This window comes from Kribbella sp. NPDC104740, from assembly GCF_055583505.1.
Map to the genome: position 1 here is coordinate 111,851 of NZ_JBVJNV010000005.1, position 110,419 is coordinate 222,269.

Annotated in this window: 110 protein-coding genes, 3 tRNA genes and 1 riboswitch (2 of these 114 cut by a window edge); of the genes, 51 read left to right on the plus strand and 62 right to left on the minus strand. The window is 70.2% G+C overall.

The features are described from left to right. A protein-coding gene (locus tag ACZ6Z4_RS26105; RefSeq protein ID WP_465569464.1) for a hypothetical protein crosses the window boundary here: on the minus strand, positions 1-504 show its 5' portion. Its footprint begins 87 nt before the window's first position; the window shows 504 of its 591 coding nt (coding positions 1-504); its start codon is at positions 502-504; its stop codon lies beyond the left edge, outside the window. A 66-nt stretch (positions 505-570) separates the two neighbouring features. Further along, positions 571-1,125: a hypothetical protein gene (locus ACZ6Z4_RS26110; RefSeq protein WP_465569466.1), complete on the minus strand. Its 555-nt coding sequence runs from the start codon at positions 1,123-1,125 to the stop codon at positions 571-573. Between the two features lie 82 nt (positions 1,126-1,207). On the opposite strand from ACZ6Z4_RS26110, the gene ACZ6Z4_RS26115 reads away from it, so the two are divergent. The 3 genes from ACZ6Z4_RS26115 (at position 1,208) to ACZ6Z4_RS26125 (ending at position 4,073) form a co-directional block, all read left to right on the plus strand. After that, positions 1,208-1,283: transfer RNA gene (locus ACZ6Z4_RS26115), tRNA-Arg, on the plus strand. A 132-nt stretch (positions 1,284-1,415) separates the two neighbouring features. Then, complete coding sequence (locus tag ACZ6Z4_RS26120) at positions 1,416-1,946, plus strand: YciI family protein (RefSeq protein ID WP_465569468.1); 531 nt, start codon at positions 1,416-1,418, stop codon at positions 1,944-1,946. 252 nt (positions 1,947-2,198) lie between these two features. Then, a complete protein-coding gene (locus ACZ6Z4_RS26125; protein ID WP_465569470.1) occupies positions 2,199-4,073 on the plus strand; it encodes a phosphoenolpyruvate carboxykinase (GTP) in 1,875 nt (624 codons plus the stop codon). A 106-nt stretch (positions 4,074-4,179) separates the two neighbouring features. Here the strand turns inward: ACZ6Z4_RS26125 and ACZ6Z4_RS26130 are convergent, their stop codons facing one another. Then, positions 4,180-4,410, minus strand: coding sequence for a hypothetical protein (locus ACZ6Z4_RS26130; RefSeq protein ID WP_363677238.1), 231 nt, complete (start codon positions 4,408-4,410; stop codon positions 4,180-4,182). A 145-nt stretch (positions 4,411-4,555) separates the two neighbouring features. On the opposite strand from ACZ6Z4_RS26130, the gene ACZ6Z4_RS26135 reads away from it, so the two are divergent. Beyond that, positions 4,556-5,443: an LLM class flavin-dependent oxidoreductase gene (locus ACZ6Z4_RS26135; RefSeq protein WP_465569472.1), complete on the plus strand. Its 888-nt coding sequence runs from the start codon at positions 4,556-4,558 to the stop codon at positions 5,441-5,443. Positions 5,444-5,497: 54 nt separating this feature from the next. On the opposite strand, the gene ACZ6Z4_RS26140 is transcribed toward ACZ6Z4_RS26135, so the two are convergent. Continuing rightward, positions 5,498-5,587: transfer RNA gene (locus tag ACZ6Z4_RS26140), tRNA-Ser, on the minus strand. Positions 5,588-5,884: 297 nt separating this feature from the next. Here ACZ6Z4_RS26140 and ACZ6Z4_RS26145 point away from each other — a divergent pair. From ACZ6Z4_RS26145 to ACZ6Z4_RS26155, 3 genes are read left to right on the plus strand one after another with little or no spacing between them, the layout of a single operon-like run. Beyond that, positions 5,885-7,435, plus strand: coding sequence for an LCP family glycopolymer transferase (locus ACZ6Z4_RS26145; protein WP_465569473.1), 1,551 nt, complete (start codon positions 5,885-5,887; stop codon positions 7,433-7,435). Positions 7,436-7,489: 54 nt separating this feature from the next. Beyond that, positions 7,490-7,948 (plus strand): hypothetical protein, encoded by a 459-nt coding sequence (locus ACZ6Z4_RS26150; protein ID WP_465569474.1) that lies wholly within the window; start codon positions 7,490-7,492, stop codon positions 7,946-7,948. Between the two features lie 42 nt (positions 7,949-7,990). Next, positions 7,991-8,950 carry an acetylxylan esterase gene (locus tag ACZ6Z4_RS26155; protein ID WP_465569476.1) on the plus strand — a complete coding sequence of 320 codons (960 nt, stop codon included), beginning with the start codon at positions 7,991-7,993 and terminating at the stop codon, positions 8,948-8,950. Positions 8,951-9,033: 83 nt separating this feature from the next. Here the strand turns inward: ACZ6Z4_RS26155 and ACZ6Z4_RS26160 are convergent, their stop codons facing one another. Next, a complete protein-coding gene (locus ACZ6Z4_RS26160) occupies positions 9,034-9,900 on the minus strand; it encodes an HIRAN domain-containing protein (protein ID WP_465569477.1) in 867 nt (288 codons plus the stop codon). Positions 9,901-10,132: 232 nt separating this feature from the next. On the opposite strand from ACZ6Z4_RS26160, the gene ilvA reads away from it, so the two are divergent. The 4 genes from ilvA (at position 10,133) to ACZ6Z4_RS26180 (ending at position 14,012) form a co-directional block, all read left to right on the plus strand. Continuing rightward, positions 10,133-11,404 carry a threonine ammonia-lyase IlvA gene (gene ilvA / locus ACZ6Z4_RS26165; RefSeq protein ID WP_465569479.1) on the plus strand — a complete coding sequence of 424 codons (1,272 nt, stop codon included), beginning with the start codon at positions 10,133-10,135 and terminating at the stop codon, positions 11,402-11,404. An 83-nt stretch (positions 11,405-11,487) separates the two neighbouring features. Continuing rightward, complete coding sequence (locus ACZ6Z4_RS26170) at positions 11,488-11,772, plus strand: hypothetical protein (protein ID WP_465569481.1); 285 nt, start codon at positions 11,488-11,490, stop codon at positions 11,770-11,772. A gap of 93 nt (positions 11,773-11,865) precedes the next feature. Further along, positions 11,866-13,347 carry a sensor histidine kinase gene (locus ACZ6Z4_RS26175; protein ID WP_465569483.1) on the plus strand — a complete coding sequence of 494 codons (1,482 nt, stop codon included), beginning with the start codon at positions 11,866-11,868 and terminating at the stop codon, positions 13,345-13,347. Next, positions 13,344-14,012 carry a response regulator transcription factor gene (locus ACZ6Z4_RS26180; RefSeq protein ID WP_465569484.1) on the plus strand — a complete coding sequence of 223 codons (669 nt, stop codon included), beginning with the start codon at positions 13,344-13,346 and terminating at the stop codon, positions 14,010-14,012. Before ACZ6Z4_RS26175 ends, ACZ6Z4_RS26180 begins: the two co-directional genes overlap by 4 nt. A 310-nt stretch (positions 14,013-14,322) precedes the next feature. Here the strand turns inward: ACZ6Z4_RS26180 and ACZ6Z4_RS26185 are convergent, their stop codons facing one another. The 10 genes from ACZ6Z4_RS26185 to ACZ6Z4_RS26230 form a co-directional block, all read right to left on the minus strand. Continuing rightward, the gene (locus tag ACZ6Z4_RS26185; RefSeq protein WP_465569485.1) at positions 14,323-14,949 is read right to left on the minus strand and encodes a hypothetical protein; all 627 of its coding nucleotides are present in this window, start codon (positions 14,947-14,949) and stop codon (positions 14,323-14,325) included. A 2,148-nt stretch (positions 14,950-17,097) separates the two neighbouring features. Beyond that, positions 17,098-18,606: a rhamnulokinase gene (locus ACZ6Z4_RS26190; protein ID WP_465569486.1), complete on the minus strand. Its 1,509-nt coding sequence runs from the start codon at positions 18,604-18,606 to the stop codon at positions 17,098-17,100. Positions 18,607-18,685: 79 nt separating this feature from the next. Then, on the minus strand, positions 18,686-20,149 hold the full coding sequence (locus ACZ6Z4_RS26195; protein WP_465569487.1) for an arabinose isomerase: 1,464 nt from the start codon (positions 20,147-20,149) through the stop codon (positions 18,686-18,688). A 162-nt stretch (positions 20,150-20,311) separates the two neighbouring features. Further along, complete coding sequence (locus ACZ6Z4_RS26200) at positions 20,312-22,351, minus strand: bifunctional aldolase/short-chain dehydrogenase (RefSeq protein ID WP_465569488.1); 2,040 nt, start codon at positions 22,349-22,351, stop codon at positions 20,312-20,314. Next, a complete protein-coding gene (gene rhaI, locus ACZ6Z4_RS26205; RefSeq protein WP_465569490.1) occupies positions 22,348-23,511 on the minus strand; it encodes an L-rhamnose isomerase in 1,164 nt (387 codons plus the stop codon). The genes ACZ6Z4_RS26200 and rhaI overlap by 4 nt, the downstream gene beginning before the upstream one ends. A gap of 3 nt (positions 23,512-23,514) precedes the next feature. After that, on the minus strand, positions 23,515-23,847 hold the full coding sequence (locus tag ACZ6Z4_RS26210; RefSeq protein ID WP_465569492.1) for an L-rhamnose mutarotase: 333 nt from the start codon (positions 23,845-23,847) through the stop codon (positions 23,515-23,517). 12 nt (positions 23,848-23,859) lie between these two features. After that, entirely contained in the window at positions 23,860-24,951 is a 1,092-nt protein-coding gene (gene rhaS, locus ACZ6Z4_RS26215; RefSeq protein WP_465569493.1) for a rhamnose ABC transporter substrate-binding protein, read from the minus strand. Next, positions 24,948-25,997, minus strand: a complete 1,050-nt coding sequence (locus ACZ6Z4_RS26220) for an ABC transporter permease (protein ID WP_465569495.1) — start codon at positions 25,995-25,997, stop codon at positions 24,948-24,950. Before ACZ6Z4_RS26220 ends, rhaS begins: the two co-directional genes overlap by 4 nt. Then, positions 25,987-27,012 (minus strand): ABC transporter permease, encoded by a 1,026-nt coding sequence (locus ACZ6Z4_RS26225; protein ID WP_465569497.1) that lies wholly within the window; start codon positions 27,010-27,012, stop codon positions 25,987-25,989. Before ACZ6Z4_RS26225 ends, ACZ6Z4_RS26220 begins: the two co-directional genes overlap by 11 nt. Then, positions 27,009-28,514, minus strand: coding sequence for a sugar ABC transporter ATP-binding protein (locus tag ACZ6Z4_RS26230; protein ID WP_465569498.1), 1,506 nt, complete (start codon positions 28,512-28,514; stop codon positions 27,009-27,011). The genes ACZ6Z4_RS26225 and ACZ6Z4_RS26230 overlap by 4 nt, the downstream gene beginning before the upstream one ends. Before the next feature lie 518 nt (positions 28,515-29,032). Here ACZ6Z4_RS26230 and ACZ6Z4_RS26235 point away from each other — a divergent pair. Beyond that, on the plus strand, positions 29,033-30,124 hold the full coding sequence (locus ACZ6Z4_RS26235; RefSeq protein WP_465570196.1) for a LacI family DNA-binding transcriptional regulator: 1,092 nt from the start codon (positions 29,033-29,035) through the stop codon (positions 30,122-30,124). A 38-nt stretch (positions 30,125-30,162) separates the two neighbouring features. Here ACZ6Z4_RS26235 and ACZ6Z4_RS26240 read toward each other — a convergent pair whose 3' ends face one another. After that, the gene (locus ACZ6Z4_RS26240) at positions 30,163-30,735 is read right to left on the minus strand and encodes a transglutaminase-like domain-containing protein (protein ID WP_465569500.1); all 573 of its coding nucleotides are present in this window, start codon (positions 30,733-30,735) and stop codon (positions 30,163-30,165) included. A gap of 103 nt (positions 30,736-30,838) precedes the next feature. On the opposite strand from ACZ6Z4_RS26240, the gene ACZ6Z4_RS26245 reads away from it, so the two are divergent. The 3 genes from ACZ6Z4_RS26245 to ACZ6Z4_RS26255 all read left to right on the plus strand — a co-directional run bounded on the left by ACZ6Z4_RS26245 (position 30,839) and on the right by ACZ6Z4_RS26255 (position 33,972). Next, positions 30,839-31,786 (plus strand): aldo/keto reductase, encoded by a 948-nt coding sequence (locus ACZ6Z4_RS26245; protein WP_465569501.1) that lies wholly within the window; start codon positions 30,839-30,841, stop codon positions 31,784-31,786. Positions 31,787-31,927: 141 nt separating this feature from the next. Beyond that, entirely contained in the window at positions 31,928-33,394 is a 1,467-nt protein-coding gene (locus ACZ6Z4_RS26250) for a hypothetical protein (protein ID WP_465569502.1), read from the plus strand. A gap of 26 nt (positions 33,395-33,420) precedes the next feature. Next, positions 33,421-33,972 carry a DUF4240 domain-containing protein gene (locus ACZ6Z4_RS26255; protein WP_363677842.1) on the plus strand — a complete coding sequence of 184 codons (552 nt, stop codon included), beginning with the start codon at positions 33,421-33,423 and terminating at the stop codon, positions 33,970-33,972. Here ACZ6Z4_RS26255 and ACZ6Z4_RS26260 read toward each other — a convergent pair. Further along, positions 33,969-34,670 (minus strand): hypothetical protein, encoded by a 702-nt coding sequence (locus ACZ6Z4_RS26260; RefSeq protein WP_465569505.1) that lies wholly within the window; start codon positions 34,668-34,670, stop codon positions 33,969-33,971. The genes ACZ6Z4_RS26255 and ACZ6Z4_RS26260 overlap by 4 nt on opposite strands. Positions 34,671-34,865: 195 nt before the next feature. Between ACZ6Z4_RS26260 and ACZ6Z4_RS26265 the strand changes: the two genes are divergently transcribed. Further along, the gene (locus ACZ6Z4_RS26265) at positions 34,866-35,039 is read left to right on the plus strand and encodes a CsbD family protein (RefSeq protein WP_465569507.1); all 174 of its coding nucleotides are present in this window, start codon (positions 34,866-34,868) and stop codon (positions 35,037-35,039) included. A 1-nt stretch (position 35,040) separates the two neighbouring features. Here ACZ6Z4_RS26265 and ACZ6Z4_RS26270 read toward each other — a convergent pair whose 3' ends face one another. After that, the gene (locus tag ACZ6Z4_RS26270) at positions 35,041-36,282 is read right to left on the minus strand and encodes an RNA polymerase sigma factor (protein WP_465569509.1); all 1,242 of its coding nucleotides are present in this window, start codon (positions 36,280-36,282) and stop codon (positions 35,041-35,043) included. Next, a complete protein-coding gene (locus ACZ6Z4_RS26275; protein ID WP_465569511.1) occupies positions 36,279-36,650 on the minus strand; it encodes a YciI family protein in 372 nt (123 codons plus the stop codon). The genes ACZ6Z4_RS26270 and ACZ6Z4_RS26275 overlap by 4 nt, the downstream gene beginning before the upstream one ends. A gap of 152 nt (positions 36,651-36,802) precedes the next feature. On the opposite strand from ACZ6Z4_RS26275, the gene ACZ6Z4_RS26280 reads away from it, so the two are divergent. After that, positions 36,803-38,209: an MFS transporter gene (locus ACZ6Z4_RS26280; protein WP_465569513.1), complete on the plus strand. Its 1,407-nt coding sequence runs from the start codon at positions 36,803-36,805 to the stop codon at positions 38,207-38,209. On the opposite strand, the gene ACZ6Z4_RS26285 is transcribed toward ACZ6Z4_RS26280, so the two are convergent. From ACZ6Z4_RS26285 to ACZ6Z4_RS26295, 3 genes are all read right to left on the minus strand, one after another. Further along, a complete protein-coding gene (locus ACZ6Z4_RS26285; protein WP_465569515.1) occupies positions 38,160-38,507 on the minus strand; it encodes a YciI family protein in 348 nt (115 codons plus the stop codon). The genes ACZ6Z4_RS26280 and ACZ6Z4_RS26285 overlap by 50 nt on opposite strands. Before the next feature lie 76 nt (positions 38,508-38,583). After that, positions 38,584-38,739: a DUF6131 family protein gene (locus ACZ6Z4_RS26290; RefSeq protein WP_344177219.1), complete on the minus strand. Its 156-nt coding sequence runs from the start codon at positions 38,737-38,739 to the stop codon at positions 38,584-38,586. Between the two features lie 96 nt (positions 38,740-38,835). Then, on the minus strand, positions 38,836-39,609 hold the full coding sequence (locus ACZ6Z4_RS26295) for an enoyl-CoA hydratase/isomerase family protein (protein WP_465569518.1): 774 nt from the start codon (positions 39,607-39,609) through the stop codon (positions 38,836-38,838). Between the two features lie 224 nt (positions 39,610-39,833). Between ACZ6Z4_RS26295 and ACZ6Z4_RS26300 the strand changes: the two genes are divergently transcribed. Next, positions 39,834-40,742 carry an SH3 domain-containing protein gene (locus ACZ6Z4_RS26300; RefSeq protein ID WP_465569520.1) on the plus strand — a complete coding sequence of 303 codons (909 nt, stop codon included), beginning with the start codon at positions 39,834-39,836 and terminating at the stop codon, positions 40,740-40,742. 63 nt (positions 40,743-40,805) lie between these two features. On the opposite strand, the gene ACZ6Z4_RS26305 is transcribed toward ACZ6Z4_RS26300, so the two are convergent. The 3 genes from ACZ6Z4_RS26305 to ACZ6Z4_RS26315 all read right to left on the minus strand — a co-directional run bounded on the left by ACZ6Z4_RS26305 (position 40,806) and on the right by ACZ6Z4_RS26315 (position 43,875). Further along, positions 40,806-42,074, minus strand: a complete 1,269-nt coding sequence (locus tag ACZ6Z4_RS26305; protein ID WP_465569522.1) for an FAD-binding oxidoreductase — start codon at positions 42,072-42,074, stop codon at positions 40,806-40,808. A gap of 85 nt (positions 42,075-42,159) precedes the next feature. Next, complete coding sequence (gene sigJ / locus ACZ6Z4_RS26310) at positions 42,160-43,026, minus strand: RNA polymerase sigma factor SigJ (protein ID WP_465569524.1); 867 nt, start codon at positions 43,024-43,026, stop codon at positions 42,160-42,162. 45 nt (positions 43,027-43,071) lie between these two features. Beyond that, complete coding sequence (locus ACZ6Z4_RS26315; RefSeq protein WP_465569526.1) at positions 43,072-43,875, minus strand: helix-turn-helix transcriptional regulator; 804 nt, start codon at positions 43,873-43,875, stop codon at positions 43,072-43,074. 100 nt (positions 43,876-43,975) lie between these two features. On the opposite strand from ACZ6Z4_RS26315, the gene ACZ6Z4_RS26320 reads away from it, so the two are divergent. From ACZ6Z4_RS26320 to ACZ6Z4_RS26340, 5 genes are all read left to right on the plus strand, one after another. Then, positions 43,976-44,857 (plus strand): SDR family NAD(P)-dependent oxidoreductase, encoded by an 882-nt coding sequence (locus ACZ6Z4_RS26320; protein WP_465569527.1) that lies wholly within the window; start codon positions 43,976-43,978, stop codon positions 44,855-44,857. Between the two features lie 138 nt (positions 44,858-44,995). Continuing rightward, positions 44,996-46,000: an anthranilate phosphoribosyltransferase gene (gene trpD, locus ACZ6Z4_RS26325; RefSeq protein WP_465569529.1), complete on the plus strand. Its 1,005-nt coding sequence runs from the start codon at positions 44,996-44,998 to the stop codon at positions 45,998-46,000. Positions 46,001-46,004: 4 nt separating this feature from the next. Then, a complete protein-coding gene (locus ACZ6Z4_RS26330; protein WP_465569531.1) occupies positions 46,005-46,910 on the plus strand; it encodes an RNA polymerase subunit sigma-70 in 906 nt (301 codons plus the stop codon). Between the two features lie 55 nt (positions 46,911-46,965). Next, positions 46,966-47,712 carry a nuclear transport factor 2 family protein gene (locus tag ACZ6Z4_RS26335; RefSeq protein ID WP_465569533.1) on the plus strand — a complete coding sequence of 249 codons (747 nt, stop codon included), beginning with the start codon at positions 46,966-46,968 and terminating at the stop codon, positions 47,710-47,712. Between the two features lie 103 nt (positions 47,713-47,815). Then, the gene (locus tag ACZ6Z4_RS26340) at positions 47,816-48,250 is read left to right on the plus strand and encodes a hypothetical protein (RefSeq protein WP_465569534.1); all 435 of its coding nucleotides are present in this window, start codon (positions 47,816-47,818) and stop codon (positions 48,248-48,250) included. A gap of 191 nt (positions 48,251-48,441) precedes the next feature. Here ACZ6Z4_RS26340 and ACZ6Z4_RS26345 read toward each other — a convergent pair whose 3' ends face one another. After that, a complete protein-coding gene (locus ACZ6Z4_RS26345) occupies positions 48,442-49,635 on the minus strand; it encodes a hypothetical protein (protein WP_465569536.1) in 1,194 nt (397 codons plus the stop codon). 343 nt (positions 49,636-49,978) lie between these two features. Between ACZ6Z4_RS26345 and ACZ6Z4_RS26350 the strand changes: the two genes are divergently transcribed. Then, on the plus strand, positions 49,979-50,197 hold the full coding sequence (locus tag ACZ6Z4_RS26350; protein ID WP_465569538.1) for a hypothetical protein: 219 nt from the start codon (positions 49,979-49,981) through the stop codon (positions 50,195-50,197). Positions 50,198-50,252: 55 nt separating this feature from the next. On the opposite strand, the gene ACZ6Z4_RS26355 is transcribed toward ACZ6Z4_RS26350, so the two are convergent. Beyond that, positions 50,253-50,341: transfer RNA gene (locus ACZ6Z4_RS26355), tRNA-Ser, on the minus strand. A gap of 169 nt (positions 50,342-50,510) precedes the next feature. Here ACZ6Z4_RS26355 and ACZ6Z4_RS26360 point away from each other — a divergent pair. Then, positions 50,511-51,683 (plus strand): MFS transporter, encoded by a 1,173-nt coding sequence (locus ACZ6Z4_RS26360; RefSeq protein ID WP_465569540.1) that lies wholly within the window; start codon positions 50,511-50,513, stop codon positions 51,681-51,683. Here the strand turns inward: ACZ6Z4_RS26360 and ACZ6Z4_RS26365 are convergent. Then, entirely contained in the window at positions 51,671-52,582 is a 912-nt protein-coding gene (locus ACZ6Z4_RS26365; RefSeq protein ID WP_465569541.1) for an aminoglycoside phosphotransferase family protein, read from the minus strand. The genes ACZ6Z4_RS26360 and ACZ6Z4_RS26365 overlap by 13 nt on opposite strands. A gap of 280 nt (positions 52,583-52,862) precedes the next feature. On the opposite strand from ACZ6Z4_RS26365, the gene ACZ6Z4_RS26370 reads away from it, so the two are divergent. Then, entirely contained in the window at positions 52,863-53,495 is a 633-nt protein-coding gene (locus tag ACZ6Z4_RS26370) for a gamma carbonic anhydrase family protein (protein ID WP_465569543.1), read from the plus strand. A 583-nt stretch (positions 53,496-54,078) separates the two neighbouring features. Here the strand turns inward: ACZ6Z4_RS26370 and ACZ6Z4_RS26375 are convergent. The 5 genes from ACZ6Z4_RS26375 to ACZ6Z4_RS26395 all read right to left on the minus strand — a co-directional run bounded on the left by ACZ6Z4_RS26375 (position 54,079) and on the right by ACZ6Z4_RS26395 (position 58,868). Continuing rightward, entirely contained in the window at positions 54,079-55,155 is a 1,077-nt protein-coding gene (locus ACZ6Z4_RS26375; protein WP_465569545.1) for a sucrase ferredoxin, read from the minus strand. Continuing rightward, entirely contained in the window at positions 55,152-56,513 is a 1,362-nt protein-coding gene (locus tag ACZ6Z4_RS26380; protein ID WP_465569548.1) for a cupin domain-containing protein, read from the minus strand. The genes ACZ6Z4_RS26375 and ACZ6Z4_RS26380 overlap by 4 nt, the downstream gene beginning before the upstream one ends. A 5-nt stretch (positions 56,514-56,518) precedes the next feature. Next, positions 56,519-57,055, minus strand: coding sequence for a BatC protein (locus ACZ6Z4_RS26385; RefSeq protein ID WP_465569550.1), 537 nt, complete (start codon positions 57,053-57,055; stop codon positions 56,519-56,521). 126 nt (positions 57,056-57,181) lie between these two features. After that, complete coding sequence (cobC, locus tag ACZ6Z4_RS26390; RefSeq protein WP_465569552.1) at positions 57,182-58,213, minus strand: Rv2231c family pyridoxal phosphate-dependent protein CobC; 1,032 nt, start codon at positions 58,211-58,213, stop codon at positions 57,182-57,184. A 76-nt stretch (positions 58,214-58,289) separates the two neighbouring features. Next, positions 58,290-58,868, minus strand: coding sequence for a MerR family transcriptional regulator (locus ACZ6Z4_RS26395; protein WP_465569554.1), 579 nt, complete (start codon positions 58,866-58,868; stop codon positions 58,290-58,292). A gap of 66 nt (positions 58,869-58,934) precedes the next feature. Between ACZ6Z4_RS26395 and ACZ6Z4_RS26400 the strand changes: the two genes are divergently transcribed. The 4 genes from ACZ6Z4_RS26400 to ACZ6Z4_RS26415 are packed head-to-tail and all read left to right on the plus strand — an operon-like array spanning position 58,935 to position 62,203. Continuing rightward, positions 58,935-59,726 carry a carbon-nitrogen hydrolase family protein gene (locus tag ACZ6Z4_RS26400; RefSeq protein ID WP_465569556.1) on the plus strand — a complete coding sequence of 264 codons (792 nt, stop codon included), beginning with the start codon at positions 58,935-58,937 and terminating at the stop codon, positions 59,724-59,726. Then, a complete protein-coding gene (gene mobA, locus ACZ6Z4_RS26405; RefSeq protein ID WP_465569558.1) occupies positions 59,723-60,286 on the plus strand; it encodes a molybdenum cofactor guanylyltransferase in 564 nt (187 codons plus the stop codon). Before ACZ6Z4_RS26400 ends, mobA begins: the two co-directional genes overlap by 4 nt. Before the next feature lie 41 nt (positions 60,287-60,327). Next, positions 60,328-61,197 (plus strand): phosphotransferase family protein, encoded by an 870-nt coding sequence (locus ACZ6Z4_RS26410; RefSeq protein ID WP_465569560.1) that lies wholly within the window; start codon positions 60,328-60,330, stop codon positions 61,195-61,197. Positions 61,198-61,225: 28 nt separating this feature from the next. Further along, the gene (locus ACZ6Z4_RS26415) at positions 61,226-62,203 is read left to right on the plus strand and encodes an NAD(P)H-quinone oxidoreductase (protein ID WP_465569562.1); all 978 of its coding nucleotides are present in this window, start codon (positions 61,226-61,228) and stop codon (positions 62,201-62,203) included. A gap of 31 nt (positions 62,204-62,234) precedes the next feature. On the opposite strand, the gene ACZ6Z4_RS26420 is transcribed toward ACZ6Z4_RS26415, so the two are convergent. Next, on the minus strand, positions 62,235-62,648 hold the full coding sequence (locus ACZ6Z4_RS26420) for a VOC family protein (RefSeq protein ID WP_465569565.1): 414 nt from the start codon (positions 62,646-62,648) through the stop codon (positions 62,235-62,237). 72 nt (positions 62,649-62,720) lie between these two features. Between ACZ6Z4_RS26420 and ACZ6Z4_RS26425 the strand changes: the two genes are divergently transcribed. From ACZ6Z4_RS26425 to ACZ6Z4_RS26440, 4 genes are all read left to right on the plus strand, one after another. Further along, positions 62,721-63,293 (plus strand): TetR/AcrR family transcriptional regulator, encoded by a 573-nt coding sequence (locus tag ACZ6Z4_RS26425; protein ID WP_465569567.1) that lies wholly within the window; start codon positions 62,721-62,723, stop codon positions 63,291-63,293. 81 nt (positions 63,294-63,374) lie between these two features. Continuing rightward, positions 63,375-63,959, plus strand: coding sequence for a TetR/AcrR family transcriptional regulator (locus ACZ6Z4_RS26430; RefSeq protein WP_465569569.1), 585 nt, complete (start codon positions 63,375-63,377; stop codon positions 63,957-63,959). Positions 63,960-64,096: 137 nt separating this feature from the next. Beyond that, the gene (locus ACZ6Z4_RS26435) at positions 64,097-64,627 is read left to right on the plus strand and encodes a CGNR zinc finger domain-containing protein (RefSeq protein ID WP_465569571.1); all 531 of its coding nucleotides are present in this window, start codon (positions 64,097-64,099) and stop codon (positions 64,625-64,627) included. A 118-nt stretch (positions 64,628-64,745) separates the two neighbouring features. Further along, positions 64,746-65,354 (plus strand): bacterial proteasome activator family protein, encoded by a 609-nt coding sequence (locus ACZ6Z4_RS26440; RefSeq protein WP_465569573.1) that lies wholly within the window; start codon positions 64,746-64,748, stop codon positions 65,352-65,354. Here ACZ6Z4_RS26440 and ACZ6Z4_RS26445 read toward each other — a convergent pair. After that, complete coding sequence (locus tag ACZ6Z4_RS26445; RefSeq protein WP_465569575.1) at positions 65,351-66,154, minus strand: HAD family hydrolase; 804 nt, start codon at positions 66,152-66,154, stop codon at positions 65,351-65,353. The genes ACZ6Z4_RS26440 and ACZ6Z4_RS26445 overlap by 4 nt on opposite strands. Before the next feature lie 617 nt (positions 66,155-66,771). Here ACZ6Z4_RS26445 and ACZ6Z4_RS26450 point away from each other — a divergent pair. After that, positions 66,772-67,281, plus strand: coding sequence for a WhiB family transcriptional regulator (locus ACZ6Z4_RS26450; protein ID WP_363677791.1), 510 nt, complete (start codon positions 66,772-66,774; stop codon positions 67,279-67,281). 216 nt (positions 67,282-67,497) lie between these two features. Here ACZ6Z4_RS26450 and ACZ6Z4_RS26455 read toward each other — a convergent pair whose 3' ends face one another. Together ACZ6Z4_RS26455 and serS are read right to left on the minus strand one after the other, a co-directional pair. Beyond that, a complete protein-coding gene (locus tag ACZ6Z4_RS26455) occupies positions 67,498-68,292 on the minus strand; it encodes an HAD family hydrolase (RefSeq protein ID WP_465569577.1) in 795 nt (264 codons plus the stop codon). Beyond that, complete coding sequence (serS, locus tag ACZ6Z4_RS26460; protein WP_465569579.1) at positions 68,289-69,563, minus strand: serine--tRNA ligase; 1,275 nt, start codon at positions 69,561-69,563, stop codon at positions 68,289-68,291. The genes ACZ6Z4_RS26455 and serS overlap by 4 nt, the downstream gene beginning before the upstream one ends. A 105-nt stretch (positions 69,564-69,668) precedes the next feature. On the opposite strand from serS, the gene ACZ6Z4_RS26465 reads away from it, so the two are divergent. From ACZ6Z4_RS26465 to ACZ6Z4_RS26480, 4 genes are all read left to right on the plus strand, one after another. After that, positions 69,669-71,258: a bifunctional phosphatase PAP2/diacylglycerol kinase family protein gene (locus ACZ6Z4_RS26465; RefSeq protein ID WP_465569581.1), complete on the plus strand. Its 1,590-nt coding sequence runs from the start codon at positions 69,669-69,671 to the stop codon at positions 71,256-71,258. Between the two features lie 141 nt (positions 71,259-71,399). After that, complete coding sequence (locus ACZ6Z4_RS26470; RefSeq protein ID WP_465569583.1) at positions 71,400-73,568, plus strand: MMPL family transporter; 2,169 nt, start codon at positions 71,400-71,402, stop codon at positions 73,566-73,568. A 10-nt stretch (positions 73,569-73,578) separates the two neighbouring features. Continuing rightward, the gene (locus ACZ6Z4_RS26475) at positions 73,579-74,739 is read left to right on the plus strand and encodes a sensor histidine kinase (RefSeq protein WP_465569585.1); all 1,161 of its coding nucleotides are present in this window, start codon (positions 73,579-73,581) and stop codon (positions 74,737-74,739) included. Beyond that, the gene (locus ACZ6Z4_RS26480) at positions 74,736-75,392 is read left to right on the plus strand and encodes a response regulator (protein ID WP_465569587.1); all 657 of its coding nucleotides are present in this window, start codon (positions 74,736-74,738) and stop codon (positions 75,390-75,392) included. Before ACZ6Z4_RS26475 ends, ACZ6Z4_RS26480 begins: the two co-directional genes overlap by 4 nt. On the opposite strand, the gene ACZ6Z4_RS26485 is transcribed toward ACZ6Z4_RS26480, so the two are convergent. Continuing rightward, a complete protein-coding gene (locus tag ACZ6Z4_RS26485; RefSeq protein WP_465569589.1) occupies positions 75,389-75,880 on the minus strand; it encodes a DUF4446 family protein in 492 nt (163 codons plus the stop codon). The genes ACZ6Z4_RS26480 and ACZ6Z4_RS26485 overlap by 4 nt on opposite strands. A 99-nt stretch (positions 75,881-75,979) precedes the next feature. On the opposite strand from ACZ6Z4_RS26485, the gene larB reads away from it, so the two are divergent. After that, positions 75,980-76,696: a nickel pincer cofactor biosynthesis protein LarB gene (gene larB / locus ACZ6Z4_RS26490; RefSeq protein ID WP_465569591.1), complete on the plus strand. Its 717-nt coding sequence runs from the start codon at positions 75,980-75,982 to the stop codon at positions 76,694-76,696. Next, entirely contained in the window at positions 76,693-78,060 is a 1,368-nt protein-coding gene (gene larC / locus ACZ6Z4_RS26495) for a nickel pincer cofactor biosynthesis protein LarC (protein ID WP_465569593.1), read from the plus strand. The genes larB and larC overlap by 4 nt, the downstream gene beginning before the upstream one ends. Here larC and ACZ6Z4_RS26500 read toward each other — a convergent pair. From ACZ6Z4_RS26500 to ACZ6Z4_RS26510, 3 genes are read right to left on the minus strand one after another with little or no spacing between them, the layout of a single operon-like run. Further along, entirely contained in the window at positions 78,057-78,374 is a 318-nt protein-coding gene (locus ACZ6Z4_RS26500; protein WP_465569595.1) for a cupin domain-containing protein, read from the minus strand. The genes larC and ACZ6Z4_RS26500 overlap by 4 nt on opposite strands. A gap of 9 nt (positions 78,375-78,383) precedes the next feature. After that, positions 78,384-80,006, minus strand: a complete 1,623-nt coding sequence (locus tag ACZ6Z4_RS26505; RefSeq protein ID WP_465569596.1) for an MptA/MptB family glycosyltransferase — start codon at positions 80,004-80,006, stop codon at positions 78,384-78,386. After that, positions 80,006-80,758, minus strand: coding sequence for a glycosyltransferase family 2 protein (locus tag ACZ6Z4_RS26510; protein ID WP_363676676.1), 753 nt, complete (start codon positions 80,756-80,758; stop codon positions 80,006-80,008). Before ACZ6Z4_RS26510 ends, ACZ6Z4_RS26505 begins: the two co-directional genes overlap by 1 nt. A 204-nt stretch (positions 80,759-80,962) precedes the next feature. Between ACZ6Z4_RS26510 and ACZ6Z4_RS26515 the strand changes: the two genes are divergently transcribed. Next, positions 80,963-82,159, plus strand: a complete 1,197-nt coding sequence (locus tag ACZ6Z4_RS26515; protein ID WP_465569598.1) for an arginine deiminase — start codon at positions 80,963-80,965, stop codon at positions 82,157-82,159. 278 nt (positions 82,160-82,437) lie between these two features. Here the strand turns inward: ACZ6Z4_RS26515 and ACZ6Z4_RS26520 are convergent, their stop codons facing one another. The 9 genes from ACZ6Z4_RS26520 to ACZ6Z4_RS26560 all read right to left on the minus strand — a co-directional run bounded on the left by ACZ6Z4_RS26520 (position 82,438) and on the right by ACZ6Z4_RS26560 (position 89,763). Beyond that, a complete protein-coding gene (locus ACZ6Z4_RS26520; RefSeq protein WP_465569600.1) occupies positions 82,438-83,406 on the minus strand; it encodes a DUF5926 family protein in 969 nt (322 codons plus the stop codon). A gap of 38 nt (positions 83,407-83,444) precedes the next feature. Beyond that, positions 83,445-83,861: an ATP-binding protein gene (locus ACZ6Z4_RS26525; protein WP_363676679.1), complete on the minus strand. Its 417-nt coding sequence runs from the start codon at positions 83,859-83,861 to the stop codon at positions 83,445-83,447. A 173-nt stretch (positions 83,862-84,034) separates the two neighbouring features. Beyond that, positions 84,035-84,892, minus strand: a complete 858-nt coding sequence (locus ACZ6Z4_RS26530; protein ID WP_465569602.1) for a glycerophosphodiester phosphodiesterase — start codon at positions 84,890-84,892, stop codon at positions 84,035-84,037. A gap of 142 nt (positions 84,893-85,034) precedes the next feature. Next, positions 85,035-86,372 carry an LLM class flavin-dependent oxidoreductase gene (locus ACZ6Z4_RS26535; protein ID WP_465569603.1) on the minus strand — a complete coding sequence of 446 codons (1,338 nt, stop codon included), beginning with the start codon at positions 86,370-86,372 and terminating at the stop codon, positions 85,035-85,037. Continuing rightward, positions 86,369-87,091 carry an ABC transporter ATP-binding protein gene (locus tag ACZ6Z4_RS26540; protein ID WP_465569604.1) on the minus strand — a complete coding sequence of 241 codons (723 nt, stop codon included), beginning with the start codon at positions 87,089-87,091 and terminating at the stop codon, positions 86,369-86,371. The genes ACZ6Z4_RS26535 and ACZ6Z4_RS26540 overlap by 4 nt, the downstream gene beginning before the upstream one ends. Then, positions 87,067-87,915: an ABC transporter permease gene (locus ACZ6Z4_RS26545; protein WP_465569605.1), complete on the minus strand. Its 849-nt coding sequence runs from the start codon at positions 87,913-87,915 to the stop codon at positions 87,067-87,069. The genes ACZ6Z4_RS26540 and ACZ6Z4_RS26545 overlap by 25 nt, the downstream gene beginning before the upstream one ends. Then, positions 87,912-88,964 (minus strand): ABC transporter substrate-binding protein, encoded by a 1,053-nt coding sequence (locus tag ACZ6Z4_RS26550; RefSeq protein ID WP_465569607.1) that lies wholly within the window; start codon positions 88,962-88,964, stop codon positions 87,912-87,914. Before ACZ6Z4_RS26550 ends, ACZ6Z4_RS26545 begins: the two co-directional genes overlap by 4 nt. A 19-nt stretch (positions 88,965-88,983) precedes the next feature. After that, complete coding sequence (locus ACZ6Z4_RS26555; protein WP_465569609.1) at positions 88,984-89,535, minus strand: flavin reductase family protein; 552 nt, start codon at positions 89,533-89,535, stop codon at positions 88,984-88,986. A gap of 102 nt (positions 89,536-89,637) precedes the next feature. Continuing rightward, a complete protein-coding gene (locus tag ACZ6Z4_RS26560; protein ID WP_465569610.1) occupies positions 89,638-89,763 on the minus strand; it encodes a hypothetical protein in 126 nt (41 codons plus the stop codon). A gap of 116 nt (positions 89,764-89,879) precedes the next feature. Between ACZ6Z4_RS26560 and ACZ6Z4_RS26565 the strand changes: the two genes are divergently transcribed. Next, a complete protein-coding gene (locus tag ACZ6Z4_RS26565; RefSeq protein WP_465569612.1) occupies positions 89,880-90,374 on the plus strand; it encodes an RNA polymerase sigma factor in 495 nt (164 codons plus the stop codon). Continuing rightward, positions 90,367-90,933 carry a methylated-DNA--[protein]-cysteine S-methyltransferase gene (locus tag ACZ6Z4_RS26570; protein WP_465569615.1) on the plus strand — a complete coding sequence of 189 codons (567 nt, stop codon included), beginning with the start codon at positions 90,367-90,369 and terminating at the stop codon, positions 90,931-90,933. Before ACZ6Z4_RS26565 ends, ACZ6Z4_RS26570 begins: the two co-directional genes overlap by 8 nt. 98 nt (positions 90,934-91,031) lie before the next feature. On the opposite strand, the gene ACZ6Z4_RS26575 is transcribed toward ACZ6Z4_RS26570, so the two are convergent. The 6 genes from ACZ6Z4_RS26575 to ACZ6Z4_RS26600 all read right to left on the minus strand — a co-directional run bounded on the left by ACZ6Z4_RS26575 (position 91,032) and on the right by ACZ6Z4_RS26600 (position 96,811). Beyond that, on the minus strand, positions 91,032-91,703 hold the full coding sequence (locus tag ACZ6Z4_RS26575; protein ID WP_465569616.1) for a class I SAM-dependent methyltransferase: 672 nt from the start codon (positions 91,701-91,703) through the stop codon (positions 91,032-91,034). A gap of 25 nt (positions 91,704-91,728) precedes the next feature. Then, on the minus strand, positions 91,729-93,057 hold the full coding sequence (locus ACZ6Z4_RS26580) for a purine-cytosine permease family protein (RefSeq protein ID WP_465569617.1): 1,329 nt from the start codon (positions 93,055-93,057) through the stop codon (positions 91,729-91,731). Then, positions 93,050-93,171, minus strand: a riboswitch (TPP riboswitch). Its footprint overlaps the gene before it by 8 nt. A gap of 27 nt (positions 93,172-93,198) precedes the next feature. Next, positions 93,199-93,864 carry an alpha/beta fold hydrolase gene (locus ACZ6Z4_RS26585; RefSeq protein ID WP_465569623.1) on the minus strand — a complete coding sequence of 222 codons (666 nt, stop codon included), beginning with the start codon at positions 93,862-93,864 and terminating at the stop codon, positions 93,199-93,201. Next, positions 93,855-94,619: a hypothetical protein gene (locus ACZ6Z4_RS26590; RefSeq protein ID WP_465569630.1), complete on the minus strand. Its 765-nt coding sequence runs from the start codon at positions 94,617-94,619 to the stop codon at positions 93,855-93,857. Before ACZ6Z4_RS26590 ends, ACZ6Z4_RS26585 begins: the two co-directional genes overlap by 10 nt. 54 nt (positions 94,620-94,673) lie before the next feature. Continuing rightward, positions 94,674-95,540 (minus strand): DUF3152 domain-containing protein, encoded by an 867-nt coding sequence (locus ACZ6Z4_RS26595; RefSeq protein ID WP_363676693.1) that lies wholly within the window; start codon positions 95,538-95,540, stop codon positions 94,674-94,676. Positions 95,541-95,617: 77 nt separating this feature from the next. Further along, positions 95,618-96,811 carry an ATP-binding protein gene (locus ACZ6Z4_RS26600; RefSeq protein WP_363676694.1) on the minus strand — a complete coding sequence of 398 codons (1,194 nt, stop codon included), beginning with the start codon at positions 96,809-96,811 and terminating at the stop codon, positions 95,618-95,620. Between the two features lie 155 nt (positions 96,812-96,966). On the opposite strand from ACZ6Z4_RS26600, the gene ACZ6Z4_RS26605 reads away from it, so the two are divergent. Continuing rightward, a complete protein-coding gene (locus ACZ6Z4_RS26605; RefSeq protein ID WP_465569632.1) occupies positions 96,967-97,983 on the plus strand; it encodes a GTP pyrophosphokinase in 1,017 nt (338 codons plus the stop codon). On the opposite strand, the gene ACZ6Z4_RS26610 is transcribed toward ACZ6Z4_RS26605, so the two are convergent. Further along, positions 97,980-99,392, minus strand: a complete 1,413-nt coding sequence (locus ACZ6Z4_RS26610) for an MFS transporter (RefSeq protein WP_465569634.1) — start codon at positions 99,390-99,392, stop codon at positions 97,980-97,982. The two genes, ACZ6Z4_RS26605 and ACZ6Z4_RS26610, sit on opposite strands and share 4 nt — an antisense overlap. 118 nt (positions 99,393-99,510) lie before the next feature. Here ACZ6Z4_RS26610 and ACZ6Z4_RS26615 point away from each other — a divergent pair, with 118 nt between their 5' ends. The 3 genes from ACZ6Z4_RS26615 to ACZ6Z4_RS26625 are packed head-to-tail and all read left to right on the plus strand — an operon-like array spanning position 99,511 to position 104,870. After that, entirely contained in the window at positions 99,511-101,277 is a 1,767-nt protein-coding gene (locus tag ACZ6Z4_RS26615) for an ABC transporter transmembrane domain-containing protein (protein ID WP_465569636.1), read from the plus strand. Beyond that, on the plus strand, positions 101,274-103,052 hold the full coding sequence (locus ACZ6Z4_RS26620; RefSeq protein ID WP_465569638.1) for an ABC transporter ATP-binding protein: 1,779 nt from the start codon (positions 101,274-101,276) through the stop codon (positions 103,050-103,052). Before ACZ6Z4_RS26615 ends, ACZ6Z4_RS26620 begins: the two co-directional genes overlap by 4 nt. A gap of 27 nt (positions 103,053-103,079) precedes the next feature. Next, entirely contained in the window at positions 103,080-104,870 is a 1,791-nt protein-coding gene (locus tag ACZ6Z4_RS26625; RefSeq protein WP_465569640.1) for a S9 family peptidase, read from the plus strand. Here ACZ6Z4_RS26625 and ACZ6Z4_RS26630 read toward each other — a convergent pair. Together ACZ6Z4_RS26630 and ACZ6Z4_RS26635 are read right to left on the minus strand one after the other, a co-directional pair. Next, on the minus strand, positions 104,846-105,277 hold the full coding sequence (locus ACZ6Z4_RS26630; RefSeq protein WP_465569642.1) for an SRPBCC family protein: 432 nt from the start codon (positions 105,275-105,277) through the stop codon (positions 104,846-104,848). The two genes, ACZ6Z4_RS26625 and ACZ6Z4_RS26630, sit on opposite strands and share 25 nt — an antisense overlap. Beyond that, the gene (locus ACZ6Z4_RS26635) at positions 105,274-105,672 is read right to left on the minus strand and encodes a RidA family protein (RefSeq protein ID WP_465569644.1); all 399 of its coding nucleotides are present in this window, start codon (positions 105,670-105,672) and stop codon (positions 105,274-105,276) included. Before ACZ6Z4_RS26635 ends, ACZ6Z4_RS26630 begins: the two co-directional genes overlap by 4 nt. A gap of 61 nt (positions 105,673-105,733) precedes the next feature. Here ACZ6Z4_RS26635 and ACZ6Z4_RS26640 point away from each other — a divergent pair, with 61 nt between their 5' ends. Continuing rightward, on the plus strand, positions 105,734-106,672 hold the full coding sequence (locus ACZ6Z4_RS26640) for a helix-turn-helix transcriptional regulator (RefSeq protein WP_465569647.1): 939 nt from the start codon (positions 105,734-105,736) through the stop codon (positions 106,670-106,672). Here the strand turns inward: ACZ6Z4_RS26640 and ACZ6Z4_RS26645 are convergent. Then, a complete protein-coding gene (locus tag ACZ6Z4_RS26645; RefSeq protein WP_465569649.1) occupies positions 106,666-107,577 on the minus strand; it encodes a S66 peptidase family protein in 912 nt (303 codons plus the stop codon). The two genes, ACZ6Z4_RS26640 and ACZ6Z4_RS26645, sit on opposite strands and share 7 nt — an antisense overlap. 74 nt (positions 107,578-107,651) lie before the next feature. On the opposite strand from ACZ6Z4_RS26645, the gene ACZ6Z4_RS26650 reads away from it, so the two are divergent. Together ACZ6Z4_RS26650 and ACZ6Z4_RS26655 are read left to right on the plus strand one after the other, a co-directional pair. After that, complete coding sequence (locus tag ACZ6Z4_RS26650; RefSeq protein WP_465569652.1) at positions 107,652-107,939, plus strand: antibiotic biosynthesis monooxygenase family protein; 288 nt, start codon at positions 107,652-107,654, stop codon at positions 107,937-107,939. Continuing rightward, positions 107,939-108,586, plus strand: a complete 648-nt coding sequence (locus ACZ6Z4_RS26655) for a PhzF family phenazine biosynthesis protein (protein WP_465569654.1) — start codon at positions 107,939-107,941, stop codon at positions 108,584-108,586. Before ACZ6Z4_RS26650 ends, ACZ6Z4_RS26655 begins: the two co-directional genes overlap by 1 nt. On the opposite strand, the gene ACZ6Z4_RS26660 is transcribed toward ACZ6Z4_RS26655, so the two are convergent. Both ACZ6Z4_RS26660 and ACZ6Z4_RS26665 read right to left on the minus strand, forming a co-directional pair. After that, positions 108,546-109,079: a GrpB family protein gene (locus ACZ6Z4_RS26660; RefSeq protein WP_465569656.1), complete on the minus strand. Its 534-nt coding sequence runs from the start codon at positions 109,077-109,079 to the stop codon at positions 108,546-108,548. The genes ACZ6Z4_RS26655 and ACZ6Z4_RS26660 overlap by 41 nt on opposite strands. A 10-nt stretch (positions 109,080-109,089) precedes the next feature. Then, positions 109,090-110,419, minus strand: partial view of a phosphodiester glycosidase family protein gene (locus ACZ6Z4_RS26665; RefSeq protein WP_465569658.1) — the 3' end only. Its footprint extends 2,096 nt past the window's final position; only the last 1,330 of its 3,426 coding nucleotides appear in the window; the start codon falls outside the window, past its right edge — the gene reads right to left on this strand; its stop codon occupies positions 109,090-109,092.

The window sequence follows — 110,419 nt, forward strand, 5'->3', positions numbered from 1 at the left end:
GACCTGGACGATGACGTCGGCGCGCAGCACGACGGCCGAGACCTTCCACTGCTCGCCGCCGGTCCCGGCCACCCGCTCGACGCGGGTCGGGTACGGCCGGCCGGCCTCGAGCTCGCCGTTCTCCCGGTCGAACGCCTTGCGCGCGACCTCGTCCGGCGGGTACGGCGGCTGACCGCTGCCGGCGAGCTTCCCGCCGTACGGCGTGACGCGGACGTTGACGGTCGCCGCGGTGAAGGTCTGCTGACCGCTCTCCTCGGCGACCGCGCGGCAGCGCACCTCACCGGTGCCGGTCTGCGCGAACTCCTCAGAAGATGCCTTGGGCAACAACCCGGCGATGCTGCCGAGCCGCTGGCACAGGTCGGCCGGAAGTTTGCGGGCCGCCGCGACGTCGTCCTCGTGCACCGGCTGCCCGGCCGCGAACCCGATCCCGAGCCCCGCGATCAACGCCACCCCGGACGCGATCAGCGCCCCTCGCACCACTCCACTGCCCCAGACCCCAGCCACCTGGAAGCTCCCTTTCGGCCGCCGACAACGCGTCTTAGACGAGCGTGACCAGGGTCTGGTTCCGTCTCAGCCGAGCAAAGTTTTGACGGTGCCACCGGACTCGCTCAGCTTGGAGCCGAGGCCGGACAGCGCCTCGCCGACCGACGCGAGGATGCCCGACAGGTCCTGCAGGTTGCCGGCCAGGCTCTCGATCTCGGTGGCGACACCGCTGACCTGACCACTGCCGTCGTTCAGCCGCTTGGCTGCCGCGTCACCGATACCGGGGATCTTGTCCAGCTCGCCGGCCAGCCCGGACAGCATCCCGGCCGCGTCCTTCAACCGGTCGCGGGCCGCGTTCATCGTGGTGGCGCTGCCGCTGAGCGCCTTCCGCGCGCCGCCCTCGCCGTCGTCCCCGACCAGCGCACCGGCCGCCTTCGCCGCCTGCTCCCCGGCCTCGGCCAGCCCGCCGCCTATCGTCTTCAGCAGGTCCGGCAGCTTGCCGATGAACCCGAGCGCGTCGTCCGGCAGCTCCTTGACCAGCTTCAGCACCTTCTCGAAGTCGTCGGAGTTCTCCAGCACGAACCCGACGGCCTTCTTCACGTCACTGAGATCCCGCCCACCGAGCAGATCACCGATGTCCATGCCGGAAAATGTAGTCCCGGCCCGCCGCCGCCCCCGATTAACACCCCGAGGCCGTCTCGTTGTATCGTTTTCGTCGTTGCCTGCGCTCGTAGCTCAACGGATAGAGCATCTGACTACGGATCAGAAGGTTGGGGGTTCGAATCCCTCCGAGCGCGCCAGCAAAGCCTCAGGTCACCAGGTGGACGACCTGAGGCTTTGTCGTTTCCGGACCCCGGACGACGTGGGCCTTCGGCAACCTGTGCAGGCGAAACCCGGTTGAGGTCGCGGGGCGCCGGTGCGATGGTCCGGGGATGGAGTACTTCGTGTACGGGCGGGACCGGGCCGGTGCGTTTCCGCTCAAGGTCGCGCTGACCGAGGAGCACTGGGCGTTCATGGACGGGTACGCCGGAGCGCTGATCGCGCGTGGGCCGACGTTGACCGCCGACGATGAGGACGCCGAGACGACCGGCAGCCTGCACATCCTCGACGTACCGGATGCGGCCGCGGCCGCGCGGTTCGCGTACGACGAGCCGTACTTCCTGGGCGGGGTGTTCGACGAGGTCCTCGTACGCCGCTTCGACCGGCGGGTCGGCACCACGATGTGGGACTTCGCGAGCGCCGTACCGGGGTGGACGCGGTACCTGTTGATCGCGCTCGACGGTGTCGAGCGGGAGCTGCCGGAGTCGCACGTGATCATGGCGGGCGGGTTGCTCGACGACGACGGGAAGCCCGTCGGGCAGGCCGCACTCGTCGAGGCGCCGAGCGCGGACGAGGCGGCCGAGCTGCTTCCGGGAGCGGAAGTGCACGTCTGGCGCTTCGGCGGCAGACCCTCCGAGAACTAGACCACCCGACCCCGATGCCTCGCGTCAGAACCACCCGGCGCGGGGCTTCAGCACGTTCAGTAGCCACTGACGCCAGGAAACTTCCGGTGGAAAGCGGTTGTCGGCGGAACTTTGTGATCGGGCTCACGTACTCGCGGTTCTCAACACCCCACCCGGTCGCGTACGGTTAGTACCACTTGCACACTGGTATACGCCCACCACAGCGACTGGTATGCGACAGATCACACCGCCGAACAGGGGAATGAGCCGCCGATGACGACCACCGCCAGCCCTGCCCAGACCGAGGAAGCGCTCAGTGTCGAGAGCTCCGCAGCCACCACCTTCGACCTGACCGACGCCCCGACTGAGCACGCAGGCTTGCTGGCCTGGGTCGCCGAGGTCGCCGCGCTCACCCAGCCGGACCAGATCCACTGGGTCGACGGCAGCGACGCCGAGTACAACCAGCTCACCGGTGAGCTGATCGCGGCCGGCACGCTGGTCCGCCTGAACGACGAGAAGAAGCCGAACTCCTTCTGGGCCCGGACCGACCCGTCCGACGTTGCCCGGGTCGAGCAGCGCACGTTCATCTGCTCGGTCGACGAGGCCGACGCCGGCCCGACCAACAACTGGATGGACCCGGCCGAGATGAAGGCCCTGATGACGGGCCTGTACCGGGGCAGCATGAAGGGCCGGACGATGTACGTCGTCCCGTTCTGCATGGGCCCGCTGAGCGCCGCGAAGCCGATGTTCGGCGTCGAGATCACCGACTCGGCGTACGTCGTCGCCTCGATGCGGATCATGGCCCGCACCGGCGCCGAGGTGCTCGCGAAGATGGGCGCGGACGCGCCGTACGTCCCCTGCCTGCACTCGGTCGGCGCACCGCTGGAGGCCGGCCAAAAAGACGTCATGTGGCCGTGCAACGACGAGAAGTACATCGTCCAGTTCCCCGAGGAGCGGACGATCTGGTCGTACGGCTCCGGCTACGGCGGCAACTCGCTGCTCGGCAAGAAGTGCTACTCGCTGCGGATCGCCAGCGCGATGGCCCGCGACGAGGGCTGGCTGGCCGAGCACATGCTGATCCTGAAGCTGATCTCGCCGGAGAAGTCGGTGCACTACGTCGCGGCCGCGTTCCCGAGCGCCTGCGGCAAGACCAACCTGGCGATGCTCGACCCGACCCTGGACGGCTGGGAGGTCGAGACCCTCGGCGACGACATCGCCTGGATGCGCTTCGGCGAGGACGGCCGCCTGTACGCCGTGAACCCGGAGTTCGGCCTGTTCGGCGTCGCGCCGGGCACCGGCTGGAAGACCAACCCGAACGCGATGCGCACCATCGAGAAGGGCAACTCGGTCTTCACCAACGTCGCCCTGACCGACGACGGCGACGTCTGGTGGGAGGGCTACTCCGAGACCCCGCCGAACCACCTGACCGACTGGAAGGGCCGGGACTGGACGCCGGGCAACGGCGAGCTGTCCAGCCACCCGAACAGCCGGTTCTGCACGCCGATCCTGCAGTGCCCGATCATCGCCGACGAGTACGACGACCCGAACGGCGTCCCGATCTCCGCGATCATCTTCGGCGGCCGCCGCGCGACCACGGTCCCGCTGGTCACCGAGGCGCGGAACTGGCAGCACGGTGTCTTCATGGGCGCGGCGCTGTCGTCGGAGACCACCGCGGCCGCGGTCGGTGAGGTCGGCGTGGTCCGCCGCGACCCTATGGCGATGCTGCCGTTCCTCGGCTACAACGCCGGCGACTACCTGAACCACTGGCTGACCGTCGGCAAGGAGCATGACGCCGAGAAGCTGCCGAAGGTGTTCTACGTGAACTGGTTCCGCAAGGACGACGCGGGCAAGTTCGTCTGGCCGGGCTTCTCGGAGAACAGCCGGGTGCTCAAGTGGATGATCGACCGGATCGAGGGCCGCGCGGCCGCGGACGAGACGCCGGTCGGCGCCGTACCGACCGCGGACGCGCTCGACGTCAGCGGGCTGGACCTGACACCGGAGGCGCTGCAGGTCGCGCTGAACGTGGACGCCGAGGAGTGGAAGGCCGAGCTGCCGCTGATCGAGGAGTGGTTCGCCAAGCTCGGCGACACCGTCCCGGCCGAGCTGCGGCTCGAGCTGGACGCGCTGCGCAGCCGCCTCGGCGCCTGATGAACGCCGGCGGCTGACCGGAAGCCAGTACGCCGGAGCGCGCGAAGCGCCTCGTCCCGTGATCGGGGCGGGGCGCTTTCGCCCGTCAGGAGGTCGTGGCGCCGGGTCAGAGGCGCGGTGGCGCGATGCGGTCGACCGGGAGTCGTGCGGTGAGCTCCTGGCTGTTCGGCCCGTCGTACTGGACCACGGCGACCCACCCGTCTCCGCAGTGCAGCCTGCTGACCAGCCAGGCTGGTCGCCAGGCGCCGTCGACGTAGCAGGCGACATGCGCCGGCAGCGACAACTGGAGGAACAAACGGAGGTCGTACACCTGCGGTCGGACGGCTGAATCCGTCACCGCCACCACACCCTTTCGTGAGGTCAAAGGCTTCTCCTGCGCCCGCTCCTCACCGCGGCCTCACCCGCCGGGCACCTCCCCAGTTACCCACCCCGAAACCCCGCCACACCTGCAGCCACGCCGTTGGGGCACTTATGTTGGCCAGATGAAACTTGGTGTGATGCTGCCGGTCGGCGAGGGCGACGGACCGGACGGACAGATGCCGCGATGGGCCGACACCCGCGAGATCGCGCTCGCGACCGAGCAGAACGGCCTCGACTCGGTCTGGCTCGCGGACCACTTCTTCTACCGCGACGCGGCCGGTACGACGCACGGCATGCACGAGGCGTGGACGCTGCTCAGCGCGGTCGGGGCGCTGACCGAGCGGGTCGAGCTCGGCACGATGGTGCTCTGCTCGACGTTCCGCGACCCCGGGCTGGTCGCGCAGATGGCCGCGACGCTGGACGAGGTGTCGGGCGGCCGCGTGATCCTCGGTGTCGGCGCCGGCTGGCACGACCCGGAGTACGAGGCGTTCGGGCTGCCGACCGACCACCGGGCGTCCCGGTTCGCGGAGTGGATCGAGATCGTCGCCCGGCTGATCCGCGGCGAGACGGTGACCAGCAAGGGCACGTACTACGCGGTCGACGAGGCCGCGCTGGCCCCGATGCCGGAGCGGCGGATCCCGATCCTGGTCGCCTCCCGGCAGCCGCGGATGCTCGACCTGACCGCGCAGTGGGCCGACCAGTGGAACACCGCCTGGTTCGGCGCGATCGACGACAAGCTGCGCGGCCGGCTGGCCGACTTCGACAAGGCGCTGGCCCGGAACAACCGGCCCGCCGCAGAGGTGGCCAAGACGGTCGGTCTGACGATCCGCGACCCCGAGCAGCGCGACGCCGGCGACCCGAGCGGGTTCGCCGGAACCGTCGAGGAACTCGCCGCCGTCTTCACGGCGTACGCCGAACTGGGGGTCGAGCACCTGATCGTCGGGCTGGAGCCGGTGACGACGCGCTCGGTGGAGCGGCTGGCCGCGGCGAAGCGGCTCGCGTTCGGCTGAAACTCGCCGTCAACGCGAAGAGCCGCCAGCGGGTGCTGGCGGCTCTTCGTACTGCGGAGGCGGCGAGATTTGAACTCGCGAGAGGGGTTTACCCTCAACCCGCTTAGCAGGCGGGCGCCATCGACCGGACTAGGCGACGCCTCCTCCGACGGTCCCTCACGGGACGCGACGACGCCCAAGACTATCCGGCGAGACGCCGTCGGGGCAAAGCGGGCTCCGCAGCACGCGGCGCGGCCGGATCAGGACGCCTTGGGAGTGTTGCCCGGGCCCCCTGTAATCTGGCCGAATCGACGGGGGTCGAAGCCGGAGTCAACCGAGGAGGCCGTGACGGCGTCTGTAGTAGCGGGTAGCTGATCCCACCCGGACTCAGCCTGCCCTCAGGCCCGCCTGTCGCGGGCCCGTATCGCCGCCACCCGTCGTCGATCCCAGGGAAACGGAGCCATGTCGCGGAGCACTCGCGCAGCCGGCCGGAGGTCTGCACCCAAGGCCAACCGGTCGCGCCACAAGGCGCACCGGACCCGTACGGTCTCCAAGGCGATCGGGCTCACCCTGATCAGCGCCCTGGTCCCGGGGTCGGGCTTCGTGATGGGCGGCCGGACCAAGCTCGGCGCCTTCGTGATGACGCTCAGCGTCGGCCTGCTCGGACTGCTCGCGTTCATCGGCCTGACCAAACGTGACGCCGTGCTCACGCTGGCGGTCGACCCGAGCCAGCTGCTGATCGCGACCGCCGCGGTGATCGTGCTCGGCCTGCTCTGGATCTGGATCGTGGTCGCCTCGCACAAGCTGCTCCGCCCGGTCAGCCTGACCGCGGTCGGCCGGCTGGCCGGCTCGGCGTTCGTCGGCCTGCTCTGCTTCGGCATCGCCGTACCGACGACCGTCGCCGCGCAGTCGGTGATGGCCCAGCGCGACCTGGTCGGCAGCGTCTTCGCCTCCGAGGGCAACTCCAAGAGCGCGACCCGGCCGAAGGTCGAGGACAAGAAGGACCCCTGGGAGAACACCCCCCGGCTGAACCTGCTGCTGCTCGGCGCGGACGACGGCGCCGGCCGCGAGGGCACCCGGACCGACACGGTGATGGTCGCCAGCATCGACACCAAGACCGGCGACACCAAGCTGATCTCGCTCAGCCGGAACTGGATGCGGATGCCGTTCCCCGAGGACTCACCGCTGCACAAGTTCTACCCGGACGGCTTCTACGACCCCGACGGCCCGGCCGAGCAGCCCGAGTTCTACCTGGACGCGATGTACCGCAACCTGCCGGCCGCGCACCCGGGCGCGCTCGGCGCCTCGGACAACGAGGGCGCCGACGTGCTCAAGGTCTCGGCGGGCGCGGCCCTCGGCCTCGACATCGACTACTACATGCAGGTCAACCTCAAGGGCTTCGAGTCGATCGTCGACGCGCTCGGCGGCATCTCGGTCAACATCAACTACAAGGTCCCGATCGGCGGCGACTACAAGGGTCCCGGCTCGGCCGACGACATCCTGCCCAAGGCCTACCTGCAGCCCGGCCCGGACCAGAAGCTGGACGGGCACGACGCGCTCTGGTTCGCCCGCGGCCGGTACGGCCTGGACGACGCCTCCCGGCAGGAGCGGCAGCGCTGCACGATCCACGCGATCGTCGGCAGCGCGAACCCGAGGACGCTGGTCACGAAGTACCAGCAGATCGCCTCGGCCAGCAAGAAGCTGCTGCAGACCGACATCCCGCAGGAGATCCTGCCGGCCTTCATCGAGCTCGGGCTCAAGGTGAAGGGCGCCAAGGTGACCAACGTCGACCTGAACAAGAAGAAGAACTTCCCCAGCGGCCAGCACCCGAACTACGAGGCGATGGCCGAGATCGTCCAGAACGCGATCGCGAACAAGAAGCCGGTCGCCTCGACCACCGGGACGCCGACCCGCAAGCCGTCGTCGGGCAAGCCGGTCACTCCGGCGAAGCCGCCGGCCGGCGGCACCGAGGACCTCGCGGACGCCTGCGCCTACCACCCGGCCAACCCCTGAGCCTTGACGTCACCCGAGCGGTGGCGCCGCCGTACCGGGTGAGATCCTGATGCGATGCGTACGACGTACCGGATGCGGGCCGGCCGTTTCCTCGGAGTCCTGGCCGCCGGGTTGATCCTGCTCGGGCTGGCCGCGATCCTCTGGGCGGTCGGGCTGCCGGACGCGGTGGTCGCCGTGTTCCTCGTCCTCGGCGGGCTGGTCGCGCTGCTCGGCCTCGGCATCCTGCTCCGGCCGCCGGTGCTGCTCAAGCTCGCCGCGGACCAGATCGAGGTCCGCGGCGTGAAGACCGACTGGACCGACGTGACCGAGGTCGGCCGGGTCGAGACCACGCACGGCGAGGCCGTCGTACTGCGGACCAAGCACAAGGACGGCTCGATCCTGATCCCGGTCCGCTGGCTCGCCCCGGGCCGCGACGAGCAGCTGGCGGCCGACCTGCGCGAGCGCCTGAACAAGGCGCACGGCTACACCATCTGGGACGGTACTGCCGGGGAGAACGCCGATCGCGCAGAATGATCCGTGGTGGATTTTGTCCGGATCTGAGCGAAGGAGTCGCCCGTGCTGTCGTTCGAGCTGTCTGCGGAGGAACTGAGCGTCTACCAGGGCACCAACCCGCGCCCGGACGACTTCGACGCGTTCTGGGACAAGGCGCTGGCCGAGCTGGCCGGGATCGACGCCGACGCGTCGTTCGTGGACGCGACCGACTTCCCGCTGACCACCGCGACCGCGCAGCACCTGTACTTCAACGGCACAGGCGGCTACCGCGTGCACGCCAAGGTGATCCGGCCCGCTGAGCCCACCGGACCCGCCGTCCTGATGTTCCACGGGTACGGCGGCGAGCAGCCGCGCTGGGTCGACCTCCTGCCGTACGCCGCCCGCGGCTTCACCGTCGCGGCGCTCGACGTACGGGAGCAGGTCGGGTACCGCACCGCCTCGCAGGAGCCGAACAGCTTCAGCCTGCACAACCACCTGGTCCACGGCCTCGACGGCGGCCCGGACACGCTGCTCTACAAGCACGTGTTCCTCGACACCCGCCGTCTCGCCGACCTGATCCGCGGCCTGCCCGAGGTCGACGCCGCGCGCGTCGCGACCACCGGCTGGAGCCAGGGCGGCGGCCTCTCACTGGTCTGCGCTGCACTGACGCCAGAGATCAAGTACGCCGCCAGCGTCTACCCGTTCCTCACCGACTACCAGCGCGCCTGGGAGCTCAACCTGGACACGGGCCCGTACGACGAGATCACCACCTGGTTCAAGAAGCGCGACCCGCGGCACCTGCGCGAGCAGGAGGTGTTCACGACGCTGGGCTACATCGACGTACAGCACCTGGCCGCACGGATCCGGGCCGAGGTGACGCTCTTCACCGGGCTCGAGGACCAGGTCTGCCCGCCCTCCACGCAGTACGCGATCTACAACAAGCTCACGTCCGCCAAGGAACTCCGGACCTACCCGGACCTCGGCCACGACGACCTGCCCGGTGCGCACGACGACATCTACCAGCTGATCGGCGCGAAGCTGTAGGGCTGCAGCCGGGGCGGTAGACCCGCAGTACCCGCCACCACCTGACTGATTGGTGAGTACTGCGCGTCCGCCGTCGGCCTTGGTCAGTTGGCCTCTTTGCCGGCCCAGTAGTGCCAGGTCGGGGAAGCGACTGGGGATCGGGTCAGACCGTCCGGCCAGGTAGCCGGCAGGTCGTGACTCCGGGCCGCGTAGAGGATCACCTCCGAGGCGAAACGATCGCCGCGAACGGCGACCCGGGCGGCCGTCTCCGCCCGCATGTCGGCGAGGTAGTGGATGGCCGGCAGGAACTCGGCACTGAGCCGCGGACTGAGCCGGCCCACCGGGTCGTCGTCCAGCCGGATCTCGACCACCACCTGGTGCCGGTCGTTGATGCCGTCGTCCTCCTCGACGGCGTGCATGGTCCCGTAGGCCCAGCACTCGCCTTCCGGCCGGAAGAACGGTGCCAGCACGTCCGGGTGCACCTCGCTGCCCGGCACCACGATGCCGCTGCCCGGTGGCAGCACGTGGTAGCTCCCGGGTGGTGGCAGGTTGACCGGGACCAGCATGTGCGGCTGACCCATGGCGACCGCCACGCTGGCGTGGAACTCGGTGCCCTGGTCGCCCTTGCCTTCCCAGTCCGCCGGCTCCCACTCACTGACCCACAGGTGACAAGGGACCTGCGGTTGCAGGCCCTGTGCCACCAGTTCTGACAGCACCGGGTGGTACCGGTGCGCGTCGTCCCTCGGCAGGTAGCCGACCACCTTGCCCTGCACCCGGACAGCGATCGAGCGCGGGTCGAAGCGGTTGTGCGGTTCCGGGACGAGATCCGCGTCGGTGTCCAGGTCTGCTCCTCGCGCTGGGATGGGGTCGGGAAACAGGCTGCGAATCGCCTGCTCGTGCGGGGCTTCCCGCACGACCTCCTGACCACACCACAGGGCGTCTCCCCACAGACTGAACGGAATCAGTTCCATCTGTTGCCCTCCAGTCCCCGTTGACCGGTTTACTCGGCTCATCCCGTCCAGGACCCTGGCCGTTACACCGAGTGAGCGTATGAGAACTAGACTGCCCAGCCGGAGGCCTTTTCACGCATCGAAATGTGGACCTGTTGCTCAACGGTGTCCGGCCGTCCGTACTGTGGAACCAGCGCGTCTTGGGCTGCGGGAAAATCGGTGAATCACGTGCATTTGCACGGGAAGGAACGTCATGCAGGGCAGTGAAACAGTCGCTCGATCGACCGTCCGCGCAACCGCTGTGGAACAGGCCGTCGGCCGTCTCGACGGCGTCGCGCTGCGGACTCCCCTGCAGCGCAACCCGCGACTCTCCGCACGCACCGGCGCCGACGTCTGGCTGAAGCGCGAGGACCTGCAGATCGGCCGCTCGTACAAGCTCCGCGGGGCGTACAACCTCATCGCCCAGCTGAGTGCCGCGGAGAAGAAGGCCGGCGTCGTCTGCGCCTCCGCGGGCAACCACGGGCAAGGGCTCGCGTACTCCTGCCACGCGCTCGGCGTGCACGGCCGCGTCTACGTCCCGCGCACGACGCCGCGCCAGAAGCGCGACCGGATCGCCGCGCTCGGTGGGTCGCACATCGAGGTGATCATCACCGGCGATTCGTACGACGACGCGGCCGCCGCCGCGCTCGCGTTCGCCGCGGGCACCGGGGCGACCTTGGTGCCGGCGTTCGACGACCCGCGAACCGTTGCAGGACAAGGGACTGTGGCCGTCGAGATCGTCTCGCAGCTCGGGCACGCGCCCGACGTACTGGTGGTGCCCGTGGGTGGTGGCGGGCTGATCGCTGGGGTCACGACGTTCCTGGCCGAGCGGCATCCCGGCGTACGGATCGTGGGTGTGGAGCCTGCTGGTGCGGCGAGCATGGCGGCCGCGTTGGCTGCTGGTGAGCCGGTGACGCTGGAGCAGCTCGACAGCTTCGTCGACGGCGCCGCCGTACGGCGGGTCGGTGCGGCGACGCTGCCGATCGTGGCCGCGGCCGGGGTCGAGATGGTGTCGGTGCCCGAGGGTTTGGTGTGCTCGGAGATGCTGGAGCTGTACCAGACCGACGGGTTGATCGCCGAGCCCGCCGGCGCTCTGGCGGCCGCTGCGCTGGGTCGTGCCGTGGAGGTCAAGCCCGGCGAGACGGTGGTATGCCTGCTGTCCGGCGGCAACAACGACGTCAGCCGGTACGGCGAGATCCTCGAGCGGTCGCTGGTGCACGAAGGGCTCAAGCACTACTTCCTGGTGACGTTCCCGCAGGAGCCGGGGGCGCTGCGGCAGTTCCTCGACCAGGTGCTCGGGATGGACGACGACATCACGCTGTTCGAGTACGTGAAGCGGAACAACCGGGAGACCGGGGTCGCGCTGGTCGGTATCGAGATCGGGCGGCCCGGTGATCTGGACGGGTTGCTGGAGCGGATGGAGGCGGCGCCGCTGACGATCGAGCGGATCGACCCGGGGTCGCCGGAGTTCCGGTTCCTGATCTGAACGTCGTTGTGAGCCGGGACTTGATGAGAACTCTGTAATGTTCGGCTCATGCGGTTCTTCGGGAGGGATCGCAAGCTGTGAGCATGCGATCTCCACGCCTGATCTACCTGGCTGTTGCCCTCGTGCTGGCAGTGGCCGGGTTCGGGCTGACCCAGTACCTGGGTGGGCGGTCGGCGCCGGGGCTGGGCGAGACGGTCGTCGTACCGGCTGGGGCTTCGGTGTCGCCTACTCCTACTCCTGCTCCGACTGTTGCGCCGCCGAGCCGGCCCGGGGCGGATCCGGTGACGCCGGGGAGTCCGCGAACCGCGGGGGATGACGACGATCGCGACGACGACGGGATCGACGACGATCTGGACGACGATGACTGAGCTCCTGCGTCTGCGCCTGTGTCGGCCGGCCTTGTGGGGTCGGCTCTGAGAGCGCGCGGCGGCGTCAGTGCCCGCGTCCGGATCATCGGCTGGATGCTCGCCGTCCTGGCCCTCGCGGTGGCCGCCGTCGTCTTCCTGACCTGGCAGCTCCTCTCCGCGCGCTCCGACGCGTCGGCCGACGCCGAGCTGACCCACGAGGCGACCAAGTTCCGCTCGTTCTCCGGCTCTCCTGCCGCCGCGCCGTTGAAGACCCCCGAGGAGCTCCTCGACTTCTGGCTGCGGACCAACCTCCCCGACACCTCCGAAGCGTTCTTCACCGTCCTCGACGGCCGCGCCGACCACCGCAGCCTCGGCACCCCACCCGCCCGGCTCGACACCGACGCCGCGTTCGTCCAGCGCATCGCGTCGGCGACCACCCCGCAGTACGGGTGGATCGACAGCACCGCCGGGCGCGTCCGGTACGGCGTGATCCCGGTGCAGGTCGGCTCCGATCCGGTCCGCGCTCAGCTCGTGCTGCTGGAGTTCCGCGACCTGATCGCCCAGCCGTTGGAGGACGCGACCAAGGCCCTGGCCCTGATCGGCGTCATCACGCTGGCGATGGCGGCGGGCGCCTGCTGGGTCGTCACCGGCCGGGTCCTCGCGCCGATCCGGGAGGTCCGCACGACCGCCGAGCAGATCAGCGAGTCCGACCTGCGCCGGCGGATCGATGTCATAGGCAACGATGACGTGGCCCAGCTCGCGCGGACCTTCAACACCATGCTCGACCGTCTGGAGACGGCGTTCGTGGCCCAGCGCGAGTTCGTCGACAACGCCGGCCACGAGCTCCGCACACCCATCACCGTCATCCGCGGCCACCTGGAACTGATGAGCAACGACCCCCGCGACCAGGCCGCGACCCGCACCCTGGTCCTGGACGAGCTCACCCGGATGAACCGGATGGTCGACGATCTTCTGGTGCTGGCCAAGAGTGGGCGCCCCGACTTCCTCAAACTCGAGGAGGTCAACCTGACTGAACTGGTCGTCGAGGTCGTCGCCAAGGCCCGGCCCTTGGCGTCGCGCACCTGGCGGGTCGACGAGACCGCCGACACCACCATCACCGCCGACGGCCAACGCCTCACCCAGGCGTTGATGCAGCTGGTCTCGAACGCCGTACGGCACACGACGCCCGACGACCGCATCGCCGTCGGCTCGTGCGTTCACACCGCGGACGTCCCCGGCTCTCACTGTCCGTCCACTCCCCACGTGCACCTCTGGGTCGCCGACACCGGCACCGGCGTCGCCCCGAGCGACCGCAACCGGATCTTCGAGAGATTTGCCCGAGGCAACAACCAGACCCGCACCGAGGGCGCCGGCCTGGGGCTCGCGATCGTCCGCTCCATCGCCAAGGCCCACGGCGGCGAAGCCCACCTCGTCGACAACCCACCGCCGAGCCGCGGCACCCACCTCACCGACAACCCAGCACCCGGCAGCACCCCTCCAGCGAACCCCAGCCCCAGCTCTGTCGAAGACAAAGCCCCCGGCGCCCGCTTCGAGCTGGTCCTGCCGCTGACACCCACCGAGGGGACTCCCCGATGAACAGGATCCTGATCGCCGAGGACGAGGACCGCATCGCCTCCTTCGTCGAACGAGGCCTGCGCAGCAACGGCTTCATCACCACCGTCGTCCCCGACGGCGAATCGGCCTACCAGGAAGCAGCCACCGGCGCCTACGACCTGCTGATCCTCGACATCGGCCTCCCCAAGGTCGACGGCTTCACCGTCCTCCGCCGCCTCCGCGAGTCCCGCGTGAGCATCCCGGTCATCATCCTCACCGCCCGGGACAGCATCCGCGACACCGTCGCCGGCCTCGAAGGCGGCGCCGACGACTACATCGCCAAACCCTTCGCCTTCGAAGAACTCCTGGCCCGCATCCGCCTACGCCTCCGCAGCGACGCCCCCGGCACCCCCGACGCCACCATCCTGCAAGTAGGCGACCTCAGCCTCGACCTCCGCACCCGCCGAGCCTCCATCGACGGCCGCACAGTCGACCTGACCGCCCGAGAATTCCTCCTGGCCGAAGTCTTCTGCCGCCACCCCGACCAGGTCCTCTCCCGAGAACAACTCCTCTCCCAGGTCTGGGGCTTCGACTTCGACCCCGGCTCCAACGTGGTCGACGTCTACATCCGCTACCTCCGCAAGAAACTGGGCCCCACCAAGATCCAAACCATCCGAGGCATGGGCTACCGCCTCCGCACCAACTAGACCTGAGCCACCAGTACGCCGTACGCCGCCCTGGTCCCGGCCGGCCCGGTGTGCTCCCCAACCCACAGCCTGCCGACCACACCACCGCACCAACACATCGGCCCCGCCGGAGCACGGGGCCCACTTCCGGTTGAACCCCTGACCCAACTCCCACGAGACCGATGCCTACCACCCAGGCGCCACCCGCGCCCGAGCCTCACTCACCCCCGAGGCGCCGCATGCTTGGCCCCTTGCTCCACTACACCCTCACCACCGCGCGGCCGCTCAACACCAGGCTGACCGCCGGCGCGCTCGTCTCCGGCATCCGCAGCTACCTCCGATCGGTCAGCACCCTCACCAGAACCCGCTGACTGCCCAGCTCCATCACCAGCGCCCCGCGGTTGACCAGGCCCCTCGCCAACTCCCGGCCGCTCAGCACCCTCATCAACCGGCCCAGCCCCAAAGTGCTCAGAATCCATATCAGCCGGACACCCATCCCCCTGCTCATCCACAACAGGCGCAACCCGCTCCACCCGCCGCCCCTGAGCCCCATCACCCCAGGTAGCAGTATGCGGAGTCCCATCCCGCCGCTCTCGCTGCTCCGCCCCACCAGCGACCGTCCCCAACCCACCGGCGATTGCAGCGTCTCCACCCGCAACCCCACCAGCGACCGTCCCCGACCCACCGGCGACTCCAGCGTCCCCACCCGCAACCCCACCAGGCCGCAACTGCTCCGCCTCCCGCTGATGCTCAACAGCCTCCGCCCGAGCGCGCTCAGCACCCTCCCGCCGCTCAGCAGCCCCAGCCGCCAACCGCCGAGCCTCATCAGCCTTCTCCTCGGCCACAGCGCGAGCCTCCCGAGCCCGAGCCTCCACCTCATCCGCCGCAGCCCGCTCCTTCTCCGCACGCGCCGCAGCAGCCTCTGCCCGCACCTCATGCTCCTGAGCAGCCCGCTCATCCCGCCGCAGCCGCGCCTTCTTGGCAGCCCCCACCACCAGCGCAACCAAAACCACCACCACAACCACACCGACGACGATCCACAGGACGGTCATTCCGTCCATCAGCCCTCCTCGACTAGAAGTCCGCAAAGCCCGGTACCCGCCCCACCCCCACCACTAACCCGCACCTCAGTCCTCCCCACCGCCTCACCCCCGTCCGCCGAACACTCCCCACGGAGGCCCCTCGCGTACGCCGCACTGTCCCCGTCGCGATCCGTTCGGCGTACACGCAACCGCGTACCGCACCCGGTGGACCGGCCACGGCGCCGGACGTGGCCGGATGAGTTGCTGTCGATGGACCGCGGCCGATCAGCGCGTCCCTCCCCACCGAGACACACACTCGCGTACGCCGAACGTCTCCGTCGCCATCCTCGGCATACGCGCTCGGGAATCGCGACTCTCGCCCCCATCGGCCCGGCCACGGCACTGAGGTGGGCAGACCGACCACCGTTGATCGACCGCGGGCGACCGACGGGCTCCTCCCCCACGGAGGCCTCGCACTCGCGCACGCCGTACTGTCCCGTCGCGAATCGTTCGGCGTACACGCACCCGCTGACCACACCCGGTGGGCCGGCCACAGCACCAGCCGCGGCCGCTCCCAACCCCAAGCCCACCGGCCCCGGCCGACCAGCGCGTCCCTCCCCACGGAGACACCACCCGCGTACGCCGTACCGTCCCCGTCGCGATCCGTTCGGCGTACACGCGGCTGCTTACCGCACCCGATGAGCCGAGCAGACCGCCGGACGTGGCCGGTCCCAGCCGCTGCCGATGACCGCGGCCTGTGGGCGCGTCTCCCTGCGGCAACACCGCACTCGCCCGCCCGCGGCGCGACCGAGACCAGCGAGGCCATGTTGCTGGCCTGGCTGCCAGGCGGCCCGGTCGGCGTCGCGAGCTAGCAACCGTAGGCACGACGCCGTCGGTGTTCCTCGTACGGCGACACCGCACTCGCGTGCCTTCGTGCAGCCGAGACCAACCAGCCCATGTTGTTGGCCCGGGCGGGCCAGCACGATTAGCGTCGCGAAGCTCAGCAACCGCTGGTGCGACCCGTCCGGCGATCCTCCATACGGCGACACTGCACTTGCGTGACCGCGGCGCGGCCGAGACCAACCAGCCCATGTTGCTGCCCCGGCTGCCGGTCGGCACGGTCAGCGTCGCGAGCTCAGCCACCGCAGGCACGATCCATTCGGCTTACCTCCTCGGGCGATGGGTGGGCCGTCGGCCTAGGGCGCGGGGACCGGGTGTCAGGGTCGGCCTTTAGCGTCCAGCGTTGGGACCGCGCGTCGGGGTCGGTCGTTGGCGTCCAGCGTTGGAGTCGGGTGTCGGGGGTCGGTCGGTCGCTCGCTGGAGTCGGGTGTTCGGGTCGGTCGTTTGCGTCCAAGCGTTGGGGTCAGGTGTTTCGGGGGCGGTCGTTGGCGTCCAACGTTGGGGCTCGCCTCAGGAGGCGGCCGTCAAAGTCGGTTCCCGATTACGCCAGTTGACCTAGTGGCTAGAGGAGGCCTCGATGGGCTGCCCAGACGATGGCTTCTATGGCGGTTCCGAAGCCGAGGCGGTCGCAGGCGGCGCGGGTGCGGCGGCGGACTGTTCGTTCGGAGAGGTCGAGTCGGCGGGCTACTGCTTCGATGGGTAGGCCGGTGGCGATCAGGCGGAACAGGCGTAGGTCCTCGGCGTTGATTCCCCGGGGGAGAACGATCGGTGCTGTGTCCGTTGCCGTCGTGCCGCGCGGTCCGCCGTGTCGGGCGGTGTCGCGGGTTCCGGTGTGGGTTGCTGTCTCGCGTGGGATTGGGTAGATCGCTGGGTCGTGTGGGTGGGCCAGGGGTGGGGAGGCTTGGGAGTTCGACCACGTGGCGGTGGTGGTCGCGGATGCCTCGGAGGGCGGGGTGTGCGAGACGACGTGGATGTTGGGGTCGCGGGGTTGCGCGTGGGGATCACGGGGTTGCGCGTGGGGGTTGGGCTCGGGGTGCGTCGGCTGTGTGGGTGGGGCGTTGCCTGCGGGGCTGCTCGGGGTGTGAGTGCTGGGGTCTTGGGGGATGGCGTGGGGTGGTTTGTGGCGGGGGTGGGTTCGCAGGTTCGGGTGGGTGAGGGTTTCGTGGTGCAGGGCGGTCATCGGATCACCTGGTTCCGAACACCCGGGACTCGGCGGCGTCCCAGTCGGCCGGTTCTTGCTGCGGGGGGTAGGGCCGCAGACGATGGGTGGTGCGGACGAGGGCGCGCATGGCGCTCAGGTCCGGGAGGGGTTCGCCCAGGGCTCGGGCCTGGACGAGGATGTTGCCTAGGGCGGAGGCTTCTACGGGGCCGGCCAGGACGGGGAGTCCGCAGGCGTCGGCGGTCAGTTGGCAGAGAAGCTCGTTCTGGGAGCCGCCGCCGATCACGTGGATCACGTCGATTTCTTGGCCGGCGAGGGTTTGGGCGGTGCGTAGGGTTCGGCGGTAGGCGAGGGCGAGGCTTTCCAGGATGCAGCGGACGGTGGCTGCGCGGGTTGCCGGTTTGGTTTGGGCGGTGCGGGTGCAGAAATCGTCGATGCGGGACGGCATGTTGCCGGGGGCAAGGAATGTGGGGTCGTCGGGGTCGATCAGTACGGCGAAAGGTTGCGCCTCCGCTGCTTGTACGAGGAGGTCGGTCAGGTCTTCGGTTTCCCAGACGCGTAGGCATTCCTGGAGGATCCACAGGCCCATGACGTTCTTCAGGAAGCGGGTTCGGCCGTCTACGCCGCCCTCGTTGGTGAAGTTGGCTTGGCGGGCTTCGTCTGTCAGGACGGGCTCGGGGAGTTCGAGACCCGCCAAGGACCAGGTGCCTGAGGAGATGTAGGCGAAGCGCTCGCCCTCCTTCGCCGGTACGGCTACTACCGAGGAGGCGGTGTCGTGGGAGCCGACGGCGATCACCGGGACCTGCGCGGGACGTGCGGTCGCCTCGGTGACGCCTGATCGGAGTGCTGCGGCCTCGGCCGGGCGTGGGGTGAGACCCGCTTCGGTAGCTACCTCCGGGAGCACCGGGCCGATGATCTGGCCTGGCTCGCGCAGGGATGGGAGGAGCGTCGCGGGGATGCCGATGCGGTCGGCCAGGTCCTTGCTCCACGTGCGGGTGCGTACGTCGTACAGCTGGGTGGTGGAAGCGTTCGTGTGTTCTGCACCGGGGATGCCGGTGAGCCAGTAGGCGAGGAGGTCGGGGATCAGAAGGAGGTGATGGGCCTGGTCCAGGCACTGCTCGGCGGCCAACTGGTAGATGGTGTTGAAGGGGAGTTGCTGGAGGCCGGTGGTGGCGTACAGGTCCTCGGCGGGGATGGTGCGGAGGACTTCGTCCATGACTCCGTCCGTTCTGGAGTCTCGGTAGTGGACGGGGTTGCCGAGGAGCTTGCCGTTGGGGGCGATCAGGCCGTAGTCGACTGCCCAGGAGTCGATGCCGATGCCGTCGAGGGGGCCGGCGGCCGCCGCTTTGGTCAGGCCGGCGAGGGTTTCCCGGTACAGGTGGAGGATGTCCCAGTACAGGGTGCCTTGAATCTGGACCGGGCCGTTCCAGAAGCGGTGGACCTCGGTGAGCTCGAGTTGTCCTGCGCCGAGCTCGCCGACCATGACGCGGCCGCTGGACGCGCCGAGGTCTACTGCGGCCAATCGAAGGCTCATCGGGCAACGCTCCTTGGGGAGTGATGGTGTACGTCGGCTTCGCGGCTTGGGGCCGACGTCACCGGAGATGTGCTCGGGGTCAGGTGGGGTTGACGACCTCCAAGGGGAGGTGGAGGAGGCTGGAGACTGCTTGCAGGTCGGCGACTCGGTGGCCGGTGCCGAGCGCCCAGTGGTGGGCCACGCCGGAGGCTGACCAGGCGTCGGTCCACTCGCCGGGGTCGCAGGCGAAGTCAACACGGCTCGTGGTGTTGCCGATCTGGAGCAATGGGCCGGGGACGACCTTGCCTTCGGAGGCGATGAGTTTGAAGGAGCCGTCGCGGAGCTGGCCCAGGCCCAGGGCGGTGACGGGGCCGTGGGCTACGTCGAATTCGACGGAGACTCCCCAGCCTCGTTTGCCGTGGTACACACCCAGGCCGCGGAGGAGCGGCTTAGTGGAACTGATCGCGAGGTGGGCGGGGCCGTCGTGGCCCATTTCCACGACGTTGTCGGTGAAGTTGAGGGCTTGGAGCTCGGTGAAGGAGCCGCCGGCGCCGAGCTTGTCCATCATCAGCATGGCCAGTGAGGTGCGCAGCTCGTACTCGCCTGCCGCTGGGATACCCCTTGCTGTGAGCAACGATGCGCCGAGGATCATGCCGGCGGCCACGCGCTCGTGGGTCTCGCCGTCGAGGCCGCGGTGGTAGTAGGCGAGAGTGTCCAGCTGGAAGTCCTCGACCAGGCGGTCGAGGGCGACCGAGACCGTGGCGCCCCAGCGGAAGTCGTCCTCGACGACCGAGTCGTCGAGGGTGAAGACGTCCTGGGCGACCTTCATCCGCGCCTCGGTCTCGGCGGCAGTCACCTTCTCGACACGGACCCGGAGGTCGTCGATCTCGAGGATCTCGACGTGGCCGCCGAGTTGCGCGGAGACCAGGGTCGGGTCAGTGATGACGTCCATCATGCCGGGGTAGAGGTGGCCGAGCAGGCCGTGCCTGCCGTGGCGGAAGGCGGCACGGACACCCGCCGCCCTCAGCCAGCGGTGGATTCTCGTCCAGGCGCGTTCGTCTTCGAGGTGGCCGGAGACCGAGCGGAAGTCGATGCCGCAGCGTTCGAAGGCGTTCGCCATCTCGGGGAGGGGGCAGGCGCCGCAGTACGCCAGCCAGGCGCCGGTGTCGAACGTTGCATGGTCCATCGCCTCGGTGGGTTGAAGGTTGAGGAGGAGGACCGGAGCGTTGGAACGTTGAGCGATCGGGACGAGCATCGAGGCCGTCATGTACGTCGTGAGGAAGCCGACGATCAGGTCGCAGTCGGCGAGCCGCAGCTTCTCGGCTGCTGCGGCCCCCTCCTGGGCGTCGGAGATGAAGCCGACGTCGATGACCTCGCAGTCGAACTCGCCGAAACGCTCGGACACTCGGCGTGCTGAGGCTTGCAACTGCGGGAGGAGGTCGGGGAACTGGGGCCAGTACGCGCCGAGGCCGCCTGCGACGAGGCCGATGCGGGTCTTGCGTGGCTCGACCCAGGGCAGCAGTCCGCCGCCGTCGACGGACCGGCTCGGGTCAGTGCTCCACATGCTGGTTCCTCCTCGTGGGCGGGCAGGTGTCGCGGTCGCCGACGTCGAGACGGCGGATCGGGTGGGCGGTGGTTGAGGCTGTCGGGGATGCGGCCGATGAGATTGCCTGTGGTTGAGGTCGTACCGGCCGGTGAGTGATTTGGTGGAGTGGGGACATTGGAATCAGCGGAGGAAGGCTGCGGCTACGCCGGCGTCTACGGGGATGTGGAGGCCGGTGGTGTGGGAGAGGTCGCCGGCGGTGATGGCTACTACGGCGGCGGCTACGTGGTCGGGGAGGACTTCTCGTTTCAGGAGGGTTCGTTGGGCGTAGTAGGCGCCGAGCTCGGACTCGGGGACGCCGTAGACGGCTGCGCGTTTGGCGCCCCAGCCTTTGGCGAAGATGCCGGAGCCCCGGACGACGCCGTCGGGGTTGATGCCGTTGACGCGGATGCCGTGCTCGCCGAGCTCGGCGGCGAGGAGGCGGACCTGGTGGGCCTGGTCGGCCTTGGCGGCGCCGTAGGCGACGTTGTTGGGGCCGGCGAAGACGGCGTTCTTGCTGGAGATGTAGATGATGTCGCCGCCGATGGCCTGGTCGATCAGGATCTTGGCCGCGACCTTGGAGACGAGAAACGAGCCCTTCGCCATCACGTCGTGCTGGAGGTCCCAGTCGTGCTCGGTGGTTTCGAGCAGGGGCTTGGAGATCGAGAGGCCGGCGTTGTTGACGATCAGGTCGACGCCGCCGAAGGCGAGGACCGCCTGCTCGAACGCCGCGGCGACGGCGGCTTCGTTCGACACGTCGGCGCCGATCGCCACCGCCTTGTCGGTGGTGCCGATCTCTTTGGCTACTGCTTCGGCCGCGGCGGTGTCGAGGTCGGCGACGACGACGCACGCGCCCTCGGCGGCCAGCCGCTGGGCGATCGCCTTGCCGATGCCGGAGCCGCCGCCGGTGACGAACGCGACCCGGGTGGCGAGCGGCTTCGGTTTCGGCATCCGCTGCAGCTTCGCCTCCTCGAGCGCCCAGTACTCGATGCGGAACTTCTCGCGCTCGTCGATCGGTGCGTACGTCGAGACCGCCTCGGCGCCACGCATCACGTTGATCGCGTTCACGTAGAACTCGCCGGCGACCCGCGCGGTCTGCTTGTCCTTGCCGAAGCTGAACATGCCGACGCCCGGGACCAGCACGATCGCCGGGTCGGCGCCGCGCATCGGCGGGCTGACCGGCTCCTTGTGCCGGTCGTAGTAGGCCGCGTAGTCCTCGCGGTACTGCAGGTGCAGCTCCTTGAGCCGCGTCACCGCCTCCTCCAGCGGAGCGGACGGCGGCAGGTCGAGCACCAGCGGACGCACCTTCGTCCGGAGGAAGTGGTCCGGGCAGGACGTCCCGAGCGCGGCCAGCTCGCCGAGCCGCTCGCGAGCGGTGAACTCCAGCACGACCTCCGCGTCGTTGAAGTGCCCGACCTGCGGGTTGTCCGTCGACGCGAGCCCGCGGATGACCGGCGCGAGCGCCGCCGCGCGCTGCCGCCGCTGATCCTCGGACAATGCCTCGTACCCCGGTACGACGGCGCCGAACGGCTCCGGCTTGCCGCGCTCGGCCAGGAACTGCTCAGCGGTCCGGATGATCTCCAGCGAGTTCGCCTCGCACTCCTCCGACGTCGAGCCCCAGGCGGTGATCCCGTGTCCGCCGAGGATCACGCCGATGGCCTGCGGGTTCTCCCGCTTGGTCTGCGCGATGTCGAGGCCGAGCTGGAACCCGGGCCGCCGCCACGGCACCCAGACCACCCGGTCGCCGAAGCACTCGGCGGTCAGCTTCTCCCCGTCCGCCGCGGTCGCCAGCGCGATCCCGGAGTCCGGGTGCAGGTGGTCCACGTGCGGAGCGTCGACCAGTCCGTGCATCGCGGTGTCGATCGACGGCGCGGCGCCGCCCTTGCCGTGCAGGCAGTAGTCGAACGCCGCGACCATCTCGTCCTCGCGGTCGACGCCGGGGTAGACGTCGACGAGCGCGTTCAGCCGGTCGATCCGCAGCACGGCCAGACCGGCCGTGGTCAGCGTCCCCAGGTCGCCGCCCGAGCCCTTCACCCAGACCAGGTCCACCGGCTGCTGGGTGACCGGGTCGGTCGCCGTCCCCTTCGCCGACGTGTTGCCGCCGGCGTAGTTCGTGTTGCGCGGGTCAGCACCCAGCCTGTTGCTTCGGGCAACAAGCTCGGCAGCGGCGTCGGTCACGGTCATGCTCCCCATCCGGCCTGCTGGCCGTCGGCTCGGTCCTTGCTGATCTGTTCGAAGTACCCGCTGCGCTGGTACGCCGCGACCGGGTCGGGGTCGATCCCCTGCTCGGTCCGCAGCTCGGCGAGCAGCGGACGGACGTCGGTGTTGTACGCGTCCATCAGCACCGCGTTGGCGCCGAGCACGTCACCGGCCTGCTGCGCCGTGCGCAGCGCGTCCCGGTCGACCAGCAACGCCTTCGCGGTGGCCTCCTGGACGTTCATCACCGACCGGATGATGGCCGGGATCTTCGCCTCGATGTTGTGGCACTGGTCGAGCATGAACGCGATCCCGCGGGCCGGGTCGAGCGCGTCGCCGCGGACGATCTCGTTCATGATCCGGAACAGCTGGAACGGGTCGGCGGCGCCGACCATCAGGTCGTCGTCGGCGTAGAACCGGCTGTTGAAGTCGAACGCGCCGAGCTTGTCCACCCGGAGCAGGAACGCGACGATGAACTCGATGTTGGTGCCCGGTGCGTGGTGGCCGGTGTCGATGCAGACCGACGCCTTCGGCCCGAGCTCCAGGCAGTGCGCGTACGACGTACCCCAGTCCGGGACGTCGGTGGTGTAGAAGGCGGGCTCGAACAGCTTGTACTCCAGCAGCATCCGCTGGTCGGCGCCGAGCCGGTCGTAGACCTCCTTCAGCGCGGTCGCCAGCCGGGTCTGCCGGTCCTGGATGTCGTCCTGGCCCGGGTAGTTCGTCCCGTCGGAGAACCACAGCTTCAGGTCGTGGGACCCGGTCGCGTCCATGATGTCGACGCACTCGAGCAGGTGGTCGGTCGCCTTGCGCCGGACGCTCGGGTCCGGGTTGGTGACACTGCCCAGCTTGTAGTCGTCGTCCTGGAAGACGTTGCTGTTGATCGCGCCGAGCCGCACGCCCTGTTCCTTCGCGTACGCCGCCAGCGCCGCGTAGTCGTCGACCTTGTCCCAGGGGATGTGCAGCGCGACGCTCGGCGCCACGCCGGTGTACTTGTGCACGACCGCCGCGTCGGCGATCTTCTCCTCCGGCGACCGCGGCACGCCCGGCTGGCCGAACACCTTGAACCGGGTGCCCGAGTTGCCGAACGCCCAGGAGGGCAGCTCGATCTCCTGCCGGCGGAGGGCGGATTTCACGGCTTCGGTCGTCATAGGTCAGTCCTTCGCAGGTGTGAGGTGGAAGATCTCGGGGAGCAGCAGGAACGACTCGTCCGGCGGTCTGCCGCCGATCCCCGTGAAGAAGTCGGTCATCTGGGCCTGCCAGCGCCCGTTCACCTCGGTCGCCGCCATCGCCTTCTGGGCGGCCTCCAGGTCGTCGGCCTCGACGTACCCGATCAGCAGGCCGTCGTCACGCAGGAAGAGCGAGTAGTTGTGCCAGCCGGAGTCGCGCAGCGCGGCCTGCATGTCGGGCCAGACGGCGCGGTGCCGTTCGACGTACTCGTCCAGGCGGTCGGGCTTGACCTGGAGGCAGAAGCAGTAGCGGTTCACGGGGGCTCCGGGTCAGAAGTCGAACTGGTCGATGTTGGCCGCGGTGAACTCGGTCGGCGGGCCGAGCACGATCTCGCCGGCGGCGCCGACGGTGTAGTCGCCGAGCTTTCCGGCCTTGAACTTCTCGCCCTCGGCACCGGTGATCTGGTTCGAGCTCAGCGCGGCACCGGCGTACGCCGCCAGGTAGCCGATGTCGGCCGGGTTCCAGAGGGCGAACTTCTTCACCGTGCCGTCCTTGACGAACTGGCGCATCTGGTTCGGCAGGCCGAGGCCGGTGATCGCGACCTTGCCCTTGTAGCTGGACGAGCTGACGTACCGCGAAGCGGCGGCGATGCCGACCGTGGTCGGCGAGACGATCACCTTCAGGTTCGGGTAGGTCTGCAGCAGGCCCTGGGCCTCGGTGAAGGACTTCTGGTCGTCGTCGTTGCCGTAGGCGATCTTGACCAGCTTGAGCTTCTGGTTGGCCGGTTTGGCCAGCTCGGTCTTCATCACCTCGATCCACGAGTTCTGGTTGGTGGCGTTCGGGGTCGCGGACAGCACCGCGATCTCACCGGAACCGCCGGCCAGCTCGCTGGCCATCTTCACCAGGCTCTCGCCGATGCCCTGCGTGGTGGCCTGATTGATGAAGGCGTCCCGGCAGGTCTTGGCCGCGTCGGAGTCGAAGGTGACCACCTTGATGCCGGCCTTGCGGGCCTGGTTCAGCGAGGGGCAGACCGCGTTCGGGTCGTTGGCGGCGACCACGATCACGTCCTGCTGCTGCTGGATCAGGGTGTTGATGTAGCTGACCTGCGACGACGCGCTCGCGTCGTTCGGGCCGACCAGCTTGTACTCGCCCTTGAGCTCGCCGACCGCGACCTTGCCGCCGCCGACCTCGACGTCGGTGTAGGGGTTGTTCAGCTGCTTGGGCAGGTAGGCGATCTTCAGCCCTTCCTTGAGCGGCGCGTTCGGGTCGGCCGCCGCCGAGCTGGACGCCGACGGCGCCGCCGTCGCGTCACCCGCGGTGCTCTCCTTGGTCGTGCCACCGCCGCAGGCGGTCAGCGCGAGGGACAGGACGGCCACCGTCGAGAGCGGGACCGCCGTACGGCGGGACAGGCGGAAGGTCATGGGAGGTCCTTTCTGGACGGTGACCCGGGGGTGGACTCGCTGCGGTGCCGACGGCGTTGCACCGCGGTACGGACGGCGTTGGCGAGGTTGGGGGCGAGCACGGAGGCGATCAGCAGCACGCCGGTGACGACGTTGAGCGCCTCGTTGGAGACGTCGGACAGGCGGAGCGCGTTCTGCAGGGAGGCGAGCAGGACGACGCCGGCGATCACGCCGGGCAGCGCGCCCTTGCCGCCGAAGATCGACACTCCGCCGAGCAGGACGGCGGCGACCACAGCGAGCTCCAGGCCGGCCCCGTTGTCGGCGCGGGCGCTGGAGTACCGCAGGGTCCAGAGCACGCCGGCCAGGCCGGCGACCAGGCCGCTCACGACGTACAGCCAGAACTTCAGGCGGCCGGGGCGGACGCCGGCGAAGCGGGCGGCCTGCTCGCTCGCACCGACCGCGAAGACCGCGCGGCCGATCGGCGTCGCGTGCAGGACGACGCCGAACACGATCGCCAGCACCACCACGATGATCAGCACGTTCGGGATCGGGCTGGTGCCGATCGTGCCGGTGACCCAGTCGGTGTAGAGCGCCGGGAAGTCCGCGACCGCGCCGTCGCCGAGCACGACGAAGGCCAGGCCGCGGTAGAGGGCCAGGGTCCCGATCGTGACCGCCAGCGAGGGCAGGCCGAGCACCGTGACGAAGAAGCCGTTCACCGCGCCGAGCACCGCGCCCAGCAGCAGGCAGATCGGGATGATCGTCTCGATCGGCTGGTTCGCGTTCCACAGGTAGCCCATCAGGGCGCTGGACAGGCCGAGCGTGCTGGCCACCGAGAGGTCGATCTCGCCGGTCACGATCACCAGCGTCATCGGCAGCGCGACCAGCGCGATCGGCAGCAGGTCGAGGACCAGGAAGCCGAAGTTCTGCGCGGTGCCGAAGTTGTCGACGGTCGCGGCCGCGACGATCAGCACCAGCACGGTCAGGGCGATGATCGCGACGTTCCAGTTCGCGAAGCGGCCGGCCAGGGCGCCGGGGCGGTCGGTGATCGCCGCGGGCTCAGCTGACATGGGAGCCTCGCTTCTTCAGCGTCGCTGCGACCCGCGCCGCGACCAGCCGGTCGGAACCGATCGCGAGCAGGATCAGCGCACCGACGATCGCCTGCTGCCAGAACTGGTTGATCTCGAGCACCGCAAGTGCGCTGCTGATCGTGGTCAGCAGCAACGCGCCGAGCGCCGCGCCCCAGACCGAGCCGCTGCCGCCGAAGACGGCGACGCCACCGACGACCACCGCGGCGACCACGTTCAGCTCGAGGCCCGTCCCCGCGGCGGCGTCGATGGTGCCGAACCGGGCCGCGAACAGCACGCCCGCCAACCCAGCCAGGGCACCGCTGACCAGGAAGGCCATGACCGTACGCCGCCCGACCGCGATCCCGGCCAGCTTGGCTGCCTGCGGGCTCGAACCCATCGCGTACAGCTCGCGACCGGCCCGGTAGTTCCGCAGGACCAGGCCCGTGACCACCAGGACCAGCAGCGCGATCAGCACCAGGTACGGGACGGAGAGCAGTGTCGCGTTGCCGAAGTCGAGGAACCCAGGAGGCAGCTCGTCGGCGTTGATCTGCTGGCCGCCGGCCCAGAAGTAGGTGACGCCGCGGACGACGTACAGCGTGCCGAGGGTGACCACGAGGGCCGGGACGTTCCCGTACCGAACCAGGACCCCGTTGAGGGCGCCGCAGATCCCTCCGACCGCGGCGCCGACGAGCAGGGCGCCGACGACCGGAAGACCCGGGTGGTCCCGGAGCAGCGTGCCGACGGTGAACGCGCTCAGCCCGAGCACCGAGCCGACCGAGAGGTCGATGTTGCGCGTGATCACCACCACGGCCTGGCCGACCGCCAGCACGGCCAGGATCGCGGTGCCGAGCAGGATGTCGCGGATGCTCTGGCCGGACAGGAAGCGTGGGTTCGAGATCGCGGTCACCGCAACCAGCAGCGCCAGCGCGAGCACGATGCCCAGCTCGCGCGCCCGGAGCACCAGGTCGAGCGACGACCTGCGCGTGGTCACGCCGGGGAGCCCGACGGCCGTCATACGGTCACCTCCTGCCCGGTGGCGGCGAACATCACGGACTCCTCGGTCGCGTCGGCGCGGTCGAGCGCGGCCACCAGCCGGCCCTCACGCATCACCAGCACGCGGTCGGCCATCCCGAGCACCTCGGGCAGCTCCGACGACACCATCAGTACGGCGACGCCCTCGGCAGCCAGGCTGGACATCAGCCGGTGCACCTCCGCCTTGGTGCCGACGTCGATCCCGCGCGTCGGCTCGTCGACGATCAGCAGCTTCGGTGCCATCGACAACCACTTCGCCAGCACGACCTTCTGCTGGTTGCCGCCGGACAGCGTGCCGACCTCGTCGCTGAGCCGGCCGTACTTCGTCTTCAGGCGCTTGGTCCACTCCCGCGCGGATCGGCGCTCGCTGCTGCCGGTCAGGAATCCCAGCTGGGACAGGGCTCTCGACCGCGGGAGCGTCACGTTCCGCTCGATCGACAGCTCCATCAGCAGGCCCTGCTGACGACGGTCCTCGGGCACCAGCGCGACGCCCGCGGCCATCGCGGCGCGCGGCGAGCCGGGCTTGAGCTTGCGCCCGCCGACCTCGATCACGCCGCCGTCGCGCGGGTCGACGCCGAAGATCGACTGCACCACCTCGGACCGGCCGGAGCCGACCAGCCCGGCCAGGGCGACGATCTCACCGGCCCGGACCTCGAAGTCGATGTCGACGAAGACCGGGTCGCGCCGCAGGCCGCGCACCGAGAGCACCACCGCGCCCGGCGTGACCTCCTGTTTGGGGAACAGCGCGTCGAGGTCGCGGCCGACCATCCGCCGGACCATCTCGTCGACGCTCAGCTCCGCCAGCGGATCGGTGGAGACGTGCTTGCCGTCGCGCAGGATCGTCACCTTCTCGCAGAGCGCGGCGATCTCCTCGAAGCGGTGCGAGATGAACACCAGCGCGGCGCCGTCGTCGCGCAGCGAGCGGGCGACCGCGAACAGGCGCTCGACCTCGACCCCGGTCAGGGCCGCGGTCGGCTCGTCCATCACCACCACCCGGGCGTCGGCCGACAGCGCCTTAGCGATCTCCACCAGTTGCTGGTCGGCGATCGACAGGCCGCGCGCCGGGCGGGTCGGCGCGATGGACACGCCGAGCCGGGCAAACAGCTGCTCGGCCTCGCGCTGCATCGCGGCCCGGTCGATGGTTTTGAAACGACCCAGCGGCTGGCGGCCCATCGCGATGTTCTCCGCGACGGACAGGTCGGGGAACAGCGTCGGCTCCTGGTAGATCACCGCGATCCCGGCCGCCTTGGCATCGGCCGGTGTCGACAGCTCGACCGGTACGCCGTCCAGCTCGAGCGTCCCGGAGTCCGGCCGGTGCACGCCGGCCAGCATCTTCACCAGCGTGGACTTGCCCGCGCCGTTCTCGCCGACCAGCGCGTGCGCCTCCCCGCCGTACAGGTCGAAGGACACGTTCTGGACCGCGGCGACCGCGCCGAACGACTTGGAAACGTCCCGCACCCGTAGCACCGGAGCGTTCGTCGCCATCGCCACCTCCGTGAGTCTCGATCGACCGGGCCTGAAAGGTTTCAAGAAGATTGCCCGAACGCGAGGCCGGGCGTCAAGGGGCAGCTGCGAAGTCTGTGGAGAACCACAGGTGGACCCTGCGGACATCCACAGTCCGGGCAGGTACGCTTCGTGGGCTATCACGTTTCAAGCGGGGAGGTCACGTGGCACCACCCAGCGCACCTGGACGCGCCGGAGCGCCGGAGCCTGCCCCTGAGCGTGGGGGCAACGGGCAGGGCGCGTCGCCGAGGGCAGGCGGTACGCCGCGCGGCGGCTCAGCCGCGCCGCGCTCGGGTGGGTCCCGGGCAGGCGGTGCTTCGCGAACGGGCAACGGCGGCGCAGGCGCATCTCGTGCGAGCGCCGGGCGTGCAGGCTCCGCCGCTCCCCGCGCCGGCGTACCGCGCACCGCAGCAACAGCCCCGCGGACCAGCGCGTCCCCCTCGCGAGCCCCAGCACCCTCCCCGCGAACAGGCCGAACCCCGCGCGTCCCCGTCAAGCGCATCCCGCCGGCCGCCGTACCGGGCGAGACGCCCGCGGCGAGAGTCGCCGGACGCGGCCGCGGACGCACCGCCGCGGGAGTCAAGGACGTCGCCGCAGCAGCCGGGGTCTCGCTCGGGACAGTCTCGAACGTGCTCAACCGGCCGGAGATGGTCAGCCCGGCCACCCGCGCCAAGGTCGAGGCGGCGATGGAGTCGCTCGGGTTCGTCCGCAACGAGTCGGCCCGGCAGCTCCGGGCGGGCAGCAGCCGGATCCTCGCGTACTTGATGCTCGACGCCGGCAACCCGTTCTTCACCGACGTCGCCAAGGGCGTCGAGGAGGCTGCTCGCGAGGCCGGCCTGTCGGTCTTCCTCTGCAACAGCAACGAGGACGCCGCCCGCGAGGCCGACTACCTCGACCTGCTCGAGCAGCAACGCGTCCAGGGCGTGCTGATCACGCCGATCGACCCGCACACGCCACGCATCACCACGCTGCCGGTTCGCGGTACGCCGGTCGTCGTGGTCGACCGCTCACTCGACGAGGGCATGCACTGCTCGGTCGCCGTGGACGACGTGCTCGGCGGTGAGGTCGCGCTGGACCACCTGATCGAGCTCGGGCACAAGCGGATCGCGTTCGTCGGCGGGCCGAACACGATCGGTCAGGTGACCGACCGGCTCTACGGCGCCCGGAACGCGCTGGCCGACGCGGGTCTGCCTGCGGAGAACCTGGTGGAGCTCACCACTGCCGCGCTGACCGTCGCAGAGGGGCGCGGAGCTGGGCAGCGGCTCGCCGGGCTGCCCGCTGATCGCCGGCCGACGGCGGCGTTCTGCGCCAATGACCTGCTGGCGCTGGGCCTGCTGCAGCAGTGCGTCAGCCTCGGGCTGCGGGTGCCGGAGGACCTGGCGATCGTCGGGTACGACGACATCGAGTTCGCCGCCGCTGCCGCCGTACCGCTGACTTCGGTACGGCAGCCGCGGCACCTGCTGGGGAAGACCGCCGCCGAGCTGTTGCTCGACGAGTCGTCCAACCCCGACCACGAGCACCAGCGGGTGACATTCACGCCGGAGCTCGTCGTACGGACGTCGACCAGGGGCAAGGCCGCCGGTCAGTTGTGAACTGCTCCGGGCCCGCCCCTGCGGGGCCCGGAGCAGAGTCAGGTGACGTCGCCGGGCAGTCCGCCGTTGGCGACGAGGGCACGTACGTCGTCGGTTGCCCGGAGCGCGGCGACGAGGCCCGGGTCAGCGGTCGCGAAGACGCCGGGGATGTCTGCCTCGCCCTGGGCCGGGTCGGGCCGGTAGGCGAGGCGCTCGTCGGTCAGGGAGAACTCGGTGGTGACGCCGGGCTTGTCACCGCGCGGGTCCTGCCGGTACCAGGTGCCGTCGAGCTGCACGGCGGTCATGCCGTGCAGGAAGAAGCCGCCGTTGCCGTCGGTCAGGCGCTGGTAGCAGATGCCTGCCGGCACACCCTCGGCGCGAAGCAGCGCGGTCAGGAGGTGCGCCTTGCCGTGGCAGAGGCCGGCGCCGTGGCCGAGCACCTCCGACGCGGCGGCCGTCGGGCGAGGGTCGCCGACGTCCATCGAGTGCTTCACCTCGTCGCGGGTGAACTCGAACGCGGCGCGCGCGAAGTCCGTCGTACCGGGGTGGTCGCGGCGCAGCCGGGCGGCGGTCTCGACGATCGCCGGGTGGGTCGCGTCGATCACGTCGTCGGCGGCGAGGAAATCGTTCACAGCTTGGATTCTGGCACGGTGAGTCCAGAATGCGAAACTATTCGTCTCAGCAAACGGATACAGGAGTTGACCTGGAGCGCGCTCCAGCACCGATCGTCGAGCCATGACCGATCTGAGGATGGCGCTGGGCGCGATGTTGTTCGGGACCACGATCGACGAGGAGGCGTCGTTCGCTCTGCTGGACCAGTACGTCGACGCAGGTGGGCAGTGGATCGACACCGCCAACTGCTACGCGTTCTGGGCGGACCCGAGCGGGCGCGGCGGGCAGAGCGAGGAGCTGCTCGGGCGCTGGTTCGCGCAGCGGCCCGGCGTACGGGACAAGGTGAAGGTGGCGACCAAGGTCGGCTGCGAGCCGCTCTGGCCCGGCAGCTACCCGGAGCATTCGGAGGGGCTGTCCGCGAAGGCGATCGACGAGGCGCTGGAGACGTCACTGCGGCGGATGGGCATCGACCACGTCGACCTTTACCTGGCGCACCGCGACGACCTGCAGACCCCACTGGAGGAGACTGTCGCCGCCTTCGGCAAGCACGCGGCCGCCGGGGCCATCGTGCGGGTCGGGCTGTCCAACTACGCCCTCTGGCGAGTGGAGCGAGCCCGTGGCATCGCTGAGCGGCTGGGGGTGACCGGGCCGACTGCGCTGCAGATGCGCTACTCGTACCTGCAGCCCCGGCCCTTCGTCCGCGACCAGGCCCACGACCACCGCTTCGGCTGGATCACCGACGAGATGCTCGACTACGCCGGCCACAACCCGGAGCAGGAACTGTTCGCGTACAGCCCGCTCATGTCCGGCAGCTACGAGCGCACGGACCGGCCCTTCCAGGAGGCGTTCGACCACCCCGGCACCACCCGCCGGCTGGCAGCCCTCACCCAGGCAGCCGAGGAGCTCGGCGTCACCCGCAGCGAGGTGGTCCTCGCCTGGCTCACCGGCGGCTCGCCTGCCGTCACACCGGTCGTGGGAGTCAGTACGCCGGACCAGCTCACCCAGGCGCTGTCCGGTGCGCGCTTGACGCTGCCGGCCGACGTACGGACTCAGCTGGACGCGGCCTGGTGAGCACGCTCACGGTGAGTCGAATTCTGACTCAGGTCTTCACGTTGCGTGACGAAAGGCGTAGCGTGCCGGAGTTATCCGGGCGGTTGTAAGGAGTGTGGGTCCGTGGGGGGCCTGCTGGGGCTGCGCCCGTGGGGGAACGAAATGGCAGAAGAAACCTGGCACCAGGCCCGCTTGATCCCGACGTCCGGGATCAACGGCGCCGACGAGCAGGAGCGCCGGGCGACCTCGGCGTTGCTGGCCGTGATGTCGTCGGTCCGCGAGTTCGGGCGGATCCTGACCCAGCCGCTGAGTGCGCCCGCCGGCCAGTTGGAGACCTTCATCGAGGTGCCGTTCGAACTCGGTGAGCGGCGGCTGTACCCGGACGGACTGATCCGGGTACGCCGCGGGCAGCGGGAGTGGACGGCGCTGGTCGAGGTCAAGACCGGCGTCAACGAGCTCGGCGCCGAGCAGCTCGAGGCGTACCTCGACATCGCACGCGAGCAGAACTTCGACGCGGTGATCACGATCTCGAACGAGATCCCGGCGGTGGCCGGCATGCACCCGACCAAGGTCGACAAGCGGAAACTGAAGCGCGTCGAGCTGCACCACTGGTCGTGGTCGATGGTGCTCGCCGAAGCCGTGCTGCAGAAGGAACATCGCGGTGTCGCGGATCCCGACCAGGCCTGGATCCTCGGCGAGCTGATCCGCTACCTCGAGCATCCCCGATCCGGTGCGCTGCAGTTCGAGGACATGGGCTCGTCCTGGGTGACGACGCGCGAGGCCGTTGCCGCGGGGACTCTGCGCCCGGCCGACAAGTGCGCTCCTGAGGTCGCGGCGCGCTTCGACGCGTTGCTGCGGTACGTCAGCTTGCAGCTGGGACGCCGTCTCGGGGACGACGTCACGCCGGCGCTGACACGCAAGGAGCTGGCCGAACCGGCGCTGCGTAGCCAGGCTCTCGTGCAGTCGATGTGTACGACGGGGACGCTGCAAGGCGCGATCAACATCCCGAACACGGTCGGCCCACTCGTGGTGACCGCGGACCTCCGCGCGTCCCGGGTGACCTGCCACGTCGACGTCGCCGCGCCCAAGGACGGGCGGCCGGCGACCCGGGTCAACTGGCTGGTCCGGCAGCTCCGGCACGCACCCGACAGCGCGCGGCTGGAGGCGTTCGTGATGCATTCGCGAGGAGCCGGGACCGCGGAGCTGCTCGGTACCGTCCGGGCCAACCCGGTCGTGCTGATCGAGGATCCGAAGAAGGAGCTGCGCTCGTTCCGGGTGGCGCTGAGCTCGCCGCTGGGGGCGAAGCGCGGTCGAGGCCGGGGATCCTTCATCGACTCCGTCGAAGGTGCCATCAACGCCTTCTACGGCGACGTCGTCCAGGATCTGCGAGCGTGGACCGCGGCACCGCCGCGGCTGCGCGAGACACCTGAGTCGCCGGAGGAGCGTCCTTCGCTCGTCTCGACCGCGTTGTCCTCCCAGGACGGCCAGGAGAACGACGTACCGGTGGTCGCGGAGGCGCCGTTGTCGCCGTCCGAGCAGAACGGCGACGTGGCAGAGGCCGAGCTGCGCGATCCAGACGAGGTTCTGGTCCCGAGCTCGGCAGGAATTCCGGATCAGCCATCCACCTGAGCTCAGGTTCGTGCCACGCTTTGAGGGTGGACAGGGATGGGTTCTGGGGGCTGGTGGACGCGGCCCGGGAGCAGGTTGACGACACGGTCGTGGATCCGGACGGGGTCGCGGATGCGCTGATCAAAGAGTTGAGTGGGTTGGCGGCCGAGGAGATCGTCGGGTTCGGGGTGGAGCTCGAGTTGCTGCTCGGGCGGGCCTACCGGTGGGACCTGTGGGGGGCCGCGTCGCTGCTCAACGGTGGGGCGGGGGACGACTCGTTCGACCACTTCCGGGGGTGGCTGGTCGCTCAGGGGCGGGAGGTGTGGGAGGCCGCGCTGGCTGATCCGGACTCGCTCGCTGACGTGGTGGACGAGGACCTGGAGGACACCAGCGAGCTGTTCGACGGGGAGGCGGTGCTGGCGGTCGGGGCTGAGGCGTACGGCGCAGTGGCCGGGTCGGACAAGGCGTTCTGGGCTGCGGTCGACGCCGGTACGCCGGATGCGCCGGACGTGCCTGCCGGTGAGGAGTTCGACCTGGACGACAAGGGGGAGCTGGAGTCGCGGTTCCCGCGGCTCGCGGCGCTGTACCTGGAGGACTAGGCCGGCTCGCCGCCGATGCGCTCGATGAAGTTGCGCAGCGAGCGGCGCCAGCCGGCCTGGCCTGCGTCGGGGTCTGCTGCGGCCAGGCTGACCAGGTGCTGGGTCATCTCGAAGCCGGCGACCGCCTCCTGCAGCGCGGTGAGGGTCTCCTCCGGTACGCCCTCATCCGTACGCCGGTCCGCCAGCACCTCGTCACCTCGGTCCCCAACCACCGGGTGCGTCGTCCAAGTGCCCAGCCCCGCAGGCACCAGCAGCTCTGGCACCAGCGACTCGTGGGACAGCGACGCGAGATCGCTGTTGCCGTTGTCGATGCTGAAGATCGTCGTACCGCGGCGGCGGACGTCCTCCACACGTTCGAGCAGGGTGTCCGCTGGGTTGTCCTCGGCGACGACCAGCAACGACTCCCCCTTGCCGGAGTCGCGCAGGCGGTCCAGGCCGATCGCCAGGTGCGGCGGAGCGTCCGGTGGCGGCGCCCAGCGGACCAGTGCCGGCCGGACGTCCTCGATGCCGGCTCGGTGGAACTCGTCGTCCAGGTGAGCGGTCAGGTGCCAGGGCTCGTCCTGCGGCGGGCCGAAGAGCATCAGCCCGCCCTTGCGCTTCGTGTAGCGCCGCAGCGAGTGGGCGAAGGAGGTGGTGCGGGTGCCCAGCTCGGTGCCGGTCAGCATCTCGCGCAGCAGTGACGCCTTGGTGAGGTCCACACGTCCAACCTGACACAGGACACCGGCTGCCGCGACCCCGCCGTACGGCGTGAGGTGAGTCACTCCGGCGTGACGAATCCGCCGGACGCGTCACCTAACCGGTAAGCGGCACTTCGGACGGGGGGTGCCGCCCACGGTTCGCCGGTGACCGCAGGGGGTGCCGGCGAACCGTCACCCGACGAAAGGACACGCACGATGAGCTTGGCGGACAAGGCGAAGAACGCGGCGGAGGACCTGGCCGGCAAGGCCAAGGAGGCCGTCGGCAAGGTGACCGGCGACGAGAACCTCGAGGCCGAGGGTCAGGCCGACCAGAGCGTGAGCGACCTGAAGCAGGCCGGCGAGAAGGTCAAGGACGCCTTCAAGAAATAGCTCAGCAGGAAGTGAGCCGTTCGGCGCGGGACTGCAAGTAGTTCCGCTCCGGAACCGAGGTCGTCCGGCGAGCTGCCAGCAGGTAGCTCGCCCGGGCACCCTCCAGCTCCCCCGACATCTCCAGCAGGTGCGCCCGCACCGCCTCCAAGCGGTGGTGGTCCTTCATGCGGCCGTCCGACTCCAGTGGCTCGAGCAGCGCCAGCCCCTCCTTCGGCCCGACCGCCATGGCCACTGCCACAGCGTGGTTGAGCCGCACCATCGGGTTGTCCGAGATCTGCTCCAGCACCTGGTACAGCGCGACGATCTGCCGCCAGTCGGTGTCCTCAGCACGCTCAGCAGTCCCGTGTACGGCGGCAATCGCCGCCTGCACCTGGTACGGCCCCAGCTGCGTCCGGGCCAGCGCGTCGGAGACCAACTGCTCCCCCTCGACGATGGCCGGCTTGCTCCACTTCGACCGGTCCTGCTCCTCCAGCGGGACCAGCGAGCCGTCAGCCGCCGTACGGGCAGGCCGGCGGGCGTCGGTGAGCAGCATGAGCGCCAGCAGCCCGGCCACCTCGCCATCGTCCGGCAGCAACCGGCGTACGCCGCGCACCAGCCGGATCGCCTCGGTGGTCAGCTCGGCGCTGTGCAGGTCGTCGCCGGACGACGCGGTGTAGCCCTCGTTGAAGATCAGGTAGAGCACGTGCAGCACGGCGCCCATCCGCGCATCCCGCTCGGCCTCCGGCGGCATCTCGAACGACGAGCCGGCCTGCTTGATGCTCCGCTTGGCGCGGCTGATCCGCTGCGCCATTGTTGCCTCAGGCACCAAAAACCCGGCCGCGATCTGCGCGGTGGTGAGACCGCCGACAGCGCGCAGCGTGAGCGCGATCTGCGACGCGGGCGAGAGCGACGGGTGACAGCACAGGAAGAGCAGCGTGAGCGTGTCGTCGCGGCCGCCCGGGTCGTCGATCTCCGGGCTCGGGGCAACGAACTCCTCCGGCGCGGCCATCGAAGCGGCGTTCTCCTCGCGCCGACGCCGCGCCGATTCGCTGCGCAGCAGGTCGGTCAACCGGCGCGAGCCGACACGGATCAGCCAGCCACGCGGGTTGTCCGGCACACCTTCGCTGGGCCACTGCTGGGAGGCAGCGAGCAGCGCCTCCTGCACAGCCTCCTCAGCCAGGTCGAAGTGCCCGTAGTGCCGCACCAGCGCACTCAGGACCTGCGGCGCCTGCTCCCGCAGCAGCAGCTCGAAGTCGCTGTTCACATCTCCAGCCCTGACGCGTCCATCACCGGCCGGACCTCCACCGCCACGTACTTCGCGTCCGGCATCCGCGCCGCGTAGTCGATCGCCTGGTCGATGTCCTCGCACTCCACCAGGTAGAAGCCGGCCAGGTGCTCCTTCGCCTCGGCGTACGGGCCGTCGGTGAGGTTGCGGGTGTTGTCGGCACCCACCGAGACCGTCCGGGTGGTGATGGGGTCGGCCAGCCCGGCGGCGCTGACCAGCAGGCCCTGCTCGGTCAGCTCCTGCGTCAGCTGCGCGTGCGACCGCGACAGGTCCTCCCGCTGCTCGGCGGACAGGCCCGCCCAGCTCTCCGGGTTGGAGTAGATCAGCAGCATGTACTTCACGGTCACCATCCTGACGGTCGACGAGGTCCCTGTAACCCCTCTCACCCGGTACGTCGTAACCGAGCGCACCGATTCGACAGCCCTGCGGATGTCGAAGCGAGACCGCCCAGCCCCGACGTCCCCGGTGCAAGCCCCACCCCGTCGTACTGGAGGACCCCATGCCGGACCCGAAACGCTGGCTCGCGCTGGCCCTGCTCTGCCTGACCGGCTTCATGATCATCCTGGACGCCTCGATCGTGCTGGTCGCCGTGCCGTCGATCGAGCGGGAGCTGACGTTCTCGTCCGGCGGCGTCCAGTGGGTCCCCAGCGGCTACGCGCTGATGTTCGGCGGCCTGCTGCTGCTCGGCGGGCGCGTCTCCGACCTGCTGGGCCGCCGGCGGGTACTGATCGTCGGCCTGGCCGTCTTCGCCGGCTCCTCCCTGCTCTGCGGCTTCGCCTGGACAGGTGACGCGCTGGTCCTGGCCCGCGGGCTGCAGGGCGTCGCTGCCGCCGTACTGGCTCCCAGTGCGTTGTCCATCGTGATGACCACGTTCCCGGATGGTCCGGAGCGCAACAAGGCGCTGGGCATCTGGGGAGCGACCAGCGGCGTAGGCGGGACGGCCGGCTCGCTCATCGGCGGCCCGGTGACGGACGGACTCGGCTGGCAGTGGATCTTCTTCATCAACGTGCCGGTCTGCCTGCTGGTGATCGCACTGGCACCAGTGCTGCTGCAGGACAGCCGTGGCCCCGGCAAGCGCGGCTTCGACGTCACCGGAGCGGTCACCGTGACCGCTGCGCTGATCGTGCTCGTGTACGCCGTGATCGAGGCGCCTGAGTCCTCCGCCACCAGCACCACCCTGCTGGCGCTCGTTTCGGTCGCCCTGTTCGCGCTGTTCGTACTGGTGGAGAAGCGGTCGGCCGCACCGCTCGTACCGCTGCGGCTGTTCCGCTCGCGCGCACTGGTCGGCGGCAACCTGATCACCATCGCCTTCGGGCTCGGCGCGTTCGGGCTGAACTACGTCTACACCCAGTACGCCCAGCTCGCGCTGGGCGTCTCCGCCATCCGGTACGGGCTCATGTCCTCGGTACTGGCCGCTGCAGCCGTCTGCGGCTCGATGGTCGGGCAGAACCTGGTCACGAAGGTGGGAGCTCGCCCGGTCGCCGCTGTATCGCTGCTGCTGACCGGTGTCGGCGCTACGGCGATGAGCAGGCTGACCGTGGAGTCCGGCTACTTCGAGCTGGCCTTCTGGGGTCTCACCATCTTCGGTGCGGGCCTGGGCGCCGGTACGGTCGCCGGCTCGATCTCCGCACTCAGCACCGTGTCCGGCGAGGACGCAGGAGTCGCGTCAGGCCTGCAGAACGCCAGCTTCCAGATCGGCGGCGCGGTTGGCATCGCCGTACTGTCTGCTGTCGCTACGGCGCACAGCAGCGGTTCCACACCGGCTGCACTCACCGCTGGTTACCGGGTGGCCTTCGCTGCCTGCTGGGCCTTCGTAGCGGTCGGACTGGTCGGCGCGAGTCTGCTGATCACCCGCGCTACGGAGCCGACAGCAGCGTCTCCCGCAGCTCAACCCGGTCACCGATGATCGCGGCGACCTGGCCGGCGATCTCCTGCGCCCGCTCGTCGGTCGCGTCGATCATGAAGAAGCCGGCGATCTGCTCCTTCGCCTCGCCGTACGGGCCGTCGGTGACCACGCGGACACCGTCGCGGATCTGCACGGTCTTGCCGGAGCTGGGGAAGTCCAGCCCTTCGCTGCTGACCAGCTCGCCGGACGCGGTCAGTGCCAGCTTCAGCTCGGTCAGGGACCGGATCTCCGCGACGTCGTCGGTCGAGCCGGTCCAGCTGCTGTCGGTGTCGCCGAAGATGAGCACGAGGTACTTCATCCTCGGGATGCTAACGAACGGACGGGACCCCGCAAGCCCGAAGGCCTGCGGGGTCCCGTCACTTCAGCTCCGCAACTCAGAACCAGTGTCGTCGTCCCCCGACAGCGCGACCGGTCGAGCCGAGAATGAACAGCACCGCTCCGACCACGAGCAGGATGATGCCGATGGTCCACAGGATCGAGACCTTCAGCAGGAATCCCAGCAGAAGCAGGATCAGTCCCAGGATGAGCATTGGTTCTCCTTAGTCTTGGCGCCGCCCAGGCGGGGGTGGCGGCTCGACTCAGGTGCCCCAACGGGCCACGTGGTCAAACGTCCAACGATCGTTTGATCAGTTCCAGCCGAAGTGCGGGGTCCGCTTCTCGGTGAACGCCCGCACACCCTCGGTCAGCTCACCGCTCGAGATCGTCTCCTGGTACCGCTTGTCCGCCGCCGGGTCGGCGTCCTCACCGGCCAGCAGCGAGGTCACCGTCTCCTTGGCCGAGCGGATCGTCAGCTGCGACCGCGCGACCAGTTTGGCCGCGAACGCGTCCACGTCGACGTCCAGGTCGTCGGCGGCCACGACGCGGTCGACCAGGCCCTTCAGCTCGGCCTGGCCCGCGGAGAGCAGTTCGCCGCTGAACAGCAGGTACTTCGTGGTCGCCGGTCCGACCAGGTCGAGCAGCACCTTGACCGCGGCCGGCGGGTAGACCACGCCGATCCGGGCCGGGGTGACCCCGAACGTGCTGCCGTGCGCCGCGAACCGGAAGTCGCAGTTGACCGCGATCTCCAGCCCGCCGCCGATGCAGTGCCCGCGGATCACCGCGAGCGTCGGCTTCGGGAACTCCCGCAGCGCCCGCTGGGCGCGCAGGTTCGCCGCGCGGATCTCGGCCATCGGGTCGGCCGGGTCGGCGCCCGAGACCAGCTCGGAGATGTCCGCGCCGGCGGAGAACGTCGGTCCGGCGCCGGAGACGACGAGCACCTTGACCGCCGGGTCCACCGCGAGCGGCTCGAGCAGGCCGGGCAGCGCCTCCCACATGTCCCGGGTCAGGGCGTTGCGCTTGTCGACCCGGTCGATCACCAGCCGGGACACCTCACCGGTCACGATCCTGAAGCCCTGATCCATGTCCGCAGTCAAACAGACCGTACGGCGGACCGCCGCCTGCCAGATCACACTCCGGTAGTCGTGCGACACGTACGTAATACGTTAAAACTCGCCGGGAGTTGGGAGACCGAGTGGTTTCTGTGCTTGACTCCTCCGGTCGATAACGTTTTGGTCTCGGCAGATTGGGAATTCCAGTGGCTGAAGGACGGCATAGACAGGCGCGGCACCGTCAACCGCGCCCCAAGGTGATCCGCACCGGCATCGTGAAAGTCGCGGTCCCCGGAGCGGCGGTGGCGCTGCTGGCCACCGGGTCGGCAGTCGCTTTTCCCGACCAGGCCCCGACGACGGACACCCCGCTCGCAAGCTCTCCCCTGCAGCTTGCGCGTGAGACCCAGACCAGCCGGGACGCGTACCGCCCCTCGCTCGACCTGAAGCCGAGCACCCCGCCGTCGGCGAAGCCCAAGACGCCGCCGCCGGCCAAGCACCTGAAGAAGCAGGCGCCGATCCCGACCACGTCGGTGAAGACCCGCGCCGCCGAGACCGTCAAGGCGCTGAAGATCACCGGCAGCAAGTACACGACCACGGACCTGAACGTCTGGACCGCGCCCGAGCAGAAGGGCACCCTGCTGACCGTCCTGTCCAAGGGCAGCAAGGTCTCGGTCACCGGCGAGGTCCAGGGCATCTGGGCCCAGATCGTCCGCGACGGCGTCTCCCGCTGGGTCAAGGCCGAGTACCTGGCCGCGACCAAGCCGGTCGAGGAGGTCGCCGGCGGCGTCTCGTCCAAGGCCTGCAAGTCCGGCTCCGGCGTCGAGGACGGCCTGTCGGCCGACGCGATCCGGGTGCACCGCGCGGTCTGCGCGCTGTTCCCGTCGGTCTCGTCGTACGGCGGCGTCCGCTCCGGCGACGGCGGCGAGCACGGCACCGGCCGGGCGCTCGACATCATGGTGTCGGGCTCGACCGGTGACGAGATCGCGGCGTACGTGCGGTCGCACTACAAGGAGCTCGGCGTCTCCGAGGTCATCTGGGAGCAGCGGATCTGGACCGTGCAGCGCAGCAGCGAAGGCTGGCGCGGCATGGAGGACCGCGGCGGCGCGACCGCCAACCACTACGACCACGTCCACGTCACCGTGTACGGCAACGAGGGCACCATCTAGCTCGGGGCATCTGCCGCCCTGCCGAAAGGGCCCGGACTTCTTGTCCGGGCCCTTTCGACGTGCTCAGGGCAAGATGTTGTGGTTCAGGTGGAACAGGTTCTCCGGGTCGTAGCGGCGCTTGATCGCGCGCAGCCGGGTCAGATCAGCCTCCGCGTACGCCGTCGCGGCGCGCGCCGGGTCGGCGAGGAAGTTCACGAACGTGCGCCCGGTCGGCCGCAGCACGTCGGCGAGCTCGGGGACCTCCTGATCGATGATCAGCGAGTACGGCGCCGCCCGGTGCGCGACCGGGCCCGCACCGGGGCCGGGGTTGGCCATCGCGCCGGCCCAGTGGCGGATCTCGACGGTCGGGCCGTCGAGCGCGACCAGCGCGTCGAGCAGGTCGTCGGGGAGCTCGTCGACCAGGTCGAGGTAGCGGGCCGGGGTGCCGCCCATCGCGGTGTCGGCGAAGGCGGTGGTGCGCAGCTCGCCGTCGAGGAGCGGGCCGGCCACGGCGTACAGGGGCTTGAGCAGGTGCTCGGCGAGGGCGGCGTCTCCGGCGTACAGGACCTTGAGGCCGAGCATGCGGCGGTCGTTCTTCGTGGTGAGGACGATCGCGGTGCTCAGCTCGTTCGGGATCGTGGTGGTCCAATCGCGGTACGCCTTCAGGGTCGCGGCGTCGGCGGCGAACCAGAGGATGCCGGCGTGCACCTCGCGGACCGGGTAGAGGCGGAACTCGAGCGACGTGACGATGCCGAAGTTGCCGGTGCCGCCGCGGATCGCCCAGAACAGGTCCGGATGCTCGTCCGCGGTCGCGGTGACGACGCGGCCGTCGGCGGTGACCACCTCGGCGCGGATCACGCTGTCGGCGGCGTACCCGAACTTGCGGGCCAGCCAGCCGACACCGCCGCCGAGCGTGTAGCCGGTGACGCCGACGTCGCGGGACGACCCGGCGAGCCCGACCAGGCCGAACTCCTTGGCCGCGTCGAGGACCGCGCCCCAGCGGACGCCCGGGCCGACCTTCGCGACGCGGCGCTCGGGGTCGATCAGCAGCCACGTCATCGCGGTGGTCTTGAGCAGGATCCCGCCGTCGGCCGGCACGCGGGTGCCGTGGCCGGTGGCCTGGACGGCGATCGGTACGCCGTACTGCCGCGCCGTCCGGACCGCCGCCTGGACGTCGCTGCGAGCTGACGCCTCGGCGACCACGAGGGGGCGCGAGTCGAACGTCGGCACGATCGCGCGCCGCTGCTCGTCGTACTGGGCGTCACCCGGCTGGTGGATCGCTCCGCTGAACCCGTTTCCCAGCAGACCCGCCACGACATCCGCGCCGACCGTCTGGAGCACCTGCACGCTCATCCCGCTCTCCGTTCTCCCTGGTTTCACAGGTAAGTCGAGCGACGGAGCGCGGAATCGACACGAGCAGCAGATTTATCTCGGCAGTTTATTTCGGCAGCGCCCGGAGCCGGTCGGTGTCGGCCAGGATGTTGATCTCGACGATCCGCCCGTCGCGGACCTCGACGGCCATCACGCCGAACAGCTCGCCGTTCAGCACCGTGATCACGCCCGGTACGCCGTTCACGGTCGCGACCTCGGTGTGCGGCGCCATCCGCGCGAACAGCAGCGCCTGCTCGACGACCGCCTTCGCGCCCTGGACGAAGCGGGAGCTCGCCAGCGCGTCCGCGGGCACCCGGCCGGCGTCGGCCCGCAGGACGACGTTCGGATCGAGTACGGCGAGCAACGCCTCGAAGTCACCGGTCCGGGACGCGACGAGGAACGCGTCGATCGCCTCGCGCTGCTGCCTGACGTCCCCGTCGCCGGTGGGCGCTCCCTGGACGCGGCGGCGCGCACGGCTCGCCAGCTGCCGGGTGGCCGCTGAGGTCTTGTCGAGGATCAGCGCGATCTCGTCGAAGCTCACCGCGAACAGGTCGTGCAGCACGAACGCGACCCGTTCCTGGGGAGACAGCGCCTCCAGCACAACCAGCATGGCCAGCCCGACCGCGTCGGCCTGCAGCACCTCCTCCTCCGGGTCCAGCCGGCTCACCACCGGGTCCGGCACGTAGGTGTCGAACGGATCCTCCCGCCGGGACTTGCGGGACCGCAGCAGGTCCAGGCAGACCCGGGAGACGACAGTGGTCAGCCAACCGGTCAGGTTGGCCACCTCACTCACGTCCGACCGGCTCAACCGCAGCCAGGCCTCCTGGACGGCGTCCTCCGCCTCACTGATCGAGCCGAGCATCCGGTAGGCCACCGCCCGCAGATGGCCACGGTCCTGCTCGAACTGGCGCGCTAGGTCGTCCTGGAGATCCACCCGGCCATTCTCGCGCCGCAGCGTGCCACTGAGCGGGGTCTGCGTCTACAGGTGAGCCAGGAGCTCCAGCTTCTCGTGGGACGGGGTGCCGGGGGTGGCGTGGTAGGTGATCAGCATCTGACCCTCTGTGCCCGGTAGCGCGAGCTTCTCGTACTGCAGGTCGAGCTCGCCGACCTGTGGGTGGTTCAGCTCGGTCAGGCCGCTTGTCTTGCGTCGTACGTCCTGGCGGGCCCAGAGCGTCCGGAAGCGGTCGCTGTGGACGCTCAGCTCGCCGATGAGCTCCAGGAGGCGCGGGTCGTCGAGCGAGTCGGCGATGACCGAGCGCAGATAGGCGACGGCCTTGGCGGTCATCCCCTCCCAGTCGCGGTAGAGCTCGCGCATCTCCGGTTCCAGAAACGCGGCGCGGAGGGTGTTGACTCCCGGCGCGAAGTAGGGGCTGATGGCAACGGCCAGTGGATTGGCGGCGAGGGTTGTCAGATACCTGCCTTGCACCAGCGCGGCTGTGGTCGGCCAGCTGTCGATCAGGCTCAGCACACCCGCGCTGACCTTCTCCGGCTTGGCTGTACGACGGCGGGCAGGTTTGGCCGGTTCAGCCAGGTTCTTCAAGTAGGACTCGGCATCTGGTTCCAGCTGCAGCGCCCTGGCCAGCGAGCCGATCACCTGGTCCGACGGGTGCTGGTCGCGCCCCTGCTCCAGCCGCAGGTAGTACTCGACGCTGATGCCTGCCAGCAGAGCGACCTCCTCGCGGCGGAGGCCCGGCACTCGCCTGCGGCTGCCACCGGGCAGTCCGACGTCCTCCGGCTGCAACCGCTCGCGGCGTACCTTCAGGTACTCGCCGAGATTGCTCATGGCACCAGAGTAGGCCGCGGCGCTCGCCTCATCCTGTCCCTGCGGATACCAGTGTCGGCAGGGCCTTCTGCGGTCGCGGCGGGCGGCAGACGCTCGGAGCATGAACAGTTTTGGATTCACCACGACCGCCGACGAGGTCCTGGCCGGTGTCGACCTCACCGGGCGGCGCGCGCTGGTCACCGGAGCTACGTCAGGCGTTGGAGTCGAGACCGCCCGGGCGCTGGCGGCTCATGGCGCTTCGGTGGTGCTCGGCGTACGGAACGTCGCTGCTGGGGAGCGGGTTGCTGCTGGCTTGCCCGGTGACGTCTCGGTCGGCCGGCTCGACCTGTCTTCGCTGGAGTCGGTCCGGTCGTTCGCCTGGGACGGGCCGTTGGACATCCTGGTCAACAACGCGGGCATCATGGCGACGCCGGAGCTCACCCGGACCGCTGAGGGGCACGAGCTGCAGTTCGCTGTGAACTACCTCGGGCACTTCGCGTTGGTCCTTGGCCTGCACAGCGCGCTGGCTTCCTCCGGCCACGCCCGGATCGTCTCGCTCAGCTCCAACGCGCATGTCTTCGCACCGTTCAGCTTCGACGACTACGACTACCTGTTCCGGCCGTACCAGCCGATCGGTGCGTACGGCGAGTCGAAGACGGCCAACGTGCTGCTGGCGGTAGAGGCAGACCGACGCTGGGCAGCGGACGGAATCCGGGCGAACGCCGTACACCCCGGTGCGATCGCCACTGGTCTGCAGCAGCACACCGGTGGGCTGCAGACCCCTGTGGAGCGCCGCAAGACGGTGCAGCAGGGTGCAGCGACCTCTGTGTTCGCTGCTGTGGTCGACGGGCTCGGTGGGCGGTACCTGGAGGACTGCGGCGAGGCGCCACTGCTCGCTGAGCGCCCACCGCTCTTCGGAGGCGGTGTAGCTCCGTTCGCACTCGACCCGGCGAACGCTGCCCGGCTGTGGGAGCTGGGCGAGCAGCTGGTTGCTACAGTCTGAGCATGTCCGCGCGCCTGAGCAGCTGGTGGCCCGTCTCCTAGACGGCCCCTACTGCTGCGCGCTCACCGGCCGTCTCGATCGAGGCGGCCGTTGGTGTATCTCCTCGTCGGGGCGACCCCGCACCCACCGAGGAACCCCATGGCACTCACCGCTCGACGCACTTGGTCCGGCCTGATCACGGACCTTCTCACCGGCCACGACCTGACGCCGGACGACGCCGCCTGGGCGATGGAGGGTGTGGTGGCCGGCTCGGCGACCTCTGCTCAGGTGGCCGGGTTCCTGGTCGCGCTGCGCGCCAAGGGCGAGACACCTGCGGAGATCGCTGGGTTCGCGTCAGTACTGCGGGCTGCTGCTGTGCCTGTCCGGCTGGCTGGGCCGCTGGTCGACATCGTGGGGACCGGTGGCGACAGGACGGGTGCGGTGAACATCTCCACGATGGCGTCGCTCGTGGTCGCCGCTACCGGCACGACGGTGGTCAAGCATGGTGGCCGGGCGGCGTCGTCGGCTGTTGGCGGCTCGGCTGACCTGGTGGAGGCACTGGGCGTGCCGCTCGACCTGTCGCCTGTTGAGTCCGTGAGGCGCGCTGGGATTGCCTTCCTGCATGCACCGGTCTACAACCCGGCGTTGCTGCACGTCGGTGCCGTACGGCGTGAGCTGGCCGTTCCGACCGCGTTCAACGTGCTCGGACCGCTCATCAACCCGGCGGACCCGCGGTACGGGCTCATCGGCGTCGCTGACGAGCGGATGCTACCGGTGGTCGCGTCGGTGCTCGCATCGCGCGACTGCTCGGTGCTGGTCGTGCGCGGCTCGGACGGGCTCGACAAGCTGACCACTACCGGGCCGTCGCGGGTGCTGGTCGTGCGGGACGGTGCGGTGACGTCCACTGTGTTCGATCCGCGGTCGGTGGGGCTCGCTCCTTGCCGGGCTTCGGACCTGCGTGCCGCCGACCCGGTTGCCGTCGTACGGCGGTTGCTCGCCGGCGAGCGTGGCGCCGTACGGGACGTCGTACTGCTGAACGCGGCGGCTGCGCTGAGCACGCTGCCTGGGCGGCCGTCGTTGGAGGGGTGTCTGGAGGAGTGTGCCGCGGCGATCGACTCCGGAGCCGCAGCGGCGACGCTGGACCGCTGGGTCGGCTTAGCCTGACCAGGTGGATGAGGAAGCGTTCGGACAGCTCGTCGGCCCGCTGCGCGGCGAGCTGCACGCCCACTGCTACCGCATGCTCGGCTCGGACCACGACGCCGAGGACGCGGTGCAGGAGACGTTGCTGCGCGCCTGGAACGCTGTGGACCGCTTCGAGGAGCGCGGCGGCGTACGGCCGTGGCTCTACAAGATCGCTACCAACAGGTGCCTGACGCTGATCGAGCGGCGAGGGAGGCAGGCTCTGCCGGTTGGGGATGCTGTGTCGGAGGCGTTGCCGGAGTACCGGATGGACTGGACCGCGTCGCTGGACCCGTCGGAACGTGTGGTGGCGCTGGAGAGCGTGGAGCTGGCGTTCGTGGCGTCGCTACAGCGGCTGTCGCCGTTGCAGCGGGCAGTGCTGCTGCTGCGCGACGTACTGGCGTTTGCTGCTCGGGAGGTGGCCGAGCTGCTCGACACCACTGTCGCAGCGGTCAACAGCGCGCTGCAGCGGGCGCGTCAGGTCGTTGGCAACGAGGCGACGCAACAGGAGGTGCTGGCGACGCTCGGTGAGGACGGGCAGCGAGAGGTGGCGCGGCGCTACATGGCGGCGTGGGAGGCGCGCGACGTGGACGCGATCGTGGCGATGCTGACCGACGACGCGAAGTACTCGATGCCGCCGCTGCCGGAGCTCTTCGCCGGGCGGGACGGGATCCGCGGGTTCCTGCTGGACGGGCCGCTGCACGACGAGTGGCGGTTCGTGCCGGCGCGGGCGAACGGGCAGCTGGCGTTCGCGACGTACCGGTGGGTGGACGGGCGGTTCGAGCCGTGCGGGCTGGACGTGGTGACGCTGCGGGGGTCGGAGATCGCGTCGGTGGTGTCGTTCCTGGAGGCCGACTTCGCGGCGTACGGGCTGCCTGCGGAGCTTTCGCGATGAGTTTCGTCGCGGCGCGGGGTTGTAGTGGTGACAACCGTTGGCGAGAGGACTTGCTGTGGACGAGATCCGTGAACTGATCGAGCGCTGGGTCGTGGCGGTGCACACCGGCGACCTGAGAACCGTGCTGGCCGACCACTCCGACGACATCGTGATGTTCGACGTGCCGCCGCCGTACGACGGGGTGCGCGGCTTGGCGGCGTACGAGCAGACCTGGCCCGGCTTCTTCGAGTGGCAGGCCTCGGGCGCGTCGTTCGAGCTGGTGTCGCTGGATGTGACGGAAGGCGCCGACGTCGCGTTCGCCGTCGCGCTGCTCAAGTGCGGCATGCCCGACGAAACCGCCTCGCGACGCCTGCGCCTCACCATCGGACTGCGCAAACTCGACGGCCGCTGGACGGTCACGCACGAGCACCACTCCTTCCCCCACGACGAGATCCCACCGCAGGCCGGCGCGGCCGCCGTCCGCTCCGTCCTCGACGACTGGACCACCCAGACCGCCGCCCGCGACCTCGACGGCCTGATGGAGGCGATCGCGCCTGATGTCGTCTCGTACGAACACGCCGGCCCGCTCGAGTACGTCGGCCGCGACGCCGTCCGCGAGGTCTGCGCGGCTGGGCTGGAGACCCCGGCCTCGTTCACCACACCCGACCACACGATCGTTGCCCGCGACGACCTGGCCGTTGCCTGGGGCATCGACCACATCGCCTCCGAGGGTGTCGAGACCCGCTCGCGGGCGACGCGGATCTTCAAGCACACGCCGGAGGGTTGGAAGATGATCCACCAGCACTTGTCGTTCCCTCAGTGAGCCCGGTACGGGCGGAGTACGGGCAGCAAGGTGACAGCGGCTGCTCGTAACGTCCCCGACGTTCAGCTCCGGAGTCCCCGGGCTGCCTGTCGAGAGGTGCGAAGTGAAGAAGCTGACCCGTACTGCCCTGGTGGCTCTGTCGTTCGTCCTGGCCACGTCGGCCGGACTCATCGCCAGCACCCCGCAGAGCGAAGCGGTGACCTACCTGGTCCAGGGCACCAACTACCGCTTCCGGGACAGCGTCTCCGCCCTCCGCACCTTCACCGGCAACGGCGGCGTGATCAAGGTGTCCTACAACGCCTCCTGCGACTACGGCGTCTCCGCCGGCGGCTACTGGGACGTCCGCCTCCAGAAGCAGACCACTGGCGGCAGCTGGGGCGACGTCGACCAGACCGCCGACGTCGCCTGCACAACGTTCAAAACCGTCGGCACCCTGTCCTTCGGCTCCGTCCCCCGAGGCACCTACCGCCTCCGGTTCAACAAGGTCAGCAAGAGCGGCACGGTGACCATCCACTCCTTCGGCGCCTACCGAGGCTGAGGCTGCCGTCCCGAATCAATGACTTGCTGGAGGTCGGGATGGCGGGGCAAAAGACGGGGCTGCATCTCCGCAGGAGACACAGCCCAATTCGATCGGTGCAGCGATCAGTTCTCGCTGCTTCCCCCATTGCCCCCGTTACCGCCACCGCCGGTCATGCTCAACTCCCTCTGTAGAAATAGGTGTGGCGCACATTAGCGCTTCCAGAAGAGCGACACGCCGTAGTTGTCGCGCGGCTGGCAAATTTCTGGGAAAGTATGCTCGACTTGACCGTCCTCGATGGTGAGATACTGCGGACTCCCTTCAGGCGGCTTGACGCGACGACCGTTCTCGGTCTCCTCGACATACCACCAGCACGCCTCAGGCTCTTCATCGAACCTGATTCGAATCGTCAGTCCACTCACCGGCAAAAGGCCATGCAGTCGACGCCCCGGAGCGATCCCGTAGTGGTCGATTTCCACGTTGACCCACTCACGTTCCTCGCTGGGATTCTTGCTGATCGTCTCCGAGGAGAACGCATGCTTCTCGCCGTACCTGAGGACGCGTGGGAACACCAGCCGAGTCAGCACCGGCGAGGCCCCCGACTCCACGACGGTGCAGCCCCAGAGCGCCCGCACCGGCAGCCGTTCCGACTTCCTGACATCACCTATCAGGGCCTTGGCCGTGTACCCGTCGACACGTTCCGCCCGGGCCTCGACCAAACGCTCCGTGATGCGGCGGTAGACGGTACGACGGCGCATGAACACCGTTGTGACGAAGAGTTCCAGGAAGACCGGCTGGGCGCTCTGGTGTGGCGTCCGATATCCCGAGACGGGATCTGTGATGTCGGGCTCGGTGGTCTGACCGCCGCCTGCCGCCTCGGACTCGATCCGTTCCGCGGTGTCGATGCAACGTAGCCATTGATCGCCGTCACGTGCGAAACTCTCGAGCTTCTCCTGGAGATTCGGCACCAGGCGGGTCACCAGCCCTGCCTTCCACGCTCGGTGCATAGGCGTACAGGTGTCCGGCGGTCGATCACCGAACACCGCCCTGGCGGCCTTCAACTGCTCGAACCTCGCGCCGAGCGTCGCCTTCCACGGACCCACGATCTCTGCTCTGCACTGCATCCGGAACGCAGCTCGCAAAGTGTTCCTTCGCCGCGAGTCCTCCGATGACCCGATCCGGCCGACTTCGTCGATCAGCAGCCCCCAGATCGCCAACGATCGCCGGCGCGGAGTCGGATCAGGCAACGAGCTGGTCGGATCGACCAGCAGGCCGAGCGCGGCGGCTGACTCACCAGTGGGATCCACAAGCGCGTGCTCGAGATGTTCGAGCGGCCGCGCATGCCGCGTCGCCAACCAGCGGAGCGCATCCTCCAGTGAAATTGCCGGATCCTGTTTGCGCCTCACGCCTCACCCCTCGTGATGCCACAGACAACGCAAGGCCACAGCCGACCACACCTGACTACCGGTGACAAGAGAAAGTCAGCGCCGCGACTATTCCGTGACAACAGAATAAAATCTACGGCGAATCGAAGCCATAGGTGGATGTTTTACGGTTGAAACGGACACGAACATCCTCGTGACCGCACCGCTCGTCTTCAGCGCATCCGAGTGGTCGCAGGAAACTCGACAGAGGCGGCGAATGTCCGGCGGATCGCCGGCTCCTCGCCTTGCGACGACGGTCAATCTGATCTCCGCCCCGACAGCGTACCGACGTTCATCCACCCTGGCTCCGGTGAGGCTCTAGGACATGAACGGAACAGCCATGAGCAAAGAAGTTGGAATTTCACGGTCGGCCGGCAACCCGCAAGACCCAGGCGGCAAGAACTCACTCGGCGGCCTGATCGCCACGGTCCTGAGCGCCGTCAGTTCGCTCTACCTAGCCACCAATTCCATCCTCGTCACTATGATCGGCGCCGCCGTGGCTCTGATCGCCGCCGCGCTCTACCTCGCCTTGGGACGGAGGTAGCCACCTACGACCCTCCTCGGGTCACGCGGGGCACGCAGACGGTCTGTCGAGTGGGCGGAGGGCGTGGGATTCGAACCCACGATGACGGTCACCCGCCATACCGGTTTTCAAGACCAGCGCACTCGGCCACTATGCGAGCCCTCCAGGCGGGGCTCGTGGTGCGGAGTCCTGCCGAGGGTCGAGGATAGCGGGTTGGGGACGGGATAAAGGCGTGGAGGGGTGCGGGGTGGGTTGTTAGGCTCGGCGGCCGAGAACGGAGTGCCTCCTCATGCCTGCAGCGGTGTCCCTGGGTCTGCCCAACGTTCGTGGACGGGTGCCCCTGCTCGTCGGACTGGCGATTGACTCGTTCGGTGGTGGCTGTGCTGGGCCGCTGCTGTTGCTGTTCTTCGTACGGGTCGCTGACATTCCGCTGGGTACGGCGGGGGTGCTGCTGACCGTGGCGACGCTGTTCTCCGTGGCTGCGCCGGCTGCGGTGGGGCTGGTGATCGACCGGGTGGGGCCGCGGAACCTGGTGACGGTGGCGCAGTTCGCGCAGGGGCTGGCGTTTGTCGGGTTCTTCTTCGGGCGGTCGATGTGGCTGCTGTTCCTGTGTGCTCTGCTGACCACTACCGGGCAGCGCGTGTTCTGGTCGTCCATCTTCAGCCTGCTGGCTGACGTCTCCGACGACGGCGACCGGGACCGCTGGTTCGGGCTGGGCGGGATGATGCAGGCCGGTGGGTTCGGGCTGGGTGCGCTGGCGGCTGGTGCGCTGCTGACGCTCAACGGGGACCTACCGTTCCTGCTGGCGATCGGGCTGAACGCGGTGACGTTCTTCGTGGCCGGCGTACTGATGCTGCTCATCCACCCGGACCACACTGCTCGGGCTGTCGAGGACAGCGGGCCGGTGCCGTTGCTGCGGCATGACAGGCCGTTCCTGGTGCTGATCGGAGCCAACACGGTGCTGGCGCTCTGCACGATGCTGATGGGTGTGGGGCTGCCGGTATACGTGAGTGAGGCGCTGCCTGCGCCCAAGTGGCTGGTGGGGGTGCTGCTGGCGGCGGTGTCCGTCGTACTGGCTACTGGGCAGACTCTGGTGGTTCGCCACACGGAGAAGCGGCGCAAGATGAACGTGATGGTCCTGGTTGGGCTGATCTGGATGGTGTGGGGGCTACTGATGGCTGGGCTCCTGCACGTGCCGGCTGCGCTCGTCGTACCGGGGCTGGTGCTGGCTACGGCCTTCTTCGCTGCTGGTGACGTGCTGCATGCGGCAACCGGCAACGCACTGGCTGCAGCTGTTGCGCCGGAGCGGGGGCAGGGGAAGTACCTGTCGTACTGGCAGTACTCGTTCACCTTCGCGAGCGTGCTGGTGCCGGTCTTCTTCGCGCAGCTGTTCGTGGTGGGGCACGCGGTGCCGTGGCTGGCGATCTCCGGGCTGGCGCTGGCGGCAGCGATCACGCTCGTCGTACTGGACCGGGCGCTGCCGGATGCGACCGCTCAGCGGCGTTGAGGAGCTGCTAGTACCTCGCCGATGACGTGCCGCGCGTGGTTCGCGATCTCCGGGTTGGTGTCCTTGTGGTGCGACCACACGATCAGGGCTTGGGACAGCACGCGCCCACGTCCGCGGAGCCATGTCGCGTCGTCGACGTCCAGCGCCGTACGGAACTCGTCGCGGACGTTCGCGGGCAGTAGGTGCCACGCGGGGAACAGGTCGCATGCCGGATCGCCGAGGCCGCAGGTCTCGAAGTCGAGCACCGCGGTCAGTCGGCCCTCCGCCGACACGAGCAGGTTGCCCGGCGTCAGGTCCGAGTGCACCCACACCTGGCGCTCGTCGGATGGTGCGGCGAGCGACTCCTCCCACGACGCCAGCGTTGCGCGAGTGTCGATCAGTCCCTCCAGATCGCCGATTGCCGTCCGCGTCGGGGAGTCCAGCTCGACCATCGGAGCGCGCGTCCGGCGCTCGCCCGGATACGCCGGCGGCCGGTCCGGCAGGTCGATCCGCCGGAACGCGTCGACGAACGCCGCGAGGTCCGTCGCCAGCCCGCGTGGGTCGGCGAGTGCGTCGGGGCGCGGGTGCCTGCCGGTGAACCAGCGGTGGACTGACCACTCGCCCGGGAACGCGTCGGTGGGTGAGCCGATCGCCTCGACAGAAGGGATGGCCACCGGCAGGAACGGCGCGAGTGCCGCGAGTTTCGCCTGCTCCCGTTGCACCATGTCGGTGACCGAGGGCCGGAGCGGCAGCCGTACGGACAGGTCGGGACCGAGGCGGTAGATCGCGTTCACCAATCCGTTGGAGTCGACCGGGTCCACCGGCAACGCCGCCCACTGCGGGAACTGACCGGCCACCAACTCGCGGACGAGCGGTGTGTCGATCTCGACCTGATCGGCGTGGACCTTGCGGGGACTCACGAGCCCCATCGGACCGGGTCGGCCGGTCCGCTGTCAACGCGGTTTCGGATCGACGTCCTGCGACACGACAACTGAGGCGTCAGGGTTTCTTGCATTGCTTCGAACAGGTGTTCTAATGTTTTCCGTGTAGCGCGCGGTACCTCTTTCCAACCAAGACCTTCGTCCGTACGGCCGAACCTCCCACCACGACGTGGACGGCCGGCGCGGCGATGGCCGCCCGGGGAGGTGAGGCCCCGGGCGTTGGAGAGCTTTCGACATTGCAGACTGACGCGGGAAGGTGGTGGACGACGAGAGGGGACAGCAGATGCTGCTCGAACATCGCGGCCGGACTCCGGTCGTGCCGGAGTCGGCGTACGTCGCTCCGTCGGCGGTGCTGTGCGGTGCAGTCGTGCTCGGAGAAGGCTGCCGGGTGCTGCACGGCGCAGTCCTGACCGCGGAGAACGGCGAGATCCGCCTCGGAACGAACTGCGTGGTGATGGAGAACGCCCTGGTCCGCGGCCGGGCCGACCATCCAGCGCTGCTCGGCGACGCGGTCCTCGTCGGCCCGCACGCCCACGTGAACGGCGCCACGGTCGAGGACGAGGTCTTCCTCGCTACGGGCGCTGCGGTGTTCCCTGGTGCGGTTGTCGGCGCGGGCTCGGAGCTGCGGATCAACAGCGTGCTGCACGTGAACTCACGATTGGCCGCCGGAACGGTGCTGCCGATCGGGTGGATCGCGGCGGGTGATCCGGCGGAGCTGTTCTCACCTGACCGGCACGAGGAGCTGTGGGCTGCGCAGGAGCCCATGGACTTCCCGGGGACTGTGTACGGCGTGCCGAGGGGGACGTCGATGCGGGAGATCATGGCGCGGCAGTCGGAGTACTACGGGGCGCACCGGGAGGACCGGGTGGTTGGGGAGCCGGGGGCTGAGTAGGCGGTCGGAACCCGTTGGGTGACGGGCGTTCGGTGCCGTGGGCTGACCAGGGGTTGAGCCTCTTGGGCAGTGCGGGTCATCGAGCCGTGGCTGCCTTGCCTGCCCGCCCATGGACTGAGCCGTGGCTGCCTTGCCTGGCCGGCCCGTGGGCTGAGCCGTGGCTTGCCTGGCCGGCCCGTGGACTAAGCCGGTGGTTGAAATCTGTCGGCTGCCAACGGTTGCGGGGGCCTGGTGTGGCTGATTGTGCTCGTAGATTGGCCTCGCGGTTGAGCCATTGCGTGGCGGGCCCTGCGGGCCGTGCCGTGCTACCGCGCTTAGTGGCCTGTGGATTGAGCAGTCGCTGCCGCGCGTCCTGGAGCCTTGGGCTGCGCCGCTGCTGAGCCGTTGCTGCCCTGCGTCCATACGCCCTGCGGGGCGGGCCGGTGGTCGAAGCCTCGCTCGGCTGCTGGCGGTTGAGGCATGCGCGGGTGGGTGATTGGCCTCGGGGGTTGGTGTTTGCGGTGGGGCTGTTGCGGGGCGGGCTGGAGCGCTGATTCGGTGGGTGTGCCGTTGCCCGGTAGGGCCTGTGAGCGGGGGTGTGGGCTCAGGCGGTGTTAGTGCGGATGGGGGCGGCGAGGGTGAAGTGGCGGAGGTGGCCTGGGGGTTGGGTGGCGCAGGTGAGTTGGGCGTTGATGGTGCGGGTTTCGGCTTTGAGGTCGACGGTCAGGGTTTGGGATTGGGTGGTTTGGAGGGTTACTGACCAGTGGTTGGGGGCTGGTTGGGTCACTGCCACTGGGGTCAGGGCGTTCAGCGCGAGGGTGTGGCCGGCGGCTCGGGCGAAGTGTTGGGCGGCTTGGGCTGGTGGGGGGAGGGCGCCGTTGCCTCGGAAGTAGGTGGGGGTGATGGTGCCGTTGGTGTGGGCCTCGGCGAGGGGGACGGCTTCGGTGGCGGGGACGTGGCCGTAGAAGTGGCTTTCGGGGAGGAAGACGAGGTTGGCGGCGAAGCGGTCGCCGCCGATGTGGCTGCACTCCCAGGTGCGGTCGGGGTAGGCGGCGGTGAGGGCTGCTGCGGCGGGGCGGCCGCGGACTGCGCAGCAGGCGTCGTGGCGGCCGTGGGTGCAGACGAGGTAGATCGGGTCTGGGTGGAGGGTGCCCTGGTCGGCGCCGGTGAGGACCTGGAGGAGGTGCTCGTCGGTGGGGAGGAGGCCGGTGCGGATGGATTCGTGGCCGGGGCGGGAGTCGACGAGGAACCAGCGGCGGGGTGGGGGTGCGGAGGTGGGCGAAGGGCTGGCATCGGACGTGCGGGCAGGCGCTTCGGTGGAGGTGTTGGACGGAGCAGCGGTGGAGGCAAGGGCGCCGGTGGAGGGCGCGGGGGCGGTGCCGGTTCGGGGGCGGGGGGTGGTGCGGCCGTGGCGGCGGATCAGGACTGGGCGGGTGTGGAGTTGGGCGCAGAGTTGGGCTAGGTGGGTGGCGAGGTTGTCTGGTGGGGCCGCGGGCGTGTTGTTGGGTGGGGTGGAGTGCTTCAGCGCGGTTAGGGCTGCTCTGGGCCAGGGGGCGTTGAGTTCTATGAGGAGCCAGCGTTCGGCGGGTGGGGCGGTGGCGTAGAGGGGGTCTTGGCGGCGTTCGGCGGTGGCGGCGCAGCCGGTGGTGGGGGTGTAGCGGGGTGGTGGGGGTTGGGTCACTGGGGGCCTGTTACTAGGACTGCTTCTGTCATCAGGCGGCGGGTTAGGACGAGCTGGTCCTCCGGGGCTAGGCCGGGGAGGTCGCCGACTTTGAAGGGGGTGCCGGAGAGGGCTGTGGTGAGGGCTTCGAAGGCGTCGGCCGGGAAGGTGATGGTTCGGTCGGGGAGGTGGAGGCGGAGGGGGGTGCCGGCCGTACCGGGAGTGTTGGCGGTGCCGGGAGCGCCAGAAGTGCCCGCAGTGCCAGAGGTGCCGGCAGTGCTCGGAGTGCCGGGGGTTAGGTGGTGGTTCAGGCCTTGGCGGGCCTGGAGGGTGGTGCCGATGGCCAGGTTGGTGATTGCTGCCGCGTGGGCCAAGGGCGGCAGCGGGGCTGGGCGGTTGCCGGACCAGGTGCGGCGGCGGAGGCGGGTGGCCAGGGCCTCGGGGGTGGCGGTTTGGAGGTGGTCGGTGAAGAGGGCCTTGACCTTTTCCAGTTCGGGGGCCAGCTGGGCTGGGTCGCCGGGGTTGAAGCCGAGGGGGAGGGCTGTGCGGAGGTCTACCTCGTTGGCGGCCAGGGCCGCTAGCTCCTGGATGAGGAGGTAGCGGGTCAGGGTGTGGAGGCCGATGGTGAGGTGGGCGCTTACGCCGCCTAGTGCTTTGGCTGAGTGGAGGAAGCCGCGCGGGACGTAGAGGGCGTCGCCTGGTCGTAGTACGGCGTCTACTACTGGCTGCTGGTCTCGGGCTGCGTCCGCTACTGCTTGGGAGTGGTCTGTCCACGGTTGGTTGCGGAGCGGGTCCACGTGGACTGGCTCGTGGACTGTCCAGTGCTTCTCGCCGGCTACCTGCAGGACGAAGACGTCGTGTACGTCGTAATGGGCCGCGAAGCCCTGGGACTCGGCGGGGGTGATGTACGCGTTGATCTGGACCGGGTGGCCGGCCTCGGACGCTAGTTGGGTGGAGAAGTCCACGAGGGCGGGCCAGGTGCGGTGCAGAGCCTGCAGTACGACGGTGTGGCCGCTGGCGAAGAGCTGGGCGACCTTGTCGTCGCGGATCTGGTCGCCGATCTCGGCGCCGGCGCCGCCGGGGCCGGTGAACTGGTTGTCGCCGACGACCGAGCCGTTCTTGGCGATGCGGAGGAACGGGGTGCGCAGGCCGCGGCGGGAGAGGAGTTCGTCGACTGCTTCGAGGCTGAAGAGGTCGGCGAAGCCAGCCGGGGCAGGTGCGCTCGCGCCGGCCGAGGCAGGGCGCGCCGGGGCGAGCTCCTCAGCTCTCGAGAACAGCGCTCGGCGGCCCCAGTAGTTGGTGGCGAAATTCTCTGGGTCGCCGGCGACGCAGCGCCGGAGGGCCGGGCTGCTGTCCGGTTGCGGCCCGGTCTCCGGCACGGCGCTCACCAACTTCCGGAGTTACCGCTGGCACCGCCGTCCGCGCCACCATCGCTCGTACCGGGCGAAGCGCCGCCGTCCGCGGGGCCCTCGGCGCCGCTGTCGGCTCCTCCGTCGGCGCCGCCGTCGCTGAGACCAGGCGACGCGCCGCCGTCCGCGGGACCTTCCGAACCGGCGCCGCCATCAGCACCGCCGTCGTGACCGCCCGGGTTCGCACCGCCGTCGGCCGGACCCTCGCCACCGCCGTAGCCGCCACCACCGGCGCCGCCGTCAGCACCGCCGTCGTGGCCATCGGGGTTCGCGCCGCCGTCGGCCGGGCCTTCGCCGCCGCCGTAGCCGCCACCGCCCGCGCCGCCGTCAGCACCACCGTCGTGACCGCCCGGGTTCGCGCCGCCGTCCGCGGGGCCCTCGCCGCCGCCGTAGCCGCCGCCACCCGCACCGCCGTCGGCGCCGCCGTCGTGGCCGCCGGGGGTGGCGCCCCCGTCAGCGAGACCTTCACCGTCGCCGGACGAGGTGGTCATGTCGTCGTCGTTCAGACCCATGATGCTGCTCCTCTCGAGGGGGACTTGCGTGCCCACCCTGTGCGCAAAGTAGATCGGGGCTAAACCCCTGGCGGGATCACAAGCTCCCGTCAGTTCTACGGCGATCTGCCGGAGCGGCGGAAGGGCTCAGCCGAGCAGGTCCCACCAGACCTTGAGGAACGCGTCGGTCACCGGTTCGGGGCGGACCGCGATCCGCAGCCAGTCGGGGCCGAGGCCGGGGAACGTGTCACCCCGCCGTACGGCGAAACCGCGGCGACGGAGCTCCTCACGGAGCTGCACCGCGCCGTCGACGTGGACGAGGACGAAGGGCGCCCGCGGTACGCCGTACGAGTGCACGCGCGGTGACGAGGTGAGCCCGGTCAGGAGGTGGGTGCGCTGGGCATCGAAGGCCTCAGCTGCTTGGTGGGCCTCGGCAACAGCCTCAGGAGTGCTCGTCGCGATCGCTGCCGCGAGGGCGGGTGTGGACAACGGCCAATGCGCCTGTACGGCGGCCAACTGCTCGACCAGCGCCGCCGCCGCGACGACGTACCCCACGCGAAGACCCGCCAGCCCCCACGTCTTGGTCAGGCTGCGGATCACCACCAGCCCTGGAATCGACGCGCCGACCAACGACTCGGGCTCGCCCGGAACCGCGTCCATGAACGCCTCGTCGACCACCAGGATGCGCTCCGGCCGCGCGAGCTCGCGCAGCGTGTCGGCCGGGTGCAGGACCGAGGTCGGGTTGGTCGGGTTGCCGACGACGACCAGGTCGGCGGCGGCCGGTACGGCGGCCGGGTCGAGCGTGAAGCCGTCCTCGGCGCGCAGCACGACGCGGTCGACGAGGTGCCCCGCCGAGCGCAGCGCGGACTCCGGCTCGGTGAACTGCGGGTGGACGACGACCGGGTGCCGCGGCCGGAACGCGCGGGCGACCAGGACGAACGCCTCGGCGGCGCCGGCGGTCAGCAGGACCTGGTCGGGGTCGCAGCGGTGGCGAGCGGCGACCGCGGCGACGGCCGCGCCGGACCGGGGGTAGGCGGCGAGATCGGTGAGGCTCGCGGTGATCTCGTCGAGCAGCCACGGCGGCGGCGTACCGGCACGCACGTTGACGGCGAGATCGGTGAGGCCGTCACCGACTTCGAGGTCTCCGTGATGGTCCAGGTCGAATCCGTCCACAGGCACGGGAGCGAGGCTAACCCGGCGCGCCTGGGCGGTCCCAGGGGCCTCTCAGCGCGGCACCGTCGCGGCACGGCGCAGCTCAGCGCGGCATCAGCGCGGCCCGGCGGGAACGCATCTCCTCCAGCTCACGCTCGGTCATCGACTCCACGGCCCGGCGGCGGGCCGCCTCGAGCGCGGCGAGCTCGTCGGGGCTGAGACTGTCGCGGTACTGCTCACGCTGAGCGGTCATCGTGTCGAGCTCCTGCTGGGTGAGGGTGCGGTTCATGGCGTTCATTCCTTCGATGAGAGTGAGCAATGACTCGGTGGTCGGCTGGTTGGCCGCGTCCAGCGCGGCCAGGACGGACTGCAAGCGGTCGTGCAGCTCAGCACCCGCCGCCAGCTGAGCCTCGACCTGGTCGAGCTGACGACGGATCAACCCCCGCGGATCGGGGACGTCGCCGTCGATGAGCTGGCCGATCTCGGTCAGTGTCAGGCCGAAACCGCGGAGGGCGAGGATGCGGTGCAGGCGCCGAACGTCGGCGTCGGCGTACAGCCGGTGCCCGGTCGGGCCGCGGGACGTCGGGCGGAGCAGCGCGATCTCGTCGTAGTGGTGCAGCGCGCGGACGCTCAGGCCGGTGGCCGTCGCGAGCTCGCCGATCTTCCAGGTGCGGGACGTCATGGGTTCGACGCTAGGACCTCACGTCGTGTCAGGTGCAAGGTCTGAGCGATGCGGCACCATGGGGACATGAGGATCGCTGTGGTGCAGACCGCGAGTTCCGGGGACAAGGCCGCCAACCGGGAGGCGGTGGTCCGGTGGGTGGCGCAGGCCGCTGCCGGGCGCCCCGATCTGGTGGTGCTGCCCGAGGCGATGATGGCCGACTTCGCGGCCGAGGGCGGTTCGGTCGGGCCGCTGGCGGAGGCGCTGGACGGCGAGTTTGTGAGCACGTTGCGCAAGTGCGCGGCGGAGCACGGGACGGCGATCGTCGCGGGGATGTTCGAGCGGAGCTGCGACGAGCACCGGCCGTACAACACGCTGCTGGCGGTCGGGGCTGACGGCGACCTGCTCGGGGCGTACCGGAAGATCCACCTGTACGACGCGTTCGGCTACAAGGAGTCGGATCAGCTGACGCCGGGGGATGTCGCGCCGGTCGTGGTGCGGATCGGCTCGCTGAAGTTCGGGCTGATGACTTGTTACGACCTGCGGTTTCCGGAGCTGTCGCGGGCGCTGGTGGACGCGGGGGCGGATGCGCTCGTCGTACCGGCGGCCTGGGTGCGCGGGCCGTTGAAGGAGCATCACTGGGAGACGTTGCTGACCGCCCGGGCGATCGAGAACACCTGCTACGTCGTGTCGGCGGCGCAGAACGGGCGGAAGTACTCCGGGCTGAGCCAGGTGATCGATCCGCAGGGGGTCGCGGTCGCTGCCGTTGGTGAGGCCGATGGGGTTGCGGTGGCGGAGATCTCGGGCGAGCGGTTGGCCGACGTACGGCGGAAGAACCCGTCGCTGGCGAACCGGCGGTTCACGGTGACGCCGCGTTGAGGTACGACGTGGTGGTGCTCGCGGGTGGGGCGTCGCGGCGGTTCGGCGGGGTGGACAAGGCGACGGTCGTGCTGGAAGGGGTCTCGCTGCTCGATCGGGTGCTGGGGGCAACCGAGTCGGCGGTGTCGACGGTTGTTGTGGGGCCGGTGCGGGAGACTTGTCGCGCCGTTGAGTGGACGCAGGAGGATCCGCCTGCGGGTGGGCCGGTCGCTGGGGTTGCGGCGGGGTTGGGGTTCGGTACGGCGCCTGTCGTGGTGCTGGTTTCGTGTGACCTGCCGTGGTTGACGGCGGGCGATGTCGCGGGGCTAGTTGAGGGGATCGGCGAATACGACGGGCACGGGCTGCGGGATATTGGGGGCCGTGAGCAACCACTTGCGGCGGCGTACCGGCGGGAGGCGCTCAGCGCGGCTGTCGAGGCGGTGGGTGATCCCAGGGATCAGTCGGTACGGCGGACGTTCGCGGGACTGAAGATGCTGTGGAGCGAGCCGACGCGCGCGGGGCGGGATGTGGACACCTGGGCGGACTTGGACGACCCGGAGACGGCCGCACCGACCGAGTAATTCAGTCGCCTCGCAGCCCGCGGAATCCCTAGGCTGCCCGGATGGATGTTGCCGGGGTGGTGCGGAAAGCCTTGCCTGGATGGGAGATTGCGGAGATCCTGCCGCGGTCGGGTGGGCAGTTGTCGAGTGTGTTCGAGGTGCGGAACGCCGGCGGGGAGGCGGTGATCGTCAAGGTCTACGACCCGGAGTGGGCTTGGAAGCAGGCCAAAGAGGTTTACGTGTACGGGCTGCTGGCGCCTGAGGTTGGGGAGATGGTGCCTTCGGTGGTTCATCTGGAGCCGGGCGCGACGGTGCTGTCGAAGGTGGACGGAGTGCCGTTGTCTGAGGTCGACAAGGCCGACTACGGGGTCGTCTACGAGCAGGCTGGCGAGTTGCTGGCGCGGATTCATCGGATCAAGCAGCCGGCGTACGGGTATCTGACTGACCAGGTGCTGGAGCCGTTGCCTTCGAACGGGCGCTACATGGAGCGGCAGTTTGCGAAGAAGGTGCGGGAGTTCGAGGAGCTTGGTGGGGATGCGGAGCTGCGCGACAGGATCGTCGAGTACGTCGCCGCGCATCCGGTCGCTGACGAGGACCGGCCGGTCTTGTGCCACAACGACTTCCACGAGGGGAACCTGCTGGTCGACCCGGCGACCTCGCGGTTGAACGGGATCGTCGACGTGGAGAACGCGATCGCCGCCGACCCGCTGCTCGATCTGGCGAAGGCGCAGTACTACTCGATCAAGGGTGATCAGACCAAGCTCGACGGGCTGCTGAAGGGGTACGGCGAACTGCCGGCCGACTGGGAGGAGCGGACGGCGACCTACCGGCTCTACCACGCGCTCGAGCTATGGGACTGGTTCGCGTTGATAGGCACGACCGATCCGCTGGATTCGATCGCGACGGACATCACCGGGCTGCTCGGCGCGTAGTCCGGCGGGACGCAGTACGGTGGCGAGTATGCGAGCTGTCGTGTGTGAAGGTGCCGGGGGTGTCGAGGTTCTGACGGTCGGCGAGATCGAGGATCCCACGCCGAACGTCGACGAGGTCGTGATCGAGGTCGTCGCGGCGGGCGTGAACCGCGCCGACCTGTTGCAGCGGCAGGGGCACTATCCGCCGCCGCCCGGCGCGCCGGGCACGATCGGGCTCGAGGTGTCGGGGCGGATCAGCGCGGTCGGCGAGCAGGTCGAGGGCTGGTCGGTCGGGGACGAGTGCTGTGCGCTGCTCGCGGGCGGTGGGTACGCCGCGAAGGTCGTCGTACCCGCGCCGCAGGTGATGCCGGTGCCGGAGGGGATCGACCTGGTCAGCGCCGCGGCGCTGCCCGAGGTGGTCGCGACCGTCTGGTCGAACGTGTTCATGAAGGCGCACCTGAAGGACGGCGAGACGCTGCTGGTGCACGGCGGCGCGTCCGGGATCGGGACGATGGCGATCCAGCTCGGGGTCGCGCACGGCGCGCGGGTGCTCTGCACGGTCGGCAGCACCGACAAGATGGACTTCTGCACCCGGCTCGGCGCCGACGTCGCGATCAACTACAAGGACGCGGAGTGGGCCTCGGTGGTCCGGGAGGCGACCGGCAAGGCCGGCGCGGACGTGATCCTGGACATCATCGGCGCGAAATACCTGACCGACAACGTGAAGTCGCTGGCCTTCGACGGCCGGATCGTCGTGATCGGCATGCAGGGCGGCGCGAAGGGCGAGCTCGACCTCGGCCGGCTGCTGGCCAAGCGCGGTTCGATCACCGCCGCCGGGCTGCGCAGCCGGTCGGTCGAGGACAAGGGCCGGATCCTGGCCGAGGTGGTCGGGCACGTCTGGCCGCTGGTCGAGGCCAAGAAGGTGCGCCCGATCGTGCACGCGACGTACCCGCTGGAGCAGGTCGCGAAGGCGCACGAGGAGCTCGAGCAGTCCACCCAGATCGGGAAGATCCTGCTCACCCTCTGACCTGCCCAGCGGCCGGTACGCCGTACGCCGGTCACGTCGGCGTGTTGGCGGCGATCCACTCCGGGTCGGGGGCGACCAGCTGGATCACGTCCAGCCAGGTGCCCTCGGGGTCCCGGACGAAGAAGTGCCGCTGCCCCCACGGCTCGGTGACGAGCTCCGAGGCCAGCTCGACGCCGGCCTCGACGAGCTGGGCGGCGAGCTTGTCGGCGTCGTCGACGACGAACCCGAACACGTTGGTGCTCTCGGTGAGCGCCGAGACGGCGGCCGGGACCGAGGCGTGGCCGCGCTCGGAGATGGCCAGTTCCCAGGCCGCGTCGCCGCGGCGCAGGCAGATGAACCAGCCCAGGTCGATGGTGACCTGGAGGTCGAAGTGGTCCGCGTAGAACGCGGCGACCTTCGTGGGCTGGGAGGTGACGACGGTGGCGCCGAAGACGGCGGGTTGCATACGCACTCCTTGCACTACAGCTGTTGTGGTTGAGTACGACAGTTGTAGTGGACGACTGGTAGGCTTGTCAACATGCCCAGGAACCCCGAACGCCGTACCCAGCTCGCCGACGCGGGCCTCGCCGTGCTCGCCGAGGCCGGCGCCCGCGGCCTCACCCACCGCGCGGTCGACGCGGCCGCGGGCCTCCCGGCCGGTACGGCGTCCAACTACTTCCGGACCCGCGACGCGTTGCTCGGGGCGCTCGGGGAGCGGATCTTCGAACGCCTGGCGCCGACCGACGACCGCCTGGAGCCGCTCGCGGCGCGTGAGCCGTCGGTCGATCTGATGGTCGACTACGTGCGATACATCGTCGAGCGGCTGCTGGCGAATCCCGAGCTGCCGCTCGCGTTGTTCGAGCTGCGGTTGGAGGCGACCCGGCGGCCGGAGCTGTCCGAGATCCTGGCGCGAACGTTGCGGCAGGGGTTCGACGGGGACGTGTCGTTCCACGTCAACGCCGGGCTGCCGGGTGGGGCCGAGGAGGTTCGCCTGCTGCACTTCGCGATCGACGGCCTGGTGCTGGACCGGCTGACGCCGGGCGTCGGGCACCCGTACGACGTCGACGCGACCGCCGAGCGGCTGGTCCGGCGGCTGATCCGGGACAGCTGACTGCGCCGGAACAGCCCGCCGAGACGGATCCGTTGCACGGAATCGCCCCGGATGTCGTTGCCAAGGGCTACCGTCAGGGGTGTGACTGGGGAACAGCGGCGCGGTGCGCACGTGCTCGACGCGGTGCTCGACGTGATCGCGGAGCGTGGCCTGGAGGCCGCGACGATGCGGACCGTCGCGGCGGCGGCCGGGATCTCGCTGGCGCAGGTGCAGTACTACTTCCGCAGCAAGGACGAGCTGGTGGCGTCGGCGTTCCGCCACGTCAGCGAGCGGTTCGACGAGAAGCTGGCCACGATCGACCTGTCCGGCCCGCCGCGCAAGGTGCTGCGCGAGGCCCTCGAGCTGTGGCTGCCGCTGGACGACGGCCGCGCCCGGGACGCCCGGGTCTGGCTGGCTTTCAGCGCCGCCTCGGTGACTTCACCGATGCTGGCGGGGATTGCGGCGGCGACCGACGCCGAGCTCCGGGTCGCGTTCGCGCGGCTGCTCGACGCGGCGATCGCGGACGGCGACCTGGCCGAGGTGACCGACACCGAGACCGAGGCGGGGCTGCTGCTCGCCGTACTGGACGGGCTGGTGATCCAGGGGCTCACCCTGCCGGCCGAAGAGCGCAATGCGTTCCTCGTACAATCGCTGAACACTCACCTGGACAGGCTTTTCACACCGTAAGTAGTTGCCATTGGCCACAATTGCAGCGGCGGTAGACGAGCAGTCCGTCGCTGACGGGGTGCGTGGACACGACATGCCAGACGTGCTGGTGGACTTCTTCCCTGGTGATCATGGATCCATCGTGCTGTAATGGCATTATGCATCTCAACCCTTACGGCGCCGACGCCGTCCTGCTGGCGGTGAACCTGGTCACGAACCCGGCCGCCACGGCGGACGAGCTGGCCACGCGCTGCGAGGAGAGCGGCGTCGTCACCAGCAACGTCCGTGGCGTCCACGTGACACCGGAAGACCTGGTGACCGTGCGGCTCGCGCTGGAGGAGTGGATCGAGGTGGTGGACGCCACCGATGAGCAGCAGCGGGTCGACCTGGTCAACGCAATGCTCGCGAAGTACACCGAGCACCCGCGGCTGACCAACCACGCCGGCGACGGCTGGCACATGCACTACCGGCCGGACAAGGTCCCGGTCGGGCGACTGGTCGCGACACTGATCAGCACCGGTACGGCGCTGCACCTGGCCGGCCGTGGGATCAGCAGGCTCGGCCGCTGCGCGACCGACGGGTGCGACAACGTGTACGCCGATCTGTCCCGCGGCGGCAAGCAGCGCTACTGCAGCCCCGCGTGCTCCAACCGGGACGCCGTCCGCCGGCACCGCGCGCGGACCGCGTAGCGGGCGACCGCGAAGCGCGCGAACGGCGTAGCCCCGCAATCGCGTAGCGGGCGCGCAGAAGACGCAGCCGGGCAGCTCACCCACAGACCCCGTGCGGGGGTGCTTCTAGGATGGGCAGATGAGCAAGGACACCAGCAACGAGGGCCAGGAAGTCCCGATGGCGGGGGCTCGGACCGAGGACGGCAAGATCCTGATCGTCGGGCCGGACGGGATGGCCGTCGAGGGGCCGCCGCGCGACGCCGACGACGACGCGACCGACGAACCACGCTCGGTGACCGAGCTGGTCGAGCAGCCGGCCAAGGTGATGCGGGTCGGGAACATGATCCGTCAGCTCCTCGAAGAGGTGAAGGCCGCTCCGCTCGACGAGGCGTCCCGGCAGCGGCTGAAGGCGATCCACGAGGCGTCGATCAAGGAGCTGGAGAGCGGTTTGGCACCGGAGCTGGTCGAGGAGCTGGAGCGGCTCAGCCTCGACTTCACCGACGACAGCACGCCGACCGAGGCCGAGCTGCGGATCGCGCAGGCCCAGCTGGTCGGCTGGCTGGAGGGCCTGTTCCACGGCATCCAGACGGCGCTGTTCGCCCAGCAGATGGCCGCGCGCCAGCAGCTGGAGCACATGCGCCGCGCGCTGCCCGGCGGTCAGCAGCTGCCCGAGGGCGGCGCTTTCCCGGGCGCGCCCGAGGCGAACGGAAGCACCGACGGCCCGGGCAGCGGCGGGATGTACCTCTAGAGATCGAACAACTCGGCGAGGACGGTGGCGACACCGTCCTCGTCGTTCGTCGGGCAGACGTGGTCGACGACCGCGAGCACCTCGGGGTGCGCGTTGCCCACGCCGTACGACGTACCGGCCCAGCTCAGCATCGGCAGGTCGTTCACCGAGTCCCCGAAGGCGATCGTCTCGGCGGCCGAAATTCCTTGTTCCGCGGCGAAATCGGCCAGCATCGCGGCCTTCGAGACGCCGCTCGCGGCGATCTCCACCAGCCCGTCGCCGCCGCTGTGACTGGCGGCCACCCGCTCCCCCACGATCGGCGCGACCTTGGCCAGCAGCTCGTCGGAGTGCAGGACGTCGTGCCGGACCAGGAGTTTCGCGGCCGGTTCGGCCAGCAGTTCGTCGATCGCGGCGACCAGGGTGTCGTCCGGCCGCGGCCAGCGGTTCACGTAGTGCGGTTCCTGTCCGTAGCGGTCCGGTCGCTCGATCGCGAACTCCACGTCCGGTACGGCGGCCCGGATCGCCTCCGCGACCTCGAGCGCGACGGCCGGATCGATCAGCCGGGTGCGGATCGGGCGCCGGTGCGCGACGTCGTACAGAATGGCGCCGTTGGCAACGATCGCGACCCCGTGCTCTCCGACCAGATATGACAAGTCGTGCAACCAGCGCGGTGGCCGGGCGGTGACCATCACGAAGACGGCCCCGGCCTCCTGGATCGCGAGCACGGTCGCTCGGGTGAACGGGGAGACGGTGGTGTCACTGTGGACCAGCGTGCCGTCCAGGTCGGTGGCCACCAGGCGGGGTGTTTCGGGCGTCGACACGTGCTTACCGTAACGGTCCGTGGGCAGTGTTCGGGATCCGAAAGGGCAAGGGCTCTTTACTCCTTCGAACACTCATCGCGCAACCATCTGGAGATCGTTTTCCATGCAATCTGATTGACCATTGAACAACGTCACCAGACCGTTACGGCAGGATGCTGCAAAGGCAGCAAGTTCCCCTGCGCTGCACGGTTTGCGCATGATTTCATGCGGTGGCTGGCGGGGAACCAGGGGCGGTTCGCACGCGTCGTACGCCTTGTTCCGGATCATCACATCCGGTCCGACCCACGCCGGGAAGAACGTCGAGGAACTGGTGCGGAATTGGGTGCAACCAAATCCGGATCGGTGGCGTCAACAGTTATGGATCGGTGCGCCTAGCGCCGGACAAAACAGGGGTGGGTCGGCAACGAGCGTCGGTCCATCAGCTAGTGGGCTCGGGTGTTCGAACAGCATTCACCGTTCGTTCATCGAGTCCTGGAACTTGGGGAGCCACGATGACTGTCAACACCGCCAACCCACCGGGGGCCAGGTCCGCCCGTGCGGCTGTCGACACATCTTCCATCATGGAAGGGGCCATGACCGGCTGTACTGCACGCACAGATGTTTTCCAGCACCGCCTGATGGAGGAGCCGCCGCCCGCGTCGGCGACCCGTCGCACCAGGGAGCGGTACGACCAGCTCGTTCGGGAAGCCAAGAAGGTGTGCGCTTCCTGCCCGCTGTTCACCGACTGCCTGTTCAGCGCGGTGGCCGAGCACGACGTCAGCGGCTTCGTCGCCGGAACCACTGCTGTACAACGTCGTTCAATGCGCAACCTGTTGGACGTCGAGGTCCAGGCCGACGACTTCGACCAGCTCGCCGGGGCTCGCGGGACCCGCCGGCCGGTCAGCCACGAAGAGGTCCTGCGTCTGCGGACCCAGTACCCCAACGACAGCCTCGAGTCGCTCGCGATGCGGCTCGGATGCTCGCTGTCCACCGTGAAGCGCCACCTGCGCAGGGCGCGCCGCGGTCAGAGCCCCGCCGCCAAGGCACCGCGGGCCCGTCCGGAGGTCAGCGCCGTCCTGGACGCGTTCGACGCCGTGGTGGACCAGCCCGGCCCGGCACCGCGCACCCGCAGCACCCGCGTCGCCTGACCGATACTCGGCCCGCCAGCGGACTATCGGTCACCACACGAAGGCCCGGAAACCCTGCACCAGCAGGGATTCCGGGCCTTGTCGTTGGTGCTGAACTGTTCGACCAGGAAGCAAAGACTTGACCTCGTCGCCGGCGAGGTTTCAAGTACCGGCCACCGATCGGTGGCCGGTACTTGAAAGGCGCAGGTGGGTCGAGCCGGGCGGTGGTGGCTCGGGTCAGAACCAGCGGTTGAGTACGGCGGCCACGCCGTCGTCCTGGACCGACTTGGTCACCTCGTCGGCGGCCGCCTTCACCTCGTCCGGCGCCGCACCCATCGCGACGCCGAGCCCGGCGTACGTGAGCATCTCGATGTCGTTGCGGCCGTCGCCGATCGCGACCAGGCCGGACGCCTCGACACCCAGCTGCGCCAGCGCGACCTTCAGCCCGGTGCTCTTGTCGACACCCTCCGGCGCGATGTCCAGCCACGCGGTCCAGCCGACGAAGTAGCTGACCCCGTGCAGCCCCAGGCGCTCGGCGAGCTCGACGAAGTCGGCCTCCGAGGCGTCCGGGTCGCGGATGATCAAGCGGGTCACCGGCTCCGGCGCCAGCTCGGCGTCCGAGACCACGCGGATCGCGTCACCGCCGAGGTCGCCGTCCGGGAACGGCGCGGTCACCCGGTACCCGCCGTCGTGCTCCTCGACCGCCATCCGCGCGTTCGGCGCGTGCTCGCGGACCGAGGCGATCACGGTCGCCGGGTCGAAGGTGCGCTCGTCGACGATCTCCCCCGCCGGGTAGCTCAGCGTGCGCGCACCGTTGCTCACGACAACGAATCCGGACGTCAGCCCGAGCAGCTCGGCGACCGGCACCGTCGACTGCCAGGACCGGCCGGTGGCCAGGACGATCGGCACCTGCGCCGACGCCCGTGCGACGGCGTCGACCACGGCGGCGGAGATCCGCTCGTCGTGGTCGACCAGGGTGCCGTCGATGTCGAGCGCGATCGCCTGCGGCCGCCAGCCGGCGGTCGCCGTCATCCGCGGACCGGCTCGAGGACCTCGCGGCCCCCGACGTACGGGCGCAGCGCGACCGGGACACGGACCGAACCGTCGGGCAGCTGGTGCGTCTCCAGGATGGCGACGATCCACCGGGTGGTGGCCAGCGTGCCGTTCAGCGTCGCGACGTGGCGGGTCTTGCCGTCGGCGTCGCGGTGCCGGATGTTCAGCCGGCGGGCCTGGTAGTCGGTCGTGTTCGACGTAGAGGTGAGCTCGCGGTAGGCGCCCTGGGTTGGGACCCAGGCCTCGCAGTCGAACTTCCGGTACGCCGAGGCGCCCAGGTCCCCGGTCGCGGTGTCGATCACCCGGTAGGCCAGCTCCATCTTGTCGAGCATCTCCTTCTCCCAGCCCAGCAGCCGCTGGTGCTCCGCCTCGGCGTCCTCGAGGCTGCAGTAGGAGAACATCTCGACCTTGTCGAACTGGTGGACCCGGATGATCCCGCGGGTGTCCTTCCCGTACGAGCCGGCTTCGCGGCGGTAGCAGGACGACCACCCGGCGTACCGCACCGGGCCGTTGGACAGGTCGACGATCTCGTCCATGTGGAAACCGGCCAGCGCGACCTCCGACGTACCGACCAGGTAGAGCTCGGGCTCCTCCAGGCGGTAGACGTCGTCGTGGGCGTTCAGGTACCCGGTGCCGTCCATCACTTCGGGCTTGACCAGCGTCGGGGTGATCATCGGGGTGAAGCCGTACTCGACGGCCTGGTTGATGGCCAGCTGGAGCATGCCGAGCTGGAGCTGGGCGGCGACGCCCTTCAGGAAGTAGAACCGGGCGCCGGAGACCTTCGCGCCGCGCTCCATGTCGATCGCGCCGAGCAGCTCACCGAGCTCCAGGTGGTCGCGCGGCTCGAAGCCCTCGGCCGCGAAGTCGCGCGGCTTGCCGATCTCCTCCAGCACGACGAAGTCGTCCTCGCCACCGACCGGAGCCTGGTCGGAGACCAGGTTCGGCAGGGCGCGGGACAGTACGTCGAAGCGCTTCTCGGCCTCGTTCGCGGTCGCCTGATGGGTCTTCACCTCAGCGGCCAGCGCCTTGGTGCGCTCCAGCAGCGCGGTCCGCTCGTCGCCCTTGGCCTGCGCGACCTGCTTGCCGAGGCCGTTCTGCTCCGCCCGGAGCGCCTCGAAGGCCGCGATCGACGATCGGCGCTCGCTGTCGGCCACCAGGATCTCGTCGACCTTGGCCGGCGAATCGCCGCGCTTGGTCAGCGCGGCACGGACGACATCGGGGTTCTCACGGAGCGTTTTGGCATCGATCACACCGACAGGTTATCGGGGTGTGTCGCGGGCGCGGAATTTTATTCGGGATGATGAGCTTGCACCAGCCGGACGGTCAGGTTGATTCGAGGGGGTCACGGGCGGGCGATGAACCACCATCCACCCAGTCATCTCGGCCGTGCCGTCACGGTCGTGCTGGGTGCGTTGCCGTTCACCGTGATCACGCTGCTGGTCTTCGGCGACTGGCCGCCGCTGCGCCGCTGGGACGAGTCGGTGGCCGCGCGCGTCGCGTCGTACGGGTCCGCCCGGCCGAGCTGGGTCGACCTGTGGCAGGTGATCGACGCGGTGGTCATCCCGTGGACCATGCGGGCGGTCATCCTCGGTGTCGCGATCTACCTGTGGCACCGGCGCGCCCGCCTGCTGACGGTCTGGCTGGTCGTCTCCGCGGGCGCCGAACTGGGTCTGGTCCAGGCGGTCAAGCACATCTTCGACCGGGTCCGCCCGGCCGCGGCGCTGGTCGAGAACGACGGCTGGTCGTACGTCTCCGGGCACGCGACGGCCGCGTTCGTGATGGCCGGGGCGCTCGGGGTCGTGCTGCCGTCGGTGCGCGGCTGGCGGCGCCGGTTCCGGACGCTGGTGCTGCTGCCGACGATCGCGGTCGTCCTGCTCGCCTCCGCCGAGCGGATCTTCCTGAACGTGCACTACGTGTCGGACGTGCTCGGCGGCTGGGCGCTCGGCCTGGCCATCCTGACCGCGACCTCGATCGGCTTCGGGCTGCGGCCCGGTCTGCGCCGCAGGCGCCGTCGTACGCCGTCCGACGAAGCCCGTACGACGCCGCCGCGCGCCGCCGTGATCGTGAACCCGATCAAGGTCGGCGACGGGGTCGCGTTCCGCCGCAAGGTGACCCGGGCGCTCGCCGTCCGCGGCTTCGAGGACCCGCTGTGGCTGGAGACCCGCGAGGACGACGCCGGCAACGCGATGGCCAAGCGCGCGATCGAGCACGAGTCGGACCTGGTCCTGGTCGCCGGCGGTGACGGGACCGTGCGCGTGGTGACGGCCGCGCTGGCCTGGACCGCGATCCCGGTCGGCGTCATCCCGGCCGGCACCGGGAACCTGCTCGCCCGCAACCTGCACATCCCGCTCGACCTCGACGACGCGCTGGAACGGATCCTGGACGGCCGGGAACGCCGGATCGACCTGGTCAAGGTGCACGGTGACGGGCTCGACACCGACCACTTCGCCGTGATGGCCGGGCTCGGTCTGGACGCCGCGATCATCACCGGGGCGCCGCCGATCCTGAAGGCGCAGATCGGCTGGACGGCGTACCTGGTCTCGGCGGCCAAGAACATCAACCACCCGTCGGTGAAGGTCCGGATCGCGCTCGACGACGCCGAACCGATCGAGCGCCGGGTGCGGACCGTGGTGATCGGCAACGTCGGGATGCTGCAGGCGAACATCCCGCTGCTGCCCGACGCGCGGCCCGACGACGGGATGATCGACGTGGTGGTGATCGCGCCGCGGCGAGTCACGCAGTGGCCGCTGGTGTTCTGGCGGGTGATGACGCGGACGAAGCGGACCGAGATGTACCTCGAGCGGTTCACGGCGCGGAAGGTGGAGATCGACGCCGCCGTGGACGTACAGCGGCAGCTCGACGGCGACGGGATCGGGCCGGGGCGGTCGCTCTCAGCTGAGGTGGAGCCGGGGGCGCTCGTCGTACGGGTGCCCAAGCGCCGCTGAGGCGTACTGCGGTCGCAGCAGTCGGGCTCTCACGAACCGGTACGGATTCAGTAGTGAGCAGCCGTCTCCGGTACGACGACGCGAGGCGGTCTCCGCTGACAGCGTGAAGTCTCCTGCAACCTTCCTGATGGAGACGTCCCTGTGGCAACGATCTTGGCCCGGCTCGGCCGGTTCGCCTTCACCCGTCGCGTGCCGGTCCTGCTGGCCTGGCTGGTGATCCTGGCCGGCGCGCTGTTCGCCGGACTGACCGCGCCGGCGGTTCCCGACGACGACTTCTCGGTGCCCGGTGTCGAGTCCCAGCAGGCCTTCGAGCTGATGCGCGAGCGGTTCCCCGGGATCACCGCCGACGCCGGCGGCGCGACCGTCGTGTTCGTCGCGCCGGCGGGCCGGAAGGTGACGGCGGCGCCGTACCGAGCTGCCGTCGAGTCCGCCGTCCGGCGGCTGGCGACGGGCGACCAGGTCGCGATGGCGGGCGATCCGTTCGAGGCCGGCGCGGTCAGCAAGGACGGGTCGGCGGCGTACGCGAGCGTCATGTACGACGTACCGGCGGCCGCGGTCACGGACAGCAGTCGCGAACAGCTCGCCGCGGCCGCCGAGGTCGCCCGGACGGCAGGACTCACGGTCGAGACCGGCGGGTCCGCCCTGGAGGCCTCGGGTGGTGGCGGAGCCGCCGAGATCGTCGCGATCTCGCTGGCCGCGGTGATCCTGGTGGTGACGTTCGGATCGCTGATCGCGGCCGGGCTGCCGCTGCTCAGCGCGCTGCTCGGGGTCGCGGTCAGCATGCTGTCGACGCTGGCGGTGAGCGAGGCACTCGGGCTGTCGGCGACCACCGGCACGATGGCGCTGATGCTCGGGCTGGCGGTCGGGATCGACTACGCGCTGTTCGTGGTGTCGCGCTACCGCGAGGAGCGCGGCCACGGGCTGACTGCCGTCGACGCGGTCGCCCGGGCGCTCGGCACGGCCGGGTCCGCCGTCGCGTTCGCCGGGCTGACCGTGGTGATCGCGCTGGCCGGGCTGTGGGTGGTCGGGATCCCGATGCTGACCAAGATGGGGCTGGCCGCTGTCGTCGCGGTGGTGGTCGCGGTGCTGGTCGCGCTCACCGTCGTCCCGGCGGTGCTCGGGTTCGTCCCGGACCAGGTGCTGGCACGGTCGGCACGGACCGAGCGTCCCGGACGGGCCGGCGAGCGGTGGGCACGGTTCGTGCTGCGGCGCCCGGCCGCGGTGCTGACGGCGGGTGTGGTGCTGCTCGGCGCGCTCGCGATCCCTGCGGCCGGGCTGCACCTGGGGATGCCCGGCGACGAGTCCCGCCCGGTCACCGCGACCGAGCGACGCGCGTACGACGAACTGGCGAAGGCGTTCGGCCCCGGCTTCAACGGTCCGCTGATGATCGTCGTCGACGCCGGCGCAGCGGCCGACCCGCAGCAGGCCGCCGCCGTGGTCGCGCGGCGGGTGGCCGGGGTCGACGGGATCGTGGCGGTGTCCCCGCCGCAGTTCAACGACGCCGCCGACGCCGCGATCTTCGAAGCGGTCCCGGCGACCGGTCCGACCGACGAGGCGACCAAGGACCTGGTCCGGGCCCTGCGGGACGCGCGCGGCACGATCACCGCGGGGACCGGGGCGTCGTACCAGGTGACCGGGACGACCGCGATCAACATCGACCTGTCCGGCAAGCTCCAGAGCGCGCTGCTGCCCTACCTCGGCACGGTCGTCGGGCTCGCGATCGTGCTGCTCCTGCTGGTCTTCCGTTCGGTCCTGATCCCGGTCAAGGCCGCACTGGGCTTCCTGCTGTCGGTGGTCGCGGCGCTGGGCGCGATGGTGCTGGTGTTCCAGCACGGGTTCGCCGCGGGCCTGCTCGGGGTGCAGCAGACCGGCCCGATCATGAGCGCGGTCCCGGTCTTCATGATCGGCATCGTGTTCGGGCTGGCGATGGACTACCAGGTGTTCCTGGTCTCCCGGATCCGCGAGGCGCACGTCCAGGGCGCGGAACCGCGGGCGGCGATCGTCACCGGGTTTCGGCACAGTGCCCGGGCGGTGGTCGCGGCGGCGCTGATCATGACCGCGGTCTTCGCCGGGTTCGTCGTCGAGGACGACGCGTTCATCAAGATGATCGGCTTCAGCCTGGCCGCGGCCGTGCTGCTGGACGCCTTCGTGGTGCGGATGGCCGTCGTACCGGCGGTGCTGGCCCTGCTCGGGCGGCGCGCCTGGTGGCTGCCCGCCTGGCTGGACCGGATCCTCCCGCGCGTCGACGTGGAAGGCGACCGTCTGCGCCCGGCGCGGGAGATGATCGACAGCACCACCGCAGCGCGCTGAGAGGAGCACGATGGTCAGCCTCGAGTACGCCGAACAGCACCCGCGGCTGACCGACGCCGTCGTCGTGGTCGCGCTGCTGGGCGGCGCGGTCCTCGGGGTGAACCTGTTCACCCCGGGCGAGGGTCGCCCGGGCAACGTGTGGGTCGGGGTGGGCCTGGCGAGCGTCGCCTGCCTCGCTCTGCTGAAGGCCCGCGACCACCCGCGGGCCGTGGTGGTGCTGACCACCGCCTGCGCTGTCGCGACCGGAGCGCTCGGCTACCTGCTCACCCCGCTGCTGCTCGCGCCGGTGATGGTCGCGCTGTACTGGCTGGCCGCGACCGCTCCACCCCGCACGACCTGGCTGTACGGCGGTGTGGCGGCGGCGCTGATCGTCGGCGTCGCCGTCGGCCTGAACCTCGACGCGACCGTGCTGCTCCGCGCTGTCGGGCCGGCGTTGTGGCTGCTGCTGCCGCTCGTCGCCGGCAGCAGGGCACGGCTGCGACAGGCATGGCTGGGTGTGGTCCAGGCGCGAGCCGAGCACGCCGAGCGGACGCGGGAGGAGGAGGCGCGGCTGCGGGTGACCGAGGAGCGCCTGCGGATCGCTCGCGACCTGCACGACGTCGTCGCCCACCACCTGGCTGTCGCCAACGCTCAGGCCGGTACGGCGGCGCACCTGCTCGACACGGATCCGGCGCTCGCGAAGCAGCTGCTCAGCGGCCTGCAGACCACCACGTCGACCGTGCTGCTCGAGCTGCGCGACACCGTCGGCGTACTACGGCACGACTCGCTCGAGCCGGCGCCGGGGCTGGCGCAGCTTCCGGCGCTGCTCGACGGCTGCCGGTCGGCCGGGCTCGCGATCGAGCTCGCGGTCGTCGGCGAACCCGGGGAGGTGGCGCCCGGGGTCGACCTCACGGCGTACCGGATCCTGCAGGAGGCGCTGACCAACGCCACCCGGTACGCCGCGACGCCGGTCGCCGCGCTGCGGCTGGAGTACACCAGCAGCGCGCTGGTCGTCACGGTGACGAACCCGGTCGCGCCCGGCGCCGACGCGGAGCGCGGGGGGTACGGCATCATCGGGATGCGGGAGCGGGCGCAGGCGGTCGGAGGCGAGTTGCGGGTGAGCCGGGGCGACGAGTTCGAACTGGTCGCCGTGCTGCCGCGTTCGCCGTACGGGACGACGGTGAACGAGTGACGATCCGCGTGCTGCTGGCCGACGACCAGGCGCTGCTGCGCGGGACGTTCCGGCTGCTGATCGACTCCTGCGCCGACCTCGAGGTGGTCGCGGAGGCGGCCGACGGCGCGGAGGCCGTCGAGCTGGTCCGTCGGTACCGGCCCGACCTGGTGCTGATGGACATCCGGATGCCGGGGACCGACGGGCTGGCCGCGACCGAGACGATCTGTGCCGACCCCGCGCTGGCCGGGACGCGGGTGCTCGTGCTCACCACCTTCGAGAACGACGAGCACGTCGCGCGGGCGCTGCGCGCCGGCGCGAGCGGATTTCTCGGGAAGTCCGTCACGACGGACGGGCTGCTGGACGCCATTCGGGTGGTGGCGGCCGGGGAGAGCCTGTTGTCACCCCGGGCGACGAAGGCGTTGATCGCGCAGTTCCTTGCCGGTCGAGGACCCGCCGGTCCGCCCTCGCCGGGGCTCGACGAGCTGACGAACCGCGAGCTGGAGGTGATGCGGCTCGCCGCCGAGGGGCAGGCCAACGACGAGATCGCGCGGGAGCTGCACCTGAGCGTGCTCACCGTCCGGACCCACGTGCAGCGGGCGATGCAGAAGCTCGGTGCGCGGGACCGGGCGCAGCTGGTGGTGCTGGCCTACCGGAACGGGCTGGTGCGTTAGCTGTCGGTGGGCTGGGCGGCCTGTTTGCGGAGGGTTTCGAGGGCTTCCTCTTCCTCCGGGGACAGTTTGGCCTCGCTCTCGAACGCCTTGATCTCCTTGGCGTACGAGCGGGCGTCGTTGCGGCTGTTGATCGAGGTCAGCACGACGCCGTCGCCGTTGTCGTCGAGCAGCGCGACCGACCAGGACATCCGGCCGCCCATGTCGCCGAAGGCGTCGTACCGGACGATCGCCAGGTGCTGCAGCGAGAGCCGGACCGCGGCCTGGGTCGCGTCGAGCTGCTCGCCGAGCGTGTGCAGCTGGGCGCCGACCGTGCCGGGCTTCGGCTCGGGCCGCGGCGGCAGCTCGGTCTTCGGCGGGGTCACCGGCGCCTTCGCGGCCTCCTTGGCCGCCGCGGACTGCCCGCGGAGCGCCTGGACGGCGAACACGAGCGCGAGCACCGCCACGAACAGTGCGGCGATCCCGAAACCAGCGGCTAACGTCGAAGACACGTGCGGCAGCCTAACGGGTTGTGTGGTTTGTCAGGTGCTCTCGGTAGCGATGTGGACCTCGAATCGGCGGAAGGCTGGGCGGCGACGTAGATTCGCGGGGTGACCCATCTGCCTGATCCTGGACCTTTGCCCGGCGTTCACGACCTCGGCTACGCCCGCCTCGACACCGACCGCCTGGAGCGCACCGGCGACCCGGAGGTGGTCTACGGCGCCGGGAAGACCCCGGTGCAGATCGTGGAGCTGCTCCGGACGCTGCACGCGACGCACGGCGGTCGCGCGGCGCTGGCGACGCGGTTGTCGGTGGAGGCGCAGGAGCTGGTCGCGGCTGAGCTGCCCGACGCTGTGGTCGATCCGGTGGGGCGGACCGCCGTACTGGGGGCTGCGCCTGCGCCGAGCGGGACTGTCGCTGTGGTTTCGGCTGGTACGTCGGACGCGCCGGTTGCCGCTGAGGCGGCGACGACGGCTCGGGTGTTCGGGGCCGGGGTCGAGCTGATCACGGATGTGGGTGTGGCTGGGCTGCATCGGGTGCTCGGGGTGCGCGAGCGGCTCGCGGCGGCGGACTGCCTGATCGTGGTCGCCGGGATGGAGGGTGCGCTGCCGAGCGTCGTCGGCGGACTGACGGGGGTACCGCTGGTCGCCGTACCGACGTCGGTCGGGTACGGGGCGTCGTTCGGCGGGGTCGCCGCGCTGCTCGGGATGCTGAACTCGTGCGCGCCGGGGGTGACGGTGGTGAACATCGACAACGGCTTCGGCGCGGGTGTGTTCGCCGCGCGGGTCGCCCGCCGGGCCGCGCCGGCGGAGGTGAAGGAGCAGTGAGAGTCGCCTGGATCGACTGCTCTGCGGGGGCGTCGGGTGACATGCTCCTCGGCGCCTTCCTGGACGCCGGGGCCGATGTCGCCGCGGTGAACGCGGCCGTGGCGGCGGTCGACGCGTCGCTGTCGGTGCGCGTCGAGAAGACGCTGAGGCACCAGATCGCGGCCACGAAGGCGTCGGTGTGGGTGAACGAGGAGCCGCACCCGGAGAACGACCCGAACGCGGCGTACGCCGAGGCGCCGGTGGAGACCGGTCATGGGCACGGACATGGGCACGGCGAAGCCGGGCACGCCCACCGCGAAGCCGGAGGGCTCGGGGCGGCGGGCACCTCTCCCTCCCACCCCACCGACACGGGGGCGGGACACGGGCACGGGCATGGGCATGGGCACTCGGGTGGGACCCGCTCGTGGGCTGAGGTTCGCCGGGTGATCGAGGCCGCTGGGCTGGATGACGCCGTGCGGGATCGCGCGCTCGACACCTTCGCTCGGTTGGCTCGGGCCGAGGGCGCGGCGCACGGGGTCGAGCTGGACGAGGTGCACTTTCACGAGGTCGGGGCGTTGGACGCCATCGCCGACATCGTGGGCGTCGCGGCCGCGTCCGTTTCGCTCGAGCTGGACCGGATCGTGGTGTCGACGATCGCGCTCGGCGGTGGCCGGCAGGTGCGCGGCCAGCACGGCGGGATTCCGATCCCGGGGCCTGCGGTGCTGCATCTGCTGCGCGAGGCCGAGGCGCCGGTGGTCGGCGGCACCGCGCCGTACGAGATGACGACGCCGACCGGCGCCGCGCTGCTGGCGACGCTGGCCGACGAGTTCGGGCTGATGCCGCCGGTGCGGATCGTGCAGACGGGTGTCGGCGCGGGTGGGCGGGACCCGGTCGAGGTGCCGAACATCGTGCGGGTGGTGATCGGTGAGGCGACCGTGCAGCCGGCGACCGAGCTGGTCTACGAGACGAACGTCGACGACCTCGACCCGCGGATCTGGCCGCAGGTGCTCGCGCGGCTGCTCCAGGCGGGCGCGGCGGACGCGTGGCTGACGCCGATCCTGATGAAGAAGGGCCGCCCGGCGCACACCCTCTCGGTGCTGGTGAGCAGCCCGAACGCCGAGCTCGTCCGCTCGGTGATCCTGACCGAGACGTCCGCGATCGGGCTGCGCGAGTTCCCGATCCGCAAGCACGCGGCGGACCGTGAATTCGCCAGCGTCGAGGTCGGCGGGCAGTTGATCCACGTCAAGATCGCCCGGTACGGCGGCCAGGTGGTCAACGTGCAGCCGGAGTACGAGGACGTGGTCACCGCGGCGACGGCGCTCGACAAGCCGGTCAAGTCGGTGCTCGCCCAGGCGATCGCCGCCGGCCACGACCTCTGGAGTTAACGCCCCGAGTACGGCGGGGCGAAGAAGACGAGCAACGCCAGGTCCTCGGTGACGTCGGTGAAGCGGTGCGGCTCCTCGGCCGCCACGAACAGCACGTCACCGGGGCCGACCGGCTCCTTGCCGTCCGGCGTCACGATGAACGCCCGCCCGGCCGTCACCACGTAGATCTCGTCCTCGTGGTGCGGCGCCTGGTCGTCGACGCCGCCGGCCGGGATCGAGTACGTGCCGACCGAGAGCGACTCGGTCCGCAGGTGCTCGGCGAAATGGTTCGGCTCCGCGGTCTGGTACTGCCCCGCCCCCACAAGCTTCTGCATCGGCAGAGACTAGCTGCTGACCGTCTTTTCCACAGGCGCTTTGGTCTTGCGCTTCGGCCAGTCGTAGGGCCACCACTGCGCCCCACCACGCCGGGCCCACAGGATCAGCAGCACCAGGACGGCCAGCTCGACCGCCGGCGTCACCGTGTCGCGCAAGCGCGCGCTGAACCACTCCAGCGAGTCCGACAGCGACGCCGCGACCTGCCGGGCGTTCGGATCCCGGCCGGGCACGTAGGCGATCGCGAGCATCGTCGTCCGGATCACCATCAGCTTGTCGACCTTGGACGCCGCCACCGCGGCCAGCGCCGTCCAGGCGATCAGGTCGTACCAGGGCAGCGTGTACATCGCCGTCAGCAGCCAGGCGACGGCGTAGATCGCCGTGTACCGAATGGCCGCGGGCGTCGGGTCGTCGGGGTGCGTCTGCGGGACCAGCGACTTCGGGAACACCTGCGAGAGCAGGATCGCCACGAAGATCAGCCCGATCCAGGCCGCGATCCCGATGATGGTCCGCACCAGCGCCCCGGGCAGGAACAGGTCGAACAGGCTGAAGATCACCTTGTGCGGCGTGCCGGTGGAGATGAACGACGTCTGCGAGCGCGCCTGCTGGAAGGCCTGCAGGCCGACCACGGCGTACAGGCCGGCCATCGAGACGCCGCCGCCGAGGCAGAACATCAGCGCGCGCCGGCGATCGGCGCGCAGCGACCAGAGCATCGCGACGCCGACCAGGCCGATCGACAGTTTCGTACAGCCCGCGACGCCGAGCATGATCCCGGCCGCGAACACGTGCCGGCGGAACAACACCAGCGCGATCACCGCGAACATCACCGCGATCGCGTCGTTGTGCGCGCCGGCCAGCACCGTCCACAGCAGCAGCGGGTTGGCCAGGGCGAGCATCGCGATCCGGCGGCGGTTGACCAGGTCGGGACCGACCAGCTTCAGCAGCAGGAGCCCCGAGACGATCAGGCTGACCGCGACGGTGAGCTGCAGCATCCAGACCGTGAGCTGCATCGAGTCGCCGCCGACCCACGACGAGAACCACTGGATCCAGGTCGCGATCGGGCCGTAGACGCTGCGCGCGCCCTGCCAGGGGCGTTCGGTCGCGGCGATCACCGAGTCGTACCCGAGGCGGATCGTGTCGGCGGGAGCGGTCGTGTACGGGTTGCCGCCCAGCGTCTGGATCCGGCCGTACGCCGCGTAGATCAGCACGTCGCCGGAGGCCATCGGCGGGACCAGCGTGATGGCGGCCGTCGTACCGATGCCGAGGGCAACCAATCGCTGGACCCGCGGCGCCCAGCCGTGCTTGAGCGCGCGGGTCGCGAGGTAGACGCCGTACCCGCCGAGCAGGATCGCGACGTAGATCATCACCGTGACGAGCCAGTCGTTCGGCTTGCTGTCGAACCAGTACGACGGGAGCCAGGCGTGCCGGTTGGTCAGGGTGAGGACGACGACCGACGGGCCGAGCAGGCCGGCGGCGACGATGAGGGCGGTGGAGATCAGGTACAGGCCGACGGCGCGGCGGCCGTCGCGGTTCGCGCGGGCGGATTGCTGGTCGGTACTTGACGTGCTTTCACCAGCCGGGCTAGCTCCGGCGGTCGACTCGTCGGTGCTGGGCGTCGGGCGGTCAGCGCTCATCACGACGACTTCCGCGAGGGCAGCGCGCTGCGGGCGGCGAGCGCCCGGCGTACGTGCAGGAACTGGCGGCCGCGGTGCAGCTGGCCGCGCAGGTCGGTCCCGGTGGCCCGGTGCCGGACCTCGATCGGGACCTCGATGATGCGGAAGCCCTTGCGCCCCAGATCGATGCTCAGCGCCGCCTCGACACCGAACCCGCTCGCCAGCGGCAGCGCCGCGTCGAAAGCCGCGCGGGTCAGGCAGCGCTGACCGGACAGCGGCTGCTCCGGCGCCCAGCCGGTCGCCTGCTCGATCCCGTCCCGGGCCAGCCGGACGACGAACCCGCGGCCGCCGGCCTTGCTCCCGTCGGCGCGGACCTGGGTCGGCAGTGTCCCGATCGTCATGTCGGCGCGGCCGTCCTGCACCGGCGCGATCAGCGGCTCGGCGCCGGTCGCGGTGTCGGTCAGGTCGGCGTCCAGGAACAGCAGGTGCCGGGCGCGGGCGCCGTCGCGCCGCGCGACCTCCGCGGCGCCGGTCTCCATCGCCGCGGCCTTGCCCTGGTTCCGCTCGTGCCGGACGACGACCGCACCGGCCCGCTCGGCCTCGGCGGCGGTCTCGTCGGTGGACCCGTCGTCGACCACGACGACCAGGTCGACACCGACCAGCTTGCGGACGGCGTCCACGGTGGCCGCGATCCGCGCGGACTCGTCCTTCGCCGGAATCACGCAGGCAACCCCACGCTGCGGCTCGACCGACGGCTGATCATTCCCGGACACAGCACCGCAGCCTAATTGCTCCCGAGCCGATCGCTGGCCTCCGGACCCGCTCCCTGTGGACATCTCGTTCTTTCGAAGGACCGGCTCCGGTTCGCTTTCCTTCAAAGATTGTCGGACAATCAGACACATTCGTCCATCCGTACGGCGGCCGCCGCGCTGCCGTAGCGTGGACAGCACCCCGGAACCGCGACGAGAGGGACAGGCATGAGCCAGCCGTACGGCGTCGACAGCGAGGTCGGCCCGCTCCGAACCGTGATGCTGCACCGGCCGGGCAACGAGCTGCGCCGGCTCACCCCGCGCAACAACGACAAGCTGCTCTTCGACGGCCTGCCCTGGGTCGGCCGCGCGCAGGACGAGCACGACGCGTTCGCCCAGGCGCTGCGCGACCGCGACGTCGAGGTGCTCTACCTGGGCGAGCTGCTGACCGAGGCGCTGACCGATCCCGACGCCCGCGCGACCGCGGTGGCCGGCACGATCGAGGACCTCCGGCTCGGCGACACGCTGCGCAACTACCTGCGCGACGCGCTCAGCGCGCTCGACCCGGACCAGCTCGCCGAGGCGCTGATGGCCGGCGTACGGAACGACGAGGTGCGGGCCGGTGGCCTGGTCACGTCGCTGCTGGCGCACGAGGACTTCCTGATCGACCCGCTGCCGAACCTGCTGTTCACCCGCGACTCGAGCGTCTGGATCCGGGACAACGTCGCGGTGACGTCGCTGGCGATGCCCGCGCGAGTCCGGGAGAGCCAGCTGACCGACCTCATCTACAGCTTCCACCCGCGCTTCGCGGGGGCCGAGAAGGTGTACGACCACCAGCTCGAGCACGTCGAGGGCGGCGACGTCCTGGCGCTCGGTCCCGGCGTACTGGCGGTCGGGGTCGGCGAGCGGACGACGCCGGCCGGTGTCGAGCGGCTGGCCCAGCGGGTGTTCGCCAAGGACCTCGCACACACCGTTCTCGCTGTACCGATCGCTCAGCAGCGCGCGACCATGCACCTGGACACGGTCTGCACGATGGTCGACGTCGACGCCGTGCTGATGTACCCGAACATGGCCGAGGAGATGCGGGCACTGGCTGTCACCGCCGACGGCGACCAGCTGCACGTCGCCGAGCCGGAGCCGTTCCTGGTCGCGGCCGCGAAGGCGCTCGGGATCGACACCCTGCGCCGGATCGACACCGGCCTCGACCCGGTCACCGCCGAGCGCGAGCAGTGGGACGACGGCAACAACACCCTCGCGCTGGCCCCGCGGGTCTGCATCGCCTACGAGCGGACCGTGGAGACCAACGCGCGGCTGGAGGAGTCCGGGATCGAGGTGATCCGGATCTCCGGCTCCGAGCTCGGGTCCGGCCGCGGCGGGCCGCGCTGCATGTCCTGCCCGGTGCTCCGCGCGCCGATCGGTGGTTGAAGGCGCAAGTAAGCCTGACGACACGCGGAGTGAAATCGGGGGTTGTCGTGAAGGCAACTTGTGAGTACTCTTCATGCCTAGGCCCAGGCCCTGTTGCTCCCCCGTCAGCAGGACTTGGGCCGTCCACGTTGCGAAGGCCCCCGCACTTCAGGTGCGGGGGCCTTCGCGTTGCGTGGAGGGGCTCGGACACCATCCGGGGGCCTCGGACAGGAAATAACGTGTCCGAGGCCCCGCGGAGGTGTTCAAGATGCCGGCTGCGCGCCCGGGGTCGGTGGCCGTCAGCGGATGGTGAGCTGACGGCTGGCCAGGCCGGCCTTCGCCGCGCGCTCCTCGGTGCTGAGCGGCGTACCGGCCTTCAGTGCCTTGTCGAGCGCGGTCTGGAAGTCCGCGGCCGGCTTCTCCAGGTCGGCGGCCTCGGTGTCGGCCGGCAGCTCCCAGACCGGGGCGAGCACGCCCAGCGCCCGGAACGAGCCGATCAGCCGGCTGCCGTCGACCAGCGCCGACGTACCGGCCGCGTGCAGCCGGGCCAGCGCGTTCAGCAGGTCGTCCTCGCTGTGCGGCATCACCCAGCGCAGGTACCGGCGGTCGCCGATCTGCGTCCAGTACGCCGCCTCGACCGACTCCAGCCGGACCGTCGGGGCCGCGGCCGCGTTGGCCCGCTCCAGGCCCGCGGCGACCTCGCCGGTCGGGTCCTCGACGTTCTCGCCGACCCAGAAGTCGAAGCCCTCGTGCACCTTGGCGACGATCGGCTGCTTGGTGTCGATCAGGTCCTGCAGCCGCGGGCCGTCCTTGAGCAGGTCGCCGAGCTGGATCGGGTTGCCCGGCTCGGTGGCCAGCGCCGCGGTGATCGCGTGCGCGACGTCGCGGCTGGGGTCGCCGGTCGAGGCGTGGGTCTGCAGGCCGATCCAGATCGTCTCGTCGTCGCGGACCAGACCCGGCATCGCCATCGGCAGCAGGGTGACCAGGTTGACCTTCTTGCCCTTGTGCTCGCCGGTCAGCGTCACTTCCGCCGTACCGGCCGGGACGATCTCACGGAACGCGATCAGGTCGCACTCGGCCGGCAGCCCCTCGAAGGGCCGGACCACGAACGCGTCGGCGGCCTGCGCCCGGTCCTTGCCGTGGCACTGCTTGAACCGCTTGCCCGAACCGCACGGGCAAGGCTCCCGCGGGCCGACGTCGACCAGGTCGGCCGGGTCGAGCTCGACGGTTGTCGTGTTCTTGGCGCGGTTGCGCGACTTCTTTCCCATGCACCGCAGTCTTGCAGGATCTTCCCGCGGAGAGTTAGTCAGAGCGGTACGACGGCATGCACGGTCCGGCTCTTGTCGCCGGTGCGGACGCCCCAGTCGGAGCTGAGCATGTCCACGATCGCCAGCCCGCGGCCGCCGATCGACTCCGGGTGCGCCTCGACGATCCGCTGCGGCTCGGTGTCGCCGCGACCGTCGGTGACCTCGATGTGCACCCCGGCCTTGTCGACCCACCAGGTGGCCCGGACGTCACCGGTCGGCAGCGCCGGCGCGTACCGGATCGCGTTCGAGAGCAGCTCCGACAGGACCAGCTGCGCGTCGTCGCAGGTGGGTTCGGCGACCTGGGCCCGGATCAGGAAGTCGTGAAGACGGCGACGGGCGGCCGCCACCGCGGACACTTCGTGCGGCAGGACGACGTCCACGACGCTCACGTCGGCGGGCATGGTCGCAGAGGACAAGCAGGGTCTCCTCGGGTCGGAACAGCACTAGCACATCTGCCCACGATCAAGGGCTTGAAAACCCCTGTGAGAGTTCTGTTACACGACAGCGGGCAAATCAAGAGAATTGAACGTACAAATCACTCAGTGCATTCAGGCGATCACGAAATGCCTTGATAAAACTGAGAAGTAGTTCAGCGGCGGCGGGTCAGCCGGCGCCGGGTCCGCGACGGCGGCAGCGGCGGCCGGTCCGGGTTCTCGGCCAGCGTCGCGATCGCGACCTCCGGGCGGTCGCTGATGATCGCGTCCACCCCGAGCGCGTGGCAGTGCCGGACGTCCTCGGGGGTGTTCACCGTCCAGACGTGCACCTGGTGACCGTGCTTGTGTGCCCGGTCGACGTACTCCGGGTGCGCGGTGACGAGCTCCAGGCTCGGACCGGCGTACGAGACTCCGGTCGGCAGCGACCCGTCGCGGAAGCGCAGCGGGACCCGGTCCATCAGCAGCACCGTCCGTACGCCGGGCGCCATCGTCCGCATCCGGCGCAGCGACAGCCAGGAGAACGACATCACCCGGACCGGCGACTCCGACCCGATCCGCGGGTGCGCCCACCCGAACCGGTCCAGCGCCTCGATCAGCCGGCGCTCCACCAGCCCGGCGTACCGGGTCGGGTGCTTGGTCTCGATCGCCAGCTCGATCGGCCGCCCCGCGTCCCGCACGGTCGCCAGCAGCGTGTCCAGCGTCAGCACCTTGGTCAGGTCCGGGCTCGGCAGCTCCGCCTCGTCGTCCAGGTCGGCCCACGGGTTCTTCCACGACCCCCAGTCGAACCCGTCCAGCTCCTCCAGGCTCATCGTCGACAGCACCCCCCGCCCGTTGGAGGTCCGGTCGATCCTGCGGTCGTGCACACAGACCAGGTGCCCGTCGGAGGTCAGCCGGATGTCGCACTCGAGCCCGTCCGCCCCGGCTTCGACCGCACGCTGGTACGCCGCCAGCGTGTGCTCGGGACTGACCTCACTCGCGCCGCGATGAGCAACAACGCTCGGGCGTTTCGCCATGGCTCAACTCTGGCACGGGTGTTCGTCAGCGTGTCACTCAGCCACGCCGCCGGCTCGGAAATCGGTTGCCGATTTGCCTCGCGAGCTCTGACCGAGCGCCGGACGGCAGCGGAGGGGCTGCCGTCCGGCTGGGAACGACCGCTCAGGCTGTTGCCTCCTGCAACGACGCGGTCCGGCCTGCGGGACGCGGGAGGCCGTAGTGGTCGCGGAGCGTCGTACCGGTGTAGTCCTCCCGGAAGAGACCCCGCTGCTGCAGGATCGGGACGACCTCGTCGGTGAAGGTGACCAGGCCGGACGGGAGGACCGGGGGCATGATGTTGAAGCCGTCGGCGGCGCCGGCTTCGAACCAGGACTGGATGGCGTCGGCGACCTGTTCGGGGGTGCCGGTGAAGGTGCGGTGGCCCCGGCCGCCGCCGAGGCGGCCGATCAGCTGGCGGACCGTCAGGTTCTCGCGGCGGGCGAGGGTGACGATCAGGGTGTAGCGGGACTTCGCACCCTCGATCTCGTCCTCGTCGGGGAGGTCGGCGGGGAGAGGCTGGTCGAGGAGGAGGTCCTCGGGGGCCACCCGCAGCGTGCGGGCCAGTTGCTGGCGGGCGTACTCGGGTTTGATCAGGTCGTCCAGGGCGCGTTCCAGGGCGAGGGCCTCGGTCTCGGTGGAGCCGATGACGGGGACGATGCCAGGGAGGATCTTCAGACCGTCGGGGTCGCGACCCAACGCCGCCGTCCGAGACTTGAGGTCGGCGTAGAAGGCCTGGGCGTCCTCGAGCGTCTGCTGGGCGGTGAAGACCGCTTCCGCGTAGCGGGCGGCCAGGCCCTTGCCGTCTTCCGAGGAGCCGGCCTGGACGATCAGGGGATGGCCCTGCGGGGAGCGCGGGAGGTTGAGCGGGCCGCGGACCTGGAAGTGGCGGCCGACGTGGTCGATCGGGGCGACCTTCGCGTTGTCGCCCCAGACACCGGACTCCTTGTCGGCCAGCGTCGCGTCGTCCTCCCAGGAGTCCCAGAGCTTGAACGCCACCTCCAGGAACTCCGCGGCCCGGTCGTAGCGGTCCGCATGGGCGGGCTGGTCGGCCAGGTTGAAGTTCTTCGCGGCGTCCGGCCCGGCGGTCGTGACGACGTTCCACCCCGCGCGCCCCACGCTGACATGGTCGACGCTCGCGAATCGGCGGGCCAGGTTGTACGGATCGTTGTACGTCGTACTGGCGGTCGCGATCAGCCCGATCCGGGACGTCGCGGCGGCGATCGCGGTGAGCAGCACGGTCGGCTCCAGCGACCCGGCCGGGCGCCGGCCGACGTCGCTGAACAGCACCGGCGAGTCGGCGAAGAAGATCGAGTCGAACTTGCCGCGCTCGGCGGTCCGGGCCAGCTCCTGGTAGTGCCCGACGTCGGTGTTGGCGACCGGGTTGCTCTCCGGGAGCCGCCACGACGCCTCGTGGTGACCGGTGCTCATCAAGAACGCGTTCAGGTGCAACTGCCTGCTCACAGCGAAACCCCCAGGGCATCGAGAAGTCGGGTCCGGACGGCGGCGAACGCCGGGTCGGCGGAGCTCCTGGGCGGAGCCAGCTCGATCCGCTCCTCGGCGACCACGCGGCCCTCGTCGAGCACGATCACGCGGTCGGCGAGCACGATCGCCTCGTCGACGTCGTGCGTCACCAGCAGTACGGCGGGTTGGTGCGCGGCGCAGAGCTTGCGCAGCAGCACGTGCATCTTGATCCGGGTCAGCGCGTCCAGCGCGCCGAACGGCTCGTCGGCGAGCAGCAGCGCGGGTTCGCGGACCAGCGAGCGGGCCAGTGCGACCCGCTGCTGCTCGCCACCGGACAGCTCGTTCGGCCAGGCGTTCTCACGCCCCGCGAGCCCGACCTCGTCGAGGCTGCGCAGCCCGCGCTCCGAGGCGTCCCGCAGCCCCAGTACGACGTTGTCGAGAACGCGGGCCCAGGGCAACAATCTGGAGTCCTGGAAGACCACCGACACGTTCTCCGGCACCACCAGCTCGCCGGTCCCGGTCACGTCGTGGTCCAGCCCGGCCAGCGCGCGCAGCAGCGTGCTCTTGCCAGAGCCCGATTTCCCCAGCAGGGCAACGAATTCCCCCGGTGCGATGCTCAGGTCGAGATCGTCGAGCACCGCGCGGTCGCCGTACGAGCGGACGAGTCCGCGGACCTCGACGGCCTTCGTCAGCGTCAGTCCGCCAGTGTGCGTCGCCATGACAGGGCCCTCCTCTGGATCAGGCGGACGGCTCCGTCGGAGAGCAGCCCGAGGACGCCGTACAGGACCAGGCCGACGATGATGATGTCGGTCTGCCCGTAGGTGCGGGCCAGCTCCATCATGTAGCCGATCCCGCTGGTGGAGTTGATCTGCTCGACCACGACCAGCGACAGCCAGGCGCCGGTGACCGCGAACCGCAGGCCGAGCAGGAAGCCCGGCAGCGCGCCGGGCAGGACGACGCGGCGGATGAACGTCCACCGCGACAGGCCGACCGTCTGCGCCAGCTCGACGTACCGGCTGTCGATCGTGCGCAGGCCGTTGTGGGTGTGGATGTAGATCGGGACGAAGACGCCGAGCGTGATCGTGGTGACCTTCATCGTCTCGCCGATGCCGAGCCACAGGATCAGCAGCGGCAGCAGCGCCAGCGACGGGATCGCGCGCTTGATCTGGATCGGCCCGTCGAGCACCGCCTCGCCGATCCGGCTCAGGCCGGACAGCAGCGCCAGCACGGTGCCGAGGACGATGCCCAGGCCGAGCCCGAGGAACGCCCGCTGCGTCGAGGTGATCAGGTTGGACTGCAGCCGGCCGTCGGCGATCAGGTCACCGGTGGTGGTGACGACGGTCCACGGCGCGGAGAGGATCCGCGGGTCGAGCCACCCGGCGGCCGAGCCGATGCTCCAGATCACCAGCAGCAGCACCGGTCCGATCAGCGCGCCGAAGCGGATCGGCTTGCCCGGTCCGAGCCGGCGGCGCCGTCGTACCGGCTGGGTTGTGACCGCCTTCGAAGCCCGTACCCCGGTCAGTGTCGCCGCTGAGCCGCTCACTTGGCCGCCGCCTTGATCGCGTCGGCCGCGACCGGCTGGAAGCGCAGGTCGTACAGGTCGGCGGCCTTGATGTCCTTGTTGCCGGTCTCCTTGGACAGCAGGTCGATGGTCTCCTGCTGGCGGGTGATCGCGGCGCTCCAGTCGTTGGTGATCTCCGGATGGCCGGCGTTGTCGACCAGCCACTGGCCGTCGGCGGTGGTCAGGCCCTGGTCCTTCACGTAGTAGCCCTCGATCCATTCCTTCGGGTGCTTGTCGATCCACTCCTGCGCGACACCCCAGGCGGCGACGTACGCGCGGATCGCGGCCGCCTTGTTGCTGTCCTCGAGCGACGAGGTCAGCGTGTAGAGGTGCCCGGCGTCGTCGCGGATGCCGTGCTGGATCGTGGTCGCGCCGTCCTTGCCGTACTTGGTCAGGTAGCGCTTGATCGCGACGCCGCCGATCGGGGCGACCTCGACCTGCTTCGCGGCCAGCGCGTTCGGGTAGATGTCACCGGTGCTCGGCAGCTCGACGAGCTTCACGTCGTCCTTGGTCAGCCCGGCCTTCTTCAGCACCTTGAGCACCAGCGCACCCTGCGCCTGCCCCGGGCTGTACGCGATCTTCTTGCCCCGCAGGTCCTGCAACGTCTTGACCGGTACGCCGGGCGCGACGCCGAGCTGGTAGATCGGGTGGTTCAGCGCGTCCTGGCGGAACTTCGAGGCGACGATCTTCACCTGCAGCCCGGTCCAGGTGGCGTGGATCGGCGGGATCTCCGCGACCGAGCCGAGGTCGAGCGCCTTGGCCCGGAACGCCTCGGTGGTCTGCGGACCGCCGCTCAGGTTCGCGAACTGGACGAACTTGTCGACCTTGCCGAGCTGGCCGGACAGCTCCAGCGCCTTCTGGGTGGTGGGATCGCCGACGACGATCTTGACGCCGTCCGGTACGGCGGACGTCGGCAGCGCCGCGTCGAGCGCGAGCTTCGGGCCACCACCGGCCTCGGCGGCACCGCCGCAGCCGGCCAGTGCCACCAGCGCGACGGCGCCGAGCACTGCAACGAGATTTCTCTTCGACATAAGGGGATTCCTCATCAGATCAGGCGGTGGTGACGTACTGGCCGTCGTGGTAGAGCAGCGGATCGTGCTCGCGGCGTTCGGCGTGCACGGCCAGGCGGGCCACGACGATGTGGTTGCCGCCGACGGCGAAGCGGTGCTCGACCAGCGCGCGCAGGTAGCTCGGCGCGTCGTCCAGGACGGGTTCGCCGGTGCGCAGCCGCGACCAGCGGGTCGGGTCGGCGAAGCGGTCGATGCCGCTGGTCGCGAACCGGCCGGCCAGGTCGCGCTGCCCGGCGTCCAGGAAGTTGATCACCACGCTCTGGGTGGACTGGATGGTCGGCCAGCTGGACGCCGTGGTCGCGATCGAGAACGAGACCAGCGGCGGGAGCGAGCTGACCGAGACCAGTGAGGTGGCGGTGAAGCCGGCCGGGCCGTGGCCGGCGTCGGCGGTGATCACGACGACGCCGGCGGCGTGCCGGCGGAACACGGAGCGGAACAGGTCGGCGTCGACGGTCCGCTCGTCCAGGTGGTCGGGCACGACGGTGAGCCCGGGACGGTGGTTCTGGGCAGGGTTGATCGCGTGGACGGACATGACACTCCCTCTGGGCAGGGGTGAACCCGGCGGCGGATCTCTGCGGTGGGCCGCGACCGGTGCGGGTGATCGTGCGGGGCCTCGACGGGCCTCAGGCGGCTGTCAGCGACAGGTCGCGCTGGCCGTCCGCATCTGGTCGATGACGCGGCGGCGGGTGAACAGACGGCTGGTCAGCACGAGGGTGAAGTCCCCTCGACCGCTCTCGCGGCGCTGCCTGGTCGTCGTCATGTCAATTACTGTCTCATCAAAGTCGACTGGAAAACTAGACAATCTCGGCATCCGGGACAGGAGTCCAGGAGCGCGCCGACTCACACGTCGCCGCGACGGTGCGTTCTACTGGCGTGATGGCTACGAACAAGACCGGCCTGCCGCCGTTCCAGGCGCTCATCGACGAGCACTGGCGCGACGTGATCAGGCTGGCCCGGGCCCTGGCCGGGCCGGTGGACGGCGACGACGTCGCGCAGCGCGCCTGGGAGAAGGCGTTCGCGGCGTACCCGAAGCTGACCTCGGCGAAGAACCTGCGGAGCTGGCTGCTGACGATCACCGCGCGGTGCGCGACCGACGTGCACCGGGCGCGGAGACCGCAACGGCCGCTCGACGAGGCACCGCCGGTCGCGGTCGACGGGCCGGACGCGACGGACTGGCCCGATCCCGAGCTCTGGCAGGCGGTCGGCGCACTGCCCGAGCGGCAGCGGTACGCCGTCACGCTCAAGTACGTCGGCGACCTCGACCACCACGGAGTGGCCGCCGCCCTCGACACCACCCCGGCCGCGTCGCGTCGCCTGGTCAGCGACGCGCTGGCCACCTTGCGCAGCACACTCGGAGTTGATGATGACTGACCTCGAAGGACGCCTCAGCCGCCTCGACGGACCACCCGCCCGCCCGCCGGTGCTCCCGACCGCCGACGTCGCCTACACCCTGCACGACACCCCGATCGGCCGGATGCTGCTCGCCACCGCGGGCGGCAAGGTCGTCGCCAGCTCGTTCGGCGACGAGGAGACGATGACGCACCGGCTGGCCCGCGCGATCTCGCCGCGGGTCCTGCGGCAGTCGGCGCCCCTGGACGACGTACGGCGCCAGCTCGACGAATTCCTGGCCGGGCAGCGGCGAACGTTCGACCTGGAAGTCGACCTGACGCTGGCGACGGATTTCCAGCGCCTGGTCCTGACCGACCTGCCGCGCTTCACGGCGTACGGGCGAACGACGACGTACGGCGCGCTCGCGGGCGACATCGAGCGACCCAAGGCGGCCCGGGCCGTGGGGACCGCGCTGGGCGCGAATCCCTTGTGCGTGGTGCTTCCCTGCCACCGGGTGATCGGGGCGGGCGGCGCGCTCACCGGGTACGCCGGCGGCCTCGACGCGAAACGCTTCCTTTTGAATCTTGAATCGAAAAGCTGAGTTTTCCACCGGTCGGGAGAAAACATTTAGACTTTGGTCAGTGAAGGAGCAGGTCCCCATTGTGGAGTGGGGATCTGCTTCTTCTTTTTCCTGACGTGTCAGCTTTGGTGCATTTCCAGGATCAGCCGGCGCCGGCCGCCCCACTCGCGCTTGTAGACCTTGTAGTCCTTGATGCCCGCGGCCGCGCAGAGCCGGCCGTAGCTGGCCTCGTCGTGGATGAAGTGGATGCTGCTGGTACCGAAGTGCTCGGTGGTGACGATCCGGTGCTCCGGGCCCTGGCGCAGACCGTTCGCGATCTCCGAGGCGGTCGCCGGTCCCCAGACCGGGCCCTCGATGACCGCCAGGCCGCCCGGCCTGAGCACCCGGGAGATCTCCCAGATCGTCGACAGCTGCTCGTCCTCGCCGAACAGCTCGTGGAACGCCGTCCACAGGCAGATCACGGCGTCGAACGAGTCCGACTTGTACGGCAGGTCGGTCATCGACCCGACCGCCCAGTCGATCCGGAGCTCCTCCTCGGCGGCCTGGGCCTGGCCGGCCGCGATCAGGTTCGGCGAGATGTCGAGGGCGCTCACGACCTTGCCGGCCCGGCGCAGCGGCAGGGCGATCCGGCCGTAGCCGCAGCACAGGTCGAGCACCGACTCCCGGCCGTCGAGCAGTTCCTCGACGGCCTTCACGACGGCTGCGTCCCGCTCGGGCGTGGTGCGCGCGGCCAGACCCTCGGCGCCGAGTTCGGCGTACTCGGCCCGGCTGCGCAGTGCGGAGTTCAGCATTGCGCAAGTATTGCGAAGTCTCCGGTCACTGTCTCCTCGGGCGTCCGATCGCACCGAACGCGACCGCGGCCACCATCGAGACGATGATCGACGTGTACGTCGCACCGAGCCAGCCCGGCACCGGTTCGCCGCCGAACAGCTTGCCCTGCAGGTCCAGCCAGAACGGCGACCAGCCGCTGACCGTGCCCGGGTTCACCAGCTGGTAGGCGACGAAGCCGAACACCCACGCGACCGCGGGCTGCCAGCGGAACGGCGCGGTGTCGCCGACGTTCCAGTTCATCCGGCTGACCACGAAGAAGTCGGCGATCGCGACCGCGAACAGCGGGATGAAGACCGAGCCGATCAGGTACAGGAACTGCGTGTAGTTGCCCAGGTCAACGAAGAGCGCGAGCCCGGTGGCCAGGACGCCGATCCCGACCGACAGCCAACGGCGGTCCAGGTGGCCGACCAGGTTGTGCGCGGCCATCGTGGTCGAGTAGACGTTCGCGTAGGCCTCGTCCACCTCGTCGACCAGCAGCACGAACAGCGCGATCGCGCCGGCCGGCAGCGTCACCAGGGCGGTGATCACGTCGGTGCTGTTGGTCTGCAGCGTCGCGACGGCGAGGACGCCGAGCCCGTAGTACAGGATGGCGGCCAGGCCGTAGCCGAGCGACGAACCGGCGAAGGCGGCCTTGTTGGTGCGCGAGTGCCGGGTGTAGTCGGCGGCCAGCGGCGCGAACGAGACGACGCCGGCCGCGGCCAGGTCGACACCGGGCCAGAAGCCGAAGACGCTGTCCTGCGGGAGATCGTGGACCGGCTTGCTGAGCACCTGGACGAACAGGTAGATCGATGCCAGCAGCACCAACCAGACCATGAACTTGCGCAGCAGCTTCACGCTGCCGAGCGGCCGGACCGCCATCGCGGTCGCGATCACCCCGGCCAGGACGACGAACAGCCAGCGCCACCGCTCCCCGGTCACCGCGACCGCGGCCTGCGAGATCACGATGATCTCCATCGTCGCCCAGCCGATGTTCTGGGCGATGTTCAGCACCGTCGGCGCCATCGAGCCGCGGCGGCCGAACAGCCCGCGCAGGCTGGCCATCGCCGGAGCGCCGGTGTGCGACCCGAAGACGGCCGCACCGCCGAGCACCAGCGCCCCGATCCCGCAGCCGACGACGACCGCGAGCAGCCCCTGCCACAGCGATCCGGTGTACGCCGCGACGAGCGCGCCGGTGACCGGGCCGAACAGCGAGATGCCGAGGTTGCCCCAGAGCGTGAACTGGTCGAAGAAGCCGAGCGTGCGCGGCGCGTCGGTGGTCAGGACGAGCGGCGCCTCGGTCGTCGTACTGGGTTTGCGGACAGCAGTCGTGGTCATCTGACCTGCTCCCTACGCCGGCATTACCCGGTCAGGTTCAGGCGGTCGGCGACCCGGCTGATGCTCGTCGCCCTCTCAGCCCGCAATCCGGTGCGAGCTCCCGCGGAGGTGTGGTGTTGTTAGCGCGTCAACTTTAGCTCGTCATCCAGCTTTGTATACACCGGCTGCCCGGTGGATGAACGTGGCCAGGTCGCGGCCGTTCGTCAGCACCGGCATGTGCGAGCCGGTCGGGAGCGTCCAGGCCTCGCCACCGGCCAGCTCGGCGAGTCGCTGAGCCCAGGCCGCTGGGCACAAGTGGTCGTGGGAGCACCTGAGCACGACAACCGGTACGGCGACCTGTGGCAGCGCCGCGGCCAAGTCGTACTGGCGACCGACCTGCTCGGCGCGGGCCATCGCTGGGAAGCTGGTCCGGAAGTACTGCTTGGTGAGCGTCGGGATCAGCGTCGGCCGCTCCCACAGCGCCGAGCGGACCCAGCGGCCGGCCAGCGTCGGCCAGCCGGAGGCGGTGACGTCACCGGTCGGGCCGAGCAGGATCAGCGCGGAGACCAGGTCGGGGTAGGCGAGCGCTGTCGCGACGGCGACGTGGCAGCTGGCGGAGTGGCTCACCAGGACCGTGCCGGGCTGCAGCTGCTTGGCCAGGCGATCAGCGAGGGCTTCGACGTGCAGGTCGTCGTCGTACGTCGGTTCGCCGTACCCGGGGAGGGTGACGACGTCGGACGGGATCTCCAGGTGCTGCTGGGTCGGGCCGTAGGACTCCGGGCCGAGGCCGAGCCCCGGCACCAGGACGACCGGTGCGATCACTCCCACGGCGGCCGGTCCGGCGCTGCCTGGACGACGGGGTTGGCCACCTCCGGCTTGAGCTCGCGGTAGCCGAGCGCGAAGCCCAGAGCGAGCAGGAGCAGGCCGAAGCCACCCCACCCGTACGCCGTCGGCAGCCGGTGCAGCGAGTCGTCGACCGCGCCCAGCCCGGTGCTGAGCACCATGCCGAGCCAGATCAGGATCGGGACCAGCGACAGCGCCACCAGCAGCAGTCCGCCGAGCTCGAACGGGTCCAGCTCACGCCGGGCCTTCCGGCGGCCCTGCAGGTCGCGCAGCCACATCGCCAGCGCGGCGATGCCGACGATCACCGTCAGCAGCTGGCCGATGGTGTCCAGCACGTCGGTCCGCAGCGGATGGTTGAGCGGAGAGCCAGGGGCCTGGGAGATCTCGCGCAGGGAGACCCGCTGCACGGAGATGACGAGCAGGCCGTACACGCCGGCGATCACCGCTGCCAGCAGGGCCACGCGGGCAGCTCTGGGGTCGCGGCGGGGCTCCGGCCCGTACGACGGGAGCTGGTGCGACTGGGGTGCGGCGGCAGCGCCGTACGGGTGGCCGGGCCGGTACGCCGGTGGCTGGTGGTGGCCTTGAGTGTCACCAGGCTGGCCGTAGACCGGCGGCTGCTCAGCCGGTGGCTGCGGGTAGGTCTCGTGGCCGTACGGGACCGGCTTGGCGTAGTACTGGCTGCGGTCCTGCTCGTCCGGGTCGTCGCCCCGGCCGTAGGTGGGGAACTGCGGTGACGACATCGTGGCTCCCTCGGCTGGTCTTCTCGTCAGACTCTCATGCCGAGGGGTGGTGCACTAGGTGGCTTTGGTCGTCGGCCAGGCGTTCGGGAGGCAGCCGCCGAGGCCCTTGGTCTGCTGCATCATCACCGGGGCCGGCGTGTTCGGCTGGTCGCAGTCGGAGTGCCCGTGGCCGAGCGCGTGGCCGACCTCGTGGTTGACCAGGTAGTTGCGGTACAGGTCGACGTCCCCGTTGTACGCCGGTACGGCGTACACCCAGCGCTTGGCGTTCAGCACGACGCGGTCCTCGACCCGGCAGGAGACCTCACCGCCGGTGTCGAGCGGCAGGCACAGCTTGTCGGTCAGCGTCGGCGTCGCGAGGATGATCCGCAGGTCGGCGTCGGCCTTGTCGGTCCGCTCGAAGCTGACCGGGTGCAGCGCCTGCCAGCCTCGCGGGTCGGTCAGCGTCTTGTGCACGGCGGTGGCGACGGCGGCCGGGTTGAGCGAGAGGCCCTGCTCGATCTCGATCCGGTAGGTCATCTTGCCGACGTTCCTGGTCGCCTTCGCGAAGCCCGGTACGACGCTGAGCTTGCCGGTCGACACCGTCACGTTCGGCTTCGAGCCCTTCGGCTGCCGGGTCAGCGTCGGCGCCGGCCGCTGCGGCTTGGTCAGCGTCGGCACCGCCGACGGCATGTGCGTCGGCACCACAACCGGCTGCACCGGCGGCTGCGCCACCGCGTCCTGCTGCTCCGCGAACGACGCCGCCAAGCTCTGCCGCCCGGCGTCCGGGTGCACGACCATCACAGTCCCGAGCACCGCCAGCGCGGTCACCGAGAACCACTGCGCCTTGTACGACTTCTTCCGGCAGTGCCGCGCACTGCGCCGCCGCTTGGCGGATCTGGACGCACGCGTGCCCGCACGCTGCCCGTTCCGCCCGGTGGTCATGTCGGTTCACCCTAGCGACTCACCGGTAATTCCCGAAAGGCCGGTTCACGTCAGCTTCCGGTCAAGAGTTTGACAGCTCAGGCAGTGCGGGTCCTGAGGAACTTGCCGAAGTGCGGGACGGTGAAGGCGACCGTGCCGCGTTCGGCGGAGAAGACCAGGCCCTTCTTGATCAGGCCGTCGCGGGCCGGGGACAGCGACTGGGGTTTGCGTTTGAGGGTGCCGGCGACCTCGGCGGTGGGGACGGAGCCGTCGGCGACGCCGACGCCGAGCTCGGCCATCGCGCGCATGTACTCGCGTTCGGCCGGTGTCGCGCGTTCGTAGCGGGAGCCGAAGAAGCCGACGGTGAGTTCGGCCGAGGCCTCGGGGCCGGCGACGGCGACGTCCTTGACGGTGATCGGGCTGGCGGGGGCGTGGTCCCAGGTGGCGTGGGCGAAGGCCTGGACGAAGTACGGGTAGCCGTCGGTCTGCGCGTACAGCTCGTCGAGGGCCTCCTCCTCGAAGTACACGTCCTCGGACTCGGCCGGGATCATCAGCGCGCGGTCGCAGGCCTCGCGGGCCAGGCGGTCGACGCGGACGTAGCGGAACAGTCGCTCGGAGTACGACTTGCTCGCCGACAGTACGGCGGGCAGGTGCGGCAGCCCGGCGCCGACGACGACCAGCGGCGCGCTCTGCTGGGAGATCTCGTGGCACGCGGCGCAGAGTGCGGACAGGTCGTCGTCGGAGATGTCCTGCATCTCGTCGATGAACAGCCCGACGCCGACCGACAGGTCGCCGGCCAGGTCGGCGGCGTCCGCGAACAGCTCGATCAGGTCCATCTCGAGATCACCCGAGTCGGCGCGGCCCTTGGCGGCGGCGACGTCGACCGGCGGGTGCCACTTGATGCCCTTGCGGTCGTTCTGCGCGGTGCGCAGCGCGAACGCCTTCAGGACGGCGCTGAACTGGTCGACCCGCTCGTCGTCGCGGTGCCGGTGACCGAGCTCGCGCATCGCGGTGTGCATCGCCTGCGCGATCGGCAGCCGGATGCTCTGGTCCGGCCGGGCCTCGATCTTGCCGGTGCCCCAGGCGCGCTTGATCGCCTGGGAGCGCAGCGTGTTCAGCAGCACGGTCTTGCCGACGCCGCGGAGGCCGCTGAGCACCAGGCTCCGCTCCGGGCGGCCCGCGGCGACGCGTTCGAGCACGACCTCGAACTGCCGCACCTCGGTGTCGCGTCCGGCCAGCTCGGGCGGGCGCTGGCCGGCGCCGGGCGCATAGGGATTCCGGATCGGATCCATGCATTTCACTGTATGAGCGCGTCTAGCGTTTTCCTTAGATTTCGCTAGCGAACCCGAGCGCGTGTCGCTGATCTGTCAAAGACTCGTGTTCTCTACGGAAATCACTAGATTTCCCTAGACGCGCCTATCGGGGCGTAGCCGACTATGGTCTGCGCATGGGAGGGGACTGGGCGGTCCAGGCCGCGGCGCAGTACGAGCGGATGCACCAGCAGTACGTCGGCGGTGCCCGCAAGCTCGAGTCGCTGATCAACGAGCTGATCGGCGAGGAGGAGGGCATCAACTACCTGAGCGCGACCGCGCGCGCGAAGGACCCCGACTCGTTCCTGTCCAAGGCCTCCAAGCCGCGGCCCGGTGAGCCGGCCCGGCCGAAGTACGACGACCCGCTGAACCAGATCACCGACCTGGTCGCGGCCCGGATCATCACCTTCCTGGTCGAGGCCGTGGACCGGGTCTGCGAGGTGATCGAGGCCGAGTTCGAGATCGTCGAGCACACCGACATGGGCGCGCACACCCGCGCGCAGGGCGTCTTCGGCTACGCCAGCAAGCACTACCTGGTCCGGCTGAACGCGCACCGCCGCGAGCTGCCCGAGTACGCCGTCCTGCGGAACCTGGTGATGGAGATCCAGGTCCGGACCGCGGTCCAGCACGCGTGGGCCGAGTTCGAGCACGACATCCGCTACAAGCTGGACATCCCGCCGGACCGCAAGCCGGAGTTCGACCGGCGGTTCCTGCTCGCGGCGGCGCTGATGGAGCTGGCCGACAACGAGTTCACCGAGATCGACCGGCTGTACCGCGAGCTGGCGGCCGCCGCGGACGACGAGGCGCCGCGCGACCTGACCGCGGCGACGCTGACGACGTACCTGACCCGGCGGTACCCGGACGCTCCGCACGCGAAGACCAACCACTACGCGTGGATGCTCGGCATCCTGGCCGATCTCGGCGTCGGCACCGAGGAGGAGCTGACCGAGTTGCTGCAGGGGATCGACAGCGCCGCGGTCCAGGCCGCGATGACGCACCGCTTCCCGGCCGGCACGGTCCGGCGGCTCGACGACGACCTGCTCGCCGCGAAGGGTCCGGCGTACGTGGAGCTGTTCCCGGAGGAGGAGCGGCGGCAGAAGATCCTCCGCGGCCGCCTCAAGGCGCTCGGCCGGGCCGGCCTGTACGACGGTTAGGTCAGGTCGGCCGCGACGGCCCGGGCGGTGCGCTGCGCCCAGCGGCCGGTGGTGATCAGGCCGAGGACGAGGACCAGGACGCCGCAGCCCGCGATGATGAACCAGCACAGCTTGGCCGCGTCGACGAAGCCGGTCTCCAGCGGACCGGCGAGCCGGGCGGTGAGCACGGTGCCGACGATCGCGACGCCGAGCGACGCGCCGACCTGGCGACTGGTCGAGGCGATCGCCGCCGCGACGCCGGCCTGGGCGCGGGGCATGCCGGAGACGGCCGCGTTGGTGATCGGCGCGTTGATCACGCCGAAGCCGAGCCCGAAGATCAGGTAGCCGCCGAGCAGCAGCAGGGTCGGCGTACTGGTGGTGAGCCGGGACAGGATCAGCCCGCTGATGGCGAGCATCACGCCGGAGACGACGAGCGGGAGGCGCGGGCCGCGGTGGCCGACGAGCCAGCCGGAGACCGGCGCGAACACGACGGTCATCGCTGCCATCGGCAACGTCAGCAGTCCGGCGTGCAGCGCGGTGAAGCCGCGAACTTCCTGCAGGTACAGGGAGTTGAGGAACAGGAAACCCGACAGTGCGACGAAACCGGCGACCGCGATCAGCGTCGCGCCGGAGAAGGGCGCGCTGCGGAAGAAGCGCGGTTCGAGCAGCGGCTGGTCGCGGCGCCGCTCGTAGAAGACCAGCCCGGCCAGCGCGAGCACGGCGACCACAAAGCAGCTGATGATCAGCGGCGACGTCCAGCCCGCCGCGCGGCCCTCGATGATCCCGTACGTCGTACCGGCGAGCAGCAGCACGACGAGCACCTGACCGACCGGGTCGATCCGGCGCGCCACCGCGGCCCGCGACTCCGGCACGAACCGCGCGGTCAGCACGAGGGCGACCAGCGCGACCGGCACGTTGATCCAGAAGATGTACCGCCAGCCGGCCGAGTCGACCAGGGCGCCGCCGACCAGCGGGCCGACCGACATGCTCAGCCCGACCACGCCGCCCCAGAGCCCGATCGCCTGGGCGCGCTCGCGCGGGTCGGTGAAGGTGTTGGTGATGATCGACATCGCGACCGGGTTCAGCATCGAGCCGCCGACCGCCTGCAGCATCCGGAACCCGATCAGCAGGTCCACGGTCGGCGCCAGCCCGCACAGCAGCGAGCCGAGGCCGAACAGCACCAGCCCGACCTGGAACGTCCGCCGCCGGCCGACCCGGTCCGCGGTCGAGCCGGAGATCATCAGCAGGCTGGCCAGCACCAGCGTGTAGGCGTCGATCGTCCACTGCAGCTTCGCCACCGAGGCGTCCAGGTCGGCCCGGATCGCGGGCAGCGCCAGGTTCACGATCGTCGAGTCCAGCCCGACGATGAACAGGCTCAGGCAGCAGATGCCCAGCACCAGCAACCGCCTGCGCCGAGTCAGTTCACCCACCTGGGCAGTGTCTCATTCGGCACGAAAACAGTTTGAGGGCCGTCGGGGGCCCGCCTAGGCTTGGTCTGTTCGCCTGGTCAGGTGCCAAAACCCCCTCCTACGCCTCCTGTGAGACGTCATGTCGTTGCGCCTTGTTCCGTTCGCCGATCCGGGTGTGCCCGACACCCGGTCCGGTCTCCGACTCATCCTCTGGCTGGAGCACCAGCAGCTCCGCGGGCAGCTCGCGGCCCTCGGCTGGGGGCTGATCTTCTTCGGCGGGATCGCCGCCTCTCCGGTCGCGGTCGGGTTGGCCGTCCAGGCCGTGATCGACAAGTCCTGGACCAAGCTGGTGCTGGCCGTCCTGCTGCTGCTCGTGTTCGGTGCCGCCAAGGCGGCCGCGGACTCGTTCTTCCACCGCGCGGTGGTGACCAACTGGATCAGTACGGCGTCCCGCCTGCAGCAGCTGCTGTTCCGCAAGGCCGCCGAGCTCGGATCGTTGCTGACCCGCCGGATCGCGGCCGGCGAGGTGGTCGCGGTGAGCAGCGGCGACGTCGAGAAGATCGGCTGGTTCGTCGAGGTGCTCGGCCGGTTCGCGGCCGCGCTGCTGACCTGCTTCGCGGTGGTGATCGGGCTGCTCTTCTACGAGCCGCAGCTCGGCCTGGTGGTCGCGATCGCCGTACCGATCCTGGCGTTCTCGATCGTGCCGCTGATGGGTCCGGCCGAGCGCCGGGCCGACGCGCAGCGGGCCAAGGGTGGCCGGGCGACCGAGCTGGCCGCCGACACCGTTGCCGGGCTGCGCGTGCTGCGCGGCATCGGCGGTGAGCAGCTGTTCCTCGACCGGTACCGCTCGGCCTCCCAGGAGTACCGGCAGAGCGCGGTGCACAGCGCCCGGATGTGGTCGCTGATCGCGGCGTTGCAGGTGCTGCTGTTCGGGGTGTTCCTGGTCGTCGTGGTGTGGTTCGGCATCCGCCTGGTGGTGGACGGCCGGATCACCGTCGGCGAGCTGGTCACGACGTACGGGTTCATCACGTTCATGCTGGTGCCGCTGCACACCTTCGAGGAGACGGCCAGCGCGTTCATCTTCTCCAAGGTGTCGGCGCGCCGGGCGGCCCGCGTGCTGTCGCTGCAGCGGATGGACGAGAGCCGTGGCACCGGCGCCGCGCAGGTCCCCGACGGTGACCTGTTCGACCCGGTCTCCGGGCTGGAGGTGCCGGCCGGGAGCTTCACCGCGGTCGTCTGCGGGAACCCGGACGCCGGTGGCCGGCTGGCCGACCACCTGGGCGGCCACAGCCCCGAGGCGGAGCCTGACGACCTGTCGGCGTTGCTGGACGGTGTAGCGCTCGACGAGCTGCCGCTGGAGTCCGCCCGTACGGCGGTGCTGGTGCAGGACAAGGACCCGGTGCTGCTGTCCGGGACGGTCCGCGAGCTGTTCGACGTACCGTCGAGCGGAGCCGTGACAGCCGAGCAGGCGCTGGATGCGGCGGAGTGCGCCGACATCCTGGAAGTCCTGCGGCAGTCGCTGCCCGCCGGTGGCACCGACGACCCGATGGAGGCCGTGCTGACCGAGCGCGGCCGGTCCCTGTCCGGTGGCCAGCGGCAGCGAGTGGCGCTGGCCCGGTCCCTGTACGTCGACCCGGCGGTGCTCGTGCTCGACGAGCCGACCAGCGCCGTCGACGCGCACACCGAGGCGCGGATCGCCGACGGCCTGCGGGCGCTGCGGTCCGGCCGCACCACCGTGGTGTTCACGTCGAGCCCGCTGATGCTGGACCGCGCCGACCGCGTGGTGTTCGTGCCGGACGGCCGGGTGGCCGCCGTCGGCGTCCATCGCGACCTGGTGCACAGCGACCTGCGCTACCGCGCGGTCGTGACCCGTGAAGACGAGCCCACTCTCGAGGAGTCGGTGTGAAGCGCCCCGAGTACGACCCGGCCGCCCCGCAGGAGGCGGCCCGCCTCCCGGTCGCCGGTCCGGCGACGGTGAAGGCCTACCTGAAGGTCCTGTTCCGCCGGCACCGCAGGGCGTTCGGCTGGCTGACCGCGGTCAACGCCGTCGCCGCGCTGAGCGGCATGGTCGGTCCCTGGCTGCTCGGCAACGTGGTGGAGCAGCTGTCGATCGGTGACACCGACGTCAACCTCCCGTACGTCGTCCTGGGCTTCCTGGTCGCGCTGATCGTGCAGACCGTGTTCGTCCGGATCACCCGGCTGCGCGGCGCGGTGCTGGGCGAGGAGATGCTCGCCGACCTGCGCGAGGACTTCCTGGTCCGCTCGGTGGCGCTGCCGCCGGGCGTGCTGGAGCGGGCCGGGACCGGTGACCTGCTGTCCCGGATCACCACCGACATCGACCGGCTGTCGCACGCCATGCGCGACGCCGTACCGCAGCTGACCATCGCCGTGGTGTGGGGCGGTCTGCTGATCGGTGCGCTGGTGGTGACCGCGCCGGAGCTGGCGGTCGCGCTGGTGATCGCCGCGCCGGTGCTGATCATCGGCGGCCGCTGGTACTTCCGGCGCGCGCCTTCGGCGTACCGGTCGGAGGCCGCGGGCTACGCCGCGGTCGCGTCCGGTCTGGCCGAGACCGTCGACGCCGGCCGCACGGTCGAGTCGCACCGGCTCGGCAGCCGCCGGATCCAGCTCGGCGACACCCGGATCGGGCAGTGGGTCGCCTGGGAGCGGTACACGCTGTTCCTGCGGATGATCCTGTTCCCGGTGATCAACATGACGCACGCGATCGCGCTGGCCGCGGTGCTGATGGTCGGCGGCGCGCTGTCCATCCAGGGCTGGATCACGGTCGGTGCGCTGACCACCGGCGCGCTCTACATCCAGATGCTCGTCGAGCCGGTGAACATGATGATCCGCTGGTACGACGAGCTGCAGGTCGCCCAGGTCTCACTGGCCCGGCTGGTCGGCGTCCGGGAGATCGAGGCCGCCGCCGTCGGCGAGGAGAACGAGCCGGACGGGCGGACCGTGCTGGCCGACGAGGTCCGCTTCGGGTACCTGGAGGGCCGCGACGTGCTGCACGGCGTCACGCTCACCGTGGAGCCGGGCGCGCGGGTGGCGCTGGTCGGGCCGTCCGGCGCGGGCAAGTCGACGCTCGGCCGCCTGCTGGCCGGCATCTATTCGCCACGCGTCGGTGACATCACGCTGGGCGGTGCCGCGCTCGGCGAGATGTCGGCGGAGCAGGTGCGCAGCCATGTGGCGCTGGTCAACCAGGAGCACCACGTGTTCGTCGGGAGCATGCGGGACAACCTGCTGCTGGCCCGGCCGGGGGCGAGCGACGCCGAGCTGTGGGACGCGCTCCGCTCGGTCGACGCGCACGCCTGGGTGGCCGGCTTCGAGCACGGTCTCGACACCGAGGTGGGCTCCGGCGGTACGACGCTGACACCCGCGCAGGCGCAGCAGGTCGCCTTGGCCCGTTTGGTTCTCGCCGATCCGCACACGCTGGTGCTGGACGAGGCGACCTCGCTGATGGACCCGCGCGCGGCCCGGCACCTGGAGCGCTCGCTGGCCGGCGTACTGGAGGGCCGGACGGTCGTCGCGATCGCGCACCGGCTGCACACCGCGCACGACGCGGACGTGATCGCGGTCGTCGAGGACGGCCGGATCGTCGAGCTCGGCGGGCACGACGACCTGGTCGACGCGGGCGGTCCGTACGCCGCGCTGTGGCACTCCTGGCACGGGGATCGGTGACACGGAAGGGTGGGTAGGGTCGGCAGCATGCTGCCCACGCTGCTCGCCCTTCCTTATCTCGTTGCCTTTGACATCGACCCTGAGGGTCGCCTGCTGATCGGGTACGACGGCAGCGGCGTCCGTGAGCTGTCCGAGGTCGGACCGGACGGCGAGTGGCGGACCCTGACCTCTTCGGGTGAGCGGGTAGTCAGCGCCGCGTACGTTCCCGGCACCCGGCAGGTGGTGGTCGAGCACGACACCGGCGGCAACGAGCGCGGCCAGCTGACGCTGCTCGACCTGGCCGACTCCTCGTCGAGACCGCTGGTGCACGACCCCACGTACTTCCACCACCTGATCGCCGCGCGGCCCGGCCGGGTGCTGTTCACCACCAACCGCCGCAACGAGATCGACTTCGACCTGGTCGCCCGCGACCTCGCGACCGGCGAGGAGACCACGCTGTACGACGGCGGCGGGTACGTCTACGCGGTGAACGCGTCGCCGGACGACCAATGGGTCGCGGTGAGCCGCGCTGGTGGTCCGGCGAACTCCATCCACGTGCTGCTGGTCGAGACCGCGACCGGCGAGGTCAGCGACGTCACGGCGTACGACGATCCGAACACGTCGTACGCCGTCTCCTGGCTGCCGGACTCCAGCGGGTTCCTGCTGTCCGCTGACATCGACCGGGACCGGGTGGCGGTGTTCCGGTACGAGCTGGCGACGCGGTCGCTCTTGACCGTGGTGGCCGACGACGAGCGGGACCTGGTCAGTTGGGCCAGCCCGGACGGGCGGCACCTGCTGGTGGCAGCCAATGTGGACGGGGAGATCTCGCTGGCGCTGCACACTGCCGACGGAGAGCTGGTCGCTCCCCTGGCGCTGCCTGCTGGTGGTTGTGGCGCGGTGCTGGTCGAGGCGCAGCCGCACTGGTCCGCTGACGGCGAGCACCTGGTGATCACCTACAGCAGTCCGGTCGAACCGCAGCACGTGTTCCGGTACTCCGTGGCCGGCGGCTCGCTGGACGAGGTGCGGGCGCCGGACGCCGTCGCCGTGCCTGCCGGGCTGACGCCGCCGACGTCGTACCGGGTGGAGTCGTTCGACGGTGAGCAGGTGCCGGTCTACGTCTACCAGCCGGAGGGCGGTGGAGACGGGTCGGCGGTGATGTTCGTGCACGGCGGTCCGGAATGGCAGCACGGGAAGATCTGGCACCCGCTGGTCGCCGGACTCGTTGCCGACGGCCACACTGTGCTGGTGCCGAACGTGCGCGGCTCCACGGGGTACGGCAAGCGCTGGTACTCGCTGGACGACCGGGAGCTGCGGCTGGACTCCGTGCGCGACCTGGCCGCGCTGCACGCATGGCTGCCGACCATCGGTGTCGACCAGTCGCGGGTAGCGCTCTGGGGTGGCTCGTACGGCGGCTACATGGTGCTGGCCGGGCTGGCGTTCCAGCCGTCGCTGTGGGCTGCAGGGGTCAACCTGGTTGGCGTGGCCTCGCTGGTGACGTTCCTGGAGAACACCTCGCCGTACCGGCGGCGGGTCCGCGAGCGCGAGTACGGGTACCTGGAGACCGACCGGGAGTTCCTGGAGTCGGTGAGCCCGCTGAGCCGGGTGGACGCGATCCAGGCGCCGCTGTTCGTCATCCACGGCGCCAACGACCCACGGGTGCCGCTGTCCGAGGCCGAGCAGATCGTCGCGGCGCTGGAGCAGCGGAAGGTGCCGTGCGAGCTGCACGTGTACGGCGACGAGGGACACGGGCTGGTGAAGCGCGCCAACAAGCTGGACGCGTACCCGAAGGCTTTCGCGTTCCTGCGTGAGCACCTTCAGGCCAGCGCCGCGACCAGCTGATTGACGACCTGCTGCCAGTGGGTGCGCTGCTGCTCCCGCTCGGCGGCGTTGGCCAGGCGTTCCTGGTGCACGACTAGACGAGCCTTGCCTGCAGCTGTCGGGGCCACCGACAGCTGCAGGGTTGTCTCGTGCGACCAGGTTGCTGGTTGCCAGGTGAGGCGGACCCGGGTGTGCTCGCGGAAGCTGCGGAGCTCGCCGCGGGTGCCGTCCTTGGTCTCGTAGCCGGTGCCCTTCTCGTTGAGCAGGGTGACGCCTTCGCCGAGCCAGATCGCGACGCCGGCCGGCGAGGTGACGAAGTCCCAGACCTCATCGACTGGGCGGTCGATGGTCTTCGAGACTCCGATCTGCCAGCCGGCGTCCTTGGTCCGGCCGACCTGGCCCGCGGGCCCGCCTGGCTTTCCGGTCACGGCGCGATCGCTGCGATCGCGCTGACCTCGAGGAGGGCGCCGGGGACGGTCAGGCTGGTGACGCGGATGCCCTGCACGGTCGGCGCCGCGCCTTCGAGCCCGGCCGCGGCCACCGGGTACGCCTCGGCGAGGTCGACCTCCTCGGCCAGGTAGATCGTCATCGAGATCAGGTCGTGCACGGTCGCGCCCGCGGCGGCCAGCGCGGTCCTCAGGTTCTTCATCACCTGCTCGGTCTGCGCCGCGGCGTCGTCACCACCGATCAGGCGGCCCTCGCCGTCGACGGCGTTCTGGCCGCCGACGTACAGGGTGGTCATCCCGGCCGGGACGACGGCGACGTGGGTGAACGCCGGGGAGTTCACGAGTCCTTCGGGTCGGAGCAGCGTTTTCTCGGTCATGACCCCAGGATCATCCCTCACCCGGTCAGATTGTGTCCGGGTTTCCCGGTAGTTTTCGGCTATGAGCACCACCAGCCGCCGGCTCGAGACGCTCGCGCTGCTGCAGTCGCACCCGGGGATCTCCGCGCCCACGCTCGCGGCCCGGCTCGGCGTCACCGAGCGGACCGCGCGGCGCGACATCGCGCAGCTGCGCGAGCTGGGCTACCGGATCGACGGCGCCGCCGGTCGCGACGGCGGCTACCGGCTGGCGCAGGGCCGGGCGATGCCGCCGTTGCTGCTGGACGCCGACGAGGTGGCCGCGGTGGCGCTGAGCCTGCGGACCGGTGTCGGCGTCGAGGGGCTGGAGACAGCGGCGGTGACGGCGCTGGCCAAGCTGACGCAGGTGGTGCCGTCGCAGTGGCAGACGCGGCTGACCGCGCTGACCGAGGTACAGGCTTATCAGGGGCGTACGCCGCGGCGGGCCGCCGGCGACGTACTGGTTCAGCTGGCGCTGGCGTGCCGGGCCGGTGAGGCGGTGCGGTTCCGGCACCGGCGGCTGGGGGCTGCCGAGGACCATGCTGTCGAGGTGCAGCCGTACCGGCTGGTGACGTTGCGGCGGCTCTGGTACCTGGTGGCTTGTCCGCGGGATGGGGACGAGTGGCGGGTGTACGCCGCTGACCGGATCTCGCGGGTTCAGGCACTGGGGATCGTTGTGGCGGCGCCTGCTCCGCCTGACGATGCGGCCCAGCTGGTCGCTCGGTCGCTGGCGCAGGGGCGCTGGCGGCATCAGGTGCGGGTCGCTGTGCACACGTCGGGTGACCTGGTGCGCGAGCTGGTTGACCCGAGCGTGGCGGCGGTGGTGGACGTCGATGACGAGTGCGAGCTGGTCTTCGGCACCGACGACCTGGACTGGGCGGCGCGCTGGCTGGCGTACCTGAACCTCGACCTGGACGTCATCGAGCCTGCCGCGTTGGCCACACGGCTCCAGCGCTTCGGGCAGTGGCTGGCCGAGCGCTACTGAAACGCGGGCTCAAGCGGCCGCAGTACGGCGTTGGTCGCGTCGAGCTGGACCGGCAGGCCCAGCGGTACGGCGAGGTTGAGGTCCTCGTGACCGATCGCTGCGCCGGTGACCATCGGGACCTGCAGCGGCTCCAGCCGCTCGCGCACGACGTCCGCGACCAGGCCGTCGTCGTCGGCCTCGCTGAAGTCGCCGATGACGAGCCCGCTGACGTGGTCGAACCAGCCCGCGCGGAGCAGCTGGGTGAGGAGGCGGTCGACGCGGTAGCCGTCCTCGCTGACGTCCTCGAGCAGGACGATGCCGTGCGGCTTTGATTCGGTGGGCGAACCGAGGCTCGATGCGAGCAGCGCCAGGTTGCCGCCGAGCAGCCGGCCTTCCGCCGTACCGGCGACGACCGTTTGTGCACCGCGCGGAGCCAGCAGGTCGACGACCTTCTCCGGCTCGAACAGCAGGTCCTTGAGCCGGTCACCGCCGGCCGCGAGCTGCTCGACGCCGGCCGCCATCGGACCGTGCACGGTCACCAGCCCGCGCGCGTTCAGCGCCTCGTGCAGCGCGGTGATGTCGCTGAACCCGACGAACACCTTCTCCACCGCGGCGAGCGCATCCAGGTCGAGCAGCGGCAGCATCCGCTGGACGCCGTACCCGCCACGCCCGCAGAACACCGCCGCGAACCGCTCGTCCAGCCAGGCGTTCGTGAAGTCCTCGGCGCGCTGCGCGTCGCTGCCCGCCAGGTACGGCAGCCGCTCGTCGCGCGCGAGCGCCGAGGGCATCACCTCGACCTCGAGACCCCACTCCCGCAGCCTCTGGCTCCCAGCCTCCAGCCGCTCCGCCTTCAACGGCCCGGCCGGCGCCACCACAGCCACCCGGTCCCCAGCCTGCAGCCGCCGCGCTTTCCTCACGTCCGTCACACCCGGAACGCTATCCGCTGTCCACCCTCCGACCACACCCGGACGCCTGGACGGCCTCGTGAAAGGCTGAGGACATGGCTCTCGAGATTGCGTTGATCGACGTGGTGGCAGGACAGGAAGCAGACTTCGAGGCGGCGTACCGCGAGGCTCGCCGACAGCTGGAAGGCGCCGGCGCCCAGAGCATCCGAATGACCCGAGGCATCGAAACCCCGACCCGCTTCGTCCTCCTCGCCGAATGGGACTCCGTCGAAGCCCACGAAGCCTTCCGCGCCAGCGACGCCTTCGGCATCTGGCGCGGCCTGATCGGCCCCCACTTCGCCAACCCGCCGCACGTGGAGCACTTCAACGACGTCGAAGGCTGATGCGGCGAACCGCCCGGGTCTTCACCACCGACGACGGCGCCCACGGCAACGAGGTCGCGGTCGTCCTGGTGGACGAGCTGCCTCCGCCGACCGAGCGCCAACGGCTGGCAACGAGCGCCGCCGAGCCTGCGACGGTGTTCGTCGCGGACGACCTGCGGACCGTACGGATCCACAACCGGCTACTCGAACGGCAGTTCGCCGGGCACCCGCTGCTCGGGGCCGCCGCCGTGCTGCGGGCTGCCGGGCATCAGCCGTCGGTCTTCACCACCGCTGCGGGTGACGTGGAGGTCTGGTCGGAGGGCGGCGTCGAGTGGTTGTTCGCGCCTGCGGGCTGGGCTCCCAGCGCTCGGCACCGGCGGGTTGAGTCGCCCGTCGAGGTGGAGGCGTTGAGGGGTGCGCCTGCTGATGAGCCGGTGCAGGTGTGGGCGTGGCTGGACGAGGCGGGTGGGGTGGTGCGGGCGCGGATGTTCGCGCCCAGTGAGGGGAAGCCGGAGGACGAGGCGTGCGGGTCGGCGTCGATGGTGCTGGCAGCACGGCTCGGGCGGGAGCTGACCGTGGTGCACGGCGAAGGCTCCGTGATTCGGGTCCGGCCGGAGGGCGACGGGGTCAGGCTGGGCGGTCGGTGCCTGATGAGTTCAGGCGGTTGAGTACGCCGGTGATGAAGGGCGCCTTGCCGGCGCGGTAGGCGGGGCGGTTCTGGTCGTCGACTGCGGCGAGGGTGCGTTTGATGTGGGCATACTCGGCGCGGTCCTCGGGTGTCGCGCGGAGGTGGTCGCGGAAGGCGAGCCAGGTGGGCCAGGCGGTCGACGACTGTTTGACGATGTGCAGGTGGTGGGTGCGGTGCTCGATGGTCGGGTAGCACCAGGAGAGTTTGTCGGCGGCGGCGTCTTCTGGTTCGGGGGCGGGGAGCCAGCCGGTGGCTGCTAGCGCGGTGAGGTCGAGGGCGGCCTGGTCGGCGATGACGGCGGCCATGTCGATGATCGGTTTGGCGGGGAGGCCGGGGACGGCGGTGCTGCCGATGTGTTCGATGGGGTGGGTCAGGTACGGCGACAGCGCCGCCTGGACTGGCCGGCGCTGCTCTTCGAACAGGGCCGGCCAGTTGGCGTCGTACTCGGTGATGGTGATGCGGTCTTGGCGCATCCCAGCAGGTTTACCAGGTGATCTGGATGTGTTGGGTCTTCGTGGTGCCGTTGACGGTGACGGTGAGGTCTACCGTGCCGAGGCGGAGGGCGGTCAGGGTGCTGGTGGTTGGGTCGTAGGAGGCGGCGGCCCAGAAGGGCGCTGTGCGGGCTGGGCCGACGTGGAGGAAGGTCGACCCGGTCCAGTCGGCTGAGACTGGGAAAGCCACCGGGACTCGGCGGGTGTCCTGGACGACAGTGGCTGTGGCCGGGGCGGACTGGCCTCGGCGGAGGGTGGTGGGGGCTGCCAACTCCAGGGCGTCCACGTGCGGGCGGAGCTCCAGCTGGAACCAGCTGCGTTCCGGGGCCGACCAGTGGCGTACGCCGGCGTCAGCTGCGCGGGCGGTGGGGTCGATGCCGACCAGCGCCCAGCCGGTGAAGCCGCCGGCGTCGGGAGCGGCTGCCGGGCTCTTGCCGGAGTTGCCGGTGAGCGGGAGCAGGACGCCGTCGGTGCGGGTCGCCGCGAAGGTGCCCGCATGCGCAGCCATGTACGCCGCACCCTTGCCGGTCGTCGCGCGGAAGTCGGCGAGCCAGCGGACCAGCAACTCGGCCTCCTTGCGGTCGCCGAGCTGGGAGTTCGCGGTCGGGGACGGGTCGTCGATCGGGTGGTGGGCCATCACGACGACGTTCCGGATCGCCTTGTTCCGCGCGGCGTCATCGAGCTGGCGCCGCAGGTCGAGGATCTGCGCGAACCCACCGGCCCGCAGCGACCCGAGTGACGAGTCGCGCAGCACGAACCGGGTGCCCTTGTGGTCGAACGTGCTGGTCGGCGCACCAAAAACCTTCGTCCACTCCGACAGGTCACCCGGGCCGTAGCTCTCGTGGTTGCCCGGCACGTAGTGCACCGGCACCTTCCCGGCGACCTCCTCGTCGATGATCCGCTTGGCCAGCGCGATGTCGTTGGCGAAACCGCGGTCGACGAAGTCGCCGTTGATCACCAGAAACTCCGGGCTCTGCGCGAGCGCCTCCCGGATCGTCCGCCGGGCCTGCTTGACGAAGTCCGACTCGGGATCGTCGGCGGTGAACTGCGCGTCCGACAGGACGGCGAACTTCCAGCGCTTCCCGTCGAGCTTGCCATCGGCAACGACCATCGGGTCGACGACCTTGGCCGGCGGCTGCACGGTGACCGGTGGCGCACCTCGGACGGTCAGGTCGTCGACGACGATCCGCCCGGCGTACTGGCGGGTCGGCACGGTCTCGACGACGTAGATCCGCCAGAACTTCAGCGGCATCGTCAGCCCCGGCGGGATGTCGGCCTCGACGTACTTCCAGCCGGTCCAGTCGACGGTCGCCGCGAGGTTG

Coding starts and splice junctions, on each gene's coding strand:
- ACZ6Z4_RS26595 (WP_363676693.1), bottom strand. CDS start 95,540: ATGACCACCGGGCGGAACGGGCAGCGTGCGGGCACGCGTGCGTCCAGA.
- ACZ6Z4_RS26290 (WP_344177219.1), bottom strand. CDS start 38,739: ATGCTCATCCTGGGACTGATCCTGCTTCTGCTGGGATTCCTGCTGAAG.
- ACZ6Z4_RS26120 (WP_465569468.1), top strand. CDS start 1,416: ATGGAGTACTTCGTGTACGGGCGGGACCGGGCCGGTGCGTTTCCGCTC.
- ACZ6Z4_RS26410 (WP_465569560.1), top strand. CDS start 60,328: ATGGATGTTGCCGGGGTGGTGCGGAAAGCCTTGCCTGGATGGGAGATT.
- ACZ6Z4_RS26395 (WP_465569554.1), bottom strand. CDS start 58,868: ATGACGTCCCGCACCTGGAAGATCGGCGAGCTCGCGACGGCCACCGGC.
- ACZ6Z4_RS26160 (WP_465569477.1), bottom strand. CDS start 9,900: ATGGAACTGATTCCGTTCAGTCTGTGGGGAGACGCCCTGTGGTGTGGT.
- ACZ6Z4_RS26230 (WP_465569498.1), bottom strand. CDS start 28,514: ATGGCGACGAACGCTCCGGTGCTACGGGTGCGGGACGTTTCCAAGTCG.
- ACZ6Z4_RS26125 (WP_465569470.1), top strand. CDS start 2,199: ATGACGACCACCGCCAGCCCTGCCCAGACCGAGGAAGCGCTCAGTGTC.
- ACZ6Z4_RS26515 (WP_465569598.1), top strand. CDS start 80,963: ATGAGCCAGCCGTACGGCGTCGACAGCGAGGTCGGCCCGCTCCGAACC.
- ACZ6Z4_RS26465 (WP_465569581.1), top strand. CDS start 69,669: ATGAACCACCATCCACCCAGTCATCTCGGCCGTGCCGTCACGGTCGTG.
- ACZ6Z4_RS26655 (WP_465569654.1), top strand. CDS start 107,939: ATGCGGCGAACCGCCCGGGTCTTCACCACCGACGACGGCGCCCACGGC.
- ACZ6Z4_RS26605 (WP_465569632.1), top strand. CDS start 96,967: ATGGGAGGGGACTGGGCGGTCCAGGCCGCGGCGCAGTACGAGCGGATG.
- ACZ6Z4_RS26625 (WP_465569640.1), top strand. CDS start 103,080: ATGCTGCCCACGCTGCTCGCCCTTCCTTATCTCGTTGCCTTTGACATC.
- ACZ6Z4_RS26475 (WP_465569585.1), top strand. CDS start 73,579: ATGGTCAGCCTCGAGTACGCCGAACAGCACCCGCGGCTGACCGACGCC.
- ACZ6Z4_RS26650 (WP_465569652.1), top strand. CDS start 107,652: ATGGCTCTCGAGATTGCGTTGATCGACGTGGTGGCAGGACAGGAAGCA.
- ACZ6Z4_RS26280 (WP_465569513.1), top strand. CDS start 36,803: ATGCCGGACCCGAAACGCTGGCTCGCGCTGGCCCTGCTCTGCCTGACC.
- ACZ6Z4_RS26295 (WP_465569518.1), bottom strand. CDS start 39,609: ATGGATCAGGGCTTCAGGATCGTGACCGGTGAGGTGTCCCGGCTGGTG.
- ACZ6Z4_RS26250 (WP_465569502.1), top strand. CDS start 31,928: ATGGCAGAAGAAACCTGGCACCAGGCCCGCTTGATCCCGACGTCCGGG.
- ACZ6Z4_RS26265 (WP_465569507.1), top strand. CDS start 34,866: ATGAGCTTGGCGGACAAGGCGAAGAACGCGGCGGAGGACCTGGCCGGC.
- ACZ6Z4_RS26575 (WP_465569616.1), bottom strand. CDS start 91,703: ATGCTGAACTCCGCACTGCGCAGCCGGGCCGAGTACGCCGAACTCGGC.
- ACZ6Z4_RS26225 (WP_465569497.1), bottom strand. CDS start 27,012: ATGACGGCCGTCGGGCTCCCCGGCGTGACCACGCGCAGGTCGTCGCTC.
- ACZ6Z4_RS26560 (WP_465569610.1), bottom strand. CDS start 89,763: ATGACGACGACCAGGCAGCGCCGCGAGAGCGGTCGAGGGGACTTCACC.
- ACZ6Z4_RS26540 (WP_465569604.1), bottom strand. CDS start 87,091: ATGGCGACGCACACTGGCGGACTGACGCTGACGAAGGCCGTCGAGGTC.
- ACZ6Z4_RS26200 (WP_465569488.1), bottom strand. CDS start 22,351: ATGACCGTGACCGACGCCGCTGCCGAGCTTGTTGCCCGAAGCAACAGG.
- ACZ6Z4_RS26285 (WP_465569515.1), bottom strand. CDS start 38,507: ATGAAGTACCTCGTGCTCATCTTCGGCGACACCGACAGCAGCTGGACC.
- ACZ6Z4_RS26400 (WP_465569556.1), top strand. CDS start 58,935: ATGAGGATCGCTGTGGTGCAGACCGCGAGTTCCGGGGACAAGGCCGCC.
- ACZ6Z4_RS26600 (WP_363676694.1), bottom strand. CDS start 96,811: ATGGATCCGATCCGGAATCCCTATGCGCCCGGCGCCGGCCAGCGCCCG.
- ACZ6Z4_RS26660 (WP_465569656.1), bottom strand. CDS start 109,079: ATGCGCCAAGACCGCATCACCATCACCGAGTACGACGCCAACTGGCCG.
- rhaS (WP_465569493.1), bottom strand. CDS start 24,951: ATGACCTTCCGCCTGTCCCGCCGTACGGCGGTCCCGCTCTCGACGGTG.
- ACZ6Z4_RS26135 (WP_465569472.1), top strand. CDS start 4,556: ATGAAACTTGGTGTGATGCTGCCGGTCGGCGAGGGCGACGGACCGGAC.
- ACZ6Z4_RS26565 (WP_465569612.1), top strand. CDS start 89,880: ATGGCTACGAACAAGACCGGCCTGCCGCCGTTCCAGGCGCTCATCGAC.
- ACZ6Z4_RS26640 (WP_465569647.1), top strand. CDS start 105,734: ATGAGCACCACCAGCCGCCGGCTCGAGACGCTCGCGCTGCTGCAGTCG.
- ACZ6Z4_RS26450 (WP_363677791.1), top strand. CDS start 66,772: ATGGAGGAGCCGCCGCCCGCGTCGGCGACCCGTCGCACCAGGGAGCGG.
- rhaI (WP_465569490.1), bottom strand. CDS start 23,511: ATGACGACCGAAGCCGTGAAATCCGCCCTCCGCCGGCAGGAGATCGAG.
- ACZ6Z4_RS26455 (WP_465569577.1), bottom strand. CDS start 68,292: ATGACGGCGACCGCCGGCTGGCGGCCGCAGGCGATCGCGCTCGACATC.
- ilvA (WP_465569479.1), top strand. CDS start 10,133: ATGCAGGGCAGTGAAACAGTCGCTCGATCGACCGTCCGCGCAACCGCT.
- ACZ6Z4_RS26220 (WP_465569495.1), bottom strand. CDS start 25,997: ATGTCAGCTGAGCCCGCGGCGATCACCGACCGCCCCGGCGCCCTGGCC.
- ACZ6Z4_RS26590 (WP_465569630.1), bottom strand. CDS start 94,619: ATGTCGTCACCGCAGTTCCCCACCTACGGCCGGGGCGACGACCCGGAC.
- ACZ6Z4_RS26580 (WP_465569617.1), bottom strand. CDS start 93,057: ATGACCACGACTGCTGTCCGCAAACCCAGTACGACGACCGAGGCGCCG.
- ACZ6Z4_RS26185 (WP_465569485.1), bottom strand. CDS start 14,949: ATGAGCGGGCTGCTCAGGAGCATGAGGTGCGGGCAGAGGCTGCTGCGG.
- ACZ6Z4_RS26435 (WP_465569571.1), top strand. CDS start 64,097: ATGCATCTCAACCCTTACGGCGCCGACGCCGTCCTGCTGGCGGTGAAC.
- ACZ6Z4_RS26175 (WP_465569483.1), top strand. CDS start 11,866: ATGCTCGCCGTCCTGGCCCTCGCGGTGGCCGCCGTCGTCTTCCTGACC.
- ACZ6Z4_RS26190 (WP_465569486.1), bottom strand. CDS start 18,606: ATGAGCCTTCGATTGGCCGCAGTAGACCTCGGCGCGTCCAGCGGCCGC.
- ACZ6Z4_RS26180 (WP_465569484.1), top strand. CDS start 13,344: ATGAACAGGATCCTGATCGCCGAGGACGAGGACCGCATCGCCTCCTTC.
- ACZ6Z4_RS26150 (WP_465569474.1), top strand. CDS start 7,490: ATGCGTACGACGTACCGGATGCGGGCCGGCCGTTTCCTCGGAGTCCTG.
- ACZ6Z4_RS26110 (WP_465569466.1), bottom strand. CDS start 1,125: ATGGACATCGGTGATCTGCTCGGTGGGCGGGATCTCAGTGACGTGAAG.
- ACZ6Z4_RS26425 (WP_465569567.1), top strand. CDS start 62,721: ATGCCCAGGAACCCCGAACGCCGTACCCAGCTCGCCGACGCGGGCCTC.
- ACZ6Z4_RS26245 (WP_465569501.1), top strand. CDS start 30,839: ATGACCGATCTGAGGATGGCGCTGGGCGCGATGTTGTTCGGGACCACG.
- ACZ6Z4_RS26415 (WP_465569562.1), top strand. CDS start 61,226: ATGCGAGCTGTCGTGTGTGAAGGTGCCGGGGGTGTCGAGGTTCTGACG.
- ACZ6Z4_RS26520 (WP_465569600.1), bottom strand. CDS start 83,406: ATGGGAAAGAAGTCGCGCAACCGCGCCAAGAACACGACAACCGTCGAG.
- ACZ6Z4_RS26145 (WP_465569473.1), top strand. CDS start 5,885: ATGTCGCGGAGCACTCGCGCAGCCGGCCGGAGGTCTGCACCCAAGGCC.
- ACZ6Z4_RS26635 (WP_465569644.1), bottom strand. CDS start 105,672: ATGACCGAGAAAACGCTGCTCCGACCCGAAGGACTCGTGAACTCCCCG.
- ACZ6Z4_RS26315 (WP_465569526.1), bottom strand. CDS start 43,875: ATGAGCAATCTCGGCGAGTACCTGAAGGTACGCCGCGAGCGGTTGCAG.
- ACZ6Z4_RS26570 (WP_465569615.1), top strand. CDS start 90,367: ATGACTGACCTCGAAGGACGCCTCAGCCGCCTCGACGGACCACCCGCC.
- ACZ6Z4_RS26555 (WP_465569609.1), bottom strand. CDS start 89,535: ATGTCCGTCCACGCGATCAACCCTGCCCAGAACCACCGTCCCGGGCTC.
- ACZ6Z4_RS26420 (WP_465569565.1), bottom strand. CDS start 62,648: ATGCAACCCGCCGTCTTCGGCGCCACCGTCGTCACCTCCCAGCCCACG.
- ACZ6Z4_RS26305 (WP_465569522.1), bottom strand. CDS start 42,074: ATGAGCGTGCAGGTGCTCCAGACGGTCGGCGCGGATGTCGTGGCGGGT.
- ACZ6Z4_RS26350 (WP_465569538.1), top strand. CDS start 49,979: ATGAACGGAACAGCCATGAGCAAAGAAGTTGGAATTTCACGGTCGGCC.
- ACZ6Z4_RS26550 (WP_465569607.1), bottom strand. CDS start 88,964: ATGTCGAAGAGAAATCTCGTTGCAGTGCTCGGCGCCGTCGCGCTGGTG.
- ACZ6Z4_RS26195 (WP_465569487.1), bottom strand. CDS start 20,149: ATGTGGAGCACTGACCCGAGCCGGTCCGTCGACGGCGGCGGACTGCTG.
- ACZ6Z4_RS26440 (WP_465569573.1), top strand. CDS start 64,746: ATGAGCAAGGACACCAGCAACGAGGGCCAGGAAGTCCCGATGGCGGGG.
- ACZ6Z4_RS26530 (WP_465569602.1), bottom strand. CDS start 84,892: ATGGCGAAACGCCCGAGCGTTGTTGCTCATCGCGGCGCGAGTGAGGTC.
- ACZ6Z4_RS26320 (WP_465569527.1), top strand. CDS start 43,976: ATGAACAGTTTTGGATTCACCACGACCGCCGACGAGGTCCTGGCCGGT.
- ACZ6Z4_RS26385 (WP_465569550.1), bottom strand. CDS start 57,055: ATGGGTCTGAACGACGACGACATGACCACCTCGTCCGGCGACGGTGAA.
- ACZ6Z4_RS26505 (WP_465569596.1), bottom strand. CDS start 80,006: ATGAGCGCTGACCGCCCGACGCCCAGCACCGACGAGTCGACCGCCGGA.
- ACZ6Z4_RS26500 (WP_465569595.1), bottom strand. CDS start 78,374: ATGCAGAAGCTTGTGGGGGCGGGGCAGTACCAGACCGCGGAGCCGAAC.
- trpD (WP_465569529.1), top strand. CDS start 44,996: ATGGCACTCACCGCTCGACGCACTTGGTCCGGCCTGATCACGGACCTT.
- ACZ6Z4_RS26615 (WP_465569636.1), top strand. CDS start 99,511: ATGTCGTTGCGCCTTGTTCCGTTCGCCGATCCGGGTGTGCCCGACACC.
- ACZ6Z4_RS26170 (WP_465569481.1), top strand. CDS start 11,488: ATGCGATCTCCACGCCTGATCTACCTGGCTGTTGCCCTCGTGCTGGCA.